Below are 115343 nucleotides of genomic sequence, written 5' to 3' on the forward strand. Positions count from 1 at the left end.
GCTTAAAAGTAGTTGATTCTCCTAATTTTGAAGAAGAAGAAGAAAAAAACGAAGAAAAAATAGTCCCTCAATCAGGTTTATTAGTTAATTTTTTTGGAGGTTTTATAGGTTCTGTAATTGGAACTTTAACAATCCTGTTTCTTTATACAAATGAATATATACCAACAGATTTACTAAAACTTAAGTAGTATATTCGCTATTTATTTCAACGTACTTTTTAGAGAGATCGCATCCCCAGGCTGTACCTTTCGATTCGCCAGAATTTAGATTAATCATAATTTGTACAATATCATCAACTAAATATTTACCATTCATTTTGGACCTAATATATTCAGTGACTTTATTCGAATCATATTGTTTTAACTTGCCCTTTTCTAATATCTGATCATTACCAATATACAAGTCAACTTCATTTAAATTGAATTCAACTCCAGAATTACCTGCAGCTGAAATAATTCTTCCCCAATTAGGATCACAGCCATGGATCGCAGTTTTTACTAATGCAGAATTACAAACAAATTTAGCCACCATAATTGCATCTTCAGTATTTTTTGCTCCTTGAACCAAAACTTCTAATAGACAATTGGCTCCCTCTCCATCTCTTGCAATATTTTTTGCTAAGTTTTGACACACAATATCAATCCCTTTTTGAATAATTGGAAAAAATCTTTTATCAATTTTCTCTCCTGCATTTATTGCAATAAATGAATCATTTGTGCTTGTTTCTCCATCAACTGATATCGCATTAAAAGATTTTTTAACGGCAATCGAAATCATCTTGTCCCATACTTCTTTTTCAATACCCGCATCACATGTAAGAAAAGCAAGCATTGTAGCCATATTGGGGTAAATCATTCCTGAACCTTTTGCGAATCCTGCAATTTTTATTTTTCTACCTTGAATAGTCGTCTCTATTAAAATTTTTTTCAAAGTCAAATCAGTAGTTAAAATTGCTTCTGCTGCATTTTGAAAATTATTAACTTTTAAATCACTAACTAAATTTGGTAAATTTTTTACTAAATTATTTATTTGTATAGGAACACCAATTACACCAGTTGAGCACATTAAAACTTCTTCTTCCTTTATTCCTAAAAATTCCGCAATCTTTGCTGTAGCAATTTGAAAATGATGAAGTCCAAGATTTCCTGTACATGCATTTGCTTGACCAGAATTAATTAGAATTGCTCGTACAAATCCCGAAGCTCTTTTAATTCTTTCTTCACAAATATCCACACATGAAGCGCGAACTATTGATTGGGTGAACAACCCACTAAAAATACTGCCTTCTGGAGCGAGTATTAGTGCTAAATCTTTTTTTTTAGAAGCTTTTAATCCAGCTGATATCCCAGCGAAAAGAAACCTCTTGGGTGTTCCCTTACTGTCATCAACAAAAGACCAATTGGAATCTAACTGGCTCAAACTTTTTGGTATTTTAATTCATACTAACTATTCTTTAATACTAAAGAAACAGGTAATTAGATTATTATTAAATATATGGATATTCTTCAAAAATCAAAAAACAATCAAAGAAGAATTGGTTTAACAGGAGGTATTGCCAGTGGGAAAACAACCATAACTAATTACATTAGAAAACATAAAAAGATTCCAATTTTAGATGCAGATAATTTATCAAGAGAATTAATCAAACCAAATACATATGGATATAAGAAAATTTTAGACTACTTTGGAAATAAAATTATTAATAATAAGAACAATCCAGAAAGGGCAATAAACAGAAAACTTTTAAGAAACATTATCTTTAAACATTCAGAAAGTAAAGATTGGCTTGAAAAACTACTTCACCCATTAATTAAAGAAAAAATGATAGAAGAATGCAGTCGTTACAAAAATACTCAAACTTTAGTATTGGTTATTCCATTATTATTTGAAGCAAAATTTGAAGATATTTGTACTGAAATATGGTTAGTTAAATGTCCTAGAGAAACACAAAAAAAAAGACTTATGACAAGAGATAAAATGAGCGAAAAAGAAGCATACGAAACCATAAATCTTCAATTAAGTTTTGAAGAAAAAAGAAAATTTTCAGACATTATTTTAGATAATTCAGATGAACAAAATAAATGGATCAAGACAATAAAAGAGCTTCTCTAAAGCTTTAGCTATTCAATTTTTCTGCAAGAAGTTTATTTGCAAGTTTAGGGTCAGCTTTGCCTTTTGTTCTTTTCATTAATTGACCAACAAAAAAACCAAGTAATTTAGTTTTACCATTTCTAAATGCTTGAACCTCATCTGGATGTTCAGTTATCAGTTCTTCAATTATTGGTAAAATACTTGAAGAATCAGATATCATAGCCAACCCTTTTTCTTCAACAACTTTTTTTGGAGAAATATTTTTTTGAATTAGTTCGGGTAAAATTTCCTTTGCAATTTTTCCACTTATAGTTTTATTTGAGATCATGCTAATCATTTCAGCAAGATTTTCAGGACTAAGTTTTAAGTCACTAAAACTAAGTTTATTTGCTTTTAAATAACCCACAATATCACTTGTTACCCAATTTGAAGCTAGTTTGGCATCAGCACCATTAGCTACTGTTTCTTCAAAAAAGTTAGCCATATTAATTTCATCAGAAATTACCCTTGCATCATATGCAGATAAGCCAAATTCATTTACATATTTATTTCTTTTCTTTGAAGGTAATTCTGGAAGTTCTTTTAACCATATTTCTTTTTGGGCTTTTGTGATTTCAATTGGTCCTAAGTCAGGATCAGGAAAATATCTATAGTCACTGCTGCCTTCTTTCATTCGCATACTTTTTGTTAGTTGCTTAGCTTCATCCCATAACCTTGTTTCTTGGAAAATTTTTCCTCCATTTTCATAAACTTCTATTTGTCTTGCTATTTCATAATCACAAGCCTTTTGAATTGCAGAAAATGAATTCATATTTTTTATTTCTACTTTGGTACCGAAAGGAGCATTAGGTCCTTTTCTAACTGAAATATTGACATCACATCGCAATGAACCCTCTTGCATATTTCCATCTGATACGCCTAGATATCTAACTGTTCTTCTGATCTCTGAAGCATATTCAGATGCCTCTTTACCTGATCTAATATCTGGTTTACTTACAATCTCACAAAGTGCTATTCCCGCACGATTGTAATCAACTAAAGAATACTTAGAACCAGCTAATCTATCACTACCTGAATGGACTAGTTTACCGGCATCTTCTTCCATATGTAACCTTTCTATACCAATTTTTTTGATATAGGGTTCATTGTTCTTTTCAATTATTTCAACCTCTAACCATCCGTTTTCAGCTAGTGGCTCATCAAATTGTGAAATTTGATAATTTTTAGGCAGATCAGGATAAAAATATTGTTTTCTATCAAATTTACAATGTTCTGCAACATTTAAATTTAATGCTAAAGAAGTTTTCACAGCATACTCAAGAACAGTCTCATTCAAAACTGGGAGAGTTCCTGGTAAACCACAAACTACAGGATCTATATGAGTATTAGGTGCATCACCAAAAGCTGTTGACGCAGATGTGAATATTTTACTTTTCGTATTAAGCTGTACATGAGTTTCCAAACCAATCACAGCTTCCCAAGATTCCAAATTGTTCATTATCAAAAGTCTCTTTATTAATTTTATTGGATATAAAGGAAAAGAGGACCAAAAAACAAATAAAAATATTAATTCTTAAATGACACAAGAAACAAAAAATTCAATATTAATTATTGGCGGCGGACTTATAGGTTTATCTATTGCTTATGCATTTTCTAGAAATAACTTCAAAGTTTTAGTTTTAAGCAAAAACAGAAATGAATCAGCTGGATTTGTTGCTGCAGGAATGTTAGCTACTCATGCCGAAGGGCTCGAAAATGAATTACTAAAATTTGGCCAAGAAAGTCAAAGTCTAATTCCAAAGTGGATAAAAAATATTGAAAAAGATAGTAACATAAAATGCGGTTTAAAAAAATGTGGCATAGTAGTACCTTTTAAAAATAAAGAAGATCTTGAAAAGTTTCCCACTTATAACTATGGAAAATATTTAAATCACAAAGATCTTCAAACAGAAATTAATGGAATAAATTCTATTTGGAAGCATGGTTTACTTTTTGAACAAGATGGTCAAATAGATAACCGAAGAAGACTGATGCGTGCTCTTGAGAGAGCATGCTCCTTACATGGAGTTGAATTTCAAGAAGGATCAGAAGTAAAGGATTTGATATTAGAAAAAAACAAAATTACTGGTGCAAAAGTTTTATGTGCCACTGGGGAACTAAAAAAAATTACCTGCGAAAAAGCAATTATATGCAGTGGTGCTTGGAGTAAAAAAATTTTTAATAAGATTCCAGTCTTTCCTATGAAGGGACAAATGCTATCAATACAAGGTCCAACAAATTTCTTGAAAAGAGTTATTTTTGGTCCAAAAACTTATCTAGTTCCTCGTGATGATGGACTGATTATTGTTGGAGCGACTGTCGAAAAAGATGCAAAATTTAATAAGGGTAATACTCCTAATGGAATAAAACAACTACAAGAAGGTATTCATACCTTATTACCAGAAGCTATTAATTGGCCACAAATGGAACATTGGTGGGGATTTAGACCTTGCACTCCAGATCTTAAACCAATAATTGGAAAATCAAAAATTGAAAACCTTTTTATAGCTACAGGACATTACAGAAATGGAGTTTTATTCTCCGCAATAACAAGTGATCTTCTTTTAAAAATAGTTCAAAATAAAAGTCTCAAAGAAATAGAAAAAAACTTTTTAGAAAAATTTAGTTTAGATAGATTTGAGATTTAAATTTTAATTTTCAGATCGCCATTTCGAATCAGAAGTTTCCCAATTACATAATTCCTCTTCGTTAAACCATAGATTAATTTCAAATTTTGCTGTTTCTTCGCCATCAGAACCATGAATTATATTCCTCCCAATATCAATAGCAAGATCGCCTCTTATTGTTCCCGGCTCTGCTTCAAGAGGCTTTGTTGCACCAATTAATTTTCTAGCACTCAAAATAACTCCATCGCCTTCCCAAACCATCGCAACAACTGGACCACTTGAAATAAAATCAACTAAATCACCAAAAAAAGGTCTTTCTTTATGTACTCCATAGTGATTTTGGGCAAGATCTTTTGATGGGATTAATTGTTTTAAGCCAACCAACTTAAATCCTTTTTTTTCAAATCTGCCAATAATTTCAGCAACATATCCTCTTTGAACTCCGTCTGGCTTGATTGCAATAAACGTTCTCTCTTTGGTCATTTAATTAATAATCACTCTATGTATATTCAACTTTTGGGTGGTAACTTGGCAAGTAATCATTAAAATAAAAGATATTGTTTTGAGTTAATTTCAAAAACATTTATTAATCACTAAGACATAAATTGACCAATTTTGAGCCGAAAAAATTAAAGAATATTTGGACTATTGAAGATAGTATTTCGACTTACAAAATAGACAAATGGGGGGATAAATATTTTTCTATAAATTCCAAAGGAAATATATCAGTAAATAAAGGTATAAAATCTGAAAATAAGATTGATCTTTTCAAGCTTGTCAAAGAATTAAAAAGTAGAGAAGTAAATCCTCCATTAATCATAAGATTTGACGATATCTTGAAAGATCGAATAAATGCACTACATGATGCTTTTTTAAAAGCAATTAAAACTTACAAATATGAGAATTTTTATCAAGGAGTTTTTCCTGTCAAATGTAATCAACAAAAGAATGTATTGGAAAAGATAATAGAGTTTGGTAGCCAATGGAATTTTGGTTTAGAAGTGGGAAGTAAATCAGAGCTATTAATTGGCCTTGCACTTCTTGAAAACCAAAATTCATTATTGATATGCAACGGATATAAAGATAAAAAATATATTGAAATTGCTACTTTGGCCAGAAAACTCGGCAAAAATCCAATAATAGTTATTGAACAACGAGATGAGGTAAAAAGAATTATTCAAGCAGTTCAAGAGCTTAACGCGACTCCATTGATAGGAATTAGAGCAAAGTTATCAAGTAAAAGTAGTGGTAGATGGGGCAAATCTATTGGGGATAATTCCAAATTTGGATTATCAATCCCAGAAATTATGTCGACAATAAAAGAACTTAAAGAAGCAAATCTTATAAACGAAATGAAATTGCTCCATTTTCATGTAGGAAGTCAAATAAGTGATATTGCTGTGATCAAAGATGCATTACAAGAAGCTAGTCAAATATATGTCGAACTATGCAAACTTGGAGCCCCAATGCAATATATCGACGTAGGAGGAGGATTAGGGATAGATTTTGATGGAACAAAAACCTCCTCAAGTACCTCTACTAATTATTCTCTTCAAAATTATGCTAACGATGTAATTGCAACCATAAAAGATTCATGTGAATTAAATAATATCAAGCACCCAACTATAATCTCAGAAAGTGGAAGAGCAATAATTAGTCATTGTTCAGTTTTAATTTTTAATGTCTTAGGAACAAGCCATGTCAGCTCCAAACTAAAAATTAATAATGAAAAAAATCAATCATTAATAATTTCTAATCTACTTGAAACTTTCTATGAATTAAAAAAACTTAAAAATAAAAGAATAAATTTATCTCAAATTATTGAACTATGGAATGATGCAAAAAAGTTTAAAGAAGATTGCTTAGTTTCCTTTAGACTAGGGTTTTTAAGTTTAGCAGAACGAGCTTATGCCGAAGAATTAACCTGGGCTTGCGCTAAAGAAATTTCTAATACCCTAAATAATGATGAAATAAATCATCCTGATTTATCTGAGATTACAGAAACTCTTGCATCAACTTATTATGCAAATTTATCTATCTTTAAATCTATTCCCGATAGCTGGGCAATCAATCAAATTTTTCCAATAATACCAATACATAGGCACTTAGAAGAGCCGTTCTGCAAAGGCAACTTTGCAGATTTAACTTGTGATTCAGATGGGAAACTAAATAATTTTATTGATGATGGAAAAATGAAATCATTACTCAATTTACATAAGCCAGAGCAAGATAAAGATTATCTAATTGGTATTTTTATGACTGGAGCCTATCAAGAAGCATTAGGAAACTTGCACAATTTATTTGGCAATACAAATGTTGTTCATATAGATATAAATCAAGATAATTCCTATAAGGTCAAAAATATTATTAAAGAAGACAGTAAATCTGAAATTTTACAATTATTGGATTACAGTTCAGCTTCTTTGGTTGAAACTATAAGAATTAATACTGAATCAGCAATTGATCAAAAAAAATTAACTATTGAAGAAGCAAGGAAATTAATTGATCAAATCGAAATGAGTCTCAGAAAAAGTAGTTATTTATCAGAATAATTTTCTAATATTTTTTGCAAATTATCTTTAGCATAATCTAGAGCACTATTTAACTTATCAATATCTTTAGCGCCTGCTTGAGCAAAGTTAGGCTTACCTCCTCCACCTCCCGAACAAATTCTTGCAATCTCATTAATTAATTTACCTGCATGCAAGCCTATTTTTACCGCATCATCACCTAAAGAAACTACAAATAGCAACTTTCTGTTTTCTGGATTTGGTATACCACCAAGAATCACTATTGATTTATTTCCTAAATGAGAAGTTAAATTAAGTGCTGCAGATTGCAAAGAATTTCCATCTAAACCATCAATCTGATTTACTAAAATTGAAAAAGACTTCACTATTTCTGCTGATGATTTTATAGAAGAATATTTAAAATATGCAATTTCATCTCTCATTTTTTGTATCTCTTTATTTTTATTTATAAGCTCTACTTGCAAATTATTAACCCTTTCAAAAAGTTGATTAGGATTTGCTCTTAACAAATCACTTAGTTGATTTACTAAAGCATTTCTATTACTGAAATAGTCGAATGCTGACTGGCCTGATAATGCTTCTATTCTTCTTACTCCAGCTGATATTCCTTCCTCACTAATTATTTTGAAAGAACCTAATTCAGATGTAGTTTTAACATGTGTGCCTCCACAAAGTTCCATTGAAACTCCTGGTACATTAACAACGCGTACATTATCTTCATATTTTTCTCCAAACATGGCCACTGCACCCTTCTCTAAAGCCTCACTCTTAGACATACTTTTAATCTCTAGGATATGATTTTCCATAATCCAAGAGTTAACTAGACTCTCAATCTTAAAAATTTGATCTTTAGAAATAGCATGAGAAGAATTGAAATCAAATCTTAATTTATTAAAGGCTACTAATGAACCTTTTTGTCCAACACTTTCATCAACAACTGATTTGAGAGCAGATTGCAATAAATGGGTAGCTGTATGATTTGCAGCAGCCCTAGCTCTACTAGAGGATTTAACATTAGTCTTAACTTTTTGTCCAATAGTTAATATTCCTTTTTTGATCGTTCCATAATGTAAAAAAACATTTTTCTTTCGAATTACATTATCAACTAAGACCTCTACATCTTTTGAAAATATCGTTCCAATATCACCAACTTGGCCGCCAGCTTCACCATAAAAAGTTGTCTGATCAAGAACAATTAAAACTTTCTGACCTTCACTTGCTTGCTTGACTAATGTTGAATCCAAGAATATACCCTTTATTTCAGCTTCCGAAGTGAGTGAATCATAACCATTAAAAACAGTTTTATTAAAAAAATCTATTTCTCTCTCTAAGGATCCCTCTAATGTCAAATCTATATTACTTGAAGCAGCTTTCGCCCTCTCTTTTTGGGCATTCATTTCTTCCTCAAAACCCTTTACATCTACACTGATACTATTTTCTTCAGCTATTTCTATAGTAAGTTCTAGAGGGAATCCATAAGTATCATAAAGTTCAAAAGCTTTAAAACCAGAAATTAATTTCTGCCCTGAAGAAATTAACTCATCTAGCAATTTTTCTCCCCTTTCAAGAGTTTCCCTAAACCGTACTTCTTCAATTTTTATCTCATTCAAAATTAAATCATTATTACTTTTTAAATCAGGATAATTATTTTGCATTAAATTGATCCCAACATTAGCAATATGCGGTAAAAATTCATTTGTTATGCCTAATAATCTCCCATGTCTGACCATTCTTCTGATAAGCCTTCTTAATATATAACCCCTGCCGAGATTACTTGCTGCTACTCCATCAGAAATTAAATGAATAACAGCTCGTGTATGATCTCCAATAATTTTTAAAGAAATTTTGTTTTTATCATTTGAGGAAAAATAATCAATATTTGCAATCTCACAAGTTTTTTTGATGATAGGAAAAATTAAATCTGTCTCATAATTATTTTGCTTTTTTTGCAATATTTGAGCCATCCTTTCAAGGCCCATTCCTGTATCAATATTTTTAAATTTTAAATCTGTCAATTTTCCATTAGGGTCTCGATTATATTGCATAAAAACAAGATTATAAAATTCAATGAAACGATCTCCATCTTCTAAATCAATATCTTGTAGACCTTTTTCAGGATAAAAATCATAATAAAGTTCTGAACAAGGTCCACATGGACCTGTTTTTCCAGAAGACCAAAAATTATCTTTCTCACCTAGTTTAACTATCCTGTCTGGATGAATACCAATTTCATCTCTCCAAATTTTTGCAGACTCTCCATCTTCGTGAAAGACGCTCACAATTATATTTTCAGCAGAAAGTTGATAAATATTAGTAACTAATTCCCAAGCCCACTGAATAGCCTCTCGTTTAAAATAATCTCCAAAAGAGAAATTACCAAGCATTTCAAAAAAAGTGTGGTGTCTAGCTGTAACTCCAACGTTTTCTATATCGTTTGTTCTAATACACTTTTGGCTAGATGTAGCCCTTTTTGATGGTCTTTCTTTTAAACCTAAAAAAACTGGTTTAAAAGGTAGCATCCCAGCAATTGTGAGCATAACCGTTGGATCATCTGGAATTAAAGATGCACTTGGAATGATTTTATGTAATTTTTCACTGTAAAATTCTAAAAAAGCATTTCTTATTTCATCTCCAGTAACTATTTTTTTAATTAGTTGAGATGTCATTTATCCAGAATAAAAAGAACAAAAATTAAAGAAAAGCGTAATTTCGGTTATTTCGCAAAGATAATCACGCGGATTTATATTCTACATAACTAAAGTTATTGTATAACGCGATTTGTCCTATGCTAGCCTCTGCCCAGACGAGTAATTCTAAATTGCCACAAATAAATAATAAGTTGACAATTCAATCTCAAAACTTTGCTGATGATTCATATGCTATAAGATCTTTGGATTGGGATCGCAGTAGGTTTGACATTGAATTTGGCTTAAGAAATGGAACTACCTACAATAGTTTTGTTATCAAAGGTGAAAAATTAGCAATTATTGATACTAGTCACGCAAAGTTCGAAGAATTATGGTTTGAAGAATTACTTAAAAATGTAAATCCACAAGAAGTAGATTATCTAATCACAAGTCATACAGAACCTGATCATTCTGGTTTAATAGGTAATCTTTTAGAATTAAACCAAAATATCACGGTAGTTGGATCAAAATTAGCCCTTAAATTTATTGAAGACCAAATACATATCCCATTTAAGCGTCTAGAGGTTAAGAGTGGAGAGTTTTTAAATCTCGGAAGTAATCCTAATAGCGGTTTAGAACATAATATTGAATTTATAAGTGCACCAAATTTACATTGGCCAGATACAATTTTTTCATATGACCACAGCACAAATGTTCTCTACACATGCGATGCATTTGGACTCCATTATTGTTCTGACGAATTTTTTGACACAGATCAAAAAGAAATATACGATGATTTCCGTTTTTATTACGATTGCCTTATGGGTCCAAACGCTAGAAGCGTTCTCCAAGCAATTAAAAGAATAGATAAGCTACCTGAATTAAAAACAATAGCTGTTGGTCATGGGCCTTTGCTACATAATCAGGTCGATTTCTGGAAAGGAAAATATCTAGAATGGAGTAGCAACAAAAGTAAAGGCAATGATTTTGTGTCAGTCTGCTATGTAAGTGACTATGGTTATTGTGATCGACTAAGTCAAGCGATAGCTCATGGAATAAGTAAAGCAGATGCACAAGTTCAACTAATTGATTTAAGATCTTCTGACCCGCAAGAATTAACAAGTTTAATTTCCGAATCAAAAGCAGTAGTTATTCCAACATGGCCAGTAGAGTCAGATAATGAATTAAAAGAATCTCTCGGTACTTTATTTGCAGCACTAAAACCAAAACAATTTACTGCTGTCTATGATGCATTTGGTGGAAATGATGAACCAATAGATTCTTTAGCAAATAAATTAAGAGAACTTGGACAAAAAGAAGCTTTTTCCCCTTTAAGAGTTAAAAATATTCCAGATCCCATTGTTTATCAACAATTCGAAGAAGCTGGAACTGACTTGGGTCAATTGATCAATAAAAAGAAGAACATTGCCTCTATGAAAAGCCTTGATTCAAATTTAGATAAAGCTTTAGGTAGATTAAGTGGAGGGTTATATGTAGTTACAGCAAGCCAAGGAGAAGGTTCGACATTTAGACGAAGTGCAATGGTCGCAAGTTGGGTTAGTCAAGCAAGCTTTTCTCCACCAGGTATTACAGTTGCAGTAGCAAAAGATAGAGCTATTGAATCATATATGCAAGTTGGGAAAGGTTTTGTTGTGAATATCTTGAGAGAAGATAACTATCAAAAAATGTTCAGACATTTTTTAAAAAGATTTGCGCCTGGAGCTGATAGATTTGCTGATGTAGATGTAATTAGCAACATCGCTGAAGGAGGACCAGTCCTCTCAGATTCACTCGCCTTTTTAGATTGTAAAGTTAGTTCCAGACTGGAGACCCCAGACCATTGGATAATTTACGGAATTGTTGAAAATGGTAATGTTTCTGACTTGTCATGCAAGACAGCAGTTCATCACAGAAAAGTTGCTAATCACTATTAACCGGACTTTACATTTAGATTATTTATAAACCATTGATATCGTTACTTTCAAATAGCAAAAAAATTTTTTATAAATCCAGAAAAAAAATATAGCATAAAGTTATAACTAGGTTTTTTTTAGTTGAAATTGACTCCCAATATTAAATAAAAACATAATTATTTACATTCGGCATTGCCAATTCCTGCACCTAAAACTGCACCCAAAGGGATGCTCCAACCATATGCATCACTTTTTGATAGAGACGCTGCAATTCCACCACCAATCAACCCGCCTAGAGTTGTGCTTCCAATACATTTTGGAGCAGGTTTATATTTCACATATGAAGTTTGGTGTTCATTCTTATGATGATAATGTTTGAATGCATTGCGCTCACTATTGCATGGGATGGAAACTTTCTCACGATAAGATTTAACATAACCAGGAGACATTGAATTACCTGGTATATATTCTTCCCTATATTCATAACGGAAGCACTTGTTTTCATATGCGTATCCTTTTTGTGACTCGTACGCTTCTCGATTACTGCGATCTCCAATGCTCTCATAAGCATTTAGTGGAACAGAAGTACCCAATATAAGAGTTGCTATAAGAATTTTCATTTTAAAATTAGAGTATTTTCACAACTCACTCACACAATTAAAATATAAATTATTTGTTTTAAATTTAAAGTTAAAATATTATTCTTTAGCAACTGTCACATGTGACAGTTAAGCAACATTCCACTATCCCTTTCCAAGCTGTAAATCCATTAAGTGAATTTAAGAAAAAAATAAGAGGGCATTTGTTTGCCCTCTTCGAGTCGTATGCACCTCGCTGCCCACAAAGTCGATGAAGTGCTTTTGAATCCTGAATTATTTCTACTCCAACTGAATGGAAAATGATAGTCGTGACAACCACAAAGAACAAATACTCGGGTAGAAATGCCCTATAAATTTTAAGTAAAAAGGAGGACAATATAAGTGTAGATACGGGAGGTCTTATGAAACTAATTACTCCTTTCACTATTCTCAATCAAAACTTCCATGAAATAGATTTGATTAAAGACGCAATGAAGAATAAAAGATTAGCAACTGAAAAATTGCATGATAATTACAGAAAAATTTATAAAAATCATCAATTTGCTTAGATAATCAAAAAGAAATCGTGTTCTAGTTGAAAACCCTACATTTAATAACTCATTAATGGTGCTGTTATAGGTATAATCTATTGATACATAACGGTTTCACAAGAACTAAATGTTCTGGTCGATAGTTGAAAATCCGTTGAAAGTCCATATAAAACCACTCCACGACAAATAAGTCGCAAACTATTACTAGAAAATGAGTCTTTAAAATGTCAGATATTCATATAGGCTTACTTGCAGAAAATCAAAACTTATCCACATTTGAAATTAGCGAGAATTTTTATTGTGTAAGATTCTTAGACCAAAATAAAGAAAGATTTGAACTTGAATTTAACCTTGAAAAAGGGACCTCTTTTAATACTTTTTTCATTAGAAGTCATGAGGAACTTTTTATTATTCATCCACCTGAGAAAAAATATTTAAATTTATTTAGTAAAGTAATTTCTAGTTTTTCGGCTCAATTTAAATTAGATAAAATTAATTTCATTTCTGGTCATATTAATCCTCAAATTATTGAAACTTTAAAAAATGTAAGTTACCAATTTCAAAACACAACTATTACTTGCTCTAATCCAGGCTATAAACTTATTAGCGAACTTTGGAATCAAAGAAATCCTACCTTAGAAAACTTTATTGAAATTCAATTGCCTGAAATAAATATAATCAAAAAAGAACTTAATTTAGAATTAAATAACATTTCACTAGAGTTAATCCCCATTCCAACAGCACGTTGGCCTGGTGGCCTGATAATTTATGAACGTAATCAAGAAATACTTCTTAGTGAAAAAATTTTCTCTGCTCATATTGCTTCTGCTGAGTGGTCTGAAACAAATCGAATTAGTACAGAAATTGATAGGAAACATTTTTATGATTGCTTGATGGCACCAATGTCTAATCAAGTAGTATCAATAACTGAAAAAATTGCAGATTATGACATTAAAACTATTGCACCATTACATGGTCCCGCCATCGAATATAGCTTAAAGAGCTTTTTAAATGACTATATTAGATGGGGCGAGAATCTCTCAACAAATAATCCTAAGATCACTCTGATATATGCAAGTGCGTATGGAAATACAGCCTCAATAGGCGATGCATTGGCTAAAGGAATAAATAGAACCTCTGTAGAAGTTGAAAGTATTAATTGTGAATTTACACCTAATGATGTACTTGTAAAATCTATCAAAAATGCTGATGGATATTTAATAGGCTCCCCTACATTGGGTGGTCACGCTCCAACTCCAATAGTTAGTGCACTAGGAACATTATTAGCAGAGGGTAATAGAGATAAACCAGTAGGAATTTTTGGTAGTTTTGGTTGGAGCGGCGAAGCTATAGATTTACTTGAAACAAAATTAAAAGACGGTGGTTTTAAGTTTAGTTTTGACCCTATAAGGATTAAATTCAGCCCAAATAAACCAAAGATTAAAGAGCTAGAAGAAATAGGAACTCACTTTGGAAGAAAAATTATAAAAAAAGCAAAGAAAAAACCTCGAAAATCAGACACTGGAATGATTACAAGCAAAACGGATCCAAAGCTACAAGCTCTTGGAAGAGTCATAGGTTCACTATGTGTCCTGACAGCCTCTAAAGGTAAAGATGAGAACAATATTAAAGGAGCTATGCTTGCATCTTGGGTTAGTCAAGCAAGTTTTTCTCCGCCCGGATTAAGTATTGCAGTAGCAAAAGATAGATCGGTAGAATCTCTTCTGCAAATAGGAGATTCATTCGCATTAAATATTCTTAGTGAAAAAGATTTTAAAGAACCTTTGAAAAGATTCACAAAGCCCTTTTCACCAGGAGAAGATAGATTTGAAGGAATAAATATTGAATTAACTCCTAATGAGCAGATAATAATTCCTAACTCTTTAGCATGGTTGGATGCGTCTGTAAAAGAAAGAATGGAATGTGGAGATCATTGGGTAATATACGCTGAAGTACTACACGGTAATATACTAAAATCCGATTGTCTTACTGCAGTTCATCACCGTAAAACTGGTGCTAACTATTAAATTTATTTATCTTATTTATGACTGGAACAAAAGAGCTAATAATTATTTCAGCTAGTTGCGGGAAAAATCTAGAACTTTCTGAGAAATTCCTTAAAAAAAGTAATGAACTTAACATAAGTTCCGAAATTTTAGATCTTACCACTCTTAATATTCCATTATTTAATCCAAGAATTCACAGCAAAGAAAATATTCCAAATGAAATACGAGAATTAAAAAAAAAGCTTTTCAAGATTGAAAAGTGGGTGATTTGTGCGCCTGAATATAATGGATCTATACCTCCCATTCTCTCCAACTTTATAGCATGGCTTTCTATTTCGGGAGATGACTTTAGAAATTTATTTAATGGTCAACCGATTGCAATTGCAACGTTTTCTGGCGGGATAGGATTAGAACTTCTCACTTCATTACGCATACAACTAGTTCATTTAGGAAGTCAGGTATTAGGAAGACAACTTTTGTCCTCTTACAGTAAACCAATAGATATAAAATCTATTGAAGATATTATTAAAAGGCTTATGCAAATGAAAAAATTACAAATATAAACTTTTAAAACTTAAAAGAATTTCATTTTTTTTCGTTCCAAACTTTCAAAATTTCCTTAGCCATAGGAAGTGCATGTACAGATCCGCCACCAGGAGTATTTTGTGCAAAAGCAACTACGAGTAATTCACTTCCCTCTGACGGAGTAAAGCACACAAACCAAGCATGGTCCAAGCCAGTCTTCCAATCTTCAGCCGTCCCTGTTTTGCCAGAGACTGGCGGCAAATTAGTTATTCCAGTATTAATTGCCACTCCAGTACCTGATTCAACAACTTTCCTCAAGCCTCTATTTATTAATTTGATATGTTCAGGATCAATATCAAGTTTAATTCGTGACTGATCATACAAAAATTCTCCATCTTTTTTAACTAAATAAGGAGTTACTAAATAACCTCCATTAGCAATAACAGCATATGCTCTAGCGATTTGCATTGGAGTTACTTGAACGACCATTTGTCCAATAGACATACTCGCAATATCTTCTGCCACCCACGGGGTTCTTCCTGGCTCGCCCCAGCCTCTACCTTCTTTTGCCCACTTACTACTTGCTACAAGGCCTATATTCTCCTGTTCAGAAATTTCGATCCCAGATAAAGAGTTAAAACCAAGCTTTCTTGAAACCTCATAAATTTCATCAACGCCTACACCATATCCAACTTGATAAAAGAAAGTATTACTTGAAACTCTTAACGCATCTTCATACCCTATTACTCCAAAACCTAGATCATTGTGCTCTCTAAAACATTGACTTCCATATGTGATACATGGTTTTGTTTCTAGCAAAGTATCTATAGGAAATTTTCCACTTTCTAAGCCAGCTAAAGCCGTTACAATTTTCCAAACACTTCCTGGATCATAAGCATTTAATGCCCTATTAAAAAGGGGTTTTTCAGGAGAATTAAATATATTATTATATTCTTTTTCAGGCTTAAAATCCTTTGAAAAAAAATTCAAATCAAAATTAGGCCTACTTGCCATGGCTCTTATTGCACCGTCTCTTGGATCCATAACTATTATCGCTCCAGCTTTTTTATCTTTTAGAACTTCCTCAGCAACTAGTTGCAGATTAAGGTCGAGGGTTAGTTCAATATCTTTACCTTGTACTGAAGGTCTTGTACCCAATGATCTTTGAAATTTTCCTAATGAATTTACTTCAACCATTTCTCCACCCCATTCACCTCTTATTGAATCTTCGTAAACGTATTCAATTCCTGTTCTTCCTATTAAGTCATTTAATTTATAACCCTTCTTAGACAAGAATTTATATTCAGATTCAGTAATTGGCTGAGTATAACCAATAACATGCGCAGCAACCGATTTGTAAGGATAATTTCTAATTAATTTAGTAGTTATTTCAAAACTAATTAAATTATCTTCATTTTCCTTGAATTTAATTAATTGATCTACATTTAAATCATCAAGAATAGTTACTGAAAGTTTTTGATTTTTTATACCATCAGAAAATTTTTTTTGAATTGAATTACTGTCAATATTTAACAAGTTAGAAATGCTTGATTTGTGTTTTTCCCAATTGTTTTTATTAACAGATTGAGGCTTTATTATTAAAGAGTATTTAACCCTACTATCTGCTAAAACAGAACCATTTTTATCTAGTATTCTTCCGCGTATTGGCTGTGAAGCAATAAGTCTGATCCTATTCTCATCTGACATCTTCTTAAAAGATTCATAATTTAAAAGTTGTAAAAAAATTAACCTTAATAGAATCAGTAAAAACGAAAAAGAAGTAAAAATAAGTAAAACCAGAGGTTTTCTCTTTAATAAAATATGTTTTTTATTAGGACTTGTTTGCAAAAATATAAATTTATTTAAATATTGTTTTTTTCAATAAAGCAATAGATAATTTAATTTCTTTAAGTCTATTGATTAAAACTTCATAGTCACTAACTTCTTTGTTCAGATAAAACTCATCATTATCAATATTATTTGAATTCCAATTTTCACTCATGAAACTTATGCTATTTAAAGTGCTTATTCTAATTAATATTATTTTAAATAAGAAAATTATTTTTTCATAAATATATTAACTTAGATACTTTAAAAATATCAAAAAAACTTAATTTAATTGATCAATATTTTGTTCAAAATAAGGATTGCAACTATTTTTAGATATTCCTAAAGACCAGCCAACAAATGATGAAACAAATATCGTTATGATTAATGGCAGGATAGCTTGTTGAGTATTTTCAAGACTCAACCATTCTCTCCAACTACTAAAAAACCTTTCTCTTTGAAATTTTCTCTTTTCATTTTCCAATAATCTTGCTTTTTTAGCAAAAGATTTAGCCACCCACTTTTCAAAAGGAATTTTCTTTATAATTGCCATCTTTCTTTCAACTTCCAACAATTGTCCTGAACTTAAATAAGGATGGAATGTATTTATCAATTCAAGAGTTTTCAAAAACATTTCAACAGTTGCATCTTTTATCAGCTTTTGATCATGGCTTAAATCTGACCACTCTAATTCTGGGTAAAATCGGCTCCTATTGGGTTTTATTTGATCCTCTGACATTTGTCCAGGTTCGCGAAGCCATCTGTATGTATTTTCATCAAATCTCCGCCAATACAAAAAAGGATTAATAAAAATTTTTTTGCCAGAAACTTTTACTACATCTTGTTGAAGATGATTTGTTATCTTTCTTTCTGAGTTTGTTGATTTTATCAAAATCATAAATTAATAATCTAATTAAAGATTATCTATTATTTGCTATTTTTCCAGAAAAATCATAAATTTTTCTATGCGTCTTATTTTATTGACAATTGCCAGCGCTTTTTCAAATAACTACAGTACTCACAATTCGATGAAGATTTTGGAAAAATATCTGAACGCAGTAAATTAACAGTCTCGATTATCTTAGATTCTACCCATGATGTTGAACAATCTAGTCTAATTAAATGAACATCAAAATTTAATTGATTATTAAAAACTTGTTCGTTTTTTTTTGCATTAAAATATAAAAGATAAGCTTCATTAGCAACTTGAAAACCGTTTTTTCTAAATAACCACTGATACATTTCCAATTGTCTTTTATAAGCTTTTGCATATTGATATTTATTAAAAGTCTCTGACCAATCAAAATTATTTTTAGATGTTGCCTTTACATCAACAATAATTAGATCGCCATTTTTTTTCTGCCAAATATCATCCACAGCCCCACCAAAATCATATTTATATTCAATTGACTTATACCTGATCCCTTGAAAATTGCTTCTCCAACTCTCTAAATCATTATGTTTAAAAGGAACAGCATCAATACCATGTTCAATAAATAAAGGATGTGGCTCCTGAATTTTTCTATAATAATCAAATTCATTTTTACATAAATTATCCACAGCAATATTTAGGGTGAATGGTAATGAAGGGGGTTTTATTTGATATTTTTTATCAAGTACGCAACATCTTGGACAATTTAAATATTTTTCCACAGTAGATCTACTTAATTTAATAATCTTGCTCATTAAATTTTAAAAATAATTAAAAAAATTAGAAATGTTCATCTCCCTGATATTTAGTTTCTCAAATAGGACAACATTCAATTTATATGAAAAAACCTTGATAAAAAGAATTATTCCCAACATTACTCAAACCGAAAAAGATTGTTGAACTTATTTTAGATAATTCGTTGGGATTTACAATAAAATAGATTAGTAAATAATTTAATTAAAATATAAAATTTTTAGTAAAAACTATATTCTTCAAAAAAAAATTATTTGAATAAATGAAAGGTTTAGATAATGAGAAACAATTTAGAACGAAAAATTTCCAAAAAATAATCAGAAATATAATCCTTTTCAATCTCTTATGCTTTCTTTATACACAACTAATTTAAAAAAATATGATATCGGTACTTATGAAAACCTTTCAGGAAAATCATAGGCTATAAATTAATATTAAATTACTGAAATTAAATGAATTTTTTAATTACATCTTGGTTTATTTTTCCAAACTGGGGAGTCACAATTTATATTTCCTGATTGTTTTTTACTCTGAATATTAATGACTTTTGTTACCCAATCAGGTTCATTAGTCTCTCGGGTATATCCTTCAGAACCAGTCAAAAAACAAAAATATTTTGCTAAGTTATACCCTATATGTTTACGAGTAATTGGATTCCAATCAAGAGAACTATAAGATCCTTTATTGCGTTTTACTTGAATCCCTGCAGAGAAATTATCGCAATTAATTCTTACTTTACCAGTAAATGTCAAAAGATATTTTGAATGCTCTCCAAATTCATTTCGAGTTCCAATTCTTTTCATATAAAAACGTAATTTACCATTCCTAACTTGTACATCTTCAGTATCTATTGACCAATTCTTATTGATTTTAATCCATTTATCAGTTTTACCTTGAGGAATTCCTGCATAACCAGCATTAGGTATTGCGCAAAAAAGTATTAGCAGAAGAAATAATTTTCTCACGGCATAAATTTTCAATTAAAAAGAATACTAATTATTTTATTTCATAAATGCAATAAATATATAAAGAACTTATTAGTGTAAGCCAGAAGTAAGCAACAAATAAAATAAATAAAAGTTGAACAAAAATTAAATCAACGAATATTTTTTTGAGAATATATAAATTAATTCGCTTTACTGGAAATTAATCATAATTGATGCAGAACTGTTTAAAAATTTAAAATTATGAATGTCTTTACAAATAATATTAAATTCTAAGATCTTCAATGTTAGAAATTTTTTTAGAAAAATGGACAGTAGTAAGTACCGCTTTCTGAGCTATATTCTTTATCTCTTCTATAAACTTGATCTACGAATTTTACATCTAACATAAAAATTCCAGACTTAACCAATATTGGGTTTTTTCGATCAGTTTCATCGATTATTTGATATTTAATTGGATTTACCCCAGGTTGCATTGATAAATAAACTTTATTTCTCTTTTTGGAAATTTTAAATTTTATTTTGTCAGAAGCTCTTCCAGAGTCATAATCTTTTTGTACTGAGGGGGGGTTACTTGGTGATAAACCCCGAGTAAAATTTTGCAAAACAACAACTAAATCTTCTCTCACAGGAGTCTCATAATCTACAAAATATCCTACAGTGGTTTTATTTCTGACACCAGGACATTCTCCTACATAAACAACTCTATCAAGATTCAGAACTCTAAGTGAAGGAGACCCAACACTTTCAATACCAAGTGTTGCTTGAGAAATATTAGCGACCATCTCAGCTTTTGATTCGATTACGCTAGAGGTTTGAAAGGAAGAAAGAGTAGTGCAGATTAAAATCTTAAAAAAAATCTTTAATTTGCTTTTGAAATTGTTCATTAATCTAATTAAAGGTTCAATTAAAATAAAATTATAAAAATTTTTGTTTAAATTTCATAAAATCATCTCATAGAATTCGCTATGGATCAAATATAATAAAATATTTGGAAATTTTATACGAAATTTCTCTATTTTTCTTAATTAGTTATTGGAATAACATATAGTATTTAGTAAATAAAAATTTAAAAGACAAGCAAAGATGAGAAGATTCATAAAATTAGTATCAATTAATACCTTATTTTTTTTGCTGAGCATATACTCCCCAATATACTCTTATGAATTAAAGAACTTAATTTTTTCCAAAAGAAATTTGAGCAATAATTTAATTGCCTCAAATAATAAAGTAAAAACTGTCATCACAAAGGGTTTTGGTTCAACTGTTGATGAAGCGTCGCAAAATGCTCTTAAGAACGCTTTAAAACAAGTAGTAGGATCTTTTATAGATTCAGAAACTCTTTTTAGCAAAAAAAAAGAAATTACTAATGGAATAGTTGAACTATCAAAAACAGTAAAGAAAGATATGCAAGATTATTCTCAAGGCTCCATAAAATATTTTGAGATTTTAAATACAGAAGAAAAAAATGGGATCTTTATTGTTAAAGCAAAAGTTGAGGTTCTAGAAGGAGAATTTTCAAGATTTATTAAAAAATTTGCATTTGCAGAATCAAGTTTTCCTGGCGCAGAAATCTCAAACGTGATAGAAACGAACTTAAACAATAAGAAATCAAAAGCAGAATTAATATCTAATAAAATTATCCAACCATTAACAGAGGGTACTGTTTATGATATGAAAATAGGAAATTGGCAATTTATAAATGATTGGCAAAATTTTTGCGCAGGAAACTTTTACTATCAAAGTTTGCTAAATGGATGCGGAATTTTCCAGAACAATAATGTCATTCTTGCAACAGTAGAGATTTCGGTAAATAAAAATTTTCTAAATAATGCATTAAACATTTTTGAAAAAACAAAATCTAAGACTTTTTATCTGAATAATAATGGTGGTTTTCATGCTGTTTCGGGAAGGTTAGGTAAAAATAATGATTTACGAATTGCAATTAATCAACCAACTAGTACTAAGATTTATTTATTCAAAGATATAAGGAATGAGCTTAGTTCCTATAAAGAATATCCTGCATCAAACAGTCATCCTTTATTTTTTGCTAATTCTCTTCAATTAAAGACATCAAAAGTAGGGATATTAAGATATGGTGCACCATCGATCAGTCTCCTTAATTCAAAGAAAAAAGAAATATTTAGATATTCCTGTAATGTATATGAATGTCCGTATAGCAATAATATTAAATTTTTACCTATTTCTAATGGAGTAATACCTCAATTTTCACTATTTGGATGTGCTGATATCGGTAATGGGTGTGTCACTACAGTCATTCCTAAGGCGAAATATTTAGTAATGTTGAACTTTTCTACAGAAGTATTAAAAACAATTAAAGACATAAAAGTAGAATATCAAAAGCAAAATAACTATTAAAATTTAAAATAAAATGACAAAGAACTTTTAATCAATATTTTTTGGATTCTTGTACCAACAAAATAAAAATTTTTTAAATTACTAATTCTTTTTTTCTTGAAAAATAGATTTTATTTTTTTTGCTTTTTTGACATTCTTTTCATCCAACAATACTGTGACTTTTACAAAATTATTTTTCTCGTAGCATTTCTTTATTGTCTTTATTCCACTCAAAGTAATTTTGCTATCGAAACTACTCTTGGCAATTGCTTTATTAGCCTCTTTTTTAATTTGTCCACTAATCTTAGACTTTTCATCATTTAATAAAAAATATTTTTTATTATATTCAACTCCAGTTTCCAAAAATCTTGCTATTTTTACAATGGCATTATTTTCAGCCTCCATATAGGCATCCTCTATTTCCTCAAAATCGTCAAAATAAACTTTGACTTTTGAAGTAGAGTAAATTTTCAAATTAGGTTGTCTTTTATTTCTAACTTTTAATCCGGTTTTATACGGATAAAATTTACAGCTTTTTGCTTTTACAGTATCAGTTTTACAACTAATAAAAATCAAACAAAAAATAAAAATAAATTTATAAATTCTCAATTTTAGAAATCTTCATCTACGTAATAAAAACCATCAGTTGGTACAAGGCCATCTGAACTACTAGATCTAACTGTATTAGGAGATTTTGGGTCATCTACACCAAATTTAATATTATCCCCTAAACCTGCAGCTTGTTTTAAAGTCTTGGGACTTATCCCTAAAGTAATTTGAACATATTTTCCTTTTTGATAACATTGTTCGACAGTAACAGCTCCCTTGACTAAACCAGAAGTTTTTTCTGTAGTGCCGCAAATTAGCTGTTTTGCAGTTGTTTTGTTATAGCTTCCGCTTTTTCCATCGGGATTTTTTGAAAGAATTCTATCTGATAATTTATTATTTGATCTTGTACATTCATCAGTTATTTCAGAGCTATTGTACCATTTAACAATTTCTGTTTTTGCATTTAATGTTGCTTCCGCATAAGCATCTTGTACCTCTTCAACATCATCTATAAGAACAGCAGCTTTACCTGTACTTACTATTTTAGGTCCTTCTTCAGTAGGAAAGGCTTTTACCCCTGTTCCTCCATATTTATAATTTGAACATCCTTGCGCAAAAACATTAGCCGGTAATAAAATAGAGAGAGAACCAGCAAAAACTCCAAAGATAAGTTTTTTCATCAATCAAAATTAATTTACAATATCTTATAACAAGAACGACCAATTTTCGTAGTATATATTACGAATGTCTTCACTAATAACTAATTTTTTGATCAACTTCATTAAATTTCTTTTTAAAGAACCTTTTTAATCTGAAATATAAATAATTAGTGAGTGAAAAGCAATTTATCTAAATTGTTTACAACGAGGGATTTAAGAATCGAAAAGTCTACACAAATAACCTCTTTGTTTTAAGTTCAAAATCTCTTTATTCCCACTCAGTAAATCCATTGTTCAAACCCCAACTACGAAAGGAATAGATTTTGTGTGAAAAACCTTCTTATTCCAAAAATTATCTAAATAAAGCATAGTTATTTAATTAATTTTAGAGGGTTAGTTCTATGTAACTCAAGAATTTTTGTTTTTATATTATGCTTTTAACACTAATATAAGAACTAATAATCAGATTCAAAACATAAAAAATGAAAGAATTTGATGAGAAGAAAAATTCAAAAAATATAGGAAAAAAATTAGAATCAAATCTTTCTAAAAATGAAATCATAAGTAAAGCATTCGAATACCATTTGCAAGGTAATATTGCTGAAGCATCAAAATATTATCAATTTTTTATCAATAAAGGTTTTAAAGATCATAGAATTTTTTTAAATTCTGGGGAAATCTTAAAAAATTTAGGCAGATTAGAAGAAGCGGAAGTATGGATACGAAGAGCAATTTCACTCAAACCTGATTACACAATTGCTCACAATAACCTTGGAAATATTTTGAGAGCTAAAAATAAACTTAAAGAAGCAGAATCATGCTACTGTAAAGCGATTACATTGAATCCCGATTTCACAAAAGCATACTATAATTTATCAACTCTCACCTCCACAGACGAAAAGAAAATTTGGCAAAAAAAACTCTTCTCTGAAAGTTTCCTTAAAAATAAATCAAAAAATGATCAATTTAATATTTTTTTCGCAAGAGCAAATATTCTCCACAAGAAAAAAAATTTTAAAGAAAGTGCTAAATGCCTAAAATTAGCAAATCAATTAAAAATATTAATCTACCCATCCAATTCTGATTCATTAATAAAAAAATCTAAGTTATTACTTATCGAATCAAATAGAGCAGATCTTAATTTAAATAAAGAAAAAAATAATCTGCAGACCATTTTTATAGTAGGTATGCCTAGGAGCGGAACAACTTTAGCGGAATCAATTATCAGCATGAATTCTAAAGTTCTTGACTTAGGCGAAACAAATGCTTTTGAAAGATCCTTTAAAGAATGGAAAGAAAAAAAAGGAAAATTTGATCTTTATGATTTATATATGCAAAGAATAAATAAAAAAATAAAATCATATATCACTACTAATAAATGGTTATACAACTATCAATATGCAGGAATTATTGCAAAACAAATACCAAATTCAAAAATAATTTACTGCTACCGTAATCCACTAGATAATATTCTTTCTATTTATCGAACAAACTTTGAAAAAGATAATGAGTATTCCTCCTCGTTAATTGATTGCGCAAACATTTATCTAGACCATAGGCAAATAATGAATGAATACACAAAAAGATTTCCAGAAAATATTTACGACTTAAATTATGATTTATTAGTTAAAAATCCCGATAAAGAAATAAAATCTTTAATTAATTGGTTGGGATGGAAGTGGAATAAAGCATATCTGAAACCTCATTTAAGTACAAGATCAGTTTTCACAGCAAGCGATGTACAAATTCGCTCTAAAATTAATTCGAAATCTATTGGCGGTTGGAAAAACTACAAAGAGATGCTTAAACCTGCTATCAAAATCATTACTAAAGATGATGAATATAAAAACCTGTAAGAAATGGAGGTTCATAACCCGAATAAAATCGTTTCTCTAATCTACATAAAAAACCCGTGACAGAACACTCAAACCAAACTATGACTGATGAAATTACCATAAAACTACTACTACTCGATAGTAAGGCAAAATTGGACTACCAGAAACATGGTCATATCAATTGATTTAAGGGAATTATTCCTAACATTCTTAAAATGAAGCAAACCTGTTGAGTTAATTGTAGAAAATTAGTGATTAAATACTAAAATTTTCACATTTAGAAAATAATATCTCAGAATTTTTAAAGACACTATAATCAAAACTATGTTGAAAATTATTTCTCGAAAATGAAAGGGTTTGGAGAACAGAATAAATTTAAAAAAAAACACAATAAGATAACTAGTCCTTCAAAAGAGAAGATAATCAATCAAGCATTTTTATTCCATTCTCAAGGAAATATTATAGAAGCAGAAAGATATTATAAATATTGTATTGATCAAGAAATAAATGACTATAGAGTATATTCAAATTATGGTCTTATACTAAAAAACAAAGGTAATTTCAAGGAAGCAGAGATATCTCTGAAAAAAGCAATACAGTTAAATCCTAACTGGTCCGAAGGTCACAATAATATTGGAACTATACAAAAAGATCTTAGAAAATTTTCCGAAGCAAAAATATCTCTGAAAAAAGCAATTGAACTTGATCATAACTCAGTAAATGCTCACTGTAATCTTGGAAATATCCTAAGAGAATTAAAAAATTTTCAAGAAGCAGAGATATATCTAAGAAAAGTAATCGAACTTGATCCTAATTCGCCACTTGGATATGCGAATTTAGGAGATATGTTAAAAACTATTGGAAGAGTAAAAGAAGCAAAAATATTACTTATAAAAACAATTGAAATTAATCCTAACTTTGTAAAACCATATTTTTCATTATCAAAACTTCAATATGAAATTTCTGACAAAAAATGGCATAAATATTTATTTTCTGAACAAATTTTAAATAAAAAAAATGATAGGGAGAAAATTAATATCTATTTTTCGAGATCTAACATCCTTCACAAAGAAAAAAAATATTATGAGAGTTCTAAGAACCTCCAACTTGCAAATAAATTAAAACTTGCACTTTACTCTTCTGAGTGCAAGTTTCTTATTAATAGATCACAAAATCTACTTAAAGAATCCGAAAAAAATCAAAAAATTGACAATTCGCAATTATCATATCCCATGAGTATTTTTATTCTAGGAATGCCAAGAAGTGGAAGTACTTTAGTTGAATCTATTTTAAGTATGAATAAGAAACTGAAAGATTTAGGAGAAGTTAATATCCTAGAAAAAGCATACATAAAAAGCAGAAAATTTAATCAAAAAAAAAGTCTTGCAGATTTATACATGCAAGAGCTAAATCAACTGTTAAAAGAATTCAGCATCACAACTAATAAATGGTTATATAACTATCAATATGCTGGAATAATTGCTAATCAAATACCAAATTGTAAAATTATACATTGTCTTAGAAATCCTTTAGATAATATTCTTTCACTTAACAGAGCAAATTTCGAAAGTGGTAATTATTATTCTTCTTCATTGCGTGATTCTGCAAAAGTTTATTTAGATCAAGAACAAATAATGGATATCTACAAAGATAAATTCCGCCAAAAGATTTATGATCTGAATTATGATTTACTAGTTAAAAATCCTCACAAAGAGATTAAATCATTAATAAATTGGTTGGGATGGAAATGGAATTCCTTGTATTTATCCCCTGAATTAAATAAAAGAGCAGTTTATACAGCAAGTAATATTCAAGTCCGTTCCCCAATCAATTCAAAATCAATCGGTGGATGGAAAAAATACAAAGAAATGCTCAGACCTGCTATGGAAATCATCACACAAAAAGATAAATATAAAGACCTTAAGTATTAATCTAAAAAATTTGTTATGAAGATCAAAAAATAAAAAAAATTGTAGAGAAATTTATTTATATCCAAATTTAGATTAAAAATAAAAAACATCCAGCAATAAATCCACTTAGGTGACCCAATAAACTTACTCCTGGCAAGAAAGAGAAAATTAATCCTATAAAACAAATTGTCTTTGTCATTTTTTGAACTTCATAATTAGATTTTAAACTAATTTTATTACCTAAAAAATAATTCTTTCCATAAAAAGAAGTTAATAATAAGAATCCAAATAAAGCATAAATTATTCCGCTAAATCCTAAAGCAGCATAATTTGGATAAGTATCAAAAAAATACGATAAGGTCTTCTCGTAAACCCAGATAACAAAAAAATTTAAAAAAGAACAAATTAAAATAAATTTCAAATAAAACGACCTGCTTGCAATTCCAAGTCTCATTAAAAAATATCTAGTGATAATTATTCCACCGAGATTACTTAATAAATGATTTAAATCTGCATGAACCCAAATTGATGTAAAAATTCTATAAGGTTGATCACTAATTAATCTTGGGACAAAGTATAAAGATTCTTTATCGAAAACTTTAATAAAATCTGTAAAAATAAAAACTGATATGAGAACACAAGCGCTAACTAAATACTGCCAATCATATTTAGATATGTAATTTTTAAAAGGCATAAAAACGTGGAGATTGATTTTAAAAAAATTCTTTATCAGCATGTCTTTAATAATAATCAAACTGTAGAGAAAACAGACTTTATACGATTTCTCCTAAGAGATAGAGAAAAGGTGCTGCGTATAACTCACGTAAAACCGATAGATTCAAATTATAACTGAGTTCTTAAAATCCGTTTATTCCCAATCAATGGTTCCACGTTATTTTAATGCTTCAAAGTCATTGGTTTCAATGACTTATTCAAAAGAGTGATTCTTGTGACAAACCGATAACTGCCATTCTTTATACTTTGCTCTGTAATTAGATGAAATAAGTTTAGTGAATACATTGTTATTTTCAACTTTATGACGTGATAACTTGACTTAATAGTCGCTTCAAAAATATTAGGAGTACGAAAAGAAACCATTTCTTAGAAATCTAAAAAATAGAATGGGCAGATCAAAAACAAGATACTAAAAATTCGAGGTAAGAAAATATGGTTTTGAAAATTACAAGACATCCCATAAAATTAATTTATTATTAGAAATTTTAGATGTCAAAAGATATCAATAAAAATAAAATTTCTTTTAATAGTGTCTACCGTCCGGAGATTGATGGTTTACGGGCGTTTGCAGTAGTCGCTGTAGTAATAAATCACTTCAATAAAGAAATACTCCCAAATGGATATCTTGGGGTTGATATTTTTTTTGTTATTTCAGGATTCGTCATAACTTCATCGCTTTATCAAAGACCCAGTAAAAACATAAAGGATTTCATAACAGGATTTTACGCACGAAGAATAAAGCGATTAATCCCGGTACTTTCAATTTTTGTTTTCATCACCAGTATTGGAATATGTCTGTTTAATCCATCTCCAAGCATATCTCTAAAAACAGGAATAACTTCACTATTTGGCTTGTCTAATTTCTTTCTCTATAAACAGTCAACTGACTACTTTGCTCAACCAACAGAACTCAATGTATTCATGCACACATGGTCTCTTGGAGTTGAAGAACAGTTCTACATTTTATTCCCGTTCCTTATTTGGTTTTCTGGTTATGGTAGGCAAACCAAAAATGGTGCTCGAAATTTATTTCTAACAATTGGAGCACTAAGTATTGCATCATGTTTTGGTTTCCTTTACCTCTATCCAATCAACCAATCAGCAGCATATTTTCTAATGCCAACAAGATTTTGGGAAATATCATCAGGATGTTTACTTTTTATTGGATTGCAAAAAAATAAATTTATTGAACAGTCTCTTGAAAGGATTCCACCACTCCTATTACTAATATTCATTGTTGGTGCAATGTATCTACCAAAGTCATTAGCAACAGCATCAACTATTGCAGTAGTCATATTATCTTGTATCCTTATCACCTCTTTGAAGAATCAAACAAGTATTTACAGAATTTTCACTAATACAAAAGTTGTTTATATAGGTTTAATCTCATATTCTCTCTACCTTTGGCATTGGTGTGTTCTTTCAATTAGTCGTTGGACGATTGGAATTCATTGGTGGTCAGTTCCTTTCCAAGTTGCTTTGACATTTATTCTTGCAATTACTTCATATCAATGGATTGAACTCCCTCTAAAAAAAAGGTATTGGTTTGGGAAGAAATGGAAGACAATTATTCTTGGAGGAGGAGTAATAATTATACTTACGGGTGGTATTTTTGCTCTAGGAAAACTACTGAAAGGAAAATTATTTATTGGGAATCAAGAGAACGTATGGAATATGAAAACTTATGGAGAGATCAAAATTACTCATAGTCCTCTCCTACCTACAATTTATCTTATTGGTGATAGTATTGCTGGTCATTATGGATCAGTTTTAAGTCATCTAGCGGACAAAAAAGAATTCAACTTTGTAATGCATCCACGTGGAAATGGACTGAAACTCAAAACAAATAAGTCTCCAGAAAAATATGAAGAGTTTATCCTTGCCCCTCTTCGTAAATATAAAAACAAATTCAAGAAAGGAGATGTTGTTATTTTTTCTGGACATCAAAATAGGTACTACAAAAATGGAGAGAACTGGACAAAACTATATTCGACTTTCATTCGACAAACTCAAAATATCGGAATAAAATTTGTTCTTATTTCCCCAACCCCCTTTTTCTCGGGAGTGCGAGCAGGATACATTTGTCAAGAAGAATGGTTCCGTCCAAGTTGGGTTATATCTCCACTTTGTATTTCACAAGTAAACAAGAACGAATTTCTTGCATCAGAAATTGTACCTATTCAAAAGATTGATAAGTTTCTCTTAGCAAACCCACAAGTTTCCTATATCGATGCGTTTTCCATACTATGCCCAAATAAGTACTGCAAAAATCATGACGAAAATAAGTTGATGTATAAAGATAATTTTCATCTCAATGGATATGGGGCAATGAAACTAACTAATACTTTTGAAACTTTATTCGATTAGAATAATTAATTTCATTGGTATGCATCATTCATTATTAGTTGCCAGAATAAAAAAATTGAGGACACATATGAAAATAGTTCTTTTTTCACAACAAAATGTGCTTCTAATCAATATATCAACTGTAGAGAAAATTCACTTTATACGATTTCTCTATAGAGACGGTAGAAAGGTGCCACGTAAAATCCACGTAAAACCTAGCAATATTTAATCGCCCAAAAGCACTGCTATGACTTAATCAATATTTTGAACATTTCTCAAGTAAACCCGATAAATTGAAGTTTTAACTGAGTTCTTAAAATCCGTTTATTCCCACTCAATAGTACCGCCAAAAGTTGCAAATAAAAACACAGTCATAGCAACATGTTTGAACCCATAATAACACACATTTTTCCACGGGAAACCTACGGGAAACCTCTTATAAAGAAGATTTTCTAGAGATTTGGATTAAATTTAATACTAATTGACAGAATCTTTAAAATTAATAGAAAGGTAAAATTCTTTGAAAAAACTATTTCTTCTAACTTTAATATTTGGATTATATAACCCTACAAATGCAGAACAATATAAAAGACACAAATATACCTGCCCTGAATCGCAAGGTGAATGTTCTGAAGGAGAAAGAGCAGCAATTAAATTAGTTAATGAAACTTACTGGGAGATCCTTACAGAAAGAATTAAGGAGAATAAATTTTACAAATATCCTTGGTATTGGGTTTATCAAAAAGATGTCTTCAATGAGTGTAAATATACAGTTGCAGCAAAAGAGGATATGCGAACTCATACTGCAAATATGGAATGGATTGATGTTGATATTTGCGAAAAAACTACCAAATTAAAATATCGTGACGGTAGATATAGATGAAACACTTTTTATTTTTATTCTTTTTATTCGATTTAATTTCTTCAGTTAAGGCAGATTCACTCTGTACTCTTACAAGTGAAGTAGAACCAGATGTGACTATAACTTTGAAATATACTGGTTCTGGTGGCGGTATAGGAACTTTAAATTATAAAAATGAACCTTCTTTTGGTTTCTATGTAGGCATCTGGAATGGATATGGTGGTCAGTATTACACGGCAAGATCATATTCACCTGAATTGTTAAACGAAGAAAAAACCTATCAGGAAAGAACAAAAAATACAAAAGAGATCATAACAGGACCTTTTATTAACTTTGTGGGAAATCAATTAGGAAGAGCAACTTCAAAAGAGGATAGGAAGTCTGGCAAATTAAGAGCATTAATGCCATCGCTTTCCCAAGGTTATTATTATTCGATTCCTTTTACAGAGAAAGGTCAGTATGGAAGACAGAAATTATCAAAAGAGATGAAAACTATTATTGATGCTACAGAGGGTTTTTTTGTGGATTCAGGTGGGTGTAGAAAGTTCTTTCCTTATGGATGGGATTAATAAAAATATCTTTTAAAGATTACAGAAATTGATTTAATTTGATGTAATCTGCTAAAACTTTGAAAGTATTTGGTTTCGGTTTTAAATTTTTCCAAATTTCTTGACGTATATAAAGACATTGCCAAGAATGATCCTGAGAATTAGATGCATCTTCACACCAAACCTGAAGTCTGGCAAACTTTATTGGGTCATTAACAGTTTGTGCACCTTTAGTTTCTACGATCCACCTCGTGCCATCGGTCAATTTAATAAAAAAATCAGGGAAATAAGCACCAATAGATCCATCATGTTTAACATATTCAATAGATTGTTTTAGTTGAATATCATTTTTAAAAAAAGATATTACATCTTCAAAATGATCCAAATATTCACAAAATTCAATTTCAAACTTACTATCTCCCGATATTAAATTAAAGACTGATTTTTTCGGTGAATAATAATCTTTTTTTCTAGATGCCAAATATGGTTTTGATTTTGTAATTAATTTACTTTCTAAGGATTCCTTAAAAGGTAATTCTGAGAGAGTTAACTTATTAATTTCATCTTTAAAGATTTTTCTTATTAATTGAGCGACATCTGGTTCTGATAGATTTCTTAAAACATTTATTGCTTCAATATTTACAAATTCTCCAAAAAGATAGTTTGATATGAAAATTTTTAATTTCTCATAAATAAAATGATTGATTCCTATATTTCGTATTCTTAAATCACTCAGTATTGTATCCGTGTAAAAATGCAAAACAGATTGTACATTCACGTGATTCAAATTATCAAAATAAATTGATTTGATTTCTTTATTATCAATCGTTTCTCGAAAAACTATTTTCTTTAATTCCTCTTCTTTTGAATAACTTTTAAGTTTAATAGGAGTGAAGTTAAAAGATTTTGGAGAAAGTAAATCTAAAGATAGATAATCTCTTCCATGTCGTCTAGATAATTCAGGAATCTCTATTTCTAATTCATCAAGATTTTTATTTGGATTATCATGATCAACTTCAATTAAAACCGGTCCTGATTCTGGATTTTTTCCACCAGTAGGAATCTCTTCCAACTCAACTCCTTCTTCAGAAATGCCTTTTACATAATCAATAAAATTATCAGTACCAATAACATCTAATTCCTCGTCTATATTTTGATCAAAATACATTCTTCTTAAACCCCTACCTAAAGTTTGTTCAGGAAGAATATGTGAAGCATATGCTCTTAAACCTACTATGGTAGTGACATTCTTAACATCCCACCCTTCCTTTAACATCAAGACAGATACTATTGCTCTTATAGGACTAGTAAAATCATCCACTGTGTTAACTAAACTTCTTAGTTTTTCTAATTCTTGCTTGCCACGTGCAGTATTTTCAGAAATCTCACCAGTTGCATCCTTGGTATTATCTTTGGTATGAATTACAAAAGTTCCGTTTTTTAGTAATGGAAATGTTGCACGTAAATAATCTGCTACGTCGTCACAATTTTTTGTATCATCAACCATCACAAATAAAAGCGCTTTTTTCCCAAGTTTTTTATGTTTATTAAATTGTTTCTCCCAAGTTTCATAACCAAGATTTAAGTAATCTCTATATCTTTCAGAAAAAACAGAAGAGGAATATTGTTTAAGTTTTTCTCTGCTAGGTAAATCAGGTATGACAGGTTTTTTCACCACATCTTGATAAATTGCTTCAACCAATGGATAGTCAGAAATAGTTTGAATAAATATTTCTCCTTTTTTATGCTTAGGGGTAGCAGTTACATCTATTTGAAGGTTTAATTTTTTACCTTTCTGAATAAGTGAATTATCAATATCTTCAATCGCCCTTTTCCATGCATTATCTTCATGTATGTGGTGTGCCTCGTCGTTTAAAACTATTAAATCATCTAATTTATTCACAATATTTTTAACTCGAACTTTATTATCAATAGTCTTCTTGACTGGAGTTTTACCCAAAAAGTAATTGCTTAAATCCTCATTACTATTTTCAACATTTCTATTGGAAAATCTTTGTATATTTGTGAGGAAAATATTACCTAGATCCGAAATAGAACCTATTTGATCTTGGATATGTACTGTAGGTGAAAAGTTCCAGTTTTTATTTGAATAACCATCAAAAGGTATTATTGGGTCCTCATGAAAAACTTTTAGACCAACTATATCTTTTTTTAATCGATCTAAAACAATAGTATTTGGTGCTATTAGTAAAAAATTTTTTGATAAAAGAGAATCTTTTTCAAATAATTTATGAAAATAAGACCATACTATTAGCAACATGAGAACCTTTGTTTTGCCAGTACCAGTTGCTTGTTTAATTACTAACCTTAACCAAGAGTCATTTAGAATTGTTCTAGATATACCAAGAGAATCCAGTTTCATTAAATCAGAAGATGATCTAACTTTTAATTTTTCAAAAAGATATACGACTGATTCGACTGACTCTCTTTGACCGAAATAATATTGAAAACCAGTGGCATGGGAAGTATTAAACCAGTAGTGCAAAAGTAATCTTGATGTTTCTGAAATTCCTTCATATCCAAATTGACGCCACTCGTATATTTCTTCCCTTAATTTTTCAACAAATGGTGCATAAAATCTTTGTACATTTTCCTCTGAAAAATCAATGTCTGGTCTCCAACGATCTTTTGGATGGATAATATCAAAAGGAGATTTAGAAAAGTTTTTTGATATTGGCATTACATTGATACATCAAGAAGTTTCATGGTGTCATTCCCAAAAATATCGACAACTTTTACTGCTACTTTTGTATTATTTTGTTTAATTAATTTTTCTGAAGTTCTAATTTCTATTTCTTTATTTTTTATATTTCTGAAAGACTGCCACTCATTCTCAAAAACATAATTTCCCGTCCAATATTCTTTTATTTCGTTATCTTCAAATACTTTAATTACTTCTTTTTTAGATTCATAATTAAAATCAACCGACCAATAATCAATCCAATCTTTCCAAGATTCTGTTAATAACTTTTGCGAAATATTTCCTTCTTCATCTTTAGTCTTTTCAAGAATATTTCCATTTTCTACTACTATTTTTGATTTATTTTTTTGAAGTTGTTCATTCAAATTTAAATTATCTTCGCTATAAAATACTGCAAAATCTGTGAGTTCAACAATTAATTTATCTTTATTCTTGATAACTTTAAAATCAATATATGCTACATCATGAAAAACTACTTCATTATTTGAAACTGCTCTTTTATCAAAAATATCCATTGGGATTTGTTTATAAATTAGTCTTAAACCTTTATTTTTTGCTTCTTCTTGAATAGTTGGAAATAAACCCATTTCATATTCAAAACCTAAAATATCGACAGAAGTAATATTATTTTTTAGACATTCTTCTATTACTTCCTCTACATGATTTCTTGACAGGGGTTGATTAATAGGACCCAAAGAGACAAAGACATCACCCTTTTTCGCATGCAAAGTTTTAAAACCATTTATTTTAAAAGATTTATATGCCTGAAACACTAAATTCTCAAAATCAGATTCCTTCTTTTTATTAATATCTCTATTATCTCTTGATCCATCATAAATATAGTAATCTCTTTGATACTTTCCTAAATTAAGTACCTCAAATGCTCGCCACTGCTTATTGGATGCCTTTAATTCGCGTTGTACATTAATTAATCTTTTTCGAGTAGTATGAATCGCGAACTTACCAAGGTCAGAACAAATCCACTTTCTGCCTAATTTTTCAGATACAGAGGCAGTTGTTCCTGAACCACTAAAAAAATCGCAAACTATATCATTTTCTTTTGTAGCAGATAAAATTATTCTTTTTAAAAGACTTTCAGGTTTTTGTGTTGGATAACCTGTTCGTTCATTATTACCAGACTGAATACTATTAATATCTGTCCAATAATCTTCTGGAATTTTACCTTCATCTAAGTAATATTTATAATATCTAGTCTCTCCTTGCTTATTTTTGGTCCCGTATACAAGTCTATATTTCCTACCATCTTCATCAGTTTCCAATCTCCCACCAAAAGAAGATTTCCCTGACTTCATTTCTACTTTTACAGCATCAGCATTGAAGAAATTTTGATCTATATTTTTTGCAAACGAAAAAATTGTATTATGTTTTCTAGCAAACATTCTTTTTGATTTTGCTCCTTGAGAAAAACACCAAATTATCTCGTTTAATTCATTTCTAATTCCAAAAACTTCTTCTAAAACAAGTTTTATTTTTGCTGATAATCGCCAATCACAATGAACAAAAATCGTACCATCTTCACTCAAAAGATCTTTCATTAAAACTAATCTCTCATATATCATTTGAAGAAAAGAATCCGATCCCAAACCCCAAGTATCTCTATACGCAATTTGCTCAAGAACATTGGGTTTCTTCTCATAAGAATCATCTCCAATATCTAGACTCATAGAAAAATCTGCTCCTACATCAAAAGGAGGGTCAATATAAATTAACTTAATGCCGCCTTCTTTCTCTATTTCATGACGTAGAGGTCCATTTTTTAAAGAAGATAGAACATATTTATTATCTCCCCATATCAATTTATTAGTCCAACCTTTTAACTGCCTTCCAGATTGAAAGTCAATTAAAGATCTCTGTTCAAATTGATGATTTTCATTGCGAGGTTCATCAACTTGTTCAATTATTTGAAAAGGTAGAACTACATTTGTAAAGTCTCTTGATTTTCCAAACCAATTCAATTCAACTTGATCTGCCTTATTAAATAGTAAAAATCTATATTTTTCAGGTAAAATAGAGTCTTTCTGGATTAAATTAATAATATCTCTTTTTTCGCTATCAGATAATTTCATTTTTAAATTTTTATCCGTTACAACAATTCTAAAGTGAAAGAAAATTTAAGCATTATTTTTTATTAATTCAAAATTTAATTTTCTAGAAATTAATTTTAAAAGTGTAGAGAAATTTAAAACTCTACGATTTCTCTATAGAGACATGATTTTCGCTCTACGGGAAATCTCTTTTTAGGAAGAATTTATTTAATAAAAACTAAGAATTATTTACTCAGTAATAGTAAATTAAACAATATTAATTTGTCAGAACCACCACATTATTAATATTGATTTCTAATCTTAAATCAATATCTCTAACGTTCCTTGTTTGAAGTAATCAGCGTCGTACATTTCATTCCCTTTGGTCGTGAGTTCATTCAACATCCACTCTGCTGCTTCTTGATGAGAAGATGCATCTTCACAAGCATAAAGAGCAAGTCTCATCCAATTAATGCCATCATTATTCTTCCACCGATCACCCCGAATCTCGAAGAGCAAATGACATGTTTTTATAATCTTGGGACCTTCACCACTCTTTTTTAATGCTTCCAATATGTCCATCCCATTGTCGAAGTAATCCTTAAATTTTTCTCTACCTCCTAATGTTGCTTCCCTTTCAAAAGAACACACATATAAATATTGTTTTTTTATAATTTCATCTGGTAATTGCTCATTTCTCAAAAAAGTTGCAACCGGAATAGTATCAGCAGGGTTGGAACTCTCAATCTCAAAATGGTCATTTGAATTTGATTCATGCGCAAAGTTATCTTTATCGAATGGACCAACAAACGTACTGTGGAAAGCAATATAGAAAGCATCTACAGAATCGTGAAACCGTTGTATTTGAGAATTTATTTTTGCCAACTGCAATCAATAATTGTTTTTATTTTATACCTAATTTTTCTTAATATATTTACTGATTAAAGATCTAATCCTCAATTACTACTTTATAAAGTATTTACCCCTGGTTCTATATGTTCTAATAAAAAAGGCGTTTTATTTTTTTTAAACCATAAATTTATTTTTGCTTCTTCAAATTTATTAAAAGTAACTTGATTATCGTCATCTGGATACGAGTCATAGTCGTAACCAATATAGTATTCTCCTAATTGCTTTCTAACATATTCTCCATCTATCATATCAACGTAATCATCTTCATCCTCTACTTCAACGTCTTCTACTGCTGCAAGGGAGCGTGGTGTTGCCATAGAAAGAGAAAAAGTGTCCTTATCAATTTTACGTAGTAAGAAACAAATATCTTCGGTGTAACCTGGGTAAATAGCATGTTCCCAATAGTAAACTTCTTCGCAATCGCCAACTGCCATTTTTTCTCCAAAATTAATCCAAGATTTTAGATAAGACATTTTAGGATCCTTTATTTTATAAATGGAAATTAAAGATAAGTTCCTTTTCCATTAATCAAAAAAATAACATAAAAAAAACAAAGTGTAGAGAAATTTAAAACTCTACGATTTCTCTATAGAGACAGGATTTTCACTCCACGGGAAACCTACGGGAAACCTCGCTGTTGAGATCCATTGCAAATAGGTTATCAGATTTCCACGGGAAACCTACGGGAAACCCACTTTTTAAGTCTATAACTGGGTTTATAACCTATTCTTCACTCCCACTCAATAGTTCCAGGAGGTTTGCTTGTAATATCATAAACAACTCTATTAACTAATTGAACTTCATTGACTACTCTATTCGAAATTCTCTCTAGAATCGAAAAAGGAATTTTTGACCAGTCTGCCGTCATACCATCTTCACTGGATACACAACGTAGAACTATTGGCCATGAATAAGTCCTTTTATCTCCCATAACTCCTACAGTTTTAACTGGCAGTAATACTGCAAAAGCTTGCCAAATATCATTATAAAGATTGGCATTTTTTATTTCATCTCGCACTATCCAATCTGCATCTCTTAAGCAGTCAAGTTTTTCATTCGTAACTTCTCCCAAAATTCTTATCGCTAAACCAGGCCCTGGGAATGGATGCCTTTTAATAATTTCATCTGGCAAACCTAAAACAGTTCCCAATTTTCGAACTTCATCCTTAAAAAGTTTTCTTAATGGTTCAACTAATTTAAATTGTAAATCTTTTGGTAATCCACCAACATTATGATGACTTTTGATTTTTACAGCTATTCTCTCACCTGTATTAGGATCAATATTTGTACCAGCACTTTCGATGACATCAGGATAGAGAGTACCCTGCGCTAAGTACTGAAAAGGTCCTAGTCTATTACTTTCTTCTTCAAATACTCTAATAAATTCTTCACCAATAATTTTTCTTTTTTGTTCTGGATCAGTAATTCCTTTTAATTTTTCAATAAACCTTTCCCTAGCATTAATATATTCAACCTTAATATGAAATTTTTTATCAAAAAAATTCATCAAAAATTCAGGCTCACCTTTTCTCATAAAACCTTGGTCTATAAACATACATGTAAGCTGATTTCCAATTGCTTTATTTAAAAGAAAAGCAAGAGTTGACGAATCAACTCCTCCTGACAAGGCAAGCAAAACTTTCTTATTTCCTACCTGCTCTTTTATTAAAGGAATAGTTTCCTCTAAAAAGGTTTCTGTTGTCCAATCAGCTGTACAGCAAGAAATTTTATATACAAAATTTTTAATTACCTTCATCCCATACTCTGAATGAATAACTTCAGGATGAAATTGAACCCCAAATAATTTTTTTCTCTCATTTGAAATTGCTGCATGAAGTGTGTTCTCAGTATGCGCAATTTTATTAAATCCACTAGGCAAAGAATTTATTGAATCGCCATGACTCATCCACATAATTGATTTATCCACTACTTCAGAAAAAAGGTCACAATCACAATCTATATTTAAAGGTGCTCTCCCATACTCAGCTTTTTTAGTTGCTGCAGTTACGGAACCCCCCAGTTCTTTGACCATTAATTGCATTCCATAACATATACCAAGAATAGGAATATCTAAATCAAAAATTTTTTTGTCGCATTTTGGAGCATTTTGATCATATACAGAATTTGGTCCCCCACTCAATATTATCCCTCGAGGATTAATATTTTGAATTTCTTCAATTGATATATAGTTACTTACTACAAGAGAAAAAACATAGGTTTCTCTTATTCTTCTAGCAATCAATTCAGAATATTGAGATCCAAAATCTAAAATTAATATTGAAGGATCTCTTTCTTGTTTTGAAGATTTTTTACTCATGTATAAAAGTTAGCTCAATTTATTTAAAAAGCCTAATTAATAAAAAATTAATCGCCTTGAAAATAAGAAATATAATCTTTACCATTTTTTCCAAACCATCTTATTTTCCTCTTTCTATCAAAAATAATTGCTGCAATCTTCATATTAGTTTTTGTATATCTATTAACATATGCAAAGGAGCGCTTTTCAATTGTATTAGATAAATTTTGGAATAATTTATCAGTTATAGATTTATTAAATCCTTCAAGTAGTCGTAATGCATCCTCAAGATTATTTAATTGAGATAAATCAACTATGATTTCAGGTGGTAACTTTTCTTGAACGGCTAAATAAACAAGAATCTCAATTCTTGCATCAGCTAAATGATTATGTGTATGAAAAATACCACCAGCTAATTTAATTAATTTCCCGTGATAACCAAAGAGAATTACAGTCTTAACATTTTTTATTGCAGCATCAACTATTAATGGTCCTATCCAATTTCCAACTTTGATAATTGGTAATTTAACATTATGCGTTTTTGCCAAATTCAACCCATTCTCACCAATAACAAAAACAACTTTATCTTTAAAATTATTTTTTATTAACTTTGCCAGCTTTGTTTTAGCCTCCTCTAGTTGGTCAGGTGACGCACTCGAATAAGTCTCAGCAGAAGTTCCAATAATCGATAATCCATCCACAATACCAAATGACTTATTACTAGTTCTTTCAGCTAAAAACTCTCCATTTGGAAAAATAATTTCTAATTTCAAATTAAATCCCTTTGGAATAGTATCCAATAAATTTTCATACAAAACTTCTTTAGCAAAATCAGAAATACATATCTCTGATGTATTTACTTTTTTACCTACACCCGATCCAGCAATAATATTTATTGGATTTATTGGAACAGAATTATTAAAAGAAATTTTTTCTAAAGAAGCTATTGTCCATATTTCTAAGTTTTGTGTAATGTCAAGCTCTAAGCCTGACTTTGCAAAGGAAATCCCTAATGCATGCGAGTCATCTTGAAACAAACCAACGGAATGAATTTCGATTTTTATTTCTTTTTTTTCATTAGGAATTTTTATTAATTCAAAATTCTCAAATGGTAACCCTACTAGCTTTTTTAATGCTGACTTAGCAGCTCCAGCAACCCACAAAGGTAAAGAAAATCCTTTTTTCAAATCAAGTAATTGAAAAATATATAATGAGAACTAATCTAAGAATGACCTATTTAATAAAAAGTGGCCATACAACAAAAATTATCATTGATGATTCCTGGACCCACACCAGTTCCAGAAAAAGTTTTACAAGCATTAAGCAAGCATCCAATAGGTCATCGCAGTAAAGAATTTCAAGATCTCGTAGAAAGTACTACTAAAAATTTACAGTGGCTTCATCAAACTCAAAATGATGTTCTAACAATTACTGGTAGCGGAACTGCCGCTATGGAGGCTGGAATAATAAACACCTTAAGCAAAGGAGATAAAGTAATTTGCGGAGAAAATGGAAAATTTGGTGAAAGATGGGTAAAAGTTGCTAAGGAATTTGGCTTAGAAGTCATAAAAATTGAATCTGAATGGGGTACTCCACTTCATCCAGAAAAATTCAAAAAAGTATTAGAGGCAGATGAACGGAAGGAGATAAAGGCTGTTATATTAACACATTCTGAAACTTCAACAGGAGTAATTAACGATCTAGAAACTATAAGTAGATATATTCGGGAACATGATACAGCTCTATCAATTATTGACTGCGTTACAAGTCTTGGCGCTTGCAATGTACCAGTGGATGAATGGCAGTTGGATATCGTTGCTTCAGGCTCTCAAAAGGGATACATGATACCTCCAGGCCTTAGTTTTATATCAATGAGCCAAAAAGCATGGGAAGCTGCAGAAAATTCTAATTTACCCAAATTTTATTTAGACTTAAAATCGTACAAGAAGAGTCTTTTAAGTAATAGTAATCCGTATACTCCAGCGGTGAATTTGGTTTTTGCTTTAGACGAAGCTTTAAAAATGATGAGAGAAGAAGGCTTAGATAACATTTTCTTCAGGCACAACAAACATAAATTAGCAATGAGCAATGCAGTAAAGGCCCTAAATCTAAAATTATTTGCTGATGAAAAATATTTAAGCCCTTCGATTACTGCAATAAAAACTGGAGAAATGGATGCTGAAGAATTTAGAAAAACTATAAAAAATAAATTTGATATTTTACTTGCTGGTGGTCAAGATCATTTAAAAGGAAAAATATTTAGAGTGGGTCATCTAGGTTATGTTAATGATAGGGATATAATCACAGTAGTTTCTGCGATCAGTAAAACTCTTCTTGATCTAAAGAAGATTACAGCCCAACAAGCTGGAGAAGCATTAGTTGTGGCGTCTAAATATCTTGACGAAAGTTGAGTTAGGTACCTGGCTCTTCAACATTTCCGCCTAATTCAACAATCTTTTTTCTAAGAACAATTGATTTTTTTTCATCACCTTTAGTTTGAGCAATTGCAAGTGCAAACTCTAATTTTTCAAGCTGGTGACCGCCCTCAAAAAAAGATAATTTTTTCTTTATGCGCTCTTTTTTTGCTCTATAAGAAATTTGTGAAGACATAATGTTTTCTCTTTAATTATATTATGCCAACAAAACGGGCCATTACGAGAGCAAACAAAAATAAAATATGAATATAAACTCAAGCAAAAAAAATTTTTTCTAATATTAAGACCAAACAACCACAAAAATTCATGTTGAACATAAATCTAATCTATTACCTAATTGCAGGTGGAATTTTTGGAGCTTTAGCATTAAAAACAGGTATACCAGCAGCTCCTCTTGCAGGCGCTTTATTAGGGGCAAGCATACTCAGCATCAGTGGCAAACTGGAAACAGCGGAGTGGCCAATTGGCACTAGAACAATATTAGAAATAGGCATTGGAACAGTTATTGGCACATCATTAACTCAAGACTCATTAGTTGACCTTCAAAATTTATGGCGACCTGCTATCCTGATAACCTTTACTTTAGTTATGACAGGCTTAGCAATTGGATTATGGACGAGCAGATTACTTAAAATAGATGTTATTACAACAATTCTAGGGGCTGCTCCTGGAGGTATTAGCGGCATGAGTCTTGTGGGATCTGAATATGGAGTAGGAGCTGCAGTAGCAACTTTACACGCAGTAAGATTAATTACTGTACTTTTAATTCTTCCATTAGTTGTGAAATGTTTAAATTTATTTGGAGTAATTAAATCTTAAATTTCTATAGACATATTTCCAAAAAAAGATATTTTAAAATAAAAGATTCAATTTTTATGCAAAGACCAAGGCATAACAAATTAATATTATTAATTCTAGGAATTTTTAGTCCATTAGCCCTGGAAACTCATAAGGTACACTCAAGTTCATTTGGAGCAGAAATTTTTTGTACCATGAGAGAAGGTGGAAATGATCACGAAAGTAGTTGGGATGCAGCATATACATATATAAAAAAACAGAAGGGAGGATTGTTCAAAGTTTCACCTAAAAATGCAGCTGCGCAAATTACCGAAACAGTTATAAGAGAAAAAGGCGAATTTAAATATTGCGTTCAATACTTAGATAATCTGCACCCAAATAGGAAACTAATAAGAGATCTGGAAAAACAAGAAGAAATTAAAGAAAAACAAGCAAAAGAAAGAGCGGACAAAAGAAAAAAACTAGAAAAAGAATTAGAAGAAACAAATGAAGAATTTACTGATGAAACTCTTGAAAGATATAGTTATTAAAAGTTTTAATTTAGGAAATAACTACAAAAAATTTTTCAAAATATAATTTTGTATCTAACAACACTAAATTTACTTTTTGCTTAAGAATTACGCCTAAAAATAATAAATAAATATTGACTTTCAATAAATTCAAGCCATTATTTATTTAATTAAATAGTCTGAATGCATATTAATGATGCGGTGTTTTTAGAGGATTTATGTCCTAAGTTCAGATTTAGACAGTGGCGAAAATCTATTCACAGATTTACAGGAAAAAGTTGTATATATTGCGGAAAGCCATCTGAATCAATCGACCATGTATTGCCACGTAGCCAAGGGGGCTTAAGTACAACAGAAAACTGCGTGCCTGCATGTCTCTCCTGCAATGGCGACAAATCAGATGAAAATGCTTTGTATTGGTATAGAAGGCAAAAATTTTATGATCCCAGAAGAGCTATGGCTATAAGAGCATGGTTAGAAGGAGATTTAAGATTAGCTATAAGATTATTGCAATGGGCTAGTCCAAATTTTAAGCAAAGTAAGAAAAATTACAAAAAAGACTCAGATTTTAAAGTAGCTTAACTACCAAACATTACATAATTTTCTAGAATTATGAGCTTCACATATATTTTCTAGTTCTTTTGGCGATTCTGGAAATATTAAAATTGTAGTCAATGAAATGAGAACAACAAATAATCTTTGATAAACTTTAAAGTTAATTGAATTAACTTCTTTTTCTCTCAGGTGAGTATAACTTTTGCTAATGCAAAAAATGTTTCTTTTTAAATCAGACTTTAAGGCTATTTTCATTATTAAATAATACATATGTACTACTCTAATATCTTATGAAGAATTTTGCAAGTAAACTAGGGAATAAAAAAAAATTTTTAATCTTAGGATGTGGTTTTAGCGGTAGTTTCTTTGCAAAAACCATAAGAAAATTTGGTTGTACTGCCCTAACAAGTTCGAGATCTGAGAACAAAGATCCAAATAGTTTCATATTTAACAGTGAAAAAGACATAGTTCCTGATGAAAAAATTTTTGATGGAGTTACACATATTCTTAGTTGCATACCTCCCGACAAAAATGGTAACGATCCTGTACTAGAAAGTCTTCAAAGTAAACTGCAAAATTTATCCCTTGAATGGGTTGGATATTTATCTACTACAGGAGTATATGGAAACACAGAAGGTGATTGGGTATCCGAGATTGACAAGCCTAATCCGCTACAAAAAAGAAGCCATAATAGATTAAATTGCGAAAAAAAATGGATTGAATCAGGTTTGCCTGTGCAAATTTTTAGGCTACCCGGTATTTATGGTCCTGGAAGATCCACATTTGAAGCAATCAGAAATCAAAAAATTCGAGTTATTTCTAAAAAAGATCAAGTATTTTCAAGAATTCATGTTGCTGACATTACTAATGCAATTATTCATGTATTAGAAAATAAAGAATCTTTAAAGTTCTACCAAATTATTAATATTGCTGATGATGAACCTTGTTCTCAATTAGCAGTTATTCAATATTGTTACGAACTACTTGGTTTAAAAATGCCAGCACCAATATTATTCGAGGAAGCAAAAAATGAATTATCACCTATAGCTAAATCTTTTTGGATGGAAAACAGAAGAGTTTCTAATAAACTATTGTGCGAAACAATTGGATATAAACTAATTTATAAAAACTATAAATTAGGCTTAAAAAACTGTTTTTTAAATAGTTAAAAAATAAATTTTTCACTTTTCATGAATATTAAAAATACAAAGAATAAAATGAAAATTGTAATAAGCGTCGGTGATGAATCTGGTATAGGACCTGAAATAATTTTAAAAGCTCTTTATTCTCATGAGATATTTGGAAATATTGACTTTATTGTGGTCGGTTCAAAAAAAAATCTGCAAAATTCATATACTCATCTTAAAAGTCTAGGATTAGAAAATATCGCAAATCCTAATAAATTAGAAATTCATGATCTCGAAATTTCTTCTTCAAATATTGAATCTAAATCAAGTTATGGTGATTCAAGTTTCTATTATTTAACAAAAGCAATAGAAATTGTAAAACAATATCCTAATTCAGCTCTTGTTACAGGCCCTATTTGCAAGAAATCATGGTCACTAGCAGGCCATCACTTCTCCGGGCAGACTGAAGTGTTAGCAAAATCATGTGGAGTAAAAAATTTTGGAATGTTATTCACAGCTAAATCACCAATTACAAATTGGAGATTCAATACTTTACTAGCTACCACCCACATAGCACTTTCTGAGGTTCCAAAGAAACTTAATACAAAATTAATCCACGCTAAATTAGATCTTTTTAAAGAATTTTGTATCACATACAATAGAAATCCCATTTTAAAAGTTGCGGGATTAAACCCGCATAGTGGCGAAGAGGGAATTCTAGGTAATGAAGAAAAAGATTGGCTTAATGAAGCAGTGATTTCTTGGAATAAAAAAAATAGAGACATTAAATTACTAGGACCTTTATCGCCAGATAGTTGTTGGAATTCATCTGCAAAAGCTTGGAAAGATAAAACTTCTGAAAAACATGATGGGATTCTTGCTATGTATCACGATCAAGGTTTAATACCAATGAAGATTATTGCTCTTAATTACTCAGTCAATACCACAATAGGTTTACCTTTTATAAGAACATCTCCAGATCATGGAACAGGATTTGATATTGCTGGAAAAGGAATAGCTCAATCACAAAGCATGATTGAAGCTATAAAAACTGCTATAGAAATGACTAAAAATTCAAGATTATTTAACACGCATTAAAACTTGTCCAAATTCAACTGGCGTTCCATTTTCAACAAGAATTTCTACTATTTCTCCGTCGAATTCAGATTCAATTTCATTCATTAACTTCATCGCTTCCAAAATACAAATAGTTTGGCCGACTTTAACATTATTTCCTACTTCAACGAATGGCTCCTCACCAGGGGCTGCAGCCCTGTAAAATGTTCCAACCATAGGAGAAGTAATTTCAATGAGGCCAGAACGCCCAGGAGGGGCTACCTGGGATATTTCAGGCTCATTAACAATTGAGACATTGTCATTGATAGATTTTTGATTAGCAATAGTTTGCCTATCAATCGAAGTATTAGAAACTAAATTATTAGTAAATTGATTCTGATCATATAAATTCCGTTTTATTTCAAGTTTGAAATCTTCTCCCTCTAGTGAGAATTCTTGAATATCGCTTGTTGAGATTTTCTCTATTAAGCGATTTAGGTCTTCATGATCTAATTTCATAGCCATTAATTTTCACGTCCAAGATAACTGTCGTTACGAGTATCAACTTTAATCATTTCTCCAACAGAAATAAATAAAGGAACCATAACTTGAGCACCTGTTTCTAGAATAGCTGGTTTGGTGCCCCCACTAGCAGTATCACCTTTAACTCCAGGATCAGTCTCTGTAACTTTCAAAGTAATAGATATTGGAAGTTCGACTTCTAAAACTTTACCATTATGGAAAATTACATTAACCTCCATTCCCTCTTTCAAGTACTTTGCACCTTTACCGATTTGTTCAGAGGAAAGTCGTGTCTCTTCAAAACTTGTCATATCCATAAAAACATAATCTCCAGACTCCACATAAGTATGCTGGAGGTTAGACTTCTCAAGGATAGCCTGCTGTACTGATTCTCCGGCTCGAAAAGTTTTTTCAACCACGTTGCCGCTTTGAACTGATTTTAATTTTGTTCGCACAAAAGCAGAACCTTTACCAGGCTTGACATGTAGAAACTCTACAACACGCCAAACTTGTCCATCTAATTCGATGGTAGTGCCTGTGCGAAAATCGTTACTGGAAATCATTCCTGTATTACATCCCCAAGGATCATAAACCTGCAAGAGTGCTATGCAAAAATTCTTATCAAATCAGAACAAACTTTTTTTAATCTTATTAACGGTAATTTTACAAGTTTTTCTCTTGAAACCAATTCAAGTGCTAGCTGATTTACCTACCGGAAATGCAGTAAAAGACCCTAATGCAATCCTCAGAAACGCTCTCCCTATCAAGCAAGTTGAGTTACAAGAAATTCAACACAAATTAGAAGAGACTAGTGATCTTGTAAGAGGCGGAAGATGGCCCGCTCTTGCGAAAACTGTTACAAAATGTCAATCTTTACTAAAAAAATACCAAAGTAAAATTATTCAAGAAATACCAACCGAAAACAAGAAAATTGCTGAAAACACATTTTTAGAACTCAAGGAAAATTTTGATAACCTTCAAGATCTTTCTAAATCAAAGGATAAGTATTCGTTTATAGCTACTAGAAAAGAGGCTTTAGATAAAATAGGTGGATTAGAAGAATATTTTCTACCAAATCAATTTCCTTACGAAATTCCAAAAGAGTTTGATAATCTTCCGAGATTACTAGGTCGAGCAACAGTAAATATTAAAACCTCCAAAGGAGACATGAAAGCTATTGTAGATGGATTTAATGCACCACTAACTGCAGGAGCATTTATAGATTTATCTTCAAAAAGTTTCTATAATGATTTACCAATTAATAGAGCGGAAGAATTTTTTGTGTTGCAAACAGGTGACCCAATTGGAGAAGCAATTGGTTATATAGATCCTGAATCAAATGAAGAACGCCACGTACCTCTAGAAATTAGAATTCCTAATGAAATGGATACCTTTTATAATCAAACTTTTGAAGATTTAGGTCTTTATACAGAGACACCAACATTACCGTTTGCAACACTTGGAACTCTAGGGTGGTCCCATTCAAATAATGCAGTTGATGATGGCTCATCGCAATTTTTCTTTTTTTTATATGAAGCAGAATTAAATCCAGCAGGACGTAATTTAATTGATGGAAGAAATGCTGCCTTTGGATATGTTGTAGATGGTTTTGAGGTATTAGAAGAGCTAACTAAAGATGACACAATAATCTCCATTGATGTTTTAGAAGGAATAGAAAACCTCAAATTAAATGCATAAAGAACTTCTAGAAGACATAGGGGAAAAAGAATTAATTAATAGGCTTGGAAAATTTATGCCTAAAAATCAAATTTTAGATGATTGTGCTTTAATTAAAGCTAAAAATAACAACTTACTCGTTAATAATGATTCTTTGGTAGAAAATGTTCATTTCAATGACATTACTATTTGCCCTGAGGACCTTGGATGGAAAGCAGTTATTAGCAATATTTCTGACTTATTATCCAGTGGCAGCATGAAAACGATAGGAATTACAATTAGCTTAATTCTTCCTGCTAAAACTGAGTGGATATGGGTTAAAGGATTATATAAAGGAATAAATAAAGCTTTAAAAGAATATGGGGGGGAAATACTTGGAGGAGATTGCTCAAAAGGGAATCAAAAAGTCATATCTATTACTGCCTTTGGGATTCAAGGGGAACTTGAACTACGAAGAAACGGATGTAAACCAGAAGATGTCATCTTAACTACAGGAATTCATGGCCTTAGTAAATTAGGATTTTTGATACAAAATAACATTAATTTTAATAATAATATTTCTATTAATGAAAGATTAGTCAATAAGGCTATTGAACGTTTTTGTCGCCCTAAAGTTTACCCAAATTTACTTAAAAATCTCCTTAAGACTCGCTCTAATAAAAAAATAAAGAAAATAGGATGTACCGATAGCAGTGATGGCCTATTTCAAGCCTTACAAGATCTAGCAATTGCAAGCAAATGTAAAGCAATTATTAATTATGAAAAAATACCCAAATATAAGAATTGGCCAAAAGGAGATAAATGGGATGAATATTACTTTTTTGGAGGTGAAGATTATGAGTTAATTTTCTCATTACCAAAAAAATGGGCAAAGAATTTATCTAAGTTTGATAAAAATATTTATGAAATTGGTTATTTCGCTGATGGTGAACCATCAATAGAATTCAACAGTAAAGATAAAAATAAAATATTAAATAAAATACCTTTCAAGCACTTTTAATTATTCCCAATTTTTGGCAACAATCTCTGCTAAATCTACAACTCTCTGACTATAACCCCATTCGTTGTCATACCATGCAAGGACCTTAACAAGATTATCCCCAATACACATAGTTAGATCACTATCCACAATTGACGATTCATTAGTACCAGCATAATCACTAGACACTAATGGTTCATCTCCATACTTAATAATGCCTTTCATTGAACTTAGAGATGCTTCCTTGAGAGCATTATTAACTTCTTCAGCTGTAACAGATTTAGATGATTCAAAAACAAAATCTACTGCTGAAACGTTAGGAGTTGGAACTCTCATAGCAATTCCTGTTAATTTGCCTTTCATTTCTGGGTATACCAGAGCTACTGCTTTTGCAGCTCCTGTAGAAGTAGGAACAATGTTTGTAGCAGCGGCTCTAGCCCTTCTTAGATCTCTATGACTATTATCTAAAATTCTTTGATCTCCTGTATAACTATGAATTGTAGTCATCAAACCTTTGTTAATCCCAAAAGTTTGGTCTAAAACTTTAACTACTGGAGCTAAACAGTTTGTTGTACAACTAGCATTACTCAAAATATCATAATCTTTATGTTTATATGTATCAGCATTGACTCCAACCACATAAGTACCAACGCCATCGCCTTTACCAGGAGCAGTTAAGATGACTTTTTTTGCTCCTACCTCTAAGTGCTTACTTGCACCTACGTCTGTATTAAATACTCCTGTAGATTCAATAACCAAATCTACGCCCCAGTCTTTCCAAGGAAGATTCATTGGGTTTCTATCAGAGAAGCATTTAATTGTCTTATTATTGATTACAAAAGTATCATCAGTATATTGAATATCAACACCATCAAGTTGGCCAAGGACTGAGTCATACTTTAATAGATGAGCATTAGTCTTAGGATCTGAGGTAACATTAATTCCAACTACTTCAATATTGGTGTAGGCTCCTCTACTAAGCCAACAACGCATAAAGTTTCGACCAATTCTACCAAAGCCGTTAATTGCAACACGCAAAGTCATAATTAATAATTTCTAAATGATTAACCTAAGTTGCTGATCATACTGAATTTTGTGCAATAACGTAAGGTTTTTTTGATTTATTAAGCAAATAAGTCTTGTTTTGTATTAATTCAAGAAAAAAAAACATTTTTTTTTAAGAAAAAATAGCAAAATTTCACCTAGAAGTTATTTTGATTTAAGTAAAAGATAAACATTGGATAAAAAATTATTGTTGAAAAGTCATTTTCATTTTATTGGGATTGGAGGTATTGGGATGTCAGCATTAGCAATAGGTTTACTTAAAAAAGGTTGTTCAGTTTCAGGATCTGATTTAGTTAAAAACGATGAAACTAAAAAATTAGAGGAATTAGGTGCACTAATCTTTACTTCTCAAATTAGACAAAATATTAAATTTGTTAATTCAAAATTTACCAACAAATTGATTAATTTTGTTGTAAGCTCCGCGATCAAGCCAGAAAATGAAGAATTTTCATACTGCAGAGAAAACAATTTATCGATAAAACATCGTTCAGAGATACTTGCAATGCTAATGCGCACTTATACTACATTAGCGGTAGCCGGCAGCCACGGAAAAACATCAACCAGTACATTTCTATCTACAATACTTGAGTTATGTACACGTAATTCTTCTTCAATCACAGGAGGAATAATTCCTATTTACAACTCTAATTGTCATTTAGAAAATACAAAATACTTAGTAGCTGAAATTGATGAATCTGATGGAACAATTAGCAAATATAAGTCTGATATCGGAATAATTAATAACATTGATTTCGATCATTGCGATCACTTTTCTGATTTAAGTGAAGTCATATCTTCTTTTAAAAGTTTCGCTAAAAACTCTAAAAAATTACTACTTAATTTTGATTGTGAAACCGCAAGAAATAATTTTTATTCTAATTATAAGTGGTCAAACGCTACGGCTAAAAACGTAGCTTATGCAATAATTCCGACTGAAATTAATTCAAAGAATACAATTGGCAAATATTATGAAAATGGAAATTTCATAAGTAGTATAAATATTCCAATTCCAGGATTACACAATCTATCGAATATCACCGCTGCAATAGCAGCTTCAAGAATGATTGGAGTAGATTTTATAGAAATTAAGAAAAATATAAAATATCTGAAACTCCCAAAAAAAAGATTTGAATTCAGAGGCCATATAGATGAAAGAAGTTTATATGATGATTATGCACATCACCCAAACGAAATAAAAGAGACGATTAAATTAGGACGATTATTAATTCAGCAAAAACATAATCATGAATGTCAACAAAGTAGATTAATAGCTTTATTTCAACCTCATAGATATTCTCGAGTAAAGCAATTTACTAAAGAATTGGCTGAAGAATTATCAAAAGCAGATGTTATTTATGTAACCAGTATTTATGGAGCAGGCGAAGAAAACGAAGATAAACTTACTTCGAAAATTATCACTGATCTGATTTATAAAAAAAATAAAAATGTCAGTTACATAAATAATTATTATGAAGTTACAAAAAAGTTTTACAAATTAACTCAAAAAGGGGATTTAATTTTGAATATGGGAGCTGGTGATTGTCATAATTTCTGGTCAATTTTAAATAAAAAACAATTAAAGAAGATCACTAATTTATGAATAATAAAATTTTTTCTGAAAACTGTAATTTAAGTAGTTATACAACTATTAAAGTGGGAGGAGTAGCTGAATATTTTGCTGAGCCAAGAAGCATTAATGAATTTTCATATCTTATAAAATGGGCTAATTTAAACAAACAAAGATGTCAAATAATTGGTGCAGGTTCAAATCTTTTAATAAATAATATTTTCATAAAAGGCTTAATTATTTGTACAAAAAAAATGAAATCACTAAAGATAGAGCCATATTCAGGAATTGTTGAAGCGGAAGCAGGTGTAATGCTCCCAACATTATCTAATTTACTTGCTAAAAATGGATTACAAGGAGGGGAATGGGCTGTCGGAATTCCAGGAACATTAGGAGGAGCAATTTATATGAATGCTGGTACGGGTAATTTATCACTAGCAAATAATCTTATTTCCGTAAAAGTTATCAATAATAAAACCCATGAAAAACTAGAAATTGAAAAAAAAGATATCAATTTTGAGTATAGATCTAGCTCTTTTCAAAGAAATGATTTAACAATTATTAGTGCAAAATTACATTTTGAACCTAATGGAAATCTAGAACAATTAATTCAAACAACTAAAAATAACCTTAAATTAAAAACAGAAACACAACCATATCATCAACCAAGTTTTGGTAGTGTTTTTAAAAATCCTGAAAATAATTATGCAGCAAAATTAATTGATGATTTGGGTTTAAAGGGATTTAAAATTGGCGGTGCTGAAATTTCTACAATGCATTCAAATTTTATAATTAACACTTCTTCAGCAAGTTCAAAAGATATTTATGAATTAATAACAGTAATTCAACAAAAAGTACTACAAAAAAAAGGCATTTCTCTGAAACCGGAAGTAAGAATGATTGGTTTTGACTATCCTAACTAAAGAAACTTTTTTACAAAATGGCGGGTTTTGGACTTCCTAACTTTGGACAACTAACAGAAGCTTTTAAAAAAGCTAAACAAATTCAGCAAGATGCTCAAAAATTACAAGATGAGCTGGAAAATATGGAGATTGAAGGCAAAAGTGATGATGAAATGATAAAAGTTTGGATAAGTGGAAACCAACTTCCTTTAAAGGTCGAAGTACAAGAAAATATCTTAAATTCAAATAAAGAACAAATAGAGCAAAACATTCTTCAAGCTATTCAAAAAGCTCATGAATTATCAACTACAACTATGAAAGAAAGGATGAATGATTTGACTGGTGGATTAAATCTTAATCTTCCTGGTTTTGATAATAGTGACTCTTAGCAGACTCAATCATTTCTTTATAAAAAGGATACCTTTCGAAGGATTTATCTAAATTACATCCCTCATCCATTAAATGCAAACAGTTTCGAAATTTACACTTAATTCCTTCTTCAATTACCTGTTTATATATTTCTGAATATAGATTTGGTAACAACTTAATATCAACCTCTAGAGGTTGCATATTAAAACCAGGAGTATCAACAATGTAACTTTGATTCGAAATAGAAAATAACTCAACATTTCGAGTAGTATTTTTTCCTCTCTTAATTTTATTAGAAACTGGCGCAGTACTATTTTGAAGACCTGGAATAATCATATTTAGCAAAGTAGTTTTACCAACTCCGGATGGGCCCATAAAAATTGAACATTCTTTTTGCTTTAACTCAGCTAATAAATTTTTAAAGTGATCAGCTTTCTGTAAATTTAAAGTTATTACTTGATACCCCCATTTCTCAAACTTATCAAGTAAATATGATCTTCTTTTATTAGAAATTAAATCACACTTTGTCAAAACTAATGAGACTTCAACTCCCATTGATTCTGCTAATATCAAAAACCTATTAACTTGAGATAAATTTAACTCTGGTTCTTGAACGGAAAAAGTAACGTAGATGTTAGAAATATTTGCAACAGAAGGTCTAACTAAAAGATTTTTTCTTTTTTTTAGACTTGTTATTACCGCGCGTTTACTTTTAAAATCAATTTTTTCAATCGCCACTTCATCTCCAACATAAATTAATTGATCCTTAAAATTTATAGACTTCTTAACCTTACATAAAAATTTCTCGCTATTTCCAGATTTTTGTTGCTTTTTTAAATCAACTAAAAAAAAATCATTAAATTTTTTCGTAACTAAACCTAAATATTTACTATTAGTTTTCATTCAATATTTTTATTTTTAGAAATTTTTCATTTTCTTTAATTTGCTTAAACAAACATCCCATCTCTTTTAAATTGTTTAATACCATTTCTTCTGGTTCACCTTTATCTAATTCAACAATAAGTTGTTCATTTTTTGATAACTTCTCCAAAGCCAATTTAATTTTGACAACATTTAAAGGACATGGAACAGATTTAAGGTCCAAATGCTTTAAGGATGTCATTAAGATTCTTTACCAAATAATTTACTAAAAAGTCCACTACTGGAATTAATATTTTTATCTGAATATTGAGAAGCTAAGCCCTCTAAAAGCTCTCGTTCTCCATCTGTTATACGAGTTGGTAATTTTACTTTTACTAAGACTTCATGATTTCCTCTCGCAACTGGATTACCAAGTCTAGGAACCCCTTTGTTCTCAAGTGAAAGAGTTGTATTTGGCTGCGTGCCACTTGGAATTTTTAAATTAACATCTCCATCAACTGTAGTAATTTTAACCGTGTCACCCAAAATAGCCTGTAAATAACTCACTGCTATTTCTGAGTAAATAGTCACACCATCTCTTTTAAGTTTTGAATCATTTTTAACTTTTATAAAAACATAAAGATCTCCAGGAGGACCCCCTTTCAAACCAACATTTCCCTCTCCGGAAACTCTTAATTTAGTCCCAGTGTCAACACCAGCAGGAATATTAATTCTTAATTTTTTTCTGACTTGTTTTACTCCATTTCCTCCGCAACTTATACATGGATCCGCAATTATCTGACCAGCTCCATTACATGAAGGACATTCAGCTACTTGTGTGAAATTACCAAAAGGCGTTCTTGTAGCTCTTCTGACTTGTCCACTTCCTCCACATGTTGAACAAGTTTTTGGTCCGGTTCCGGGCTTTGCCCCCGTTCCCTTACAAACTTCACATGTCTCAAGATGAGGAATTTTAATTTCTCTTTGTTGACCAAATATTGCATCTTTAAAGTCAACATTAAGGTCATACCTTAAATCATCGCCTTGTTGTGGGCCTCTTCTTTGAGTTCTTCCACCTTGTGGATTTTGTCCACCAAAACCATTAAAAAAAGTTTCAAATAAATCTGCGAAGCCACCCATATCACCCATATCGGGCATTCCAGCAGCACCTCCAAGACCAGCCTCTCCAAACTGATCATATCTAGCTCTAGTTTCAGGATCAGCTAATGCTTCATAAGCCTTACCTATTTCTTTAAATTTATCTTCAGCACCAGGTTCTTTATTAACATCAGGATGATATTTTCTAGCTAATTTTCTATAAGCCCTTTTTAAGGTATCCGCATCTGCATCCCTTGAAACTCCAAGTATTTGATAAAAATCAGCCATTAGATAATACTCAAGTAAAAATTTGGAATTTATACATTTTCAGAAGTATTCTCCTCTGAATTGGCATCCCCTTCAACTTTATCTTTTTCTACTTCCTCTTGTGAATTTTGTTTGCCAGGCCCCATAGAAACTTTAACAAGAGCATGTCTCAAAACCTTTCCTTCTAAATGGTATCCACGCTGCAATTCTTCAATAATGAAATCTTCATTAAGCTCTTCACTTGGCTCTCTTAATACAGCTTCATGCAAATTTGGATCAAATTTCTGACCAACTACTCTCATCGGTGCAACTCCTTGTTGTTTCAAAACTTCTACTAGTTGTTTATATAATCCTTGATAACTTCTATGAAGAGTTAGAGCTTCTTCACTTTCTGGCTTAAGTTGTTGTCTTGCTCTTTCAAAATTATCAACAATAGGGAGTATTGCAGTTAAAGACTTTGATACAAGTTGGATTTTTAAATCATCCTGATCCCTAGACTGTCTTTTCCTAAAATTATCAAAATCAGCTGATATTCTTACATATTGATTTTTTAGAGTTTCATGTTCTTTTTCTAACTGTTCTAACCTTGCGTCATTATTAGTAATAGTATTTTTTAATTCTTCAGCATTTATTTCTTCTGTTTTTTGAGATAATCCATCATTTGCCATTATTTGTTCTCCTGTAGATGAAGAATCTTCAGGAGAATTATTTTGGTCAGAAATATCATTTTCTTTATTTTCAATATTGTCTGATTGATTTTCAATCATTTTTCTATAAATTTAATAAATCTATTTTCTATTAAAATGATGCACTAAACAAGTTGCGGAAGGCCGCACAATTTTTTAATCAGGAACAAATCTTAATGCTAGGCCATTATTACAGTATCTTTTTCCCGTAGGAGGTGGCCCATCATTAAATACATGCCCTTGATGGCCTCCACATCTAGAGCAATGATATTCGGTTCTTGGAACAATCAACTTGAAATCGACCTTTGTTTCGATTGATCCTTGAATTGAATCCCAAAAGCTTGGCCAACCTGTACCACTATCATACTTTTTATCTGAAAGAAAAAGAGGTGAATCACATCCTGCACAGTGAAAAACCCCTTTTCTTTTTTCATTATTTAATGGACTACTGAAAGCTCTTTCAGTTCCTTCCTCTCTCAAAATATAATATGATTCTGGACTAAGCTTAGATTTCCACTCTTCTTTTGAGTTTGATGAAGAAGCTAATACTTGAATAGGTTTAAAGATTGTTTTTAAGATTGACATAATAGGAATTAGAATAAAAGATCTTCTTGTTAGAAATTGATTCATATATTTAAATCACATAAAAAGGTAATGAGTTTTAATCAATCTAATTCTATGAAAAATATTCATAAATTAAGTATTGCTCCAATGATGGATTGTACTGATAAACATTTCAGGATGATAATGAGAAAAATAAGTTCTAAAGCCCTGTTATATACTGAAATGATTGTTGCTCAAAGTTTAGTTTATACAAATAAAAAAGATAATTTTCTAGATTTTAATAAAGAGGAGCATCCAATATCTATTCAATTTGGTGGAGACGATCCTTTAATTCTTAAAGAGGCTGCTTTAATGGCACAGGATTGGGGTTATGACGAAATAAACTTCAATGTTGGCTGTCCAAGTCCAAGAGTCTGCTCGGGCAACTTTGGCGCTTCACTAATGAAAGATCCTATAAAAGTTGCAAAATGCATAGAATCTTTAAAAAATAATTGTAGCTTACCTGTCACGATCAAACACAGAATTGGTGTTGACGAAGATGATAGCTTCAGTCACTTGAATAAATTCGTAAGGTTCGTTGCAAATGCTGGTGCTGATAGATTTACAGTTCATGCTAGGAAAGCCATACTAAAAGGTCTTAATCCAAAACAAAACAGAACTATACCTCCACTAAAATATGATCTAGTAAAAAAATTAAAAAGATTCAATCCAGAATTATTAATTGAAATCAATGGTGGTTTTAATAGTATCGATGAATCAATAAAAGCACTAGATGATTTTGATGGTGTAATGATTGGAAGATCAGTGTATAAACATCCTTTGAGATGGTCTAAAATTGACCAAAAAGTATATGGAATAAATACAAAACCTAAATCTGCCTCAGATATAATCTTCTCCTTAATTCCTTACATAGATGAACATCTAAGAAATGGAGGAAAATCTTGGGACATTTGTAAACATCTTATTAACTTAGTCGAGAGTGTTCCAAAAGCAAAAATTTGGAGAAATCAGATTTCAATTAAATCTATAAAAAAGGAATTAGACACCGATTATCTTATTAAATTGACAACTAAGCTTAAAGAAATGGGATACTAATTTTCACCATTTGATTCATTACCATCATTTGAAGCACGCCTTTTTCTCCTACTTCTTCCACTCTCATATTCTGAATTTTCACTAGAGTTTCCAAAACTTCTATCTTCCCAGCCTTCTGCACCAGAGGATTTATTGGTGTAAGAGGTATTAAGGTCATTATTACCACCGCTATTACCGCCGCCATAACCACCGCTATTACCGCCGCCATAACCACCGCTATTACCGCCGCCATAACCGCCGCCGCCATAACCGCCGCTATTACCGCCACCGTAACCACCGCTATTACCGCCGCCATAACCACCGCCGCCATAACCGCCGCTATTACCGCCACCGTAACCACCTCTTCCACCCCTTCGAGGCCCTCCAGAACCTCTAGGCTCTGCCTTATTAATTCGTAATGGTCTACCCATAAGCTCTGTACCTTGCAAACCATCAATAGCAGTTGACTCAATTGATTCGTCTGCCATTTCAACAAATGCAAATCCTCTTTTTCTTCCAGTATCTCTCTCAAGAGGAAGAGAACAATTTAAAACTTCTCCAAAAGGAGCAAACAATTGTAAAACATCTTCACGTTCTGCACGGAATGGCAAATTGCCAACAAAAATACTCACTTTAATCTCAACAAAGAAAAATTTACCTAATTAAAAAAACTACAATAAGCAGTCTTATAACGTTACTCTATTATTCTACTTCAAAGAATACCCTTGTTGTAGAAAAACAATGCAGATTCAAAGTAACAATTTTTTTTGCCAATTATTTAACTCCTTTTCTACTTGAGCAAACCCTGTTCCACCTTCACTTGTTCTTGACGTAACTACATTAAAAGGTTGAATATCAACAAATACATCCTCTTCGAATTCAAGATGAAATTTTTTAAATTCATCAATTGTAAGGTTTTTAAATAAAATTCTTCTCTCTAAGCAATATTTAACAATTTCACCCACAACTTGATAAGCGGTCCTAAATGGAACATTTTTACCAACCAAATAATCTGCTAAATCAGTTGCATTAGAAAAGTCATTTTCTACTGAATCAGACAAATTTTTTATATTAAATTCTATGCCCTCGTTGATTAAAATAGTCATTGCCTTTATGCAAGATGACAAAGTCTCTGCAGTATCGAATATAGGTTCCTTATCCTCTTGAAAATCCTTATTGTAAGCAAGTGGCACTCCTTTAACCATGGTTAACAATGCTTGTAGATGTCCATATACTCTTCCTGTTTTACCTCTTATCAATTCTGGAACATCTGGATTTTTTTTCTGCGGCATTAAGCTACTGCCAGTAGCACAATTATCTGTTAATTTTGCAAAAGAAAATTCATCAGTTACCCATAAAATTATTTCTTCTGAAATTTTACTTAGATGAGACATTGCCAAGGCGGAGGCGGATACAAATTCTATACAAAAATCTCTATCACTCACCGCATCAATACTATTTTTATAGATATTTTCGAAACCCAATTCTGCAGCTGTAAAGTTCCTATCAATTTTTATTTTTGTCCCCGCTAATGCTGCAGATCCCAATGGAGAAATATTGACTCTTGCTCTTACCTCTTTAAACCTTTCTCGATCTCTTTGAAACATTTCTAAATATGCCAGTAAATGATGGGCTAAAGATAATGGTTGTGCTCTTTGCATATGTGTATATCCAGGAATTAAGGTATAGATATTAGATTTAGCAAGATAAAAAAAGGATTTTTGCAAATCAGTTAACAAAATTTCAAGATAATCAATCTCTTTTCTGAGCCACAATCTTAAATCTGTACCAACCTGATCATTTCTACTTCTACCAGTATGTAATTTCTTCCCTGTTTCGCCAATTAAGTTAATTAGTTTTTCTTCAATACAATAGTGAATATCTTCAGAGGGAGGTTTAGGAGAAAATTTACCCTCCAAATACTCAACTTTTATTAACTCAAGACCTTTAATGATTTGCAAAGTTTCAGAAGAAGTTAAAACTTGAGTTTTGCCAAGCATTTTTGCATGAGCAATCGAACAATCTAGATCCTCTAAAATAAGCTTTTTATCAAAGCCAATTGAAGCATTAAACTTTTCAATAAAAGGATTAAGAGTATTATCAAATCTTTTACTCCAAACTTTTGCCATATCAATTTTAACTTTAGATATCTCTAATAAAGCATTTTTTTATATGGGTGACAAAAAATATCTATTTCACTTTCAAAATGACGATGGATGCATCATCCTCCAAGTGCCTATTTTGCCCTGTAAAGTCATCTAATTTTTTAAATATTCTATTTAAAATTTCTTGAGATGTATAGGATTGCTTGCATAGTTTTGTAAGAATTTTAATTAACCTATCTTCATCAAATCTTTGACCTAAAGAATTAGAAGTATCGATTACTCCATCGGTATAATAAAGCAATAAATCATTTTGATTAAGCTTGATTTCACCGCAACTGTATTCGGCATTCTGTTGTAAGCCAAGGACAAATCCTTCTGCATCTAATTTTATAATTTTCTGATCTAAACTTTTCCAAAGTAAAGGAGGATTATGCGCTGCATTTGCAAATCTCAATTTTCTCGTTCTAGGGTCATAGTCTGAATAAAATAATGTCACAAATCTATGTGATTGATCTAAATCATTTATTGCAAGTTGATTCAAATCATGCAAGATTCTATCTGGAGGTAAACCTGTAAGAACCTCTGCACGTAGCATGCCTCTTAGCATTGTCATCAGAAGACCAGCAGGAATACCTTTGCCCATAACATCACCTATAACCAACGCCCATCTAGCTTTTTGTTTTCTTTTTTCTGAGATATTTGTCTTTAAACACATAAAATCATAATAATCACCGCCTAACTGCAGAGCTGGTCTACAATGAGCTGCAAGATCAACTCCATCAATAGTTGGACAATAAACTGGAAGTAATTGAGATTGAATTTCAGCTCCAGTAGAAATTTCTCGATCTACCTGCTCATGCTTTTTATTTGTTTTAATTAAGCAGTAATTTTCTAATCCAACGGCTAGAGAATTTTGGATAAAATTAAAATTACAATCATCATGTATTGATTCGTCAGGTAAACCCTTGCTAATAATATAAATAAATCCTCTACATTTTCCCCTAGATAAAATTTTTTCCGTATCTATTTTATATTCTTTAAAATAATTTTTTAAAGAATTTTCAAAAGTTATAATTTCTTTTATTTTAAAATTTTTAGAAAAATTAAATTGGTTTAAAAAATTGTGAATTTCTTCCTCAATCTTCAAAAATTCATCACTAGCAGAAATTTTTATATTTTCATGCCATATTTCCCCCTCATAATTAAGAGGAATAATCAATATTATTTTTTGATTATAAATATGTTTAAAAATTAAGCATATATAGTCCAGTAATCTATTTACATTAGAGAAAGATTTTAAATAATATGCGAGCGATGATGCAATTTCAGCAAATTTATATTTATTGTTTAAAGATTCTTCAGATTCATTATCTAAAAATTCTTGAATAAATTTGTTTGAAAATAATTTTTCTTTTTGATTATTTTGCACTACAAATTCAATAGATAAATATGTTTTAACATTAAATTTAAACTTTTAAAAAAATTTAATTAAATATTCATTTATCTGCAAGCAAAGCCTCCACAAATTCATAGCTATTAAAAGGTCTCAAATCTTTTATACCCTCGCCAGCCCCAATAAATCTAATAGGCAAATTTACTTCTTCAGATACAGCTAAAGAAACACCTCCTCTGGAAGTACCATCTAATTTAGTAATAATTGCTCCACTTAAGTTTGCTGATTTAGCAAAACTTTTTGCTTGCTTTAGGCCATTTTGACCTTGACTTGCATCTAAAACTAATAATGATTCGATAATGGCTTCTGGAGCCTTCTTATCAATAATTTTTTTTATTTTTGCTAATTCTTCCATTAAATTATTTTTTGTTTGTAATCTTCCTGCTGTATCAACTAGCAATAATTCAACATTTCTTTTTATTGCAGAATTAATAGCATCAAAAACTACTGCTGCTGGATCAGCATTTTTTGATTGATTAGATATTACATCGACATTACTCCTTTCACCCCATACTTTTAATTGTTCTACAGCAGCAGCTCTGAAAGTATCAGCAGCAGCAATTAATGTTTTATAGTTACTTTTTGAAGACAAATATGCTAATTTTCCTAAAGTTGTGGTTTTACCAACGCCGTTAACGCCTACTAGTAGCCAAACATTTAAATTGCCCTTTTGTGGCACTAATAATTCGGTACCTGAATTTTTTATTGGTTTGTCGATAATTAATTTTAATTCCTTCTTTAAAAATTTTATTCCTGCTTCTCCACCTACTACTTCTTCGTTCAATTTCTTTCTTAAAGAACTTATGACTTTATCAGTTGAAGCAATACCGACATCTGCTCTTATTAATAAAGTCTCTAAATCATCAAGAGATTCTGGAGTGAGAGGATCATCCCCCAATTTATCCAATAGTTCGGTTACAAAACCTTTTCTTGTCTCTTCTAATCCTCTTTTTAATTTAGTTAACCAATCTATTTCATCTATTGATATTTGATTTACTTTTTTTCCCTGATTAGCAAGTACCATCGCAGACCAAGTAAAATTGTCATCAAATTCTCCTAATGCAGGCTCAGCAATATCATTAATCTTTTCAGGATGATTTTCTGAACTAATACTTTCAATTAATTCTTGTTTTTGCTCTTCTTGCTCCTGTAATTCTTGTTTTTGCTCTTCTTGCTCCTGTAATTCTTGTTTTTGCTCTTCTTGCTCCTGTAATTCTTGTTTTTGCTCTTCTTGTCGTTTTTTTAATAGAGCATAAGCTTGCGCTGCCCACTCTCGAGAATTATCAGCATCAGTATTTGTCATTGATATTTATAAATCGTATTGAATAAATTTTAAATTACTATTTATTTATATCAAATAATAATTACTATTTTACTGTTTGTAATCTCCTTAAAACTCCATTAATGAATTTTCTTCCCTTTATATCGCTATATTTATTAGCTAGATTTACAGCCTCATCACAAGCAACAGCAATTGGTGTATTCAAAAAATTAATATCAACATAGGCTAAACGCAAAATATCTCGATCAATTCTCGGCAATCTTTTTAATCTCCAGCCATCCATTACTTCATCAATTTCTGAATCAATAACTGACAAATTACTTACTATATTATGTATTCTCTGATTCACATCCTCTCTAATATCAATTTGTCCACTTGAAACAACCAATTTTGGGAAATCTAAAGTCGTCGAGAGTGTATTCATTACAACTTCAATCTTTTTTAAAGATTTTTTAAGTTCTTCTCTAACATTTGAAAAAGAGGAATTAATCCCTTCTTGTAATTCGCTATCTAGTATTTTTTGTGATGCAATTTCCAACTCTGACTCACAATTATCCAATTCATCTCTGCAATGATTTATGAGAGTATCCAAAGCTGATTCAAAAATATTTTCTATCTGAGAGTTATTTAATTTAGAATTACCTACATCGTTTATCAAACCTAAAGATATTAAAGATAGTTCCCTAGATAGGGATTTATTATTATGCATTAATTAGGAGAAGTATTTGTGGAGGCGCGTAATTGAGAAAATAATTTTGAAAAAGTTGGATTTGTATTATTATTTTTCTCATCAGGATTAACTATTCCAGCAGAAATAATTGTTTTAAAAGCATCTTCAACAGAAATATCCAAATCCTTAACAGAAGCCTCAGGTACCAAGGTATACCAGCCAGTTGTTGGATTTGGTGCTGTAGGAATAAAAATACTCAACAGTTTTTCTTTTAATTCTGACTGCAAAGAAGGACCAACATCACCGGTTACAAAGCCTATGCTATATAGTCCCTCACGGGGATATTCAACTAAGACAACTCTTCTAAATCGATTAGATTTATTACTTAAAAAAGTTTCAAGTAATTGCTTAAGAGTTTTATATACTGCCCCCGCCACAGGAATTTTTGATAACGTCCCCTCTCCAAATTCTAATAACCATCTTCCAACAAAATTTCTAGCCATTAAGCCTATTAGCAAAATAGCTAACAAAGGAACAGTTAAACCCAAACTAAGATTAATTAAATCTTGCAATAAAGGATTTAAATTAATAAAAGGATTTAACTGTTTAGGAACAGATGTAACTAGTGTTAAAACAAATTTACTAACTAAAGACGAAAGCCAAATAGTGGTTGCTAAAGGAATTACAACTAACAAACCAGCTATAAGATCATTTTTTAGATCTTGTTGGAGTCTAGATCCTAAGTTTGAATCTTGATTTTGATTAGAATCAACCAAAATAACGTTGCCAAATACAATAACTTTAACAATAATCTAACTGTTTTTACTGAGTAAGGATATATATTTTTTTTATAAATTAAAATTATTTATTAGTTTCTTGTCCAAAAAATAACTTTTGAGAGAAATTTTATACATAATGAAGAGATGATCAATAGCATACAAGATAAAAAAAAGATAAGTAAAAAATTGAAAGAAAGAGCAATTTCTGAAGGCTTTACAATTTCTGGAATTGCTTCAATACCTAGTAGTACTCGCTTAAAATTAAGAACTAACGCATTAGAAAGATGGCTATCAAACAACTATCATGGTGAAATGAAATGGATGGAAGCAGAAAGAAGAAAAGATATTTGTTCACTTCTTGATGGAGCGAAAAGTGTACTAAGCGTTGGATTTAACTACTTTAATTCTCAAAATAATGAAAACCAAATCTTCAAAGTAGGAAAATTTAGTCAAGGAGAAGATTATCATAAGGTGATTTACAAAAAATTAAAGAATATTGGTGAATGGATTAACTTAGAAATTCCAGATTGCAAATGGAAAATATGTGTCGACACCTCCCCGCTTCTGGAGAAGGCATGGGCGGAAGAATCAGGTCTTGGCTGGATAGGTAAAAATAGTAATTTAATAAGCAAAAAATATGGTTCCTGGTTTACTTTAGGTTTTTTAATACTTACAAAAGACTTAGTACCAGATAAACCTCATCAACCCCTTTGCGGAAAATGTGATAAGTGTATTGAATATTGTCCCACAAATGCAATAGTTGAACCTTTTGTAATAAATTCTGAACTATGTATTGCATATCACACAATAGAAAACAGAAAAGAAACTATGCCAAAAAAAATAGAAGAAAATTTAAATGGATGGGTTGCAGGATGTGATATTTGCCAAGATGTCTGTCCTTGGAATAAGTCAGTGCCATATAACAATACAGTCGACACGGAACCAAAAGAATGGATTAAAAATCTTAATATTGAATCATTAAATTGGGATGATGAAATGTGGGGAAAAAATCTTAAAGGAACTACATTAAAAAGAATCAAACCATGGATGTGGAAAAGAAACATAAAAGCAAATTTAAAAAATCAATCAATTAATGTATGAAAAAATTTCTTGAAAGTTTAATCTTTATTTATTTAATTAGTTTTTACTGTTTAAAAATAGAGCAAGCCCAATCAATAGTTCCTTACTATTACTTTCCATCAACCAAAAATTTGCAAAGAGAAAGTTTATCTATAGGCAAAAATGCATATCAACTTTTATATTTTGGACAATATAAAGAAAGCTTAAACTTAGCAAAATTAGCTGTAAAACTTAATAAGTCGGATGAAAAATTATGGTTAATTTTGTCTGAAGCACAAGTAGCTAATAAACTCTTCAAAAATGCTTTAAATTCTTTAGATCAAGCTCAAAAAATCAATCCAAATATGAGCGAAATTTACTTTGCAAAAAGTACTATCTACTTTGAAATATCTCAACTAAAAAACGCGAAAACTTCTTTAGAAAAAGGATTAAAATTTGAGCCAGAAAACTACAAAGCTATTTTTCAATTAGGAAATATTTTTTTAATAGAAAAAAATTTTTCAAAAGCTATCGAGTTATATGATAAATCTTTACAAATTAAATCAAATTTCTGGCAGGCAATCAACAATAAAGGGTTAGCGTATTTCGAAAAAAACAATATAAATCAATCAATTAAATTTTTTAAAAAGGCAATCTCAATTCAAGAAAACGCAGAACCCTTGCTAGGGCTTGCTTCATGTTTAAGAATAAAAGATATTACATTATCTATTGAACTCGCAAAAAAAGCTCTAGCAAAAGATCCCAATTACGTTAACTACCAATATAGAAAAAAACAGTTATGGGGAGAAAAATTACAGGCCTCTACAAAAATCCTTTTACAAAATGATCAACTTCAAAAAGACGTAATAATTGCAATATCAAAAATAAATGCGTCTTCTTGATTTTCAATACTGGTAAAAATTTTTTTTCATATTAGTCTTAATTTAATTATAAATAAATATTCAATTTTTCATTAATGGATAAGAACAACTTCACTTCTATCTCTCTCCAAGAAGAAATGCAACGTTCTTATCTGGAATATGCAATGAGTGTAATTGTTGGTCGTGCTCTCCCAGACGCAAGAGATGGACTTAAACCTGTCCAAAGAAGAATACTATTTGCAATGTACGAATTAGGTTTAACACCAGATCGACCATTTAGAAAATGTGCAAGAGTTGTTGGAGATGTACTTGGTAAATACCATCCTCATGGAGATCAAGCAGTATATGATGCATTAGTAAGACTAGTGCAAAATTTTTCAACTAAATATCCTACTTTGGATGGCCATGGAAATTTTGGATCAGTAGACAATGATCCACCGGCAGCCATGAGATATACAGAAACCAGATTAGCGCCAATTGCCTATAAAGGATTCCTTGAAGAAATTGGATCAGAAACAGTAAGTTTCTCAAACAACTTTGATGGCTCGCAAAAAGAACCAGATGTTCTTCCAGCTCAACTTCCATTTTTATTATTAAACGGATCATCAGGTATTGCTGTTGGAATGGCAACAAACATTCCACCTCATAACTTGGGTGAAATAGTAGATGGTTTAATCGCTTTAATAGAGAATAATGATATAAGCGATAAAAAACTTAATTCCATTATTAAAGGTCCTGACTTTCCTACAGGCGGAGAACTAATTTATAATCATGCAATAGAAGAACTTTACGAAACTGGAAAAGGATCAATAACAATCAGAGGGGTTATTAATAAAGAAGAACTAAATTTAGGCAAAGGTAAACATAAAAGAAATGTATTAATAATTTCAGAACTTCCTTATCAGATAAGTAAAGCAGGCTGGATTGAAAAACTAGCAGAAATAGTTAATGCAGGCAAAATTAATGGGATATCCGATATTAGAGATGAGAGCGATAGAGATGGGATGAGAATTCTAATAGAATTAAAAAAAGATGCTAATGCTGAAATTGTAATTTCCAATTTATATAAAAAAACAACTCTCCAAACAAACTTTGGTGCAATATTTTTAGCTTTAGTTAAAGGCAAGCCTTGTCAACTAAACTTAAAACAATATTTAAACTATTTTCTTGAATTTAGAGAAGAAACAATAAGAAAAAGAACCAAATATTTTCTAAAAAGCACTCTCGAAAAACTTGAAATCTTGGAGGGCTTATCAAAAGCGACAAAAGATATAAAAAAAGTTATTCAGATCATTGAAGACTCAAAAAATTCCTTAGAAGCTAAATTAAACATAATAGATAGTTTTTTCTTGACTGAGAAACAAGCAAATTCAGTTTTAGATATGCCTCTAAAAAAATTAACTGCTCTTGAAAAAAATCAAATTTATGAAGAAATAAAAAAATTACAAGAAAAAAAGAATTATTTTCAAAAGTTATTAAATGAAAGAAAATTGTTATTTAAATTACTAATAGAAGAATTATTAATTTTAAAGAAAAAATACAACATCAAAAGAAAAACAAAATTACTTAAACATATAGATCAGTCTCAAGAAATAGAAACAATTAATAATCGAATTCTTGAAGACCATATCAATAAAAAAACAAAATTATGTATTGATAATAGACTTTACTTGAAAAAAATGTTTATAAACAACTATAAGAAATCATTTGATAATATACAAAGGATTATAGATAATAAAAATATTCAAAAATTCATATGTAATATTGATAAAAATTTAAAAATAATTGGCATCACTTTTACAGGAAAAGTTTTTCACATTGATTGGGAATCTAATATTAATAATGACTATAAATTAGACAATAAAAATCTTGGTAACATAGATCCTAATGAAATAATAAATTTTCATGCAATAAAAAAAGATAATAAAAATTATTTATGTATTTTGAATTCAGATGGGAGATTTAAAAAAGTTTTATTTGATGAAGATATGTTTAAGAGCAATAGATCTTTTGCTATCACAAAGTTAAAAAATAATATTAAAACAGTTGATTCCTTTATTTCTAATGAAGAAAAAGATTTAATAATATTAACCTCAATTGGAAGGATATTTAAATTTAATTTATCTAATAAATTTTTAACACCAACTACTAAACAATCTCAAGGATTAATACTCGCTAAACTTTTGCCATCTGAAAAAATTGTTTCTTGTTACCCATTTGAAAATGGAGAAAAAATTTATTTAATTTCTAAGTTAGGAAAAATCTTTTGTATTAATAGCAATGAAATTTACTGGGCAAATGAGTTTAAGTTGGGATACTTGAATGAAAAAAACCAACTTAAAAACGATTCTTTCTTCAAAATATTACCAAGTAACAATTACATTGATATTGAAACTAATAAAAATAAATCCGCCAGGTTAAATTGTAGAGAATTAGATTTCAAATCAAATAAAACAAATTTTTTAATTGACTTTTTAAATTTAGAACAAAATGAATACCTTGAAAATTGTTTTAGACTTGAAAATTATCTCAACTAAGATTTATATTCATTTTCAACCCATTGTAGATACTCATCATTTACTGTTTCCGTTACATAAGAACCAGTAAAACAACTCATTTCCAAATCCTTAATAGAAGATTCACTTATTATTGACTTGCGTAAATTATCAACACTTTGGTAAACGAGGTTATCAATTTCAAGTTGAGCAGCAATTTCACTAATTGTTCTATTATGAGCTATTAATTCGTCTCTGTTCGGCATATTTATTCCATAAACGTGAGGAAAACGAACAGGAGGAGCTGCTGATGTAAAAAAAACTTTATTAGCGCCTGCATCCTTAGCCATTTGAACAATTTCTTTTGAAGTAGTACCTCTAACTATCGAATCATCAACAATTAGTACATTTTTATTTTTAAACTCTGCACTCATAGCATTTAATTTTTGTCTTACAGATTTCTTACGTTTTTGCTGACCAGGCATTATAAATGTTCTACCAACATATCTATTTTTGAAAAAACCTTCCCTATATTCTATTCCTAATTGTCTTGCAACTTGCATGGCTGCAGGGCGAGAAGAATCAGGAATAGGCATTACGACATCAACATCTCCAGCATTAATTGTTTCTTTAATTGTATCTGCCAAATAATCTCCCATTTTCAAACGAGCTTTATATACAGAAATCCCATTCATAATTGAATCTGGCCTTGCTAAATAAACATATTCAAATGCACAAGGGAATAACTTTGGATTTTCAGAACATTGCTTAGAAAAAAGCTCACCATTGAGATTTATAAAAATAGCTTCTCCAGGATCTACATCTCTCACAACTTGATAATCGTTATTCTCAAGCACTAATGACTCACTTGCAACCATCCATTCTTCTTTGTTGGTTCTTAGTGAAAGTCTTCTTCCTATAACTAAAGGCCTAATACCAAAAGGATCTCTAAATGCTAATAAACCATGTCCTGAAATTAATGCTATTGAAGCATATGATCCTTGAATTCTCTTATGTAAAGATTTAACCGCATTGAAAATAACATCAGGCTCTAATTCTTGATTTTGAATTTGTTCTTGTAATTCTGTTGCAAATACATTTAAAAGCATTTCAGTATCACTTGAAGAATTAGTATGACGTTTATCGATATTAAATAATTGCTTTTCTAAATCTCTTGTATTCGTCAAATTACCATTATGTATCAAAACGATTCCATAAGGAGCATTAACGTAAAAAGGCTGTGCTTCCTCTACGCTTTCCGCTGAACCTTTTGTCGCATATCTAACATGACCTAATCCAATTTTACCAATTAAATTCCTCATATCTCTAGTTCTATAAGCAGTGTTAACCTGACCTTTAGCCTTATGTAGATGGAAAATTGTATTTTCCATTGTTGCTATACCTGTTGAGTCTTGACCTCTATGCTGAAGAAGCAAAAGACTATCGTAAATTTGTTGATTTACATCATCTGAAGAAACAATTCCAACTATTCCGCACATAACTTAATTTTTTAAAAAATCTGGATTATTGAAAAAAGTTTTCATTATTTAAAGTTATCTGAAATACTATTATTAAATTTTTCGGTTAAATCATCAACATTAATATTGCAGATATTTTTTTCTTGAATTTTTATCTTGAGACTTTCATTAGATACATATCCTATTTTTTTGACATATATGCTTGATTTATATTGAAAAGATTCTAAATATGAAAGCCAATCTTTTTCTTTGATTTTATTAATTGAAAAAATTATTCTAGAACCTCCTTCTGCAAATAGTATATTATCTTCTCTAAAATAATCTTCTTTCAATTCTATCGTTGCACCTTTTGATGAGAGAATACAACACTCTGCTAAAGCAATAGCTAAACCGCCATCACTAATATCATGAGCCGACACTACAAGATTTTTTTCAATAGCTTTTCTTAAAAAACTCTGACATAACTTTTCATCGAACAGATCTATTTTTGGTGGTCTTCCCGTAATTTCTCCATGAATATATTCCAAATAAGAACTTGCAGCAATTGTTATTTCTGATTTATTAGAGCCAATCAACCAAATTTGATCATTAAAATTTTTCCATCCACTACTAATAGCTTTATCAACATTTTGTATCTTACCAACCATTCCAATCACTGGCGTAGGATTAATAGGAGTAATTTCATTATTATTATTTTTCGATTCATTATATAAAGAAACATTTCCTCCTGTTACAGGCGTTTCTAAAGCTTTACATGCTTCAGAGATCCCATTACAGGAAGATGAAAGTTGCCAATATCCTATCTCAGTCTCAGGAGAAGAAAAATTTAAATTATTCGTTATTGCTACTGGCTCAGCCCCAACGCAACTAACATTCCTTGCAGATTCTGCGACAGCAGCAATGGTTCCTCTATAAGGGTCAAGAGAAACCCATCTACTATTACAATCAACTGATGCCGCAACACCTGAGAATATCTTATTTTTATTTTTTTCATTTTGTTCTCTTAATCTTATTACAGCTGCATCAGATTCTCCTGGTTTAAAAACTGTATTTGCTTGTACCTGAAAGTCATATTGTTTAAAAATCCATTTTTTTGATGCTATAGATGGATTAGAGAGAAGTTTATTAATAATCTGAGAATATGAAAAAATCTTATTTTCCTTCTTTGAAAATATTTTTTGATCGTAAATTTCTGGTAAATTATCTTCTCTCCATTCCCATTTTTCTAACAAATAATTCGGTGGATTTTTAATAACATTACGAAGATTCACAGGAGTATCATCAGATAAAGCGGAAGTAGGTATTTGGGCAACAATTTTACTTTTATGCGAGATTATGACCTCATTTGTCGAGATTACTTTACCAATAACATTCGCATATAAACCCCATTTTTTAAATTTTTCAATAAGGAAATCAATTTTTTCCTCCTTAATGACAAACAACATTCTCTCTTGCGATTCAGATAATAAATATTGATATGAAGACATATTATCTTCTCTTGCAGGAACTAAATCTAAATCAATAAATATCCCTAAATTTCCATTTGCAGCCATTTCTGCACTACTACAAGTTAAACCAGCTGCGCCCATATCTTGAGCAGCAATTACATCTCCTGTTTTAAAAGCATCTAGACAGGCTTCAATAAGACTTTTCTCAATAAATGGATCGCCTACTTGAACTGCAGGTCTATCATCTAATGATGATGTAGTTAATTCTGAACTAGCAAAACTAGCACCACCAACTCCGTCTCTGCCTGTTGTATTTCCAACATATAGTACTGGTGAACCAACACTTTTAGCTCCAGAACAAACAATATCTTTAGTTTCCAAAAGTCCTAAAGCCATAACATTAACTAAAGGATTTCCAGAATAACTATCATCAAATTCAATTTCACCTCCAACAGTAGGTACCCCTACACAATTACCATAATGTGAAATACCTGAAACAACTCCACGTAGAAGATCAATATTAGACGATTTATCAAGATTACCAAAACGCAATGAATTCAATACTGCTATTGGCCTTGCTCCCATTGTGAAAATATCTCTTAATATTCCTCCTACACCAGTTGCAGCTCCTTGGAAGGGTTCTATTGCAGAAGGATGGTTATGACTTTCTATTTTAAAAACAAGTTTTTGATTATTTCCAACATCAATAACACCAGCATTTTCCCCAGGCCCTACCAAAACACTCTTTCCTTTAGTAGGAAATTTGGATAACAAAGGTTTTGAATTTCTATAACAACAATGTTCAGACCACATAACACCAAACATTCCTAATTCAGTCCTGTTTGGTTTTCTACTTAATCTTTTACAAATTTCTTCATAATCATCAATTGTCAAATTTTCAACTTTAAGTGCTTCTTTAAGATCATATAGATCATTATCTTCTGGATTTATCATTCTTTATATCCAAGGGTCATCTTCACTTTTATCTCCTAAAGATCTTGATGTTCTCTCATTATTATAAAAACTTTTTTGTTTAAAATCCAAGTTTTCATTTATATCTTCATCTTCTTCCAGCCAATCCTCTATTCTATTGGAAGCTATATTTTTAATATCATCAAACTTATCAATAATTTTTTTTCCTTTTTGCAAAAATTCATTCTTTATACTCGATTTTATTAAGAACAAATCATCTAAAGAGTGGTTTTCACAAAATACTAGACCTGGTTGTTGATCGACAATATTTTCAAGATTTAATTTCCATCTACTAGAACCTGGAATCTTAGGATTCGTTCGTGAAACTAAGTAATATTTAATTTGACCTGTTTTAATTTCAAATAAAAAATCAGCTATTACTCCTATTTTCGAACCATTTGTATTTATTAAATTAGCTTCAATTAAAGTTGGAAACCTATTTAAAGTTGCCAGGTCCGATATAGCTGGTTCTCCTTTTACATAAATCTCATTATCTACTATTTGAGAAATTTGATTTAATCTCCAAACATTTCGTTTTAAATCAAAATTGGAAGGGCGAGAAGACCATCCTAGTATTCTATGAACGGGAGGATGCATCCAAACATTTTCACCATTTCCATAATGGAGGGCAATATTACCCTTTACATTGTAATTTAATAGTTCAGTTAATAAAATTTCTTTAGGTAGTTTCAAATCAAGAACGAACCTGAACAGGCATGACTAGATAAGTAAAAGAGTTAAGATTATCTTCTGGAACTAAGACAGCTGGAGTGGTTGGGAGATTACACTTCAAAATTACATTTTCAGAAGTAATAATTTTTAGACCCTCTAAGAGATATCTAACATTAAAAGCAATATCAAGATTTTCTCCACAGCAAGATACAGGTAATGATTCCTTCGCACTACCTATCTCTTGTGCATCTGCACTTATTGATGCTAAATCTGAATTATCTAAGTTAAATTTCACTACGCTACTTTGCTGATCAGCCAAGACCGCAATTCTTTCGAGTGCATCTATTAACTTTTTTGTATTAAAAGTAAAAGTCTTTGAAAAAGTATCTGGTATTAATTGTGAATAATTAGGATAAGTGCCTTCCAATGTTCGTGTTGTAATTATTTGATTAGATGAAATAAAAACTACTTGACCTTTATCATAAAAAAGCTTTATTGAATTTTCTGAACTTCTTAAAGTTACTAGTTTTTCAATTTCTCTTAAGGATCTAGTTGGAATAGTAACTGAAAAATCATTTTCATTTAAAGATAAATTGTCTTTCTTTTCAGTATTTTCTCCGTTACTAATTAAAGCAACTGCCAATCTATGACCATCTGTAGAAGCAGATTCTAAATAGTTTTGTTTAAAGGTAAGATTAACGCCTGTGAGCAATTGCTTCGAATCATCGTTGCTGGCAGCAAAAATAGTAGATTTTAGAGAAGTTAAAAAAGAATTAGGTTCAATATTCAAAGAAGTACCACTTTCAACAAATGGCAGGTTTGGGTAATCATCTGAAGGTATACCTTTGAGATTGAAAGAACCTCTATCACTTTTGATTAAAATATTATCTAAATTCTCATCCACTTTTAAAGAAACAGGTGTTTCGTTAGGTAATTTATTTACTATTTCAGATAATAGTTTCGCAGGTATAGTAATGGCTCCACTATTTTTAACAGTTCCATCAAAAGAGGTTTGAATCCCTAAATTAAGATCGAAACCTGTCAGACTAATTTTATTAGTTCCTTGATCAGCTGTTAAAAGTATATTTGCAAGAATTGGATGAGTGGGTCTTGATGCAACTGCTTTGCTTACTAGTTGTATGGCATTATTTAACTCATTTTGATTACAAATAATTTCCATCGCAATTTGGAATTTTTTACAATTTCAATATACTTTTTTAATAAGCTAAATTCAATAAATCTTTTTATTCTTTTTTCTAACATAAAATTAATAATTAAAAAAATATTTATAGTAGTAGTAGTTATTGTGGAAACTGTGGAATATTTAATTTTAATACCTTTTTTATTAGGTTTAAGAGAAATTTAGATAGTGGAAAAAATTTTTTTTATGTTAAATAATTTCTTCTTCAACTAAAAAATTAAAAAATTTTCCACAATTAAAACTAATTGTTATTTGTTTTTCAACAAAAATATTATTTTTTTAAATGATTTCAACAGACACTAATATTTTTGGATTTTAATATCCAAGAATTTTGGTTATATTTTTTAACGAAGGCTCAACATTTTTTCTAAAAATAGCTTCATTATTTTTAATAGCACAATCAGGATCTTTCAATCCATTTCCAGTTAAAACACAAACAATAGTGGATTCCTTTTGGATCCTATTCTTATTTTTTAACAGTCCAGCGACAGATGCTGCACTTGCAGGTTCACAAAAAACTCCTTCTTTGGCAAGAATTTTATAAGCATTGATAATTTCTTCATCAGTGACTGACTGAAAATCTCCTTTACTCTCTTTTTTTACTTTTTTTGCTTTTTCTCTATTTACAGGGTTCCCAATTCTTATTGCAGTAGCAATTGTTTCTGGATCTTTGACTATAATGTTTTGCACTAACGGAGCAGATCCTTCAGCTTGAAAACCCATCATGACTGGTAACTTAAAATTTCTTTTTATCTTTGAATATTCTTTAAATCCTAACCAATAAGCTGTTATGTTTCCTGCATTTCCCATGGGTATACAAAGCCAGTCAGGAGTAATACCTAAGTCATCAATAATCTCAAAAGCTGCAGTCTTCTGTCCTTGTATTCGATATGGATTGACAGAATTAACAAGTTCTATTGGTTGCTCTGAAGATAAATCTCTTACAATCTCTAAAGCTTTATCAAAGTTTCCATTAATAGATATTATCTCTGCTCCATACATTAAGGCTTGAGCAAGTTTACCTTGAGCAACAAATCCATCTGGAATTAATACATAAGGTTTTAATCCTCCTCTAGAAGCATATGCAGCTGCAGCTGCAGAAGTGTTTCCGGTGCTTGCGCAAATTACCGCTTCTCGCCCCTCTTCTTTTGCTTTGCTAATTGCCATAGTCATACCACGATCTTTAAAAGATCCTGTAGGATTCAGGCCATCATATTTTAAAAAAACTCTTGTTCCATTTCCAACTAATTTACTCAAAGTTTCACTAAGAATTAGCGGAGTATTTCCTTCATTTAAGGAGATAATAGGGGTTTTTTTTGTAACTGGAAGATATTGTTTGTAAGCTTCAATTAGACCAGGCCATCTTTTTTTTCTGTAATTAATACCAATTTTATTTTTGATTTTATTTAATAACGTCATAGATGTTTAATTCGTTTTAATTTTTTCTAGAGGAGAAGTTGTAAAAAACTCTAATAATTCTGAAATTGATTCTACTTTATTCATAACTTTGCTTAAAGCGTTCACATCTAAAATAACAGTTTTAGTTGGATATGCTTCAAAAAATTTTATCAGATTTATTTTTCCATTTCCTAAGTGTATACCTTTAATTAAACTTGCTCTAAGTGCTAACATACCTGTTCTTTCATCATCAGCTCTTGAAGGATGGATAATAGAAGAAAGTCTTGTTAAAAAAACTTTTCCTATTTCAGAGTAGACTAATTTGCTAGCTATCGTTATGGGGATCTCAAAATCTTTATTTAATACTAATCTTATTTCTTTTTCGGGAGACCCAGTAGCATTTAATATTCTTTTTAATTGTCTAGTTGAATCACCATTTTCGGCAAACAATTTTAAAGAATCGACTTTAATTGTTCTAGAAAATATACTGTATATAATTTTAATATCTTCTGCAGCATTTGCTTTTGAAACATTAAAAATTAATTGAGAACTTATTAAAACAAAAAATATTTTAGTTATTAAAAATTTACTAAACTTCATTTTAAATATTTGCACCAGCTGCAATTTTTACAAGTCTTACCATCCCTTTTTCGGTAACTTTTTTTGCAATTTTTATACCCATTTCTTTTGTATAGGGCTCGTTTATTAGTCTAGGAACCTGTTTTAGAAAAATATCAATAGAATAACCTGGCACCTTCTGCAAAATTTCTAAAAAGTTTCTTAAAGGCTCTACATACATTATTAGATCGCTTAAGTTTTTATTTTCACTAGTCATTTTTAATTTAATTGAATTTGGAAGATAGTTATTTAAATTTTTCAAAAGTTTAAGACCAAGTAAATCTATTTGATTTGTTACGCCATCAATAATTTCATTTCTAAGAAAACCGCCTTTTGGAGAAAATAGAAGATTTATTACTTCATCTAAAAGTTTTTCTAAATCAAGATTCGTCTGCTTTGCGGCGTTAGAAAGAAGATCTTCTAAACGATCCCACTTGAATTTTTTATCATCAAAAAGCATTTCTTTCAAACTTTCTCTTAATTGCGGATCGGGATCCTCCATTAATCTTCTAGCGAAATATGGATAAGCTGCACCTAATATTTTAAAATTCGGATCTACGCTCAAAGCAATACCTTCTAATGTCAATAATGACCTAATTATAAGTGCATAGTAAGGAGGTAGTTTGAATGGGAATTTGTACATAACACCTGACATGTCGTCTGTAACGCTCTTGAAATCCATTTTTGAAACTCCTTGTTCCACAGCATTAATGAAAACATCTTGAAATGCGGGGACTATTGGTTCAAGATTAACTTCTTCAGACAAAAATCCTAATTTTACAAAATCTTGAGATAATTTATCGAAGTTTTTATTTACCAAATGTACTACCGCTTGTATTAAGCCTGATCTAGAGTCTCTAGAAACTTCGCTCATCATTCCAAAATCTAAATAACATAATCTTCCATCTTTCAAGGCTAACAAGTTACCTGGATGCGGGTCTGCATGAAAAAAACCATGTTCTAAAAGTTGTTCCAAACTGCACTGCACTCCTATATCAATCATCTTGTCAGGGTCGATCCCTAACTTTTTTACATCTTCTAAATTAGTTAGCTTTGTACCCTCAATCCATTCCATTGTTAAAACTCTTCTTGATGTTATATCTTTATAAATTTTTGGCACAGCAATCATTTGATTATGTTTATGCATATTTCTAAACTTTTCTGCATTTTCAGCCTCGTTTAAGTAATCCATCTCTTCGAAAACTCTTTTGCCTAATTCATCAATCAATGCCACGAGATCGCTTCTTATCAATCCAACATTGTTTTTTAGCCAATAGGCAATATTTCTTACTATGTAAAGATCTAAAGTAATTTGTTCTCTTAAACCAGGTCTTTGGACTTTAACTGCAACAATTTCTTTATTTTTTAGTTTGGCTTTATGCACCTGTCCTAGGGAAGCCGCAGAAATTGGTTTCTTATCAATTTCTATAAAAATTTCATCTATTTTGGATCCTAAATCTCCTTCTATTAATTCCATAGCTTTTTCCCCGTCAAATCCTGGTAGTTGATCTTGCAACTCAGATAATTCTTCAAGAAGAATCTTTGGAATGATATCAGGCCTAGTTGATAAAGCTTGTCCTGCCTTAACAAATGCTGGTCCAAGTTCAACTAATAAATTTGTTAATTCTTTTGCTCTGTATCTCGCTTTCTTTGCATCTTTCAATCTCCCAGTTAGTTTATCCCAGCCAACAGAAAATATGTAAGCGAAAATAGGTATTAGTGTTTGCCAAAGTCTTTTTAAAAGTCTCTTCGGGTTTTTTTTGTAAATTTTAGATATTGTATCTGGATCATAATTCAATAATCCAGACACCTCAATAAAATCAGTAAAATCTTCTTTCATAACTTTATATATTTAATACCTTTATTTTTTTGTAAAAGAAGTTAATTTTTTTATATAGAAGATTTATCATGCTAATACAATTAAAAATAGAAAATATTGCCTTAATTGAAATTATAGAAATTAATTTCGAAAAAGGTTTGAATATCATTACTGGTGATTCTGGTTCAGGAAAATCTCTGATCTTAGATTCCTTAAATGTTTTATTTGGTGGAACTAATATACCTTTAAAGCACTTAATACGTCCAGGAAAAAATCATTGCGCTATTGAAGCAAAATTTACTTCTTCTTTGCAAATTAATAACTGGTTAAGTAGTAATGGTTTTCAAAGCATTTCATCAGTACTAAATATCAAAAGAATATCCTCTAGAAAAAATAATAAAGTTTTATCCAAATATAGTCTTAATAATTTATCAATTAATAAAAAATTATTAGAAGAACTTGGACGATTATTAATAGATTTTGCAGGACAATCAGACACATTTATATTTGATTCACAAGATAAGAGAAGATTAATTATTGATGATTTATGTTCACAAGAATTAAGAGACACTAGTGCAAAGATTAAAAATATATGGGAGGAAAGTCAGGTTTTAAAAGGATTAATGAATAAAAAGATGGAATCTTTAAGGAAGCAAGAAGAAAATAATTTGGTAATTAAACAAATGTTGAAGAGTTTAGAGGAAGCTGATTTGAATTCTAGTAAGGAAATCTTAGAGCTAGAGTTACTAGAAAAAAAACTTATAAATAATCTTGAAATAAGTAATTCAATTCAATCAACTTTAGGTAACTTAAACAATTTCAATCATGATGAACCATCAGTTGCGTTGTTGATAAATCAATCAATAAAAAATTTAAATAGAACAGCAGAGTTTGATTTGAAAATTGAAAACTTTAGGGAAAAGTTATTACATATCCAAACTTATGTTGAAGAACTAATTTTAGGTCTAAATTTATATATTCAAGATATAGACAATCATGAATCCAATCTTTCAGACATACAAAAAAGATTATTTTTCTTAAAAAATTTGGAAAGAACTTTTTCGTTAGATTTACCTCAATTAATTGAAAAGCGAAATGAATTAAGGACATATTTTCTAAGAACTGATCAAGATAATGAGATCAGTAATTTAGAAAATCAAATTAAACAATTACAGACTAATTTAAATTCTTTATTTTCTACTCAATCTATTGAGAGAAAAAAAATCGCAAAAGAATTACAAGATTCAGTAATTTCTACTTTAAGAAATCTGGGATTACAAAATGCAAATTTTGTAGTTCAATTTTCCGAATGCAAACCATCTGGCGATGGAATTGATAATATAAATTTTTTGTTTTCTGCTAATCCTGACCAGAAGCTTGCCCCATTATCAAATGTTATTTCTGGTGGTGAAATGTCGAGATTCTTATTAGCTATAAAATCTAGTATTTCTAAAAAACCTAATACTTTCTTTTTAGATGAAATTGATAATGGTTTAAGTGGTAAATCTTTATTTTCTTTGGTCGAGTTAATAAAAGAAATTTCTAAAAAGCAACAGGTTTTATGTATTACACATCAGCCCTTTTTAGCTGCTGGTGGCTTAGCTCATTTCAAAGTTAGTAAAAAAGTTATAAATGGTATAACCTATACCTCAATATCAAAACTAATTACAAAAAAACAGAGAAAGCACGAACTAATGGAACTAATTGGTGGAGGTTCTCTCGAAGTAAATGATTATGCTTCTAGACTTCTTGACCAAGCTGCATAAAATAGAAAAAATTCCACTATAATAACCTTTTTAAATCAAATTAAGATTTAAACATGGTCAATAAATTTAATAGTTTTGAAGAAGATAGCTCAATTAATATAAGAGGTGCTCGTCAGCACAATTTAAAAAATATTGACCTCTCTTTACCCAGGAACAAATTTATAGTTTTTACAGGTGTGAGTGGAAGTGGTAAAAGTTCTTTAGCTTTTGATACAATTTTCGCTGAAGGTCAAAGAAGATATGTCGAGAGTCTTTCGGCATATGCGAGGCAATTTTTGGGTCAAGTAGATAAACCTGATGTCGACAATATTGAGGGTTTATCACCTGCTATTTCAATCGATCAAAAATCTACAAGTCATAATCCTCGATCAACAGTTGGCACTGTAACAGAGATACAAGATTATTTAAGATTGTTATTTGGTCGTGCTGGTGAGCCACATTGTCATCACTGTGGGATTCCTATTGCTCCTCAAACAATTGATGAAATGGTTGATCAAATTCTTTTATTACCTGAAGGAACTAGATACCAATTGTTGGCTCCTGTTGTAAGAGGCAAGAAAGGAACTCATACAAAATTAATAAGTGGACTAGCGGCTGAGGGCTTCGCTAGAGTAAGAATCAACGGCGAGGTAAGAGAACTTGCTGATAGTATTGAATTAGATAAAAATCAAATTCATAATATTGAGGTAGTAGTTGATAGACTAATTGCTAGAGAGGGGATACAAGAAAGATTAAATGATTCTCTTCAAACTTGTCTTAAAAGAGGCGATGGTTTAGCAATTGTAGAAGTTGTGCCGAAAAAAGGGGAAAATTTACCTCTTAACCTAGAAAGAGAGAAACTTTACTCAGAAAATTATGCATGTCCAGTTCATGGTTCTATTGTTGAGGAACTTTCTCCTAGATTATTTTCCTTTAACAGTCCATATGGGGCATGTCCAGATTGTCATGGGATAGGTTATTTAAAAAAATTTACTGCTGATAGAGTTATTCCCGATAAAACATTACCTGTTTATGCAGCAATAGCGCCTTGGAGTGAAAAAGATAATACTTATTATTTCTCTTTACTTTATTCTGTGGGACAGGCTTATGGTTTTGAATTAAAAACACCTTGGAAAGATTTAAGTGATTTGCAAAAAAAAGTTCTACTTTTAGGATCAGATAAACCAATATTGATTCAAGCTGATAGTCGTTTTAAGACTTCTAGTGGTTTTGAAAGACCTTTTGAGGGAATATTACCAATTTTAGAAAGACAGTTGAAAGAAGCCAATGGAGAATCAGTTAAACAAAAATTAGAAAAATATCTAGAATTAGTGCCTTGTAAGACATGTTCTGGAAAAAGATTAAGACCTGAGGCCTTGGCCGTTAAACTTGGTCCATATAATATTACTGACTTAACTTCTATAAGCGTTTCTGAAACCCTCACTCACATAGAGCGCATCATGGGTTTAGGTAAGACAAATAAAGAAAATATATCTTTATCAGAAAAACAAAAGCAAATAGGTGAATTGGTTTTAAAAGAGATTCGTTTGCGTTTGAAGTTTTTAATTAATGTAGGTTTAGATTATTTGACTTTAGATAGACCAGCTATGACTTTGTCTGGTGGTGAAGCTCAGCGTATTAGACTGGCTACACAAATAGGTGCAGGTCTTACTGGAGTTTTATATGTACTAGATGAACCAAGTATTGGTTTGCATCAGAGAGATAATGACAGATTATTAGAAACATTAAAAAGCTTAAGAGACTTGGGAAATACTTTGGTTGTCGTTGAACATGATGAAGATACTATGAAGTCCGCAGATTATCTAGTAGATATTGGTCCAGGGGCAGGTGTTTATGGTGGGGAAATAATTGCAAAAGGATCTTATCAAGACGTCATAAATTCAGAAAGGTCATTAACTGGAGCATACCTCAGTGGTAGGAAGTCAATTCCTACTCCAAAAGAACGTAGATCATCTGTAAAGAAAAGTTTAATTTTAAATAATTGCTCTAAAAATAATTTAAAAAATATTTCTGTGGAATTTCCTTTAGGAAGGTTAGTTTCTGTAACTGGTGTAAGTGGAAGTGGAAAGAGCACTTTGATAAATGAATTACTTCATCCGGCATTGTGCCATTCTCTAGGATTAAAAGTTCCCTTTCCTCAAGGTGTAAAAGAGTTAAAGGGTATAAAGGCAATTGATAAAGTTATCGTTATTGATCAATCTCCAATAGGAAGAACTCCAAGATCTAATCCTGCTACATATACTGGTGCTTTTGACCCCATAAGGCAGATATTTACTGCCACAGTAGAAGCAAAAGCAAGAGGTTATCAGGCTGGTCAATTTAGCTTTAATGTTAAAGGAGGAAGATGCGAAGCTTGTAAAGGGCAGGGAGTCAATGTTATTGAAATGAATTTTCTACCTGATGTTTATGTTCAATGTGAAGTATGTAAAGGAGCTCGTTTTAATAGAGAAACTCTTCAAGTTAAATATAAAGGTTTTAATATATCTGATGTTCTAGAGATGACTGTTGAACAAGCTGCAGAAACTTTTTCTGCTATACCTCAAGCTGCTGATAGATTATCTACATTGGTTGATGTTGGCTTAGGATACGTCAAATTAGGACAGCCAGCTCCTACATTATCTGGTGGAGAAGCTCAAAGAGTTAAGTTAGCCACAGAATTGTCAAAAAGGGCTACTGGAAAAACTTTATATTTGATTGATGAACCAACTACAGGGTTAAGTTTTTATGATGTTCATAAATTAATGGATGTGATACAACGTTTGGTAGATAAAGGTAATTCAGTTATTGTTATTGAACATAATTTAGATGTTATTAGATGTTCAGATTGGATAATCGATTTAGGACCTGACGGAGGGGATAAAGGAGGAGAAATAATTGCAGAAGGTATTCCTGAGGATGTAGCTAAAAATCCTACAAGTCATACAGCAAAATATCTTAAAAAGGTTCTGAAATAAGAAAATCCTTGTTGTATTTCTTTTTATATTAAATATTTCAGCAAAACTAAATTCTTTTTTAAAGTGGCATAAAACCCCTCTGTAACTGCTTTTTTGAAAACTTTTATATAAAAAAAATTTCAAATCATAATGCTTTCTTAATATTTTCTAAGAAAATTCAGCTTATTTGTATTAAAGGCCGTTTATCGGAGGATTTGCTGAATGAGGTTGAAATTTTTACATTTACATTTACATGGTCTTATACGTTCTAAAAATCTTGAGTTAGGCAGAGATGCAGATACAGGAGGGCAAACACAATACGTTTTTGAGTTAATTAAAAGTTTGGCTAATACTGTAGAAGTTGATCAAGTTGATTTAGTTACTCGTTTAATAAAAGACCCTAAAGTAGAAGATGAATATTCTCAAGAAGAAGAATTTGTAGAACCTGGAGTTAGAATTTTAAGATTCAAATTTGGACCTAATAAATATTTAAGAAAGGAATTGCTTTGGCCTTATTTAGATCATTTAACTGAAAAGCTGATTTCTTACTATAAAAAAAACAAAAAGCCTAATTTCATTCATGCACATTATGCAGATGCTGGTTATGTAGGAGTTAAACTAAGTAAATCCCTAAACGTTCCTCTTATTTTTACTGGTCATTCTCTAGGAAGAGAGAAAAAAAGGAAATTGCTTGATACTGGTTTAAAAAATAATCAAATAGAAAAACTTTATTCTATAAGTAAAAGAATTGAGGCAGAAGAAAAAGCATTGAAATCTGCAGATATCGTCGTTACAAGCACTAAACAGGAGTCAGTGTATCAATATTCCCAATATTCTTCTTTTTCACCTCATAAAGCTAAAGTTATTCCGCCTGGTGTTGATCATAATAAATTTCACCATATTCACTCCACAAGCGAGACAGCCGAAATTGATAACATGATGAAACCTTTTCTAACGGATTCTTCCAAACCTCCATTTTTGACTATTTCTAGAGCTGTACGAAGAAAAAATATTCCATCTCTGATTGAAGCTTATGGAAGATCTGAAAAATTAAAAAGAAAAACTAATTTAATTTTGATTTTGGGTTGTAGAGAGAGTACTTCAAAACTTGATCCTCAACAAAAAGATGTTTTCAATAATATTTTTGAAACAATTGATAAATATAATTTGTATGGAAAGGTAGCTTATCCAAAAAAACATCTTCCAAGTCAGATTCCTTCTTTATATAGGTGGGCTGCTAGCAGAGGTGGCGTATTTGTAAATCCAGCTTTAACAGAGCCTTTTGGTTTAACTCTTCTTGAAGCTTCTTCATGTGGATTACCAATAATATCAACTAATGATGGTGGACCTAAAGAAATTCGTTCAAAATGTGAAAATGGACTTCTAGTGGATGTTACTGATATTGATGAGTTGAAAAATATTCTTGAAAAAGGTATATCAAATAATAATCAGTGGAAAATATGGAGCAGAAATGGAATTGAGGGTGTTAACAGACACTTTAGTTGGAACACTCATGTACGTAATTATTTATCAGTACTTACTGAAGAATTTTCAAGTTCAAGTAGCTATTCTTCATCTGACATTAAACAAAGTTGTTTAAAAGGGACTTCCTCACTTATAAAACCCCATTGATCAAAAACCTCAGGATCAGGGTGAAGAATTAGTTGATTATTTTGAGTTTTCTTTAGTTTAAAGCCCTTCTTAGATAGTTTTTTCATTAAGTTAGCTGTTTCTTCAAATCTTGATGCCATTGCTTCAAGACTTGCACAGTCACTTGTTAACCCATTATCTTTCCATGTAAAAAAATTCATAACAAATTTTTCAAAGATTGATTTTTAAAACTATACCTAAAATTACAAGTAAAATGTTGATTTTCCAAAAATTTTCAACTATTTTTTGTTCCTTCATTCCTTTAAGTTCAAAGTGGTGGTGTAGTGGAGCCATTAAAAATATGCGTTTACCTCTATGAAATAATTTTTTTGTAATTTTAAAAAACCCTACTTGAATCATTACTGATAACGATTCAATAATAAATATTCCTGAAAAAATAGATAAGGTAAAAATGCTATTGGTTAATAACGCTATAGAACCCAGAATTGCTCCTATACTTAGAGATCCGGTGTCACCCATAAATATTTTTGCAGGATAACTATTGTACTTGAGAAAACCTAGGCATATGCCTGACATCGAAAAACATAAAATGCTAAAAACAAAAAGCTCTTGCTGTTCTTTCAGTAATATTTCTGTTCCTAATCCATAAAAGACAATCCCACTGCATCCAGTTGCTAATCCATCTAGTCCATCAGTCAAATTTACTGAATTACTCATGCCGACAAGTACTAAAAAAGAAACTGGCAATATGAAAATATTCATATTTATTTCCCAGGAGTCAGAAATTGTTATTAATGGACTGATTAAATTTTTTTCGTAGGCTAACGATATAAAAATTATTGAGATGACACTTTGAAAGATTAATTTCTGTTTTGTTTTTAAACCTGTGTTCTCTTTTTTTTTAATGCTTAAATAATCATCTAAAAATCCTATAATAAAGAAACCAAAAATAGTAAGTAATAAAAGAATTAATTTTATAGAACCTAAATTGATAGTTATTATTAAAAGCAAAATTAAAAAAGGGATTATCATAAAAATTCCACCCATTGTTGGAGTATCACTTTTTTTAAAGTGATTAGCTGGGCCTTCATTTCTAATATTTTGAAGTAAATTAAATTTTTTGATAATCTTTAGACCCTTTTTCGTTGTAAAAATAGAAATAAAGAAGAATAATATGTAAACTCCTATAAAAATAAAATTATTAAAAAAATAGGAGGTTACTATTAAAGCAAAAGTATTTAATATAAATAAAGATTTAAAGTTAAACTTTTTAATCTTCCCAATCATCTTCTAATGAAGGATCTTCTTCAGTTTTATAATCTTCCTTTTCCCCCATTAACGCTGAAAGTTCTTCTTCTTCTATAGTACTGATCTCTTGGGAATCTCCATCTTTTTCTGCAACGAGTCTGCCTGTATTTTCAAGCCAAGATAGTAGGTCAGGCTCCTCTCTTAATGGCAACACAGGAGCTGGATCATCTCTGTGGTAGCAAGTTAAAGCTGGGTTAACTTCAGAAATATCGTCTAATCTAAGTTTTAGTTTGTTTGAATCCATTATAGATAATGTTCTATATATAAGATAATACATAATGATGCACACTAAAAACTTTGTTTGATAAAGGAAATTTTAAATACTTTTTTATCTGGCTAATTTCATTGTTGCTGTCTGGATTATTAAAACTTATTGGATATTTGAATCCCAATGTTTTAATAATTAATAACTTTCTTCTCTTATTATTAGTTTTTGGTCCAGCTCTTTTAGTTACAATAGTATTAGTCTTTAATAAGTTTTCAAAGTCTTAATTACGTCAAAAAATTTAAATTTATGGAGCAAATTTAGATGCAGCAGGTAAAAAAAGTTGTACTAGCTTATTCTGGTGGCGTAGATACGAGCGTTTGTATTCCATATTTAAAGAATGAATATGGAATTTCAGAAGTAGTTACTTTTGTCGCAGATCTTGGTCAAGGCGAGGATTTAGAACTTATTAGGCAAAAAGCTCTAAATTCTGGTGCATCTCAATCAATTGTTGGCAATTTAGTTAAAAGTTTTGTTGAGAGATACGCTTTTCCAGCCATTAGAGCAAACGCATTATATTTAGATAAATATCCTTTATCTACAGCTCTTGCTAGGCCTTTAATTGCAGAAAATCTTGTAAATATTGCTCGAGAGTTTAGTGCTGATGCAGTGGCTCATGGATGCACTGGTAAAGGGAATGATCAAGTTCGATTTGATTTAGCAATAAATGCTTTAGGTCCTGATTTAAAAATAATTACTCCTGCAAGGGAATGGAATATGAGTAGGGAAGAGGCAATAGTGTACGGAGAAAAGTTTGGTATTCCTGCACCAGTATCAAAAAAATCACCATATTCAATAGATGTTAATTTACTTGGTCGGAGTATTGAAGCAGGCATATTAGAAGACCCAATGAAAGAAGCACCTGAAGATATTTTTGCAATGACATCATCTATTGAGAATTCACCTGATTCTCCTCAAGAAGTAGAAATTATTTTTAAAAATGGGTTTCCTGTTGGAATTAATGATGAATCTCTAACCCCTGTAGAGATTATTAAAAAAGCTAATGTTCTGGCAGGTGAGCATGGCTTTGGGAGAATTGATATGATTGAAGACCGAGTAGTAGGAATTAAAAGTAGAGAGATTTACGAAACACCAGGCCTCTTGCTTTTAATAAAAGCTCACAAAGAATTAGAAAGCATTACATTGAATCCAGAAGTTGTCGACTTTAAAGGAATAGTTGAAAAAAAATGGGGTCAACTTGTCTATCAAGGTTTTTGGTTTGGACCTCTTAAAGATAGTTTAGATTCATTTATTTCGTCGACTCAAACTGCAGTTAATGGAAGAGTAAAGATTAGACTTCATAAGGGGAACGCAATAGTAATCGGTAGAATGTCTGAAAATAATTCGCTTTACAGAGAAGATTTGGCAACTTATAGCAAAGACGATGTTTTTAATCATTCTTTAGCGGAGGGTTTTATTTATATGTGGGGTATGTCTAATAAAATATGGGCTGAATTAAATTCAAAAACAAAAGATTAACATTTAAGATTCTGCATTTTCTTTAGTTTCATTATCATCTTTTCCCGAAGTTGAAGTATCTGCGCTTACTACTGGTTTTTCTTCCTTAGATTCAACTTTAGATTCTGGATTTTCTTTATCATCTACTTTAGTTGAATTCTTCGTAGAAGGTCTCGGAGTTGGCAAGGGCCCTTCTTGTTTAACGGTCATGTATCTAATAACATCTTCACTTAGTCTCATTGCTTTTTCGATTTTGAAAATATGTTGTCCATCTCCTTGATGACTTAGTTGGACGTAAATACCTTCTCTATGTTTTGCTATTTGATAGGCTAATCTTCTTTTACCCCTCATTTGACTATCGAGGATGGTACCGCCAAATTCTTCTAAAAGCTTATTATATTTATCAATGTGGTTAGTTACTTCATCTTCCGCAATATCTGGGCGGAGGATATACATAGTTTCGTAATAGGATTGTTGATCGTTCATAGTTTCAGACAAGGTCTTTGGCTCATATAGTTGATGTTATGAGCGTCTGTTCATCTTTAACGATACATCATGATGTGCAGTTCTTTGAAAATTAGCATTGTTTTAAAGATGATTTTTGAGTGCATCATTCATAATATGAAAAGGTACTTCTAAACCATTTGTCCAAAATGATAATGATTTCATTCCCTGAGCAACAAGCATTTGCAAACCATCGATAGTCATGCATCCTTTATTAGCGCTGAATTTTAATAGATGAGTCGGAGCAGGGTTATATATTAAATCATAAACAATAGTTTTTGAGTTAAGAGATCTCCAAAAATAATCTCCATATGGCAATAAATTCATTTCATTTTTGGCTGTTTTCATTCCTACTGGTGTCGTATTTACAACTAAATCTGCTTCTTCAATTAAATTTTGAGCTTGATTATCGTTACTTAAGAAACTCTCAAGTTCAATTTGATTTTCAAAGTTTTTTATGAATTCATCTAGAGATGATTTGTTACGTCCTATTACTGAAATTTTTGAAAAATTTAAATTTATTAAACCTTGAATAACAGATTTTGCTGAACCCCCGGAGCCAAGAACTATTGATTTTTTTTTTGCTAAGTTCAAATTTTTTAATGGATAAATAAATCCTTCTAAATCAGTATTAGTTGCGCTCCATTCATTTTCAGAATTTAATTTCAGGGTATTAATGGCTTTCAGTTTGCTTGCAATAGGCGAAATTTCACTACATAGATTAAATACTTTTTCTTTATGGGGAATTGTAATATTTAAACCTTTGCAATTAATTTTTTTCAAAGAATGCAGAACCAATTCTAGATCTTCATCTTTGCAAGGTATAGCAATATAAATTAAATCTAGGCCTAAATATTGGAATGCAGCATTTTGCATAATCGGTGACAAGGAATGGCTTACTGGATTGCCGATTAATGCTATAAAAGATGTCTTACTTGAAATCATGTGTAGTATTTTTCTTTAAAATAATGATCTGTTCGGGAACCACACCCCATTTTTGAGTAACAATAATGACGTCAATGACCGATTATGGAGAATAACAAATACAAATAGTATACCCATGGGTAAGGTTGTAGGAATCGATTTAGGAACAACTAATAGTTGTGTTGCTGTAATGGAAGGTGGTAAACCTACTGTAATAGCAAATGCTGAGGGTTTCAGAACTACTCCATCAGTTGTTGCATATACAAAAAATCAAGATCAGCTTGTTGGACAAATAGCTAAAAGACAGGCTGTAATGAACCCTGAAAATACTTTTTATTCAGCAAAACGATTTGTTGGAAGAAGAGTTGATGAAGTTAATGAAGAATCTAAAGAAGTTAGTTATTCTGTTGAAAAATCTGGTTCTAGTGTAAAGTTAAAATGCCCTATTTTGGATAAGCAGTTTTCTCCTGAAGAGGTGAGTTCTCAAGTTTTAAGAAAGTTAGCAGATGATGCAGGTAAATACCTTGGTGAAAAAGTTACACAAGCTGTAATTACAGTTCCAGCTTATTTTAATGATTCACAAAGACAGGCTACTAAAGATGCCGGAAAGATTGCAGGTTTAGAAGTCCTCAGAATTGTTAATGAGCCAACCGCTGCGGCCCTAGCATATGGTTTGGATAAAGAGAATGAAAAAATTCTTGTTTTTGATTTAGGGGGAGGAACATTTGATGTCTCAGTTATTGAAGCAGGTGACGGAGTAACAGAAGTTCTATCTACGTCAGGAGATACACATTTAGGTGGTGATGATTTTGATAGATGCATTGTAGATCACTTAGCTAATACTTTTAAATCAAATGAGGGAATTGATCTCAGACAAGATAAGCAAGCTTTGCAAAGATTGACTGAAGCTGCAGAAAAAGCAAAGATAGAGCTTTCAAATGCTACGCAAAGTGAGATAAATTTACCTTTTATTACAGCTACGCCTGAAGGACCAAAACACTTAGATTTGAACCTTACTAGAGTAAAGTTCGAGGAACTAGCAGCTTCTTTAATTGATAGGTGTAAGACCCCAGTTGAGAGAGCTATAAGCGATGCAAAAATTTCTACTAGTGAAATTGATGAAGTTGTTATGGTCGGAGGCTCATCTAGAATACCTGCCGTTCTAGATTTAGTTAAAAAAATAATTGGTAAAGATCCAAACCAAACCGTTAATCCCGATGAGGTAGTAGCTGTTGGAGCTGCAATTCAGGGAGGAGTTTTAGCAGGAGAGGTTAAAGATATATTGTTGCTTGATGTTACTCCACTTTCTCTAGGTGTAGAGACTCTAGGCGGAGTAATGACAAAAATGATAAATCGAAATACTACCGTACCTACAAAGAAATCTGAAACATATTCAACTGCTGTAGACGGTCAAACAAATGTTGAAATACACGTTTTACAGGGTGAAAGAGAAATGGCCTCTGATAACAAAAGCTTAGGAACCTTTAGATTGGATGGAATACCCTCAGCACCAAGGGGAGTTCCGCAAATTGAAGTTACATTTGATATCGATGCAAATGGAATTCTTAGTGTTACTGCTAAAGATAAAGGAAGTGGTAAAGAGCAAAGTATTTCTATCACTGGTGCTTCTACTTTATCTGATAATGAAGTAGAAAAAATGGTAAAAGATGCAGAATCAAATGCATCTGCAGATAAGGAAAAAAGAGAAAAAATTGATTTAAAAAATCAAGCTGAAACACTTGTCTACCAGACAGAAAAGCAACTTGGTGAGTTAGGAGACAAAATTGATGCTGCAGCAAAGTCTAAAGTTGAAGAAAAAAGTAATGCTTTAAAAGAAGCAACTTCAAAAGAAGATTATGAATCAATGAAAAAACTTCTTGAAGAACTCCAGCAAGAACTTTATGCAGTTGGCTCATCTGTTTATCAGCAACCAGGCAATCAGCCACCATCACCTGGCGCAGCTGGTGGTCCTGATCAGAGTGATTCAAATGAAAAAGGTGGAGATGATGTAATTGATGCAGACTTCACTGAAACAAAAGATTAGTAAAGGTAATTTTTAATTTCATTAGCAACCCATTTAGAACAAGCGGGAGCCAGTAAAATCCCATTTTTATAAAAACCTGTACAGATAATTAGTCCATCTTCAAGATTTTTCATTATTGGTGAAGGCTCACCATCTGGTCTTGACCTAATTCCGTACCACTTTTTACAAATTTTTCCTTTCTCCAGCCAAGTTGGTTTTTTATCTAGAAAATTTGTGAGTTTTTCGAATGTATTTTTTTCTGGCTTAGTACTATGTTCGTCAGTTGATCCAATAATTAGCTTATTTTTTGATTTTGGAATTATATTTTTACCATTTATATTGAATTGTTTTGGCAGCGAAAACAAATCAACTTCTTCATCATTAATCTCAATTTCCATAGCTTGGCCTAAAACAGGCTTTAATTTGATGTTGTGAGATCTGCTATCTATTAAATCAATCGCTTTTAGTGAATTACACAAAATAACCATGTCAGATTTGATATTTTCATTATTTCTTGTTGTAGAAATCCATTGATTGTCTGATTTTCTTATTTTTATTATTTCTTCTTGTAAATAATTTACTTTTTTATGTTTTAGATATTTATCTAATGTTTGTAGTAACGATAAAGCATTTATTTTTCCATCTTTGAAGGAGATCATTCCTTTTATATTGTTTGTTTGGAAGGTTTTATTTATATTCTTGATTAATATTGAGTCTCTTTCTAAAATTAGTAACGTTGGATCATTATTTTCATAAACAAATTTCTCTAATTTTTTAAACTTTTCTTCATTAGTAGTTAGTTGGATTAATGGTTTTTCGATATTTAATTCATAATTAAATTTTTGTAGGAACGTAATCCATTGTGGCCATAATTCAATGCTTTGTTTCCTGAGATCCCAGCTTCTACCCCTTCTTTTTTGATACATATTACCCATTAGCAAGCCTAAAGCTGCATTGCTACTATTTTGGAGTTGAGTTGGATCTATTATCGTTACTTGGAAACCTAATTCTGATAATTCTAAGGCGTTAAATTTTCCAATAATCCCTGAGCCAATAATAACTATGTTTGCTTTTTGAAAATTTTCTTTTAAGCTTTTCATTGATATATTAGATATACTTGCTTATTTGACTTAATATTTAAAGATTTTTGGAACATCCTTCAATTATATTCAAAATTGTTTGTCCTGATCGTCCTGGCCTTGTAAGTTTACTTACAAGTTGGATTTCAAATTACGGTGGCAATATAAAACATTCTGATCATCATACTGATCAAGATGCAGGTTTGTTTCTTAGTCGAATTGAATGGAATAGTAACAATGAATCTTTTAATAGAGATGAAATTTATAAAGAATTTGAAAAAATTGCAGATGAAGTAAATGGACAATTTAAAGTAAATTATTCTGATGAAATCCCAAATGTTGCTATTTTCGTGAGTAAACAAAATCATTGTTTGATTGATTTACTTTGGCGAGTAAGAAATGGAGAACTCAAAATGAAAGTTCCTTTAATAATTTCAAATCATTCTCATCTTGAAAATATTGCAAATGACTTTAATGCAAAATTTGTCCATATTGATACCTTTAAAACTGATAAAACTTTTGTTGAAGATCAATTTTTAAATTTACTAAAAGAATATGACATTGATCTAGTTGTATTAGCCAAATATATGCAAATTTTGAGTGACTCTTTTTTAAAAAAATTTTCTTCAATAATAAATATTCATCATTCTTTCTTACCTGCATTTAAGGGCGGGCAACCATATCATAGAGCGTGGAAGAGAGGTGTTAAATTAATCGGTGCTACTGCTCACTATGTTACTGAAGATCTTGATGAAGGCCCGATAATAGAGCAATGTACAGTTAATGTAAGTCATAGGGATGAAGTTGATGATTTGATTAGAAAAGGACGAGATATTGAAAGAATAGCTTTAGCAAGAGCAGTAAGATTACATCTAAATCATCAAGTATTTGTCTATAACAGCAAAACTGCTGTTTTTGATTGAAGATAGTTTCTTAGTCTTCTAATTCTATTTGTATTTGTCTTTCATAAATTGATTCTTCATTAAAAGCTCTTGCTACCAAGAAACTGGCAATGCAGCTGATTAACACAGGTTTCATTATTAATAAATTTTTTGTTAAAGCAAAAGCTAAAAACATTGCTGTTATTGGCGTTCGTGAACATCCTGCTACGAAAGCTCCCATTCCCGCAAAAATGTATGTACTTGGTGCATGTCCTGTAGCAATTTCTACCCAGCTTCCCATTATTAGTCCGATTGATCCTCCTAAAGTAAGCATTGGATAGAATAATCCTCCAGGAGCTCCGGATGCTGCAGCTAAACCTGTCGTGATAAATAGTACTAAAACTGCTATTAAAGCAATTCCAATACTTGTATTTTGTTCAGCTATTATTTTCTGTAATTCATCTAAATTATGAAATGTACTGGGTAAAAAAGAGTAGATACTTCCTAAAATAAGTCCACAGATACTCATTTTTAAAACAAATTTATTTTTATACCACTTTTTCCCAAAATTTTGCATTAACAAAACATATCTGCTGTACAATTCTGCAAATATTCCAATAATTATTCCTAGTAAAACTAAGTAAATAAAATCTACAGGTAAGAAAAAAACTGATGGGTCGTATTCTTTTTGAATCAAAAATCCGAGGTTAAAATCAAAGCCTCCTGCTTTAGGATCTAAACCCAAGGCTTGAATAATATCAGCAGATGAATCTGCAATAAAAGTTGTAATTACTACTAATAATAAAATTACTGGTCTAGCAGAGTTTAATAACTCCTCTATTGCATAAATAAACCCTCCTAATGGAGCGCTAAATACTGCAGCTATTCCAGCACCACCACCTGCTGCTACTATTACTCTTCTGAAAGCTGTAGGAGCTTTGAGCCACTTGGCCATTTGCCAAGCTACGGATCCTCCCATTTGAACTGATGGACCTTCTGGACCCAAAGGGAATCCACTACCAATCGCAATAATTCCTGATATCAGCTTTACTAATCCTACTTTCAAATTCATTGGAACTTTTTTATGTCTTAAGAAACCCATGATTTGACTCACTCCTGAACCTTTTGCGGCAGGCGCTATATTTTTGATCAAATATCCTGCAATAGCTCCTCCTAGAGCTCCAAAAATAGGTAAGACCGCAATAGATGGGAATTGGTCTAATAATGCTAATCTCCAATTATTAATAAAATAGATTCCAGTTTTAAAAGATATGCTTGTAATTGAAGCTCCTAGACCTGTTAATAAGAGAGAAAATGCAACGACTAAAGATCTTTGTTTTAATAATTTTTTGATGCTACGAGAAGAATTATTACTTGTTTTTTGAATATTATCTTTTATAAAGTTTGGCATGGTCCATGATTACTTTGTCAAGCTGAAATCGTGTATTTCATCAAATTGAAGATAGCGATAAAGTTCATCTGAATATGGATTAATTTTATTTTTAGTAATATCCTGATATTCTTCTATTTCAGGTATTTTTCCAAGCAGTGCACAAACTGCTGCCAATTCTGCACTGCCTAAGAATACTTGCGCATTCTTGCCAAGTCTATTGTCAAAATTTCTTGTACTGGTGGAAAATACAACAGAACCTTCATCAACTCTAGCTTGATTTCCCATACATAATGAACAGCCTGGCAACTCTAATCTTGCACCACAATCTTCAAATATTTTATAGTAGCCTTCAGCTTTTAGAGTTTCTTCATCCATCTTTGTTGGTGGACAAATCCATAATTTAGCTTTTAAATTTTGTACTCCTTCAAGAACTTTTGCAGCTGCCCTGTAATGACCAATATTTGTCATGCAAGAGCCTATAAAAACCTCGTCAATATTTGTATTTGCAACATCAGTGATTTCTTTTACATTATCTGGATCATTAGGGCAAGCAACTATAGGTTGTGTTACTTTTGCTAAATCAATTTCAATGATTTCTTCATACTGAGCGTTTGAATCTGGTTGAATTAATGATGGTTTTTTTAACCAATTTTTCATATCATTTATTCTTCTAGAAATCGATTTTGAATCTTCATAATTGCTCTCGATCATTTTTTCTAGCAGGCAAATATTGCTTTTTAAATATTCTTGAACAGTTTCTTGGGATAAAAGTATTGTGCTACCAGCGCATGATCGTTCTGCAGTGGCATCAGTAAGTTCAAAAGCTTGTTCAAGTTTTAGGTTTGGTAATCCCTCAATTTCCATAATTTTTCCGTTGAATATATTTTTTTTATTTTCTTTCTCAACAGTTAATAGTCCTTTATTAATTGCGAAGAGAGGGATTGCATTAACTAAATCTCTGAGAGTAATTCCTGGTAATAATTCTCCTTTAAACTTAACCAGCACAGATTCCGGCATATTTAATGGCATTGATCCTATTGCAGCGGCAAATGCAACAATGCCTGAGCCTCCAGGAAATGAAATGCCAAGAGGAAATCTTGTATGACTATCTCCACCTGTGCCAACAGTATCAGGGAGAAGCATTCTGTTAAGCCAACTATGAATGATGCCGTCTCCAGGCTTAAGAGCTACTCCACCTCTTTGAGATATAAAATCAGGTAATTCTTTATGGGTAAGTAGATCTACTGGTTTAGGATATGCAGCAGTATGACAAAAACTTTGCATCACTAAATCTGCAGTAAATCCTAAACAAGCTAGTTCTTTTAATTCATCTCTAGTCATTGGCCCAGTAGTATCTTGACTACCAACTGTGGTCATAATTGGCTCACAGGTCATTCCTGGCCTAACTCCATCTAAACCGCAAGCTTTGCCTACTATTTTTTGAGCTTGAGTAAATCCGGCACTACTTTCGGTTGGGTTTTGTGGTCTAGTAAATATTTCACTTGGTTGATAATCTAATTTGTTTCTAATTTTGTCCGTAAGAGATCTTCCAATCATAAGATTAATTCTTCCGCCAGCTTGAATTTCATCAGTAAGAGTTGATGGATACAACTCGAATTTGCTGATTAATTTTTCAGTATTTGAATCTTTTTCAATTTTTTTAATAATGCCTTTATAGGGATATATTTTAATAACATCTCCTGTTTTCATTTGAGAAACGTCAGCTTCTATAGGTAAAGCTCCTGAATCTTGTGCAGTATTGAAGAAAATTGGAGCTATTTTGCTGCCAATTATTATTCCACCTGTTTTTTTGTTGGGAACAAAAGCAATATCTTCTCCTATATGCCAAATGAGTGAATTAATAGCAGATTTTCTAGAACTCCCTGTTCCAACAACATCTCCAACATAAGCTATTGGTAAATTTTGTTTTTTAAAATTATCAAGAATCTTTAGTCCATCAGGTTTTTTAAATTCCAACATAGCTAATGCATGCATTGGAATATCCGGGCGTGTTGTTGCATGTACAGCTGGAGATAAGTCGTCTGTGTTTGTCTCACCGTCTACTTTAAATACTAAACAAGTAATCTCTTTTTCTAGAACTTTTTTATTTATGAACCATTCTGCATTTGCCCAACTATTTACAACTTCTTTTGCATAAATATTATTTTGAGATAATTCATAAATTTCATTAGCCGAGTCGTAAACAAGAATAATGTTTTTTAAAACTTCTGCCGCTTTTTTTGCGAGTAAACTATTTTCTCCTTTAAGTATTTCAACCAAAGAATTTACATTGTATCCGCCTATCATTGTTCCAAGTATTTCGATTGCTTTTTCGGGATTAATTGATTTGCAATATTTTTCGGAATTAACAATAGCCGTAAGCCAGCTTGCTTTTACGTAAGCAGCCTCATCAACTCCTGGGGGTACTCTATTTATTAATAAATCAAGTAAATAAGATGAATCGTAAGTACTATCTTGTTCTAATAATTTTGTAATACAATTTGTTTGTTCAGCATTTAAAGGCAAAGGAGGTATACCTTTGGCAGCTCTTTCAGCTACATGATCTGCATAATCTTTTAGCAATGTTTCCAAATTCTTCATTAGTAAGGTTTAATGCCTAATCTATTGTTATTTTTAATATTGAAAAGGAGAGTATTCATAAATGCTTTTTTAAATATTCAAACTTCTTAATTAATCAATGACGACATCATCAAATAATTCAGCTTTAGAAAAGACATCAGATTTACATGTTCTTGAAACACGTCCATTAATACCTCCAAGCAGATTACATAATGATATACCCTTAGATCACGACTCTGCCAATACAGTATCTAAAACAAGAAGATCGATACAAAATATTTTGCATCATAATGATCAGAAGCTTTTAGTCATTGTGGGTCCATGTTCAATTCATGATCTTGAAGCGGCAAAGGAATATTCAAAATATATTCAAAAATTACGAGAAATGTATAAAGATAAATTAGAAATAATTATGAGAGTATATTTTGAAAAACCAAGAACAACTATTGGTTGGAAGGGATTGATAAATGATCCTCATCTAGATGATTCTTATGATATTAATACTGGTTTAAGAAGGGCAAGAAGTTTGCTTTCATATCTAGCAACTCGTGGAATACCTTCTGCTACTGAATTATTGGATCCAATTGTCCCACAATATATTGCTGATTTAATAAGTTGGACAGCTATAGGTGCGCGGACTACTGAAAGCCAAACACATAGGGAAATGGCATCAGGATTATCAATGCCTATAGGCTTTAAAAATGGGACAGATGGTTCTTTCAATACCGCAATTAATGCAATGCAGTCGGCTTCAAAATCACATCATTTTTTAGGTGTAAATTCTAATGGAATGGCTTCTATTGTTAATACTACGGGAAATCCAGATGGACATATAGTTTTAAGAGGCGGCTCAAAAGGTCCAAATTTTGAAAGTCATCATGTTCAAAGAATTTCATCTGAATTAAGGCAATGTAATCTTCCTCATAAAGTAATGATTGATTGTAGTCATGGAAATTCCAATAAAGACTTTCGAAAACAGTCTGAAGTGCTGAAAAACATAGCTTCTCAAATAAGTAACGGCGAAAAAAATATTTTAGGAGTTATGCTTGAAAGTCATTTGAAGGAGGGAAATCAAAAACTTTTAAAAAAAGAGGATCTTGAGTTTGGCAGAAGCATTACAGATGCATGTATAGATATAGAGACAACAATGGGATTACTTGCTATTTTATACAATTCACTTAGCTAGATATAAAAAAATTAAAAAATAATGCTGAAGAAATTGGAACAATGAAGTTATCTATTCCTAAAACACTAAATTGTTCGAGCAATGTCGCAAAAAAAGCTAATGTAAGATAATTTAAATTTAAACTATTTTGTTGGGCGTATCCTATTGAGCAAACTACTATCAAACTCGTTGAAAACATTGTCATAGTGCCAAATAAAGATTTTTTTTGTTTAAAAAAAATCCAACTTTTTGAATTAAGGCCTTTTCCTATTAACCCAGCTAATCCATCACCAAAAGTCATTATGAAAAATCCAGTAATTAATGCATATGGATCTTTATCCCAGAAAAGATAAATCAAAATAAATAAACTTAGACAATAAAATAATGTTCCATAACTCTTTCTCTCAACGTCTTCTATTGTTGGAAATAATTTATATTTGTAATTGATGAAAACAATTAATGAAACGATTCCTGTAAAAATCAGAGCAGAGTTTTGATTAATTTTTAAAAATTGAGCAATTGGTAGTAAAGGTCCTATTCCTATATGTATTATTTTTCTTACGATTTCTTTGCTATCTTCATTATATTTTTTAAAAACTATTGATATTAGAAAAATTGCAAGTAAATATAATAAAATTACAGTAAATTTTATCAATTTGGTTAAGCTGCTTTTTGATGAGTTGTCATTACTCTAAGTTTTAATATTGCTTTGGCTTCTAGTTGCCTTACCCTTTCTCGTGAAACATTAATTTGTCTTCCTATTTCTGCGAGTGTTAATGGTTCTTCACCATCTAATCCAAATCTGAGCTTCATTATCTTTTGTTCTCTTTCATTTAATTGAGAAAGCCAAGTTCCTAAATGTTCTTTTTGAATAGTTCTATCCATACCTTCCATAGGCTCTTCACAGTTTGGATCAGGTATGAGCTCACCAAGAGTACTTCTATCTTCTTCGCCTCTTGCATGAGCATCTAGGGAGGCGCAAGGAGCACTTTGCGAAATTAAATCTTCTAAATCTTTTTGATCAATTCCCATTTCATTTGCCATTTCCAATCTGGTAGGTTGTCTACCAAATTTATGTGATAATTCTCTAGAAACTCTTCTCATTTTGGATAGTTTTTCACTTATGTGAATAGGCAAACGGATTGTTCTTGCACTGTTATCAATAGCCCTTGTCATTCCTTGCCTAATCCACCAGTAAGCATAAGTTGAGAATTTATATCCCATAGCAGGATCAAATTTATCTACAGCTCTTTCAAGGCCAATAGCGCCTTCTTGGACAAGGTCTAATAATTCAAGCCCTTGGTTTTGGTATTTTTTTGCAACTGAGACAACAAGCCTTAGATTAGCTGCCATCATTCTATCTCTAGCTCTTTTGCCAATTTTAATTTGATAAAGATTTTGTTGCGTTCTATCAGTTTCAGGAATTTGCAGCAACTTCTTCATGTTCTGAACATGATGAGCTAACTCTATTTCCTCAGCTGGAGTCAAAAGAGGTACTCTGCCAATGCTACTTAAGTAGTAGCCAATTGAATCTGAAGCGAGTCTGCCAGATTTTTTTTGGCTTTGTTTTGCAGTAAGACTGGATTTCGATTTACGAGACTTGCCCGCAGTGTTTGGTAATCTTGGCTCATCAAAATTATTATCTGAAGAGCTTTTCGCAGATTCCAGAGGGATCCCCATCACCCTGGCCTCCTAAATAATGGATTTTTTAAAAAGCTAGCACTGAAATCGGAATAAAAACTACTTTTACGTTGAAATTTTAAAGACAAAAATTTTTTTTTAAATGCTTTTTTCTTGAAATCCCTTGATATTAATGGATTTTTTAAAAATTAAAAAAAATTTAAAATTTTAAGTATTTTTTTAAAATGTTGTAAAAATCAATATTTATTTAATTTTTTATTAGGTCAATTTGCGAACGATTATCCGATGAATCTAATTCATATTTCGAATAAGAACCATCCTCTTTCATTATCCAAGAAAAGTAATCATCTTTAATGTAGGTTTGTAAAAGTGAGTATATTTTACATTTCAATTCATAATCCTCTATTGGAGTAACAGCTTCTATTCTTCTATCAAGATTTCTTCTCATCCAATCAGCACTCCCAATAAAAACCTCATTATTACCGTTGTTATAAAACCAAAAAATTCTTGAGTGTTCAAGAAAGTGGCCAATAATGCTTATGACTTTAATATTTTCACTTAAATTTTTTCTTTGTGGATATAAGCAACAAATACCTCTTATGATGAGGTTAATTTTTACACCTGAGTCTGAAGCTAAATAAAGAAGTTTAATTATTTCTGGATCTACTAAAGAATTCATTTTTGCAATTATTTCCGCTTTTTTGCCTTCCTTTGCATTTTTAATTTCTCTTTTTATCAGAAATATAAATTTTTCTCTCATAGATGCTGGAGAAACTAATAACTTTTGATAACTTTTTTGTTTAGAAAAACCTGATAAGTAATTAAATAACTCAAGTAAATCTGATGCAATATCAGGATCAGTTGAAAGTAATCCTAAATCTGTATAAAACATTGAAGTATTAGAGTTATAATTTCCAGTTCCAATATGGAAATAATTCCTTAATCGTCCTTTTTCTTTTCTTACTATTAATGCTATTTTTGTATGTGTTTTAAATCCTATGATTCCATATACAACATGAATTCCAGCTTGTTCAAGTTGTTTTGCCCATTGAATATTATTGTCTTCATCAAATCTTGCTTTTAGTTCAACAAGAGTCATTACTTCTTTTCCGTTCTCTGCAGCTCTCATTAAAGCTGCAATGATCGGCGAATCCTTGGAAACTCGATATAAAGTAATCTTTATAGCCATGACAAGCGGATCATCAGCTGCTTTGTTTATAAATTCTTCAACTGAAGTTTTAAATAAGTCGTATGGATGATGCAGCAGGATATTTTGTTTTCTAAGTATATTAAAAATAGAATTGAAGTTTTTGTTTGCAGGTAAATCTAAATTTTTTAATTTTGGGTGAGTTTTCCCGATTAGTAGATTTTCTTTTAAATCATCTCTATTAATTTTTGTAAGTTGATTTAAATCATCAAGGCCTAAAAAACTTTTGCAAAAGTAAATATATTCTTTTTGTATTGAGATACTTTCAATGAGCAATTTCAGAATATTTTCTGGCATATCTGATTCAACTTCTAATCTCACTACGTCTCCACCTAATCTTCTCTTTTGTAAACTTTGTTCAACTGCCAAAAGAAGATCATCTGCTTCAAGTTCTTTTAATTCTAAATCTGCATCTCTTGTCACTCTAAAAAAAGAGTAATTTATACATTCCATTCCCTTAAATAAAGTATTTATATTATTTCCGATTAAATCTTCAACACTGATAAAAAAATATGTACTTTCATTGCCATGTTGAATAATTTCATTGGGAATTTGTATAAATCTATTTATATTTTTTGTTGGTATTTTTACTCTGACAAACTGATTTTTAGAATCTTCCCCATCCCGTATTAAAGCTGCCAAATTTAGACTTAAATTACTTATAAAAGGAAATGGATGTGCTGGATCAACAACTAATGGAGTTAATAAAGGGAAAATAGATGAAGTGAAGTAGTTATTGCACCAATTTCTTTGATTTTCACTTAGGTCTTTGTATTTTTTTAAAAATACACCTTTTTCTCTTAATTCATTAATTAATTCATTATTAATATAGTTTTCTTGCAGAGTCGTTAAATTTTTAACTTCTTTATTGATTTTCGTTAATTGCTCTTTAGGGGTAAGTCCATCAATACTTTTTTTTGTAACACCTGCTTCAACTTGAGCTTTTAATGAAGCTACTCTTACCATAAAAAATTCGTCTAGATTATTACTAAAAATTGAACAAAATTTTACTTTGTCTAGGATTTTGTATTCCTCTTCCATACCAGTTAGGAGTACTCTTTTATTGAATTCAATCCAACTTAATTCTCTATTGATAAAAAAATCAGCCTGGCTTTTCATTAAGATAATTTTGATTTTTGATTGTTAAAAGAATTATTATTTTTACCCTCTGCAATAAGGTATATCATGAAAAGTAAGATAACGGAACCAGCTATAAAAGGTGATTTAGGACCAAAACTATCATAAACCCTTCCGGCCATTGCAATTCCTAAAACGCCTCCAAGACTCTGTAGACCCTGAAGGTTACTTAAAATTGAGCCTTGTTTATCGATGTCTAATTTCTTTGATATTAGTGCTCTTAAAGTGGGGGTAATTAACCCTGCCCCAACGGCTAAAAATGAAACAGCTGAATAAATATTAATTGTTGCATTTTCTTTTGGAGTAGTTATTAAAAGAGCACATGCCACAAGAATAAAGCCTGATCCGATAAGTGTTAATCGCATTTCGCCAAATTGCTTTACCAGAGGCCCAATTAATCCTCCCTGAACGATAATTGCAATGATTCCTACTACAACAAGAGTTCCACTTGATGCTTTGGTCGTCCAGTTTAAAGATTCTTGAAGGAAAAATATAAGGATGTTGGTCAATCCAGTAAAAGCAATAAAGTAAATAAAAAAAGCTAATGATAATTTTTTAATCTTTTCTTCTTTGAAAACTGTAAATAGAGCTTTTAAAGGGTTTTTTAAAATTGTTTTTGATTTATTTAAGTCACTATTAGGCTTGGTTTCTGGTAAGTAAAAAAATACAAGGAGAAAATTTATTATTGGAATGATTGAGGCTATCAAAACTGGAATAATGAAATTATTATTTGTATTTCTTGCAAAAATTACAACAAAAATATTACCTAAGAAAAAACTTAAACCAAAAGCTACACCAATAAGACCAAATGTTTTTGCTCTTTTTTCAGGGCTTGAAATATCTGCAAGAATTGTTGTTGCAGTAGCGGCAGTCCCCCCACTTAAACCGTCAATTAGTCTCGCTAAAAATAATAAAAATAACGGGATAGAAGCTATTGAATTTGACCAATTAAAAAGAACTGTAAAAGATAATATTGATATTCCTATTACTGAACCAGTAATACAAAAAAGGGTGACAGGTCTTCTTCCATATCTATCACTCATAAGCCCAATAAAAGGAGAAGCTGTAAATTGAGCTAGTTGATAAGTGCATGATAATAAACCATATGTACTTGCTTTAGAATCAAAAAGTAAAACAAAAGAGGGTAATATGGGTAACAGTATACTTTCACTTAAACGATCATTTAGAAGAGTGATAAACGCACTAAGGAGAGTAAATTTTTTATTTGGTTTTAATAAACTTTCTTTCACAATATTTACCTTCATTGCGATTAACTTTTACTACCATACTTGTTAATGGAGATTATTGTGCCCGGCATTGTTTATTTAGTTGGAGCAGGTCCTGGTGATCCTGAGCTTTTAACTCTTAAAGCTTTACGCCTAATAAAAAATTGTGATGCATTAGTTCATGATGCTTTAATCCCTGATGAAATAACAAAAGAGGCAGGAAAAAATACAGAAATTTTTCATGTAGGCAAAAGAGCTGGGAAGTGTTCTGTACCTCAGGCTGAAACTAATGCTCTTATTTTGAAATTGGCAAAAGAAGGCAAAAATGTTGTAAGGCTTAAAGGGGGAGATCCATTTGTCTTTTCTAGGGGTGGTGAAGAAGTATCGTTTTTAGAAAAAAATGGAGTCCTAGTTGAAATAGTGCCTGGAATTACTTCTGGTATAGCTGCTCCTACATATTTTGGTATTCCACTTACTCATAGAGATGCTGCGAGTTCTGTAACTTTCGTAACTGGGCATGAGCATGTTGATAAAGATAAAAAGAGTGTCAATTGGAGAGATTTAGCTAAATCTTCAGATAGTTTAGTTATTTTCATGGGTATAAAAAATATTGAATTTATTGTAGAGGAATTAATTTTAGGCGGCTTATGTAAGGATACAAAATGCGCTGTAATCCAAGAAGCTACTTTGAAAAATCAAAAATGTTTTATAGATAAATTAGATAATCTCCCAGATAAAATTAAAGATAAAGAATTTTTAGCCCCATCAATTATCATTATTGGAAAAATTGTTGAATTTAAGGTTAATAATAATATAACTAAAGTATCTGATGTCTATTTATCAGATATCAATAAAGTTCAACTATATAATAAATCCCAAAAGTAAATTGGATCAAATTGAGGTTTTAGCTTTAAATCATTAACTTGATTAATTTGTCTGCAAGATAAGCTATTAATTGCAACTATTATGTCATCATTTTGAAATTCTGGAGAAATTAATTCTTCTTTTACAATTTTTAATTTTAAAGCTTTAGAAACCATAATTCCCTCTAAACAGCCGCTCTCTTTTCTGGGCGTTATCCATTGATTATTTCTTTTGATAAGAAGATTAAATGTACTTCCACAACAAAGTTCACCTGACGTATTCAATAGGATAGAATCATCAAAAGATTTTTTATTAGCCTCTGTTAAGACTTGTATTGCCTGATTATATGAAAATGTTTTGCATCTACTTATAAGACTGAATTCGTTTACTTTTTCCGTTTGACTAATAAAAACGCTTATCGGATTAAAATTTGGTTTTATTCTATAAAACTCAAGCCATAAATTATCTAAATCTTTTGTTTCTAAAGTGCTATCAATTGTTAGTGTTCGACCTTTATTAGTTCCTCGACTATAGTTAATTCTTACTGAAGCAAATTGATCATTCTTAAGCGATAACTTTCTAATCCCATCATTAATAAGTTGTCTCAAAGTAAATTTATTTATTTTGAGATTAATATTTAAAATTTTGCTACTTTTTTCTAACCTTTTCAGATGTTCGTCAAAAAGAACAGGTTTGTTTTTCTTTATCAAAATGGTTTCAAATATACCATCTGCAAATTTCAATCCTCTATTATTAGCAGTAATAAATATTCTATCGATATCTAACCATTGATCCTTGTGCCAGCCTAGTGTTTCTATCATTTTAGTGAATCAATTAATGGTAAAAGTTTCCACTTTAGTTCATTAGTTTCCTCTTCAGGATTAGAGTCAATAACTATTCCGCAACCTGCATATATATTGATTTTTTTATCTTTAATTAAAAATGATCTTATTAGTATATTGCTGTCAAACTCTCCATTCCAGTCAAGCTTCAAAAATGAGCCACAGTATGGTCCGCGCTCACATTCTTCTAATTCAAAAAGTCTCTGGCATGATCTTAATTTAGGTGCTCCAGTTATAGAACCCCCAGGCCAACAAGCTTTTAGTAAATCAATCCAGTTTTTGTCTTTTTTTAATTTGCCTCTGATTACTGAAGTTAGATGATGAACTTTTAAAAAACTTTCAAGTTTTAATATTTCTGGGACAATAATGCTTCCTGTTTCGCAAACTTTACTTAAATCATTTCTTATAAGGTCGACAATCATAATATTTTCGGCTCTATCTTTCTCATTCGTTATTAAATCAATAGCATTAAGTGCATCTTGATTTAAATCCTTATCTCTGGATCTAGTTCCTTTGATAGGTCTTGATTCTACAAAATTTTTATTATCTAACTTTATAAATCTTTCTGGCGATGTGGATAATACCGCCTCTTTATAATTATTGTCATAATTTACAATTATTCCTCCAAAGGGAGCTCTTAATTTTTTTCTTATTTTTAAATAAATATCTAGAGGACTATAGCTTTTGGAAGATTCAATTTCGCATTTAGTTGTTAGGTTTGCTTGAAATATATCCCCTAAGGAAATTAATTTTTTCAATTTTAGAATATTTTTCTGAAATTTTTCAGCCATTTCCTCTAAATTAATCTTTGAAAAATCAAAATTCAAATTTGTTTTAATAATATTTTTTTCTTCAATATTTTTAATATTGTTGATTATGTTCTTATAATTCATTAGTTCAGATGAGTTTGTGCCTTCGATAATTATTTCTTTTTTTATCAGGTTACATTTAATAATTGGATCATATGATCCAATCCATAAAGTTGCCATATTAGATTTTCGCCATGGGTTTTTGGGTTCTATGAAAACTCCGGCTTCATAACTTAACCATCCGATCCAAAATCCTTTTTCAATATTTCTTAAATTGTTAAATGGATTATTAGTTTTGTTTAAGTTATTAATATCTCTTGATTGGATTATTTTTTTAGGTTTAATTCCTATTATTGACCATTCCCCATTTTCTTTGCCATCACTGTCTAGCCAAGCTAATCCTTTATCTCCGAATTTTTTTGTGAGATTATGCGTAATAAGTGCTGGATCTATCCATTTTTCTAGAATTATTTTTTTTATTTTCATTTTTTATTATTTTTATTAAGCCATTTTTCATAAGCGGCATTTCTAATTCTGCAGCTATCACACTTACCGCATGGTTTTGAATTGCCCGAGTAACAACTCCATGTTTTATCTAAAGGGACATGATTATCAAAAGCTAATTTAATAATTTCCTCTTTATTTAAATCTAATAGTGGTGCCCAAAGTTTTATTGGATTATTTTCTCTTCCTCTTTTATTGGCTAAATCTGCTAACTCTTGAAATTTTTGAATGTAGTCAGGTCTGCAATCTGGATAACCAGAATAATCTAGTGCATTAACTCCTAATCCTATAAAATCAGCATTTATTGCTTCGGCATAACTTAGTGCAACGGAAATAAATATAGTATTTCTCCCAGGAACATAAGTATTAGGAATTTTATTAGTTTGTACTCCCTCTATTGGAATATTTTTTTGTGTATCAGTTAATGATGAGCCTCCCCATAAAGATAAGTCAAGCTTAATGATTTTAAATTCTTCGATATCAAAGTGTTTTGCAATTATTGATGCAGAATTTAATTCTTTTTTATGACGTTGACCGTAGTCAAATGAAAGGCCAAAAATTTTAGCTTCGGATTTTTTGGCAATACCAGTAACTGTAGAAGAATCTAAACCTCCAGATAATAAAACTACTATCGATTTATTTTTAAGAGTCATATAATTTCAATTAATTTTTAAGTATTTGTGAGTTTGAAGGCTCAATTTCCAATCGGGGTTATTTTTTACGAAATCGATAGCAAGAGAAAACCCATTCGCATTGTTCCATGCTGGCTGTAAATAAAAAATTTTATCTTCTTTTTTTAAGCAATTTTCGCTTTTAGAGAGTTGATACTGTTTAAAAGTTTCTTTTTTTATTTGAATAGCAAATTCAATATCTTCTATTTCATTTATGATTATTTTGATTTCATTACAGTTTTTTAAAAAATAATTTTTTGGGGGTGAGTGTCTTTTAGGAGATAAAGTAATCCAGTCATAGCTTCCTGATATCGAATTAACTCCACTTGTCTCAATATGAATCTTCATTGGCTTTTGTTCTTCTTCCATCGTCATTTTTTTTATGGCTTTGCAAAAATTATCCAAGTTATGTTGTAAAGGTTCTCCACCTGTAATAACGCAAAAAGATGCTCCTTTTTTTCTGGCAATTTTTATACGATCTATTATTTTTTCAATTGATATATAAGGGTGTTTTTTCTCGTCCCATGAATTTTTGGTATCGCACCACGAACATCCAACTTTACATCCGGCTAATCTTACAAAAAAAGCACTTTTTCCAGCGTGATAACCTTCACCTTGTAATGAATGAAATTGTTCGACTAAGGGTAAAAAATTTGTCATTTTCATTCAAAAAAATAAAGAATATTAATTTGATTGAGTTAATTTATCTTGAGAGGCTTTTATTAATCCTTTAAATAAAGGATGAGGTTTGCCAGGTCGTGATAAAAACTCAGGATGATATTGACAGGCTAAGAAGTATGGATGATTTTCTAACTCAATTAACTCTACTAATCTGCCATCTGGAGATGTGCCACTAATTTTGTATCCAGAATTTATAAAACTTTGTTTGTAGTAATTATTAAATTCGTATCTATGTCGATGTCTCTCATAAATAACGTCCTCATCATATAAGTTTTTTCCAGTTGTATTTTTTGTCAATCTACATGGATAAACCCCAAGTCTCATTGTCCCACCTAAATCAACTACATCTTCCTGTTCTGGTAATAAATGTATCACTGGATTGGGAGTATTTGGGTCTAGTTCTGAGCTAGATGCATCTGGAAGATTAGCTACATTCCTGGCCCATTCTATAACTGCACATTGCATACCAAGGCAAAGACCTAAAAAGGGAATTTTATTTTCTCTTGCAAATTTTATAGCCGAAATTTTTCCATTGACTCCTCTATTGCCAAATCCCCCGGGTACGACAATTGCATCAACTTCATTTAAGTAAGTTTCTGCTGAATTTTTTTCTATCATTTCAGCACTTACCCAATGTAAATCTAATAAAGCCTTTTGTTCAATGCATGCATGTCTTAAAGCTTCAACAACGGATAAATATGCATCTCCAAGTTCAATATATTTGCCTACAAGGGCAACTTTTATTGGATCTCCAGGATTTCTAAGGTTGTGTATTAGTTGCTCCCAATTTTTCAAATCACATTTTTTATCTTCAAGGTCTAAATACTTCAGGGTTTCTTTGCATAAACCTTCTTTTTTTAAAGAAAGAGGTACAGAATAAATACTGTCTGCGTCTAATGCTTCAATCACAGAGTTGATATTGACACCGCAAAAACCACTAAGCTTTTTTTTAAGAGCCTCATTGATAGATTGATCACTTCGGCATACAAGTAAATCTGGCTGAATTCCAATTGATCTTAATTCTTTCACTGAATGTTGTGTTGGTTTAGTTTTTATTTCGCCAGAGGTTTTGATGTAAGGAAGTAATGTTACATGTATGTATGCAACATCGTTCCTATTGACATCATTTTTGAATTCTCTTATTGCCTCTAAAAAAGGTAGAGATTCAATATCACCAACTGTTCCACCAATTTCAGTAATAATAATATCTGCATTGCTGTTAGCGGCTACTCTATGAATCCTTTCTCTAATTTCTCCCGTTATGTGAGGTATTACTTGCACAGTTCCACCGTTATAATTACCTCTTCTTTCTTTATTAATAACTGCTTGATAAATAGATCCCGTTGTTACACTATTCAATCTAGTCATTGCAGTATCAGTAAATCTTTCGTAGTGACCTAAATCTAGATCGGTTTCTGCCCCATCTTCGGTTACAAATACTTCTCCATGTTGAAAAGGGCTCATTGTGCCTGGATCAACATTTAGATATGGATCTAGTTTTAGTATTGAAACACTATATCCTCTAGACTTTAATAATCTACCTAAGCTTGCAGCTACAATCCCTTTACCAATGCTAGAAACTACTCCTCCTGTGACAAAAACAAATTTTGACATTAAATATTCTTAATTAAGCACTGCCTCCTTATACTTTATTTAAACAAAAAACTTTTAGAACATCCATATATATTCTTATTCATCAATTGTTATTTCAATATCTAATTCTTTTAATTGTGATTCTGAGACATTTGAAGGCGCATTTGTGAGCAGACATTTTGCTTGTTGATTTTTTGGAAACGCTATTGTTTCTCTGATTGAATCTGCACCTATGATCAGCATGGCAATACGATCTAATCCAAACGCTATTCCACCATGAGGAGGAGCACCCATTTCTAAGGCTTCTATTAAAAATCCAAATTTTTCATTAATCTCTTTATCAGTAAGTCCTACCGTTTTCAAAACTTCTCTTTGCAAGTTTGCTTCATGAATACGTAAAGAGCCACCTCCTAATTCCAAGCCATTAAGAACTAAGTCATAAGCATTTGCTATTGAGTCCTCTATTTCTTTTTGTAAGTTTTCAGGATCTTTAGTTTTTATATTTTTTGGAGAACAAAAAGGATGATGTAAAGCTTCATATCTATTCTCCTCTTCATTTCTCTCAAACATGGGGAAATCAGTTACCCATAAGAAATTCCATTTACTTTTATCTATGAGATTTAAGTCTTTTGCGAGGTATTGTCTCACTCTATCTAATGACTGGTTGACAATTTGTTTATCTCCAGCACCCAAGAGGATTAAGTCTCCATCTTGCGCTTCGGTGATTCTTAAAATATCAGCTATGTGCTCTTTATTTAGATTATTTTTAATTGCCCCAATAGTCTCAAGCTCATCTCCTTTGACCCTTATAAAGGCCAAACCACCAGCTCCTGCATCTTGAGCTACTTGGAAGATATCACCTCCGGGTTTGATTCTTACGTTGCTAATACTTAAATTTCCTCCTTTGACTGTTATGGATTTTATAGAACCTCCAGACTCAATTGCCTTGGTGAAAATATTAAAGCCAATATTACCTAATACTTCTCCTAAATCTTTTAATAACATTTGATATCTAGTGTCTGGTCTATCAGTGCCGTAATTATCCATTGCTGTTTGCCATGACATTCTTGGAAAAGCATTATCAAAATCAATATTTAATACTTCTTTCCATATTTTTTTTATAAGACTTTCATTAAAAGAGATTATTTCTTCTTCACTAATAAAGCTCATTTCAATATCTAATTGAGTAAACTCTGGCTGCCTATCTGCCCTTAAGTCTTCATCACGGAAACATTTTGCGATTTGATAATACTTATCTAGACCTCCCACCATTAAAAGTTGTTTAAATAGTTGTGGGGATTGAGGCAGAGCAAAAAATTCTCCATTCGAAAGACGAGCAGGAACAAGAAAATCGCGAGCGCCTTCTGGAGTTGATTTTGTAAGTAATGGAGTCTCTACTTCTGTAAATCCAAAATTATCAAGAAATTCTCTAGCAACTTTAATAATTTTATGTCTTGTTTTTAAATTTTCTAGTAATTTACCTCTTCTTAAATCAAGGTATCTATATTTTAATCTGAGTTCCTCTTTTGTATTTTCATAATCATGTATAGATACTGGAAAAGGTAGGTTTTTTTTAATTTGGTTGAGAATTTGCAAATCTTTAACTTTAAGCTCTAACTCTCCAGTACTTAAATTTTTATTTATTGAATCTTTTGGCCTTTCGTTAATAATTCCGCTAACCATTATTACTGTTTCATTTCTTAGAGTTTCTGCTTGTTTAAATAGATCTGCACCATCATCGGGGTTAATTGTTATTTGTAGAAATCCACTATGGTCTCTTAAATCAATAAAAATTACACCACCATGATCTCTTCTTCTATCTACCCATCCGCATAAATTAACTAATTTACCAATATCTGTATTATTGAGTTCTTTGCAAATTTTGTTTCTCATCTAAGTATGATTTATTTATCAATAACTTATAATAATTCTTTAAGGGTAAATTTAGTTAATAATTTTTTTTATAAAACGCTCTCTTTGTTATTACCCCGTTAAATTTTTTGCCTCTTATTGATATTTGAACTTCATTATTTATTAAGGCATGCGAAGTATTGATGTATGCAAAAGCTATAGCTTGTTGTTTAGTTGGGGACCAACTGCCGCTTGTGATAGTCCCAATATTTTCTTCACCTTTAAGAACTGCGCAACCTTTTCTTCCTATTGCTTTACCTTCTATAGAGAGACCAACTAACTTTTTTTGAATACCTAATCTTGACTGCTCTTCAAGAAATCTTCTTCCAAAGAATTCATGATTATTTTCTAGATGTACTAACCAGCCTAAACCTGCTTCATATGGAGAAGTTTCTTCATTTATGTCTTGACCATAAAGATGCATGCCTGCTTCAAGTCTAAGAGTATCTCTAGCTCCTAAACCACAAGGTGCAACTTTTTTGGAAATTGAGAAATCCCATAAATTAATTGCTGCTTTTTTAGATAAAAGTATTTCTAGACCATTTTCCCCCGTGTAGCCTGTCTTTGAAAAGAAAATTTTTTCTTCAGGCGAAATATGTTCAAAAATTTTATGTTCGCATCCAAAGTTAGGAATATGTGAGATCGAAGATTCAATCCATTCTTCAAATAAATTGAATGAGTTTTTTCCCTGTAGTGCTAAAAGTACTTTGTCTTTTTTAAAGTTTGTTATCGAAATTTCAGACATATTTAAATTATTTTTTATCCACTGAAAATCTTCTTCATATCTACTTGCATTAACTATTAACAATAATTCTGATATGTCATTTTCTTGTATACCAAGATCATAAATTATTAAGTCATCTATAATTCCTCCTTTATCATTGAGCATTACTGTATAAAGTCCTTGTCCTTCAGAAAAGGAGTATAAATTAGTAGGAAAAAGTTTTTGAATATAATCCTTTGGATTGATTCCCTTGATAGAAATCACACCCATGTGAGAAATATCAAATAATCCTGCTGAAGATCTAACTGATTCATGCTCTTTAATTAATCCTGAAAATGATATGGGCATTTCCCAACCTGCAAAATCCACTAATTTTGCATTGGATTCAACATATTTTGAATAAAGAGGACTTTTTAGCAAATCCATGAAATATTTAGTTTGTATTTAGTATTTTTACACTGTAGTTTAGAAATTTTTTATTGCATATTTTCTAATGACAAAATTAAGCTTCTAAGTACTTTGGCTGCAACTACGCTACTTACTCCGCTTTTATCAATTTCTGGAGATAATTCCACAATATCTGAAGCCACAATTCTAAAGTCTTTTAAAGTTTTCAGTATTTCTTCAAAATCATTCCAAAAAAATCCTCCCGGTTCTGGAGTGCCTGTTCCTGCTAGTAAACTGGGATCAAACCAATCTAAATCTATTGTTAAATAGATTGGAGACTTCGTGTATGGTAGAAGAGCTTGTTTTAACTCATGGGCATTTCCGCGTGGACAAAAGTTAACTAATTGCTTGTTGTTATGCATAATTTCAAATTCTTCTTTAGTCCCACTTCTAATTCCTACTTGCAAAATTTTTTTTTCAGGTAGCACTTCTAAGCATCTTGTCATAGTACAAGCATGACTATGTTCATTCCCTATATATGATTCTCTTAAATCTGCATGAGCATCAAGTTGAACCAAGATCAAATCTGGATATTTTTTTACTAATGCTTCAATAGCACCTCTTGTAATAGAGTGTTCGCCTCCAAGAATAATAGGGCTAAGGCGTTTACTAATTAAATAATTTGTTGCTGATTTTACCAATTCAATAACGGACTTTGAGTCATTTTTATCAATTAGTATTGATCCAAAATCAACATACATAATATCCTCTAAGTCTTTTTTTATTTTTGGGCAATATGTTTCTAAACAAGTACTAACTTGTCTAATTGCTTCTGGACCAAATCTTGCTCCTGGTTTAAACGAACATGTCCCGTCATAATTAACTCCAAATATACCAATTGAGCAATTGTCAGGACTTCTTTTTGCTCCCATATAAATTGCATTTTCGTTATCAAATAAATTTTTTGTCATCTTATTAATCTAGTTCTTTTACAATTTTATTTGGCATCATTTTGAATGCTGCATTTTGAAACTTTAAATTCCAAATTTCACATCCTTTTTCTATTTTTACGACTTCATCATAATTTTGCTTTGATGAATTTAGATCTTCTGAAGAAGCAAATGTCCAACTCCAAATCCCGCTTGGATATATAGGTACAAAGGAATACATAGTTTCAGAAACTTTAAATATATTTTTTAGGGTTTTCAAAATATTTATGTGAATATTTCTAAAGGATTCAGGAGATTCGCTTTGCGTTGCTAATACCCCCCTTGGTGAAAGTATTCTTTTACATTCTTTATAAAAAGAATCTGAAAATAATAAATTTGAAAATTCTGAGGGATCTGAACAATCTATCAATATAACGTCGTAAAAATTATCTCTTGTTTTTTTTACCCATTTAACGCCATCATCAACATGTATTTCTAATCTTTTGTCATTCCATGCTTCGCCTCCAATTTCTTTTAGAAATTTTTTAGATATTTTGATTACCTCCTCATCAATTTCTACAAGATCAATTTTTGATATTTGAGAATATTTAACGCATTCTCTTGCAGTACCACCGTCACCACCGCCAATAATTAGTACATTAGATTTTTTATCAATGCTACTTAATGCAGGATGCACAAGACACTCATGATAATATTTCTCGTCTTTTAATGATGTCATCCAGCAACCATCTAACATTAAAGCTTTACCATAATATTCATTTTCAATAACAATAATTTCTTGATATTTTGAGGTTTTTTTAATTAGAATTTTTCCATTTAGGCCGAATCTTGAGCCTTTATGATATTCATCTATCCATGTTGTAATATTTGTCATTTGCTTTTAGGAATTTTTCCCGCCAGTTTTTGTTTGGCTATTTGCCAAAGCCGCTGAAAGTCTTTAGGAGTTTGTTTTTTCATATTATCTCCTACATGCTCTTCGACGATTGAAAATCTGTCTAAAAATTTTATATTAGTTTTTTGAAGCGCTGATTCAGGATTAATCTTTAAAAAGTTTGACAGATTAAGAAGGGTAAAGTAAATATCCCCAAATTCATTTTTTATCTCTGAATTATTTTTACTTTTAATTGCTTCCTTTAATTCATTAATCTCTTCTTCTAACTTTTTAAAAATCTCATCAGTACTTTCCCACTTGAAACCATGTTCTTTAACAATATTTGTGATTTTATCTGTTCCAACCGTTGGCGGTAAATTTTTAATTTTCAAATTTAAATTTCTACTAATTGAAGATTTCATATGAGGTGCTTCTTTTTCTAAATTTTTTATATTTACCCAAATTTGTTGTGATTTTTTTAATGATACTTTTTCTTTTTTGTTAAAAATATATGGATGTCTATGAATAATTTTCTTGTTTAGATTTTTTATAACATCATTTAGTGTAAATTCTTTTTCTTCGTAACCGATTTCAGCATGAAGCATTACTTGTAATAAAAGATCTCCTAACTCCTCACATATGTTATCTGCATTTTTTTCATATATCGCATCTATAAATTCATTACTTTCTTCATACAAAAATGGGATCAACGATACATGAGACTGTATTTTCTGCCATGGGCAGCCCCAAGTTTTATCTTTTAATGCTTTGATATTAGATATTAAGATTTTAAAACTATTTATAGTCTCTAAATCGGAATTGTTTTCCAATTTATATCTATTGTTTGAGGACATAGGATATATTTTATTAATTAAATTTTGCCTCAATCATGAAATATTTAAATACTTAGTATAAATTTTTCAACTTCATCTATTAGAATGTTCTATTATAAGGGCGATTAGCTCAGCGGTAGAGCGCCTGCCTTACAAGCAGGATGTCCCTGGTTCGAACCCTGGATCGCCCATTTATTATTTTTCTAATGACTGAGATCGTCAATCTTTCAATCAGTCAAAGTGCTGCTTCAGAACTATCTAGGCAAGCTTCTTTTGGAGGTTCTCCAGGAGAAATGTCGATTGATTTGGTAGAGGATAAAGATTGTTCTGAAGGATGGATGCATATTAAATTAAGGCCAGGTACATGTAATGGATCCCCTATTTCAAGAACTGAAGGAGTAACTTTATATGCAGATGTTAAAAAGTTTAATTTACTGAAAG

The 115343-nt window shown here is 30.9% G+C and carries 105 protein-coding genes and 1 tRNA gene (3 of these 106 running past the window's edge); 40 read left to right on the forward strand and 66 right to left on the reverse strand.

Annotated features, from left to right (window positions below; translation table 11 throughout):
• Positions 1 to 6: the final stretch of an AAA family ATPase gene (locus JJ842_05020; protein MBO6971271.1), read on the forward strand. It extends 666 nt beyond the left edge of the window; only the last 6 of its 672 coding nucleotides appear in the window; the start codon falls outside the window, past its left edge; the stop codon is at positions 4 to 6.
• Positions 1 to 188 carry the 3' portion of a hypothetical protein gene (locus tag JJ842_05025; protein MBO6971272.1) on the forward strand. The gene continues 61 nt to the left of window position 1, outside the view, so only the last 188 of its 249 coding nucleotides appear in the window; the start codon falls outside the window, past its left edge; its stop codon occupies positions 186 to 188. The genes JJ842_05020 and JJ842_05025 overlap by 67 nt, the downstream gene beginning before the upstream one ends.
• On the opposite strand, the gene argJ is transcribed toward JJ842_05025, so the two are convergent.
• Entirely contained in the window at positions 181 to 1419 is a 1239-nt protein-coding gene (gene argJ / locus JJ842_05030; protein MBO6971273.1) for a bifunctional glutamate N-acetyltransferase/amino-acid acetyltransferase ArgJ, read from the reverse strand. The genes JJ842_05025 and argJ overlap by 8 nt on opposite strands.
• Before the next feature lie 75 nt (positions 1420 to 1494).
• Between argJ and JJ842_05035 the strand changes: the two genes are divergently transcribed.
• Positions 1495 to 2112 carry a dephospho-CoA kinase gene (locus JJ842_05035; GenBank protein ID MBO6971274.1) on the forward strand — a complete coding sequence of 206 codons (618 nt, stop codon included), beginning with the start codon at positions 1495 to 1497 and terminating at the stop codon, positions 2110 to 2112.
• A gap of 4 nt (positions 2113 to 2116) precedes the next feature.
• Here JJ842_05035 and gatB read toward each other — a convergent pair whose 3' ends face one another.
• Positions 2117 to 3589, reverse strand: coding sequence for an Asp-tRNA(Asn)/Glu-tRNA(Gln) amidotransferase subunit GatB (gene gatB / locus JJ842_05040; GenBank protein MBO6971275.1), 1473 nt, complete (start codon positions 3587 to 3589; stop codon positions 2117 to 2119).
• A 79-nt stretch (positions 3590 to 3668) separates the two neighbouring features.
• Between gatB and thiO the strand changes: the two genes are divergently transcribed.
• Positions 3669 to 4778 (forward strand): glycine oxidase ThiO, encoded by a 1110-nt coding sequence (gene thiO, locus JJ842_05045; protein ID MBO6971276.1) that lies wholly within the window; start codon positions 3669 to 3671, stop codon positions 4776 to 4778.
• Positions 4779 to 4781: 3 nt separating this feature from the next.
• Here the strand turns inward: thiO and ndk are convergent, their stop codons facing one another.
• Complete coding sequence (ndk, locus tag JJ842_05050; GenBank protein ID MBO6971277.1) at positions 4782 to 5240, reverse strand: nucleoside-diphosphate kinase; 459 nt, start codon at positions 5238 to 5240, stop codon at positions 4782 to 4784.
• 122 nt (positions 5241 to 5362) lie between these two features.
• Here ndk and speA point away from each other — a divergent pair, with 122 nt between their 5' ends.
• Complete coding sequence (gene speA / locus JJ842_05055) at positions 5363 to 7309, forward strand: biosynthetic arginine decarboxylase (GenBank protein ID MBO6971278.1); 1947 nt, start codon at positions 5363 to 5365, stop codon at positions 7307 to 7309.
• Here speA and alaS read toward each other — a convergent pair.
• On the reverse strand, positions 7294 to 9954 hold the full coding sequence (gene alaS, locus JJ842_05060; GenBank protein MBO6971279.1) for an alanine--tRNA ligase: 2661 nt from the start codon (positions 9952 to 9954) through the stop codon (positions 7294 to 7296). The two genes, speA and alaS, sit on opposite strands and share 16 nt — an antisense overlap.
• Before the next feature lie 119 nt (positions 9955 to 10073).
• Between alaS and JJ842_05065 the strand changes: the two genes are divergently transcribed.
• Positions 10074 to 11849 (forward strand): diflavin flavoprotein, encoded by a 1776-nt coding sequence (locus tag JJ842_05065; GenBank protein ID MBO6971280.1) that lies wholly within the window; start codon positions 10074 to 10076, stop codon positions 11847 to 11849.
• A 155-nt stretch (positions 11850 to 12004) separates the two neighbouring features.
• Here the strand turns inward: JJ842_05065 and JJ842_05070 are convergent, their stop codons facing one another.
• Together JJ842_05070 and JJ842_05075 are read right to left on the reverse strand one after the other, a co-directional pair.
• Complete coding sequence (locus tag JJ842_05070) at positions 12005 to 12277, reverse strand: hypothetical protein (protein ID MBO6971281.1); 273 nt, start codon at positions 12275 to 12277, stop codon at positions 12005 to 12007.
• Positions 12278 to 12533: 256 nt separating this feature from the next.
• Complete coding sequence (locus JJ842_05075) at positions 12534 to 12746, reverse strand: hypothetical protein (protein ID MBO6971282.1); 213 nt, start codon at positions 12744 to 12746, stop codon at positions 12534 to 12536.
• Positions 12747 to 12828: 82 nt separating this feature from the next.
• On the opposite strand from JJ842_05075, the gene JJ842_05080 reads away from it, so the two are divergent.
• The 3 genes from JJ842_05080 to JJ842_05090 all read left to right on the forward strand — a co-directional run bounded on the left by JJ842_05080 (position 12829) and on the right by JJ842_05090 (position 15526).
• Positions 12829 to 12975: a hypothetical protein gene (locus JJ842_05080; protein ID MBO6971283.1), complete on the forward strand. Its 147-nt coding sequence runs from the start codon at positions 12829 to 12831 to the stop codon at positions 12973 to 12975.
• A gap of 206 nt (positions 12976 to 13181) precedes the next feature.
• Positions 13182 to 14984, forward strand: coding sequence for a diflavin flavoprotein (locus JJ842_05085; GenBank protein ID MBO6971284.1), 1803 nt, complete (start codon positions 13182 to 13184; stop codon positions 14982 to 14984).
• Between the two features lie 17 nt (positions 14985 to 15001).
• Entirely contained in the window at positions 15002 to 15526 is a 525-nt protein-coding gene (locus JJ842_05090) for an NAD(P)H-dependent oxidoreductase (GenBank protein MBO6971285.1), read from the forward strand.
• 22 nt (positions 15527 to 15548) lie between these two features.
• Here JJ842_05090 and mrdA read toward each other — a convergent pair whose 3' ends face one another.
• The 6 genes from mrdA to JJ842_05120 all read right to left on the reverse strand — a co-directional run bounded on the left by mrdA (position 15549) and on the right by JJ842_05120 (position 20830).
• Complete coding sequence (gene mrdA, locus JJ842_05095; protein ID MBO6971286.1) at positions 15549 to 17336, reverse strand: penicillin-binding protein 2; 1788 nt, start codon at positions 17334 to 17336, stop codon at positions 15549 to 15551.
• Positions 17337 to 17346: 10 nt separating this feature from the next.
• Positions 17347 to 17490, reverse strand: a complete 144-nt coding sequence (locus JJ842_05100) for a hypothetical protein (protein ID MBO6971287.1) — start codon at positions 17488 to 17490, stop codon at positions 17347 to 17349.
• 108 nt (positions 17491 to 17598) lie between these two features.
• Positions 17599 to 18207, reverse strand: a complete 609-nt coding sequence (locus JJ842_05105) for a hypothetical protein (protein MBO6971288.1) — start codon at positions 18205 to 18207, stop codon at positions 17599 to 17601.
• Positions 18208 to 18287: 80 nt separating this feature from the next.
• Positions 18288 to 19001 carry a PD-(D/E)XK nuclease family protein gene (locus tag JJ842_05110; protein ID MBO6971289.1) on the reverse strand — a complete coding sequence of 238 codons (714 nt, stop codon included), beginning with the start codon at positions 18999 to 19001 and terminating at the stop codon, positions 18288 to 18290.
• Positions 19002 to 19460: 459 nt separating this feature from the next.
• On the reverse strand, positions 19461 to 19964 hold the full coding sequence (locus tag JJ842_05115) for a hypothetical protein (GenBank protein ID MBO6971290.1): 504 nt from the start codon (positions 19962 to 19964) through the stop codon (positions 19461 to 19463).
• 278 nt (positions 19965 to 20242) lie between these two features.
• Positions 20243 to 20830 (reverse strand): hypothetical protein, encoded by a 588-nt coding sequence (locus tag JJ842_05120; protein MBO6971291.1) that lies wholly within the window; start codon positions 20828 to 20830, stop codon positions 20243 to 20245.
• A 310-nt stretch (positions 20831 to 21140) separates the two neighbouring features.
• Between JJ842_05120 and JJ842_05125 the strand changes: the two genes are divergently transcribed.
• Positions 21141 to 22322 (forward strand): hypothetical protein, encoded by a 1182-nt coding sequence (locus tag JJ842_05125; GenBank protein MBO6971292.1) that lies wholly within the window; start codon positions 21141 to 21143, stop codon positions 22320 to 22322.
• Positions 22323 to 22403: 81 nt separating this feature from the next.
• Here the strand turns inward: JJ842_05125 and JJ842_05130 are convergent, their stop codons facing one another.
• Both JJ842_05130 and JJ842_05135 read right to left on the reverse strand, forming a co-directional pair.
• Positions 22404 to 22775 (reverse strand): hypothetical protein, encoded by a 372-nt coding sequence (locus JJ842_05130; GenBank protein MBO6971293.1) that lies wholly within the window; start codon positions 22773 to 22775, stop codon positions 22404 to 22406.
• Positions 22776 to 22912: 137 nt separating this feature from the next.
• A complete protein-coding gene (locus JJ842_05135) occupies positions 22913 to 23530 on the reverse strand; it encodes a hypothetical protein (protein MBO6971294.1) in 618 nt (205 codons plus the stop codon).
• Positions 23531 to 23991: 461 nt separating this feature from the next.
• On the opposite strand from JJ842_05135, the gene JJ842_05140 reads away from it, so the two are divergent.
• Positions 23992 to 25365, forward strand: coding sequence for a sulfotransferase (locus JJ842_05140; GenBank protein ID MBO6971295.1), 1374 nt, complete (start codon positions 23992 to 23994; stop codon positions 25363 to 25365).
• Between the two features lie 326 nt (positions 25366 to 25691).
• Entirely contained in the window at positions 25692 to 27275 is a 1584-nt protein-coding gene (locus JJ842_05145; protein ID MBO6971296.1) for a tetratricopeptide repeat protein, read from the forward strand.
• A gap of 67 nt (positions 27276 to 27342) precedes the next feature.
• Here the strand turns inward: JJ842_05145 and JJ842_05150 are convergent, their stop codons facing one another.
• Entirely contained in the window at positions 27343 to 27948 is a 606-nt protein-coding gene (locus JJ842_05150) for a rhomboid family intramembrane serine protease (protein ID MBO6971297.1), read from the reverse strand.
• Positions 27949 to 28478: 530 nt separating this feature from the next.
• Between JJ842_05150 and JJ842_05155 the strand changes: the two genes are divergently transcribed.
• The 3 genes from JJ842_05155 (at position 28479) to JJ842_05165 (ending at position 31766) form a co-directional block, all read left to right on the forward strand.
• Positions 28479 to 30356: an acyltransferase gene (locus JJ842_05155; protein MBO6971298.1), complete on the forward strand. Its 1878-nt coding sequence runs from the start codon at positions 28479 to 28481 to the stop codon at positions 30354 to 30356.
• Positions 30357 to 30855: 499 nt separating this feature from the next.
• Positions 30856 to 31218, forward strand: coding sequence for a hypothetical protein (locus JJ842_05160; protein ID MBO6971299.1), 363 nt, complete (start codon positions 30856 to 30858; stop codon positions 31216 to 31218).
• Positions 31215 to 31766, forward strand: a complete 552-nt coding sequence (locus JJ842_05165; protein MBO6971300.1) for a hypothetical protein — start codon at positions 31215 to 31217, stop codon at positions 31764 to 31766. The genes JJ842_05160 and JJ842_05165 overlap by 4 nt, the downstream gene beginning before the upstream one ends.
• Before the next feature lie 19 nt (positions 31767 to 31785).
• On the opposite strand, the gene JJ842_05170 is transcribed toward JJ842_05165, so the two are convergent.
• From JJ842_05170 to JJ842_05195, 6 genes are all read right to left on the reverse strand, one after another.
• The gene (locus tag JJ842_05170; protein ID MBO6971301.1) at positions 31786 to 34446 is read right to left on the reverse strand and encodes a DEAD/DEAH box helicase family protein; all 2661 of its coding nucleotides are present in this window, start codon (positions 34444 to 34446) and stop codon (positions 31786 to 31788) included.
• Positions 34446 to 36554 (reverse strand): site-specific DNA-methyltransferase, encoded by a 2109-nt coding sequence (locus JJ842_05175; protein ID MBO6971302.1) that lies wholly within the window; start codon positions 36552 to 36554, stop codon positions 34446 to 34448. Before JJ842_05175 ends, JJ842_05170 begins: the two co-directional genes overlap by 1 nt.
• Before the next feature lie 279 nt (positions 36555 to 36833).
• Positions 36834 to 37403 carry a hypothetical protein gene (locus JJ842_05180; GenBank protein ID MBO6971303.1) on the reverse strand — a complete coding sequence of 190 codons (570 nt, stop codon included), beginning with the start codon at positions 37401 to 37403 and terminating at the stop codon, positions 36834 to 36836.
• A 77-nt stretch (positions 37404 to 37480) separates the two neighbouring features.
• A complete protein-coding gene (locus JJ842_05185; protein ID MBO6971304.1) occupies positions 37481 to 37897 on the reverse strand; it encodes a hypothetical protein in 417 nt (138 codons plus the stop codon).
• A 257-nt stretch (positions 37898 to 38154) separates the two neighbouring features.
• The gene (gene guaA, locus JJ842_05190; GenBank protein MBO6971305.1) at positions 38155 to 39741 is read right to left on the reverse strand and encodes a glutamine-hydrolyzing GMP synthase; all 1587 of its coding nucleotides are present in this window, start codon (positions 39739 to 39741) and stop codon (positions 38155 to 38157) included.
• Between the two features lie 47 nt (positions 39742 to 39788).
• Positions 39789 to 40907, reverse strand: coding sequence for a cobalt-precorrin-5B (C(1))-methyltransferase (locus tag JJ842_05195; protein MBO6971306.1), 1119 nt, complete (start codon positions 40905 to 40907; stop codon positions 39789 to 39791).
• A gap of 87 nt (positions 40908 to 40994) precedes the next feature.
• Between JJ842_05195 and JJ842_05200 the strand changes: the two genes are divergently transcribed.
• Positions 40995 to 42131 carry an alanine--glyoxylate aminotransferase family protein gene (locus JJ842_05200; GenBank protein MBO6971307.1) on the forward strand — a complete coding sequence of 379 codons (1137 nt, stop codon included), beginning with the start codon at positions 40995 to 40997 and terminating at the stop codon, positions 42129 to 42131.
• A gap of 1 nt (position 42132) precedes the next feature.
• Here the strand turns inward: JJ842_05200 and JJ842_05205 are convergent, their stop codons facing one another.
• A complete protein-coding gene (locus JJ842_05205) occupies positions 42133 to 42330 on the reverse strand; it encodes a hypothetical protein (GenBank protein ID MBO6971308.1) in 198 nt (65 codons plus the stop codon).
• 131 nt (positions 42331 to 42461) lie between these two features.
• Here JJ842_05205 and JJ842_05210 point away from each other — a divergent pair, with 131 nt between their 5' ends.
• The 3 genes from JJ842_05210 (at position 42462) to JJ842_05220 (ending at position 44044) form a co-directional block, all read left to right on the forward strand.
• Complete coding sequence (locus tag JJ842_05210; GenBank protein ID MBO6971309.1) at positions 42462 to 42974, forward strand: AbrB family transcriptional regulator; 513 nt, start codon at positions 42462 to 42464, stop codon at positions 42972 to 42974.
• A gap of 56 nt (positions 42975 to 43030) precedes the next feature.
• Entirely contained in the window at positions 43031 to 43483 is a 453-nt protein-coding gene (locus JJ842_05215; protein ID MBO6971310.1) for a secretion system protein, read from the forward strand.
• A 162-nt stretch (positions 43484 to 43645) separates the two neighbouring features.
• A complete protein-coding gene (locus JJ842_05220; protein MBO6971311.1) occupies positions 43646 to 44044 on the forward strand; it encodes an HNH endonuclease in 399 nt (132 codons plus the stop codon).
• Here the strand turns inward: JJ842_05220 and JJ842_05225 are convergent, their stop codons facing one another.
• Positions 44045 to 44275: a transcription factor TFIID gene (locus tag JJ842_05225; protein ID MBO6971312.1), complete on the reverse strand. Its 231-nt coding sequence runs from the start codon at positions 44273 to 44275 to the stop codon at positions 44045 to 44047.
• A 32-nt stretch (positions 44276 to 44307) separates the two neighbouring features.
• Between JJ842_05225 and JJ842_05230 the strand changes: the two genes are divergently transcribed.
• The gene (locus tag JJ842_05230; GenBank protein MBO6971313.1) at positions 44308 to 45186 is read left to right on the forward strand and encodes an SDR family NAD(P)-dependent oxidoreductase; all 879 of its coding nucleotides are present in this window, start codon (positions 44308 to 44310) and stop codon (positions 45184 to 45186) included.
• 21 nt (positions 45187 to 45207) lie between these two features.
• Positions 45208 to 46242, forward strand: coding sequence for a 4-hydroxythreonine-4-phosphate dehydrogenase PdxA (gene pdxA, locus JJ842_05235; GenBank protein MBO6971314.1), 1035 nt, complete (start codon positions 45208 to 45210; stop codon positions 46240 to 46242).
• Here the strand turns inward: pdxA and accB are convergent.
• Positions 46225 to 46725 (reverse strand): acetyl-CoA carboxylase biotin carboxyl carrier protein, encoded by a 501-nt coding sequence (gene accB / locus JJ842_05240; protein MBO6971315.1) that lies wholly within the window; start codon positions 46723 to 46725, stop codon positions 46225 to 46227. The genes pdxA and accB overlap by 18 nt on opposite strands.
• Positions 46725 to 47285 (reverse strand): elongation factor P, encoded by a 561-nt coding sequence (gene efp, locus JJ842_05245; protein MBO6971316.1) that lies wholly within the window; start codon positions 47283 to 47285, stop codon positions 46725 to 46727. The genes accB and efp overlap by 1 nt, the downstream gene beginning before the upstream one ends.
• A gap of 43 nt (positions 47286 to 47328) precedes the next feature.
• Here efp and JJ842_05250 point away from each other — a divergent pair, with 43 nt between their 5' ends.
• Complete coding sequence (locus JJ842_05250) at positions 47329 to 48420, forward strand: peptidylprolyl isomerase (protein MBO6971317.1); 1092 nt, start codon at positions 47329 to 47331, stop codon at positions 48418 to 48420.
• Positions 48413 to 49399 (forward strand): thiamine-phosphate kinase, encoded by a 987-nt coding sequence (gene thiL, locus JJ842_05255; GenBank protein ID MBO6971318.1) that lies wholly within the window; start codon positions 48413 to 48415, stop codon positions 49397 to 49399. Before JJ842_05250 ends, thiL begins: the two co-directional genes overlap by 8 nt.
• On the opposite strand, the gene gap is transcribed toward thiL, so the two are convergent.
• On the reverse strand, positions 49400 to 50422 hold the full coding sequence (gap, locus tag JJ842_05260; protein MBO6971319.1) for a type I glyceraldehyde-3-phosphate dehydrogenase: 1023 nt from the start codon (positions 50420 to 50422) through the stop codon (positions 49400 to 49402).
• 193 nt (positions 50423 to 50615) lie between these two features.
• On the opposite strand from gap, the gene murC reads away from it, so the two are divergent.
• Genes murC through JJ842_05275 form a run of 3 tightly spaced genes read left to right on the forward strand, consistent with a single transcriptional unit; the run spans position 50616 to position 53301 of the window.
• Complete coding sequence (murC, locus tag JJ842_05265; protein MBO6971320.1) at positions 50616 to 52043, forward strand: UDP-N-acetylmuramate--L-alanine ligase; 1428 nt, start codon at positions 50616 to 50618, stop codon at positions 52041 to 52043.
• Positions 52040 to 52933, forward strand: coding sequence for a UDP-N-acetylmuramate dehydrogenase (gene murB / locus JJ842_05270; protein ID MBO6971321.1), 894 nt, complete (start codon positions 52040 to 52042; stop codon positions 52931 to 52933). Before murC ends, murB begins: the two co-directional genes overlap by 4 nt.
• Positions 52934 to 52950: 17 nt before the next feature.
• Positions 52951 to 53301 carry a YbaB/EbfC family nucleoid-associated protein gene (locus JJ842_05275; GenBank protein ID MBO6971322.1) on the forward strand — a complete coding sequence of 117 codons (351 nt, stop codon included), beginning with the start codon at positions 52951 to 52953 and terminating at the stop codon, positions 53299 to 53301.
• On the opposite strand, the gene rsgA is transcribed toward JJ842_05275, so the two are convergent.
• From rsgA to msrB, 5 genes are all read right to left on the reverse strand, one after another.
• Positions 53267 to 54184 carry a ribosome small subunit-dependent GTPase A gene (gene rsgA, locus JJ842_05280; protein ID MBO6971323.1) on the reverse strand — a complete coding sequence of 306 codons (918 nt, stop codon included), beginning with the start codon at positions 54182 to 54184 and terminating at the stop codon, positions 53267 to 53269. The two genes, JJ842_05275 and rsgA, sit on opposite strands and share 35 nt — an antisense overlap.
• Positions 54174 to 54404, reverse strand: coding sequence for a sulfurtransferase TusA family protein (locus JJ842_05285; protein ID MBO6971324.1), 231 nt, complete (start codon positions 54402 to 54404; stop codon positions 54174 to 54176). The genes rsgA and JJ842_05285 overlap by 11 nt, the downstream gene beginning before the upstream one ends.
• The gene (gene dnaJ, locus JJ842_05290) at positions 54404 to 55528 is read right to left on the reverse strand and encodes a molecular chaperone DnaJ (GenBank protein MBO6971325.1); all 1125 of its coding nucleotides are present in this window, start codon (positions 55526 to 55528) and stop codon (positions 54404 to 54406) included. The genes JJ842_05285 and dnaJ overlap by 1 nt, the downstream gene beginning before the upstream one ends.
• Positions 55529 to 55557: 29 nt before the next feature.
• Positions 55558 to 56274, reverse strand: coding sequence for a nucleotide exchange factor GrpE (gene grpE / locus JJ842_05295; GenBank protein MBO6971326.1), 717 nt, complete (start codon positions 56272 to 56274; stop codon positions 55558 to 55560).
• Positions 56275 to 56349: 75 nt separating this feature from the next.
• The gene (gene msrB, locus JJ842_05300; protein ID MBO6971327.1) at positions 56350 to 56823 is read right to left on the reverse strand and encodes a peptide-methionine (R)-S-oxide reductase MsrB; all 474 of its coding nucleotides are present in this window, start codon (positions 56821 to 56823) and stop codon (positions 56350 to 56352) included.
• Positions 56824 to 56847: 24 nt separating this feature from the next.
• On the opposite strand from msrB, the gene dusA reads away from it, so the two are divergent.
• Positions 56848 to 57852 (forward strand): tRNA dihydrouridine(20/20a) synthase DusA, encoded by a 1005-nt coding sequence (gene dusA / locus JJ842_05305; GenBank protein MBO6971328.1) that lies wholly within the window; start codon positions 56848 to 56850, stop codon positions 57850 to 57852.
• Here dusA and JJ842_05310 read toward each other — a convergent pair.
• The 6 genes from JJ842_05310 to JJ842_05335 all read right to left on the reverse strand — a co-directional run bounded on the left by JJ842_05310 (position 57849) and on the right by JJ842_05335 (position 64117).
• Positions 57849 to 58463, reverse strand: coding sequence for an RNA-binding protein (locus JJ842_05310; GenBank protein MBO6971329.1), 615 nt, complete (start codon positions 58461 to 58463; stop codon positions 57849 to 57851). The genes dusA and JJ842_05310 overlap by 4 nt on opposite strands.
• Before the next feature lie 117 nt (positions 58464 to 58580).
• On the reverse strand, positions 58581 to 59960 hold the full coding sequence (gene argH / locus JJ842_05315; protein MBO6971330.1) for an argininosuccinate lyase: 1380 nt from the start codon (positions 59958 to 59960) through the stop codon (positions 58581 to 58583).
• 61 nt (positions 59961 to 60021) lie between these two features.
• Positions 60022 to 61365 carry a serine/threonine-protein phosphatase gene (locus JJ842_05320; GenBank protein MBO6971331.1) on the reverse strand — a complete coding sequence of 448 codons (1344 nt, stop codon included), beginning with the start codon at positions 61363 to 61365 and terminating at the stop codon, positions 60022 to 60024.
• Between the two features lie 67 nt (positions 61366 to 61432).
• The gene (gene ftsY / locus JJ842_05325) at positions 61433 to 62692 is read right to left on the reverse strand and encodes a signal recognition particle-docking protein FtsY (GenBank protein ID MBO6971332.1); all 1260 of its coding nucleotides are present in this window, start codon (positions 62690 to 62692) and stop codon (positions 61433 to 61435) included.
• Between the two features lie 64 nt (positions 62693 to 62756).
• On the reverse strand, positions 62757 to 63380 hold the full coding sequence (nusB, locus tag JJ842_05330; GenBank protein MBO6971333.1) for a transcription antitermination protein NusB: 624 nt from the start codon (positions 63378 to 63380) through the stop codon (positions 62757 to 62759).
• Entirely contained in the window at positions 63380 to 64117 is a 738-nt protein-coding gene (locus JJ842_05335) for a DUF502 domain-containing protein (GenBank protein ID MBO6971334.1), read from the reverse strand. Before JJ842_05335 ends, nusB begins: the two co-directional genes overlap by 1 nt.
• Before the next feature lie 147 nt (positions 64118 to 64264).
• Here JJ842_05335 and queG point away from each other — a divergent pair, with 147 nt between their 5' ends.
• The 3 genes from queG to JJ842_05350 all read left to right on the forward strand — a co-directional run bounded on the left by queG (position 64265) and on the right by JJ842_05350 (position 68597).
• Complete coding sequence (gene queG / locus JJ842_05340; protein ID MBO6971335.1) at positions 64265 to 65221, forward strand: tRNA epoxyqueuosine(34) reductase QueG; 957 nt, start codon at positions 64265 to 64267, stop codon at positions 65219 to 65221.
• Entirely contained in the window at positions 65218 to 66081 is an 864-nt protein-coding gene (locus tag JJ842_05345; GenBank protein MBO6971336.1) for a pilus assembly protein TadD, read from the forward strand. Before queG ends, JJ842_05345 begins: the two co-directional genes overlap by 4 nt.
• A 74-nt stretch (positions 66082 to 66155) precedes the next feature.
• A complete protein-coding gene (locus JJ842_05350; protein ID MBO6971337.1) occupies positions 66156 to 68597 on the forward strand; it encodes a DNA topoisomerase 4 subunit A in 2442 nt (813 codons plus the stop codon).
• On the opposite strand, the gene purF is transcribed toward JJ842_05350, so the two are convergent.
• The 7 genes from purF to JJ842_05385 all read right to left on the reverse strand — a co-directional run bounded on the left by purF (position 68594) and on the right by JJ842_05385 (position 78182).
• Complete coding sequence (purF, locus tag JJ842_05355) at positions 68594 to 70054, reverse strand: amidophosphoribosyltransferase (GenBank protein MBO6971338.1); 1461 nt, start codon at positions 70052 to 70054, stop codon at positions 68594 to 68596. The two genes, JJ842_05350 and purF, sit on opposite strands and share 4 nt — an antisense overlap.
• Before the next feature lie 44 nt (positions 70055 to 70098).
• On the reverse strand, positions 70099 to 72435 hold the full coding sequence (gene purL / locus JJ842_05360) for a phosphoribosylformylglycinamidine synthase subunit PurL (GenBank protein ID MBO6971339.1): 2337 nt from the start codon (positions 72433 to 72435) through the stop codon (positions 70099 to 70101).
• Between the two features lie 3 nt (positions 72436 to 72438).
• A complete protein-coding gene (locus tag JJ842_05365) occupies positions 72439 to 73146 on the reverse strand; it encodes a PRC-barrel domain-containing protein (protein ID MBO6971340.1) in 708 nt (235 codons plus the stop codon).
• Between the two features lies 1 nt (position 73147).
• Complete coding sequence (locus tag JJ842_05370) at positions 73148 to 74305, reverse strand: DNA polymerase III subunit beta (protein ID MBO6971341.1); 1158 nt, start codon at positions 74303 to 74305, stop codon at positions 73148 to 73150.
• 336 nt (positions 74306 to 74641) lie between these two features.
• A complete protein-coding gene (locus tag JJ842_05375; GenBank protein MBO6971342.1) occupies positions 74642 to 75745 on the reverse strand; it encodes a threonine synthase in 1104 nt (367 codons plus the stop codon).
• A gap of 6 nt (positions 75746 to 75751) precedes the next feature.
• Positions 75752 to 76324 (reverse strand): alpha/beta hydrolase, encoded by a 573-nt coding sequence (locus JJ842_05380; protein MBO6971343.1) that lies wholly within the window; start codon positions 76322 to 76324, stop codon positions 75752 to 75754.
• A gap of 1 nt (position 76325) precedes the next feature.
• Positions 76326 to 78182, reverse strand: coding sequence for an AarF/ABC1/UbiB kinase family protein (locus JJ842_05385; protein ID MBO6971344.1), 1857 nt, complete (start codon positions 78180 to 78182; stop codon positions 76326 to 76328).
• Between the two features lie 68 nt (positions 78183 to 78250).
• Here JJ842_05385 and JJ842_05390 point away from each other — a divergent pair, with 68 nt between their 5' ends.
• The 3 genes from JJ842_05390 to JJ842_05400 all read left to right on the forward strand — a co-directional run bounded on the left by JJ842_05390 (position 78251) and on the right by JJ842_05400 (position 84492).
• The gene (locus JJ842_05390; protein MBO6971345.1) at positions 78251 to 79927 is read left to right on the forward strand and encodes an AAA family ATPase; all 1677 of its coding nucleotides are present in this window, start codon (positions 78251 to 78253) and stop codon (positions 79925 to 79927) included.
• Between the two features lie 53 nt (positions 79928 to 79980).
• The gene (gene uvrA / locus JJ842_05395; GenBank protein ID MBO6971346.1) at positions 79981 to 82881 is read left to right on the forward strand and encodes an excinuclease ABC subunit UvrA; all 2901 of its coding nucleotides are present in this window, start codon (positions 79981 to 79983) and stop codon (positions 82879 to 82881) included.
• 201 nt (positions 82882 to 83082) lie between these two features.
• Positions 83083 to 84492, forward strand: coding sequence for a glycosyltransferase (locus JJ842_05400; protein MBO6971347.1), 1410 nt, complete (start codon positions 83083 to 83085; stop codon positions 84490 to 84492).
• Here the strand turns inward: JJ842_05400 and JJ842_05405 are convergent.
• The 3 genes from JJ842_05405 to JJ842_05415 are packed head-to-tail and all read right to left on the reverse strand — an operon-like array spanning position 84426 to position 86023.
• Positions 84426 to 84671, reverse strand: a complete 246-nt coding sequence (locus JJ842_05405; protein ID MBO6971348.1) for a hypothetical protein — start codon at positions 84669 to 84671, stop codon at positions 84426 to 84428. The two genes, JJ842_05400 and JJ842_05405, sit on opposite strands and share 67 nt — an antisense overlap.
• Before the next feature lie 10 nt (positions 84672 to 84681).
• A complete protein-coding gene (locus JJ842_05410) occupies positions 84682 to 85758 on the reverse strand; it encodes a phospho-N-acetylmuramoyl-pentapeptide-transferase (GenBank protein ID MBO6971349.1) in 1077 nt (358 codons plus the stop codon).
• Positions 85742 to 86023, reverse strand: a complete 282-nt coding sequence (locus JJ842_05415; protein MBO6971350.1) for a DUF3134 domain-containing protein — start codon at positions 86021 to 86023, stop codon at positions 85742 to 85744. Before JJ842_05415 ends, JJ842_05410 begins: the two co-directional genes overlap by 17 nt.
• A gap of 285 nt (positions 86024 to 86308) precedes the next feature.
• Here JJ842_05415 and JJ842_05420 point away from each other — a divergent pair, with 285 nt between their 5' ends.
• Positions 86309 to 87523 (forward strand): argininosuccinate synthase, encoded by a 1215-nt coding sequence (locus tag JJ842_05420; protein MBO6971351.1) that lies wholly within the window; start codon positions 86309 to 86311, stop codon positions 87521 to 87523.
• A gap of 3 nt (positions 87524 to 87526) precedes the next feature.
• Here JJ842_05420 and JJ842_05425 read toward each other — a convergent pair whose 3' ends face one another.
• Together JJ842_05425 and JJ842_05430 are read right to left on the reverse strand one after the other, a co-directional pair.
• Positions 87527 to 87988: a 30S ribosomal protein S6 gene (locus JJ842_05425; protein ID MBO6971352.1), complete on the reverse strand. Its 462-nt coding sequence runs from the start codon at positions 87986 to 87988 to the stop codon at positions 87527 to 87529.
• A 102-nt stretch (positions 87989 to 88090) separates the two neighbouring features.
• A complete protein-coding gene (locus JJ842_05430; protein MBO6971353.1) occupies positions 88091 to 88951 on the reverse strand; it encodes a shikimate dehydrogenase in 861 nt (286 codons plus the stop codon).
• A gap of 115 nt (positions 88952 to 89066) precedes the next feature.
• Between JJ842_05430 and dnaK the strand changes: the two genes are divergently transcribed.
• Positions 89067 to 90974 (forward strand): molecular chaperone DnaK, encoded by a 1908-nt coding sequence (gene dnaK, locus JJ842_05435; protein MBO6971354.1) that lies wholly within the window; start codon positions 89067 to 89069, stop codon positions 90972 to 90974.
• On the opposite strand, the gene JJ842_05440 is transcribed toward dnaK, so the two are convergent.
• Complete coding sequence (locus JJ842_05440) at positions 90971 to 92053, reverse strand: FAD-binding oxidoreductase (GenBank protein MBO6971355.1); 1083 nt, start codon at positions 92051 to 92053, stop codon at positions 90971 to 90973. The genes dnaK and JJ842_05440 overlap by 4 nt on opposite strands.
• 47 nt (positions 92054 to 92100) lie before the next feature.
• Here JJ842_05440 and purU point away from each other — a divergent pair, with 47 nt between their 5' ends.
• The gene (gene purU, locus JJ842_05445) at positions 92101 to 92955 is read left to right on the forward strand and encodes a formyltetrahydrofolate deformylase (protein ID MBO6971356.1); all 855 of its coding nucleotides are present in this window, start codon (positions 92101 to 92103) and stop codon (positions 92953 to 92955) included.
• Positions 92956 to 92965: 10 nt separating this feature from the next.
• Here purU and JJ842_05450 read toward each other — a convergent pair whose 3' ends face one another.
• Together JJ842_05450 and acnB are read right to left on the reverse strand one after the other, a co-directional pair.
• Positions 92966 to 94324, reverse strand: coding sequence for a ClC family H(+)/Cl(-) exchange transporter (locus JJ842_05450; protein MBO6971357.1), 1359 nt, complete (start codon positions 94322 to 94324; stop codon positions 92966 to 92968).
• A 9-nt stretch (positions 94325 to 94333) separates the two neighbouring features.
• Positions 94334 to 96907 carry a bifunctional aconitate hydratase 2/2-methylisocitrate dehydratase gene (gene acnB, locus JJ842_05455; protein ID MBO6971358.1) on the reverse strand — a complete coding sequence of 858 codons (2574 nt, stop codon included), beginning with the start codon at positions 96905 to 96907 and terminating at the stop codon, positions 94334 to 94336.
• Positions 96908 to 97004: 97 nt separating this feature from the next.
• Here acnB and JJ842_05460 point away from each other — a divergent pair, with 97 nt between their 5' ends.
• On the forward strand, positions 97005 to 98072 hold the full coding sequence (locus JJ842_05460; protein ID MBO6971359.1) for a 3-deoxy-7-phosphoheptulonate synthase: 1068 nt from the start codon (positions 97005 to 97007) through the stop codon (positions 98070 to 98072).
• Here the strand turns inward: JJ842_05460 and JJ842_05465 are convergent.
• The 4 genes from JJ842_05465 to JJ842_05480 form a co-directional block, all read right to left on the reverse strand.
• On the reverse strand, positions 98065 to 98706 hold the full coding sequence (locus tag JJ842_05465) for a dolichol kinase (protein ID MBO6971360.1): 642 nt from the start codon (positions 98704 to 98706) through the stop codon (positions 98065 to 98067). The two genes, JJ842_05460 and JJ842_05465, sit on opposite strands and share 8 nt — an antisense overlap.
• Before the next feature lie 5 nt (positions 98707 to 98711).
• Positions 98712 to 99731: an RpoD/SigA family RNA polymerase sigma factor gene (locus JJ842_05470; protein ID MBO6971361.1), complete on the reverse strand. Its 1020-nt coding sequence runs from the start codon at positions 99729 to 99731 to the stop codon at positions 98712 to 98714.
• Between the two features lie 208 nt (positions 99732 to 99939).
• Entirely contained in the window at positions 99940 to 102018 is a 2079-nt protein-coding gene (gene ppk1 / locus JJ842_05475; GenBank protein MBO6971362.1) for a polyphosphate kinase 1, read from the reverse strand.
• Positions 102018 to 103286 (reverse strand): MFS transporter, encoded by a 1269-nt coding sequence (locus JJ842_05480; protein ID MBO6971363.1) that lies wholly within the window; start codon positions 103284 to 103286, stop codon positions 102018 to 102020. Before JJ842_05480 ends, ppk1 begins: the two co-directional genes overlap by 1 nt.
• A 57-nt stretch (positions 103287 to 103343) precedes the next feature.
• Here JJ842_05480 and cobA point away from each other — a divergent pair, with 57 nt between their 5' ends.
• A complete protein-coding gene (cobA, locus tag JJ842_05485) occupies positions 103344 to 104147 on the forward strand; it encodes a uroporphyrinogen-III C-methyltransferase (protein ID MBO6971364.1) in 804 nt (267 codons plus the stop codon).
• Here the strand turns inward: cobA and JJ842_05490 are convergent.
• From JJ842_05490 to mazG, 10 genes are all read right to left on the reverse strand, one after another.
• On the reverse strand, positions 104120 to 104947 hold the full coding sequence (locus JJ842_05490) for an aminotransferase class IV (protein ID MBO6971365.1): 828 nt from the start codon (positions 104945 to 104947) through the stop codon (positions 104120 to 104122). The two genes, cobA and JJ842_05490, sit on opposite strands and share 28 nt — an antisense overlap.
• Positions 104944 to 106263 (reverse strand): anthranilate synthase component I family protein, encoded by a 1320-nt coding sequence (locus JJ842_05495; protein ID MBO6971366.1) that lies wholly within the window; start codon positions 106261 to 106263, stop codon positions 104944 to 104946. Before JJ842_05495 ends, JJ842_05490 begins: the two co-directional genes overlap by 4 nt.
• Complete coding sequence (gene queC / locus JJ842_05500) at positions 106260 to 106934, reverse strand: 7-cyano-7-deazaguanine synthase QueC (GenBank protein MBO6971367.1); 675 nt, start codon at positions 106932 to 106934, stop codon at positions 106260 to 106262. The genes JJ842_05495 and queC overlap by 4 nt, the downstream gene beginning before the upstream one ends.
• A gap of 6 nt (positions 106935 to 106940) precedes the next feature.
• Positions 106941 to 107612 carry a 7-carboxy-7-deazaguanine synthase QueE gene (locus JJ842_05505; protein MBO6971368.1) on the reverse strand — a complete coding sequence of 224 codons (672 nt, stop codon included), beginning with the start codon at positions 107610 to 107612 and terminating at the stop codon, positions 106941 to 106943.
• A gap of 24 nt (positions 107613 to 107636) precedes the next feature.
• Positions 107637 to 109247, reverse strand: coding sequence for a CTP synthase (locus tag JJ842_05510; GenBank protein ID MBO6971369.1), 1611 nt, complete (start codon positions 109245 to 109247; stop codon positions 107637 to 107639).
• Positions 109248 to 109322: 75 nt separating this feature from the next.
• Positions 109323 to 111119 carry an aspartate--tRNA ligase gene (gene aspS, locus JJ842_05515; protein ID MBO6971370.1) on the reverse strand — a complete coding sequence of 599 codons (1797 nt, stop codon included), beginning with the start codon at positions 111117 to 111119 and terminating at the stop codon, positions 109323 to 109325.
• Between the two features lie 55 nt (positions 111120 to 111174).
• Positions 111175 to 112287, reverse strand: coding sequence for a glycine cleavage system aminomethyltransferase GcvT (gene gcvT, locus JJ842_05520; GenBank protein MBO6971371.1), 1113 nt, complete (start codon positions 112285 to 112287; stop codon positions 111175 to 111177).
• A 50-nt stretch (positions 112288 to 112337) separates the two neighbouring features.
• Complete coding sequence (gene speB, locus JJ842_05525) at positions 112338 to 113219, reverse strand: agmatinase (protein ID MBO6971372.1); 882 nt, start codon at positions 113217 to 113219, stop codon at positions 112338 to 112340.
• A gap of 4 nt (positions 113220 to 113223) precedes the next feature.
• Positions 113224 to 114072, reverse strand: coding sequence for a polyamine aminopropyltransferase (speE, locus tag JJ842_05530; GenBank protein ID MBO6971373.1), 849 nt, complete (start codon positions 114070 to 114072; stop codon positions 113224 to 113226).
• Entirely contained in the window at positions 114069 to 114923 is an 855-nt protein-coding gene (gene mazG, locus JJ842_05535) for a nucleoside triphosphate pyrophosphohydrolase (GenBank protein ID MBO6971374.1), read from the reverse strand. Before mazG ends, speE begins: the two co-directional genes overlap by 4 nt.
• A 98-nt stretch (positions 114924 to 115021) precedes the next feature.
• Between mazG and JJ842_05540 the strand changes: the two genes are divergently transcribed.
• Both JJ842_05540 and JJ842_05545 read left to right on the forward strand, forming a co-directional pair.
• Positions 115022 to 115093: transfer RNA gene (locus JJ842_05540), tRNA-Val, on the forward strand.
• Positions 115064 to 115343, forward strand: partial view of an AIR synthase gene (locus JJ842_05545; protein ID MBO6971375.1) — the 5' portion only. The gene runs 107 nt beyond the window's last position; the window shows 280 of its 387 coding nt (coding positions 1-280); the start codon lies at positions 115064 to 115066; its stop codon lies off the right edge, out of view. Before JJ842_05540 ends, JJ842_05545 begins: the two co-directional genes overlap by 30 nt.

This window comes from Prochlorococcus marinus CUG1433 (assembly GCA_017644425.1).
GTDB lineage: Bacteria > Cyanobacteriota > Cyanobacteriia > PCC-6307 > Cyanobiaceae > Prochlorococcus_A > Prochlorococcus_A marinus_U.

What these genes read in the sequence shown, in the direction of transcription:
- JJ842_05035 (MBO6971274.1), top strand. Translation starts at nt 1,495, where the DNA reads ATGGATATTCTTCAAAAATCAAAAAACAATCAAAGAAGAATTGGTTTA.
- gatB (MBO6971275.1), bottom strand. Translation starts at nt 3,589, where the DNA reads ATGAACAATTTGGAATCTTGGGAAGCTGTGATTGGTTTGGAAACTCAT.
- thiO (MBO6971276.1), top strand. Translation starts at nt 3,669, where the DNA reads ATGACACAAGAAACAAAAAATTCAATATTAATTATTGGCGGCGGACTT.
- ndk (MBO6971277.1), bottom strand. Translation starts at nt 5,240, where the DNA reads ATGACCAAAGAGAGAACGTTTATTGCAATCAAGCCAGACGGAGTTCAA.
- alaS (MBO6971279.1), bottom strand. Translation starts at nt 9,954, where the DNA reads ATGACATCTCAACTAATTAAAAAAATAGTTACTGGAGATGAAATAAGA.
- JJ842_05065 (MBO6971280.1), top strand. Translation starts at nt 10,074, where the DNA reads ATGCTAGCCTCTGCCCAGACGAGTAATTCTAAATTGCCACAAATAAAT.
- JJ842_05070 (MBO6971281.1), bottom strand. Translation starts at nt 12,277, where the DNA reads ATGTCTCCTGGTTATGTTAAATCTTATCGTGAGAAAGTTTCCATCCCA.
- JJ842_05080 (MBO6971283.1), top strand. Translation starts at nt 12,829, where the DNA reads ATGAAACTAATTACTCCTTTCACTATTCTCAATCAAAACTTCCATGAA.
- JJ842_05085 (MBO6971284.1), top strand. Translation starts at nt 13,182, where the DNA reads ATGTCAGATATTCATATAGGCTTACTTGCAGAAAATCAAAACTTATCC.
- JJ842_05090 (MBO6971285.1), top strand. Translation starts at nt 15,002, where the DNA reads ATGACTGGAACAAAAGAGCTAATAATTATTTCAGCTAGTTGCGGGAAA.
- JJ842_05100 (MBO6971287.1), bottom strand. Translation starts at nt 17,490, where the DNA reads ATGAGTGAAAATTGGAATTCAAATAATATTGATAATGATGAGTTTTAT.
- JJ842_05110 (MBO6971289.1), bottom strand. Translation starts at nt 19,001, where the DNA reads ATGAGCAAGATTATTAAATTAAGTAGATCTACTGTGGAAAAATATTTA.
- JJ842_05120 (MBO6971291.1), bottom strand. Translation starts at nt 20,830, where the DNA reads ATGAACAATTTCAAAAGCAAATTAAAGATTTTTTTTAAGATTTTAATC.
- JJ842_05135 (MBO6971294.1), bottom strand. Translation starts at nt 23,530, where the DNA reads ATGAAAAAACTTATCTTTGGAGTTTTTGCTGGTTCTCTCTCTATTTTA.
- JJ842_05140 (MBO6971295.1), top strand. Translation starts at nt 23,992, where the DNA reads ATGAAAGAATTTGATGAGAAGAAAAATTCAAAAAATATAGGAAAAAAA.
- JJ842_05145 (MBO6971296.1), top strand. Translation starts at nt 25,692, where the DNA reads ATGAAAGGGTTTGGAGAACAGAATAAATTTAAAAAAAAACACAATAAG.
- JJ842_05150 (MBO6971297.1), bottom strand. Translation starts at nt 27,948, where the DNA reads ATGCCTTTTAAAAATTACATATCTAAATATGATTGGCAGTATTTAGTT.
- JJ842_05155 (MBO6971298.1), top strand. Translation starts at nt 28,479, where the DNA reads ATGTCAAAAGATATCAATAAAAATAAAATTTCTTTTAATAGTGTCTAC.
- JJ842_05165 (MBO6971300.1), top strand. Translation starts at nt 31,215, where the DNA reads ATGAAACACTTTTTATTTTTATTCTTTTTATTCGATTTAATTTCTTCA.
- JJ842_05170 (MBO6971301.1), bottom strand. Translation starts at nt 34,446, where the DNA reads ATGCCAATATCAAAAAACTTTTCTAAATCTCCTTTTGATATTATCCAT.
- JJ842_05175 (MBO6971302.1), bottom strand. Translation starts at nt 36,554, where the DNA reads ATGAAATTATCTGATAGCGAAAAAAGAGATATTATTAATTTAATCCAG.
- JJ842_05185 (MBO6971304.1), bottom strand. Translation starts at nt 37,897, where the DNA reads ATGTCTTATCTAAAATCTTGGATTAATTTTGGAGAAAAAATGGCAGTT.
- guaA (MBO6971305.1), bottom strand. Translation starts at nt 39,741, where the DNA reads ATGAGTAAAAAATCTTCAAAACAAGAAAGAGATCCTTCAATATTAATT.
- JJ842_05200 (MBO6971307.1), top strand. Translation starts at nt 40,995, where the DNA reads ATGATTCCTGGACCCACACCAGTTCCAGAAAAAGTTTTACAAGCATTA.
- JJ842_05205 (MBO6971308.1), bottom strand. Translation starts at nt 42,330, where the DNA reads ATGTCTTCACAAATTTCTTATAGAGCAAAAAAAGAGCGCATAAAGAAA.
- JJ842_05210 (MBO6971309.1), top strand. Translation starts at nt 42,462, where the DNA reads ATGTTGAACATAAATCTAATCTATTACCTAATTGCAGGTGGAATTTTT.
- JJ842_05215 (MBO6971310.1), top strand. Translation starts at nt 43,031, where the DNA reads ATGCAAAGACCAAGGCATAACAAATTAATATTATTAATTCTAGGAATT.
- JJ842_05220 (MBO6971311.1), top strand. Translation starts at nt 43,646, where the DNA reads ATGCATATTAATGATGCGGTGTTTTTAGAGGATTTATGTCCTAAGTTC.
- JJ842_05230 (MBO6971313.1), top strand. Translation starts at nt 44,308, where the DNA reads ATGAAGAATTTTGCAAGTAAACTAGGGAATAAAAAAAAATTTTTAATC.
- pdxA (MBO6971314.1), top strand. Translation starts at nt 45,208, where the DNA reads ATGAATATTAAAAATACAAAGAATAAAATGAAAATTGTAATAAGCGTC.
- accB (MBO6971315.1), bottom strand. Translation starts at nt 46,725, where the DNA reads ATGGCTATGAAATTAGATCATGAAGACCTAAATCGCTTAATAGAGAAA.
- efp (MBO6971316.1), bottom strand. Translation starts at nt 47,285, where the DNA reads ATGATTTCCAGTAACGATTTTCGCACAGGCACTACCATCGAATTAGAT.
- JJ842_05250 (MBO6971317.1), top strand. Translation starts at nt 47,329, where the DNA reads ATGCAAAAATTCTTATCAAATCAGAACAAACTTTTTTTAATCTTATTA.
- thiL (MBO6971318.1), top strand. Translation starts at nt 48,413, where the DNA reads ATGCATAAAGAACTTCTAGAAGACATAGGGGAAAAAGAATTAATTAAT.
- gap (MBO6971319.1), bottom strand. Translation starts at nt 50,422, where the DNA reads ATGACTTTGCGTGTTGCAATTAACGGCTTTGGTAGAATTGGTCGAAAC.
- murB (MBO6971321.1), top strand. Translation starts at nt 52,040, where the DNA reads ATGAATAATAAAATTTTTTCTGAAAACTGTAATTTAAGTAGTTATACA.
- JJ842_05275 (MBO6971322.1), top strand. Translation starts at nt 52,951, where the DNA reads ATGGCGGGTTTTGGACTTCCTAACTTTGGACAACTAACAGAAGCTTTT.
- rsgA (MBO6971323.1), bottom strand. Translation starts at nt 54,184, where the DNA reads ATGAAAACTAATAGTAAATATTTAGGTTTAGTTACGAAAAAATTTAAT.
- JJ842_05285 (MBO6971324.1), bottom strand. Translation starts at nt 54,404, where the DNA reads ATGACATCCTTAAAGCATTTGGACCTTAAATCTGTTCCATGTCCTTTA.
- dnaJ (MBO6971325.1), bottom strand. Translation starts at nt 55,528, where the DNA reads ATGGCTGATTTTTATCAAATACTTGGAGTTTCAAGGGATGCAGATGCG.
- grpE (MBO6971326.1), bottom strand. Translation starts at nt 56,274, where the DNA reads ATGATTGAAAATCAATCAGACAATATTGAAAATAAAGAAAATGATATT.
- msrB (MBO6971327.1), bottom strand. Translation starts at nt 56,823, where the DNA reads ATGAATCAATTTCTAACAAGAAGATCTTTTATTCTAATTCCTATTATG.
- dusA (MBO6971328.1), top strand. Translation starts at nt 56,848, where the DNA reads ATGAGTTTTAATCAATCTAATTCTATGAAAAATATTCATAAATTAAGT.
- argH (MBO6971330.1), bottom strand. Translation starts at nt 59,960, where the DNA reads ATGGCAAAAGTTTGGAGTAAAAGATTTGATAATACTCTTAATCCTTTT.
- ftsY (MBO6971332.1), bottom strand. Translation starts at nt 62,692, where the DNA reads ATGACAAATACTGATGCTGATAATTCTCGAGAGTGGGCAGCGCAAGCT.
- nusB (MBO6971333.1), bottom strand. Translation starts at nt 63,380, where the DNA reads ATGCATAATAATAAATCCCTATCTAGGGAACTATCTTTAATATCTTTA.
- queG (MBO6971335.1), top strand. Translation starts at nt 64,265, where the DNA reads ATGATCAATAGCATACAAGATAAAAAAAAGATAAGTAAAAAATTGAAA.
- JJ842_05345 (MBO6971336.1), top strand. Translation starts at nt 65,218, where the DNA reads ATGAAAAAATTTCTTGAAAGTTTAATCTTTATTTATTTAATTAGTTTT.
- JJ842_05350 (MBO6971337.1), top strand. Translation starts at nt 66,156, where the DNA reads ATGGATAAGAACAACTTCACTTCTATCTCTCTCCAAGAAGAAATGCAA.
- purF (MBO6971338.1), bottom strand. Translation starts at nt 70,054, where the DNA reads ATGTGCGGAATAGTTGGAATTGTTTCTTCAGATGATGTAAATCAACAA.
- purL (MBO6971339.1), bottom strand. Translation starts at nt 72,435, where the DNA reads ATGATAAATCCAGAAGATAATGATCTATATGATCTTAAAGAAGCACTT.
- JJ842_05370 (MBO6971341.1), bottom strand. Translation starts at nt 74,305, where the DNA reads ATGGAAATTATTTGTAATCAAAATGAGTTAAATAATGCCATACAACTA.
- JJ842_05375 (MBO6971342.1), bottom strand. Translation starts at nt 75,745, where the DNA reads ATGACGTTATTAAATAAAATCAAAAATAAAATTGGTATTAATTACAGA.
- JJ842_05380 (MBO6971343.1), bottom strand. Translation starts at nt 76,324, where the DNA reads ATGAAGTTTAGTAAATTTTTAATAACTAAAATATTTTTTGTTTTAATA.
- JJ842_05385 (MBO6971344.1), bottom strand. Translation starts at nt 78,182, where the DNA reads ATGAAAGAAGATTTTACTGATTTTATTGAGGTGTCTGGATTATTGAAT.
- JJ842_05390 (MBO6971345.1), top strand. Translation starts at nt 78,251, where the DNA reads ATGCTAATACAATTAAAAATAGAAAATATTGCCTTAATTGAAATTATA.
- uvrA (MBO6971346.1), top strand. Translation starts at nt 79,981, where the DNA reads ATGGTCAATAAATTTAATAGTTTTGAAGAAGATAGCTCAATTAATATA.
- JJ842_05400 (MBO6971347.1), top strand. Translation starts at nt 83,083, where the DNA reads ATGAGGTTGAAATTTTTACATTTACATTTACATGGTCTTATACGTTCT.
- JJ842_05405 (MBO6971348.1), bottom strand. Translation starts at nt 84,671, where the DNA reads ATGAATTTTTTTACATGGAAAGATAATGGGTTAACAAGTGACTGTGCA.
- JJ842_05410 (MBO6971349.1), bottom strand. Translation starts at nt 85,758, where the DNA reads ATGATTGGGAAGATTAAAAAGTTTAACTTTAAATCTTTATTTATATTA.
- JJ842_05415 (MBO6971350.1), bottom strand. Translation starts at nt 86,023, where the DNA reads ATGGATTCAAACAAACTAAAACTTAGATTAGACGATATTTCTGAAGTT.
- JJ842_05420 (MBO6971351.1), top strand. Translation starts at nt 86,309, where the DNA reads ATGCAGCAGGTAAAAAAAGTTGTACTAGCTTATTCTGGTGGCGTAGAT.
- JJ842_05425 (MBO6971352.1), bottom strand. Translation starts at nt 87,988, where the DNA reads ATGAACGATCAACAATCCTATTACGAAACTATGTATATCCTCCGCCCA.
- JJ842_05430 (MBO6971353.1), bottom strand. Translation starts at nt 88,951, where the DNA reads ATGATTTCAAGTAAGACATCTTTTATAGCATTAATCGGCAATCCAGTA.
- dnaK (MBO6971354.1), top strand. Translation starts at nt 89,067, where the DNA reads ATGGGTAAGGTTGTAGGAATCGATTTAGGAACAACTAATAGTTGTGTT.
- JJ842_05440 (MBO6971355.1), bottom strand. Translation starts at nt 92,053, where the DNA reads ATGAAAAGCTTAAAAGAAAATTTTCAAAAAGCAAACATAGTTATTATT.
- JJ842_05450 (MBO6971357.1), bottom strand. Translation starts at nt 94,324, where the DNA reads ATGCCAAACTTTATAAAAGATAATATTCAAAAAACAAGTAATAATTCT.
- acnB (MBO6971358.1), bottom strand. Translation starts at nt 96,907, where the DNA reads ATGAAGAATTTGGAAACATTGCTAAAAGATTATGCAGATCATGTAGCT.
- JJ842_05460 (MBO6971359.1), top strand. Translation starts at nt 97,005, where the DNA reads ATGACGACATCATCAAATAATTCAGCTTTAGAAAAGACATCAGATTTA.
- JJ842_05470 (MBO6971361.1), bottom strand. Translation starts at nt 99,731, where the DNA reads ATGGGGATCCCTCTGGAATCTGCGAAAAGCTCTTCAGATAATAATTTT.
- ppk1 (MBO6971362.1), bottom strand. Translation starts at nt 102,018, where the DNA reads ATGAAAAGCCAGGCTGATTTTTTTATCAATAGAGAATTAAGTTGGATT.
- JJ842_05490 (MBO6971365.1), bottom strand. Translation starts at nt 104,947, where the DNA reads ATGATAGAAACACTAGGCTGGCACAAGGATCAATGGTTAGATATCGAT.
- JJ842_05495 (MBO6971366.1), bottom strand. Translation starts at nt 106,263, where the DNA reads ATGAAAATAAAAAAAATAATTCTAGAAAAATGGATAGATCCAGCACTT.
- queC (MBO6971367.1), bottom strand. Translation starts at nt 106,934, where the DNA reads ATGACTCTTAAAAATAAATCGATAGTAGTTTTATTATCTGGAGGTTTA.
- JJ842_05505 (MBO6971368.1), bottom strand. Translation starts at nt 107,612, where the DNA reads ATGACAAATTTTTTACCCTTAGTCGAACAATTTCATTCATTACAAGGT.
- JJ842_05510 (MBO6971369.1), bottom strand. Translation starts at nt 109,247, where the DNA reads ATGTCAAAATTTGTTTTTGTCACAGGAGGAGTAGTTTCTAGCATTGGT.
- aspS (MBO6971370.1), bottom strand. Translation starts at nt 111,119, where the DNA reads ATGAGAAACAAAATTTGCAAAGAACTCAATAATACAGATATTGGTAAA.
- gcvT (MBO6971371.1), bottom strand. Translation starts at nt 112,287, where the DNA reads ATGGATTTGCTAAAAAGTCCTCTTTATTCAAAATATGTTGAATCCAAT.
- speB (MBO6971372.1), bottom strand. Translation starts at nt 113,219, where the DNA reads ATGACAAAAAATTTATTTGATAACGAAAATGCAATTTATATGGGAGCA.
- speE (MBO6971373.1), bottom strand. Translation starts at nt 114,072, where the DNA reads ATGACAAATATTACAACATGGATAGATGAATATCATAAAGGCTCAAGA.
- mazG (MBO6971374.1), bottom strand. Translation starts at nt 114,923, where the DNA reads ATGTCCTCAAACAATAGATATAAATTGGAAAACAATTCCGATTTAGAG.